The 87,522-nt window shown below is 72.4% G+C and carries 70 protein-coding genes and 1 pseudogene (1 of these 71 running past the window's edge); 36 read left to right on the top strand and 35 right to left on the bottom strand.

Translation table 11 applies throughout. The features are described 5' to 3' along the window. The first annotated feature begins 626 nt into the window (after window positions 1–626). The 6 genes from AAFN69_RS27365 (at window position 627) to AAFN69_RS27340 (ending at window position 9,309) form a co-directional block, all read left to right on the top strand. Complete coding sequence (locus AAFN69_RS27365; RefSeq protein WP_347731490.1) at window positions 627–1,658, top strand: gluconolaconase; 1,032 nt, start codon at window positions 627–629, stop codon at window positions 1,656–1,658. Between the two features lie 88 nt (window positions 1,659–1,746). Beyond that, window positions 1,747–4,125 carry an MMPL family transporter gene (locus tag AAFN69_RS27360; RefSeq protein WP_347731489.1) on the top strand — a complete coding sequence of 793 codons (2,379 nt, stop codon included), beginning with the start codon at window positions 1,747–1,749 and terminating at the stop codon, window positions 4,123–4,125. A 639-nt stretch (window positions 4,126–4,764) separates the two neighbouring features. Further along, window positions 4,765–5,472: an HAD family phosphatase gene (locus AAFN69_RS27355; RefSeq protein ID WP_347731488.1), complete on the top strand. Its 708-nt coding sequence runs from the start codon at window positions 4,765–4,767 to the stop codon at window positions 5,470–5,472. Continuing rightward, complete coding sequence (locus tag AAFN69_RS27350) at window positions 5,469–7,115, top strand: FAD-dependent monooxygenase (RefSeq protein ID WP_347731487.1); 1,647 nt, start codon at window positions 5,469–5,471, stop codon at window positions 7,113–7,115. The genes AAFN69_RS27355 and AAFN69_RS27350 overlap by 4 nt, the downstream gene beginning before the upstream one ends. 415 nt (window positions 7,116–7,530) lie before the next feature. Further along, the gene (locus tag AAFN69_RS27345) at window positions 7,531–8,598 is read left to right on the top strand and encodes a ScbA/BarX family gamma-butyrolactone biosynthesis protein (RefSeq protein ID WP_347731486.1); all 1,068 of its coding nucleotides are present in this window, start codon (window positions 7,531–7,533) and stop codon (window positions 8,596–8,598) included. Window positions 8,599–8,700: 102 nt separating this feature from the next. Continuing rightward, window positions 8,701–9,309 (top strand): response regulator transcription factor, encoded by a 609-nt coding sequence (locus tag AAFN69_RS27340; protein WP_347731485.1) that lies wholly within the window; start codon window positions 8,701–8,703, stop codon window positions 9,307–9,309. Between the two features lie 19 nt (window positions 9,310–9,328). Here AAFN69_RS27340 and AAFN69_RS27335 read toward each other — a convergent pair whose 3' ends face one another. The 4 genes from AAFN69_RS27335 to AAFN69_RS27320 are packed head-to-tail and all read right to left on the bottom strand — an operon-like array spanning window position 9,329 to window position 15,106. Further along, window positions 9,329–10,582, bottom strand: coding sequence for a histidine kinase (locus AAFN69_RS27335; RefSeq protein ID WP_347731484.1), 1,254 nt, complete (start codon window positions 10,580–10,582; stop codon window positions 9,329–9,331). 31 nt (window positions 10,583–10,613) lie between these two features. Further along, window positions 10,614–12,317, bottom strand: coding sequence for a SagB family peptide dehydrogenase (locus tag AAFN69_RS27330; protein WP_347731483.1), 1,704 nt, complete (start codon window positions 12,315–12,317; stop codon window positions 10,614–10,616). Between the two features lie 51 nt (window positions 12,318–12,368). Continuing rightward, on the bottom strand, window positions 12,369–14,747 hold the full coding sequence (locus AAFN69_RS27325; protein WP_347731482.1) for a TOMM precursor leader peptide-binding protein: 2,379 nt from the start codon (window positions 14,745–14,747) through the stop codon (window positions 12,369–12,371). Beyond that, complete coding sequence (locus AAFN69_RS27320) at window positions 14,744–15,106, bottom strand: TIGR04351 family putative TOMM peptide (RefSeq protein ID WP_347731481.1); 363 nt, start codon at window positions 15,104–15,106, stop codon at window positions 14,744–14,746. The genes AAFN69_RS27325 and AAFN69_RS27320 overlap by 4 nt, the downstream gene beginning before the upstream one ends. Window positions 15,107–15,357: 251 nt before the next feature. On the opposite strand from AAFN69_RS27320, the gene AAFN69_RS27315 reads away from it, so the two are divergent. From AAFN69_RS27315 to AAFN69_RS27305, 3 genes are all read left to right on the top strand, one after another. Then, entirely contained in the window at window positions 15,358–16,194 is an 837-nt protein-coding gene (locus AAFN69_RS27315) for an AfsR/SARP family transcriptional regulator (protein ID WP_347731480.1), read from the top strand. A 450-nt stretch (window positions 16,195–16,644) separates the two neighbouring features. Next, window positions 16,645–17,436: an alpha/beta fold hydrolase gene (locus tag AAFN69_RS27310; RefSeq protein WP_347731479.1), complete on the top strand. Its 792-nt coding sequence runs from the start codon at window positions 16,645–16,647 to the stop codon at window positions 17,434–17,436. Window positions 17,437–17,638: 202 nt separating this feature from the next. Next, complete coding sequence (locus AAFN69_RS27305) at window positions 17,639–18,292, top strand: AAA family ATPase (RefSeq protein WP_347731478.1); 654 nt, start codon at window positions 17,639–17,641, stop codon at window positions 18,290–18,292. Window positions 18,293–18,315: 23 nt separating this feature from the next. Here AAFN69_RS27305 and AAFN69_RS27300 read toward each other — a convergent pair whose 3' ends face one another. From AAFN69_RS27300 to AAFN69_RS27285, 4 genes are all read right to left on the bottom strand, one after another. Next, the gene (locus AAFN69_RS27300; RefSeq protein ID WP_347731477.1) at window positions 18,316–19,494 is read right to left on the bottom strand and encodes a penicillin-binding transpeptidase domain-containing protein; all 1,179 of its coding nucleotides are present in this window, start codon (window positions 19,492–19,494) and stop codon (window positions 18,316–18,318) included. 469 nt (window positions 19,495–19,963) lie between these two features. After that, on the bottom strand, window positions 19,964–21,226 hold the full coding sequence (locus tag AAFN69_RS27295; RefSeq protein WP_347731476.1) for a hypothetical protein: 1,263 nt from the start codon (window positions 21,224–21,226) through the stop codon (window positions 19,964–19,966). 19 nt (window positions 21,227–21,245) lie between these two features. Further along, window positions 21,246–21,554 (bottom strand): chaplin family protein, encoded by a 309-nt coding sequence (locus tag AAFN69_RS27290; RefSeq protein ID WP_347731475.1) that lies wholly within the window; start codon window positions 21,552–21,554, stop codon window positions 21,246–21,248. A 162-nt stretch (window positions 21,555–21,716) separates the two neighbouring features. Beyond that, window positions 21,717–23,318: an MFS transporter gene (locus tag AAFN69_RS27285; protein ID WP_347731474.1), complete on the bottom strand. Its 1,602-nt coding sequence runs from the start codon at window positions 23,316–23,318 to the stop codon at window positions 21,717–21,719. Between the two features lie 206 nt (window positions 23,319–23,524). On the opposite strand from AAFN69_RS27285, the gene AAFN69_RS27280 reads away from it, so the two are divergent. The 7 genes from AAFN69_RS27280 (at window position 23,525) to AAFN69_RS27250 (ending at window position 32,557) form a co-directional block, all read left to right on the top strand. Then, on the top strand, window positions 23,525–24,790 hold the full coding sequence (locus AAFN69_RS27280) for an MFS transporter (protein WP_347731473.1): 1,266 nt from the start codon (window positions 23,525–23,527) through the stop codon (window positions 24,788–24,790). A 237-nt stretch (window positions 24,791–25,027) separates the two neighbouring features. Further along, window positions 25,028–26,092 (top strand): ketoacyl-ACP synthase III family protein, encoded by a 1,065-nt coding sequence (locus AAFN69_RS27275; RefSeq protein ID WP_347731472.1) that lies wholly within the window; start codon window positions 25,028–25,030, stop codon window positions 26,090–26,092. After that, complete coding sequence (locus AAFN69_RS27270; RefSeq protein ID WP_347731471.1) at window positions 26,089–27,675, top strand: AMP-binding protein; 1,587 nt, start codon at window positions 26,089–26,091, stop codon at window positions 27,673–27,675. The genes AAFN69_RS27275 and AAFN69_RS27270 overlap by 4 nt, the downstream gene beginning before the upstream one ends. Next, on the top strand, window positions 27,665–29,269 hold the full coding sequence (locus AAFN69_RS27265) for a phosphopantetheine-binding protein (protein WP_347731470.1): 1,605 nt from the start codon (window positions 27,665–27,667) through the stop codon (window positions 29,267–29,269). The genes AAFN69_RS27270 and AAFN69_RS27265 overlap by 11 nt, the downstream gene beginning before the upstream one ends. 30 nt (window positions 29,270–29,299) lie before the next feature. Further along, window positions 29,300–30,346 carry a ketoacyl-ACP synthase III family protein gene (locus tag AAFN69_RS27260; protein WP_347731469.1) on the top strand — a complete coding sequence of 349 codons (1,047 nt, stop codon included), beginning with the start codon at window positions 29,300–29,302 and terminating at the stop codon, window positions 30,344–30,346. 210 nt (window positions 30,347–30,556) lie between these two features. Continuing rightward, window positions 30,557–30,973, top strand: a complete 417-nt coding sequence (locus AAFN69_RS27255; RefSeq protein WP_347731468.1) for a hypothetical protein — start codon at window positions 30,557–30,559, stop codon at window positions 30,971–30,973. Between the two features lie 285 nt (window positions 30,974–31,258). After that, complete coding sequence (locus AAFN69_RS27250; protein ID WP_347731467.1) at window positions 31,259–32,557, top strand: cytochrome P450; 1,299 nt, start codon at window positions 31,259–31,261, stop codon at window positions 32,555–32,557. An 87-nt stretch (window positions 32,558–32,644) separates the two neighbouring features. Here the strand turns inward: AAFN69_RS27250 and AAFN69_RS27245 are convergent, their stop codons facing one another. Together AAFN69_RS27245 and AAFN69_RS27240 are read right to left on the bottom strand one after the other, a co-directional pair. Then, window positions 32,645–33,904: an FAD-dependent oxidoreductase gene (locus AAFN69_RS27245; RefSeq protein WP_347731466.1), complete on the bottom strand. Its 1,260-nt coding sequence runs from the start codon at window positions 33,902–33,904 to the stop codon at window positions 32,645–32,647. A gap of 53 nt (window positions 33,905–33,957) precedes the next feature. Next, window positions 33,958–34,458: an SRPBCC domain-containing protein gene (locus AAFN69_RS27240; RefSeq protein ID WP_347731465.1), complete on the bottom strand. Its 501-nt coding sequence runs from the start codon at window positions 34,456–34,458 to the stop codon at window positions 33,958–33,960. A 520-nt stretch (window positions 34,459–34,978) separates the two neighbouring features. Between AAFN69_RS27240 and AAFN69_RS27235 the strand changes: the two genes are divergently transcribed. The 4 genes from AAFN69_RS27235 to AAFN69_RS27220 all read left to right on the top strand — a co-directional run bounded on the left by AAFN69_RS27235 (window position 34,979) and on the right by AAFN69_RS27220 (window position 42,724). Further along, a complete protein-coding gene (locus AAFN69_RS27235; RefSeq protein ID WP_347731464.1) occupies window positions 34,979–37,180 on the top strand; it encodes an efflux RND transporter permease subunit in 2,202 nt (733 codons plus the stop codon). 293 nt (window positions 37,181–37,473) lie between these two features. Beyond that, window positions 37,474–38,952, top strand: a complete 1,479-nt coding sequence (locus AAFN69_RS27230) for a Gfo/Idh/MocA family oxidoreductase (protein ID WP_347731463.1) — start codon at window positions 37,474–37,476, stop codon at window positions 38,950–38,952. Between the two features lie 173 nt (window positions 38,953–39,125). Next, window positions 39,126–40,922 carry an ABC transporter ATP-binding protein gene (locus AAFN69_RS27225; RefSeq protein ID WP_347731462.1) on the top strand — a complete coding sequence of 599 codons (1,797 nt, stop codon included), beginning with the start codon at window positions 39,126–39,128 and terminating at the stop codon, window positions 40,920–40,922. Between the two features lie 20 nt (window positions 40,923–40,942). Beyond that, entirely contained in the window at window positions 40,943–42,724 is a 1,782-nt protein-coding gene (locus AAFN69_RS27220) for an ABC transporter ATP-binding protein (protein WP_347731461.1), read from the top strand. Between the two features lie 134 nt (window positions 42,725–42,858). Here the strand turns inward: AAFN69_RS27220 and AAFN69_RS27215 are convergent, their stop codons facing one another. After that, complete coding sequence (locus AAFN69_RS27215) at window positions 42,859–43,650, bottom strand: metal-dependent hydrolase (protein WP_347731459.1); 792 nt, start codon at window positions 43,648–43,650, stop codon at window positions 42,859–42,861. Between the two features lie 171 nt (window positions 43,651–43,821). Here AAFN69_RS27215 and AAFN69_RS27210 point away from each other — a divergent pair, with 171 nt between their 5' ends. The 3 genes and pseudogenes from AAFN69_RS27210 to AAFN69_RS27200 all read left to right on the top strand — a co-directional run. Continuing rightward, window positions 43,822–46,335: a DUF3516 domain-containing protein gene (locus AAFN69_RS27210; protein ID WP_347731458.1), complete on the top strand. Its 2,514-nt coding sequence runs from the start codon at window positions 43,822–43,824 to the stop codon at window positions 46,333–46,335. 49 nt (window positions 46,336–46,384) lie between these two features. Then, window positions 46,385–47,263 carry an acyl-CoA thioesterase II gene (locus tag AAFN69_RS27205; protein WP_347731457.1) on the top strand — a complete coding sequence of 293 codons (879 nt, stop codon included), beginning with the start codon at window positions 46,385–46,387 and terminating at the stop codon, window positions 47,261–47,263. A gap of 33 nt (window positions 47,264–47,296) precedes the next feature. Beyond that, window positions 47,297–47,785: pseudogene (locus tag AAFN69_RS27200) on the top strand (glutathione peroxidase); the annotation flags it as partial. 87 nt (window positions 47,786–47,872) lie between these two features. On the opposite strand, the gene AAFN69_RS27195 reads toward AAFN69_RS27200, so the two are convergent. Beyond that, window positions 47,873–49,105 (bottom strand): acyl-CoA dehydrogenase family protein, encoded by a 1,233-nt coding sequence (locus AAFN69_RS27195; RefSeq protein ID WP_347731456.1) that lies wholly within the window; start codon window positions 49,103–49,105, stop codon window positions 47,873–47,875. 166 nt (window positions 49,106–49,271) lie between these two features. On the opposite strand from AAFN69_RS27195, the gene AAFN69_RS27190 reads away from it, so the two are divergent. Then, complete coding sequence (locus AAFN69_RS27190; protein WP_347731455.1) at window positions 49,272–49,928, top strand: TetR family transcriptional regulator; 657 nt, start codon at window positions 49,272–49,274, stop codon at window positions 49,926–49,928. 204 nt (window positions 49,929–50,132) lie between these two features. Here the strand turns inward: AAFN69_RS27190 and def are convergent, their stop codons facing one another. Continuing rightward, window positions 50,133–50,672 carry a peptide deformylase gene (gene def, locus AAFN69_RS27185; protein ID WP_347731454.1) on the bottom strand — a complete coding sequence of 180 codons (540 nt, stop codon included), beginning with the start codon at window positions 50,670–50,672 and terminating at the stop codon, window positions 50,133–50,135. A gap of 114 nt (window positions 50,673–50,786) precedes the next feature. Between def and AAFN69_RS27180 the strand changes: the two genes are divergently transcribed. From AAFN69_RS27180 to AAFN69_RS27140, 9 genes are all read left to right on the top strand, one after another. Next, window positions 50,787–52,025: a MurT ligase domain-containing protein gene (locus AAFN69_RS27180; RefSeq protein WP_347731452.1), complete on the top strand. Its 1,239-nt coding sequence runs from the start codon at window positions 50,787–50,789 to the stop codon at window positions 52,023–52,025. A gap of 33 nt (window positions 52,026–52,058) precedes the next feature. Then, window positions 52,059–52,784, top strand: a complete 726-nt coding sequence (locus AAFN69_RS27175; RefSeq protein WP_347731450.1) for a glutamine amidotransferase — start codon at window positions 52,059–52,061, stop codon at window positions 52,782–52,784. Window positions 52,785–52,911: 127 nt separating this feature from the next. Then, on the top strand, window positions 52,912–53,937 hold the full coding sequence (locus tag AAFN69_RS27170) for a 6-phosphofructokinase (protein ID WP_347731449.1): 1,026 nt from the start codon (window positions 52,912–52,914) through the stop codon (window positions 53,935–53,937). A gap of 102 nt (window positions 53,938–54,039) precedes the next feature. After that, window positions 54,040–54,993, top strand: a complete 954-nt coding sequence (locus AAFN69_RS27165) for a cytochrome c oxidase assembly protein (protein ID WP_347731447.1) — start codon at window positions 54,040–54,042, stop codon at window positions 54,991–54,993. A 140-nt stretch (window positions 54,994–55,133) separates the two neighbouring features. Then, window positions 55,134–55,292: a hypothetical protein gene (locus AAFN69_RS27160; RefSeq protein WP_347731446.1), complete on the top strand. Its 159-nt coding sequence runs from the start codon at window positions 55,134–55,136 to the stop codon at window positions 55,290–55,292. Between the two features lie 366 nt (window positions 55,293–55,658). Next, window positions 55,659–57,068, top strand: a complete 1,410-nt coding sequence (locus AAFN69_RS27155) for an MFS transporter (protein ID WP_347731445.1) — start codon at window positions 55,659–55,661, stop codon at window positions 57,066–57,068. 318 nt (window positions 57,069–57,386) lie between these two features. Beyond that, window positions 57,387–59,189: a gamma-glutamyltransferase gene (locus AAFN69_RS27150; protein ID WP_347731444.1), complete on the top strand. Its 1,803-nt coding sequence runs from the start codon at window positions 57,387–57,389 to the stop codon at window positions 59,187–59,189. 110 nt (window positions 59,190–59,299) lie between these two features. Further along, window positions 59,300–59,776 carry a VOC family protein gene (locus tag AAFN69_RS27145; RefSeq protein ID WP_347731443.1) on the top strand — a complete coding sequence of 159 codons (477 nt, stop codon included), beginning with the start codon at window positions 59,300–59,302 and terminating at the stop codon, window positions 59,774–59,776. Beyond that, entirely contained in the window at window positions 59,773–60,732 is a 960-nt protein-coding gene (locus AAFN69_RS27140; RefSeq protein ID WP_347731442.1) for an L-tyrosine 3-hydroxylase, read from the top strand. The genes AAFN69_RS27145 and AAFN69_RS27140 overlap by 4 nt, the downstream gene beginning before the upstream one ends. Before the next feature lie 56 nt (window positions 60,733–60,788). On the opposite strand, the gene AAFN69_RS27135 is transcribed toward AAFN69_RS27140, so the two are convergent. After that, entirely contained in the window at window positions 60,789–62,438 is a 1,650-nt protein-coding gene (locus tag AAFN69_RS27135) for an amino acid adenylation domain-containing protein (RefSeq protein ID WP_347731441.1), read from the bottom strand. A 4-nt stretch (window positions 62,439–62,442) separates the two neighbouring features. Between AAFN69_RS27135 and AAFN69_RS27130 the strand changes: the two genes are divergently transcribed. Then, window positions 62,443–63,504: a hypothetical protein gene (locus AAFN69_RS27130; protein WP_347731440.1), complete on the top strand. Its 1,062-nt coding sequence runs from the start codon at window positions 62,443–62,445 to the stop codon at window positions 63,502–63,504. 32 nt (window positions 63,505–63,536) lie between these two features. On the opposite strand, the gene AAFN69_RS27125 is transcribed toward AAFN69_RS27130, so the two are convergent. From AAFN69_RS27125 to AAFN69_RS27105, 5 genes are read right to left on the bottom strand one after another with little or no spacing between them, the layout of a single operon-like run. Next, entirely contained in the window at window positions 63,537–64,352 is an 816-nt protein-coding gene (locus tag AAFN69_RS27125; protein ID WP_347731439.1) for a PIG-L family deacetylase, read from the bottom strand. Between the two features lie 50 nt (window positions 64,353–64,402). Continuing rightward, window positions 64,403–65,689 carry a pyridoxal phosphate-dependent aminotransferase gene (locus tag AAFN69_RS27120; RefSeq protein ID WP_347731438.1) on the bottom strand — a complete coding sequence of 429 codons (1,287 nt, stop codon included), beginning with the start codon at window positions 65,687–65,689 and terminating at the stop codon, window positions 64,403–64,405. Further along, window positions 65,686–66,489, bottom strand: coding sequence for a class I SAM-dependent methyltransferase (locus AAFN69_RS27115; RefSeq protein ID WP_347731437.1), 804 nt, complete (start codon window positions 66,487–66,489; stop codon window positions 65,686–65,688). The genes AAFN69_RS27120 and AAFN69_RS27115 overlap by 4 nt, the downstream gene beginning before the upstream one ends. A gap of 53 nt (window positions 66,490–66,542) precedes the next feature. Then, window positions 66,543–67,991, bottom strand: coding sequence for a TldD/PmbA family protein (locus tag AAFN69_RS27110; protein WP_347731436.1), 1,449 nt, complete (start codon window positions 67,989–67,991; stop codon window positions 66,543–66,545). Continuing rightward, complete coding sequence (locus AAFN69_RS27105) at window positions 67,984–68,733, bottom strand: class I SAM-dependent methyltransferase (RefSeq protein ID WP_347731435.1); 750 nt, start codon at window positions 68,731–68,733, stop codon at window positions 67,984–67,986. The genes AAFN69_RS27110 and AAFN69_RS27105 overlap by 8 nt, the downstream gene beginning before the upstream one ends. 107 nt (window positions 68,734–68,840) lie before the next feature. On the opposite strand from AAFN69_RS27105, the gene AAFN69_RS27100 reads away from it, so the two are divergent. After that, a complete protein-coding gene (locus AAFN69_RS27100) occupies window positions 68,841–69,401 on the top strand; it encodes an HAD family hydrolase (protein ID WP_347731502.1) in 561 nt (186 codons plus the stop codon). A gap of 32 nt (window positions 69,402–69,433) precedes the next feature. On the opposite strand, the gene AAFN69_RS27095 is transcribed toward AAFN69_RS27100, so the two are convergent. Genes AAFN69_RS27095 through AAFN69_RS27045 form a run of 11 tightly spaced genes read right to left on the bottom strand, consistent with a single transcriptional unit; the run spans window position 69,434 to window position 80,550 of the window. Beyond that, on the bottom strand, window positions 69,434–70,744 hold the full coding sequence (locus tag AAFN69_RS27095) for a UDP binding domain-containing protein (protein ID WP_347731434.1): 1,311 nt from the start codon (window positions 70,742–70,744) through the stop codon (window positions 69,434–69,436). Continuing rightward, a complete protein-coding gene (locus tag AAFN69_RS27090) occupies window positions 70,741–71,715 on the bottom strand; it encodes an NAD-dependent epimerase/dehydratase family protein (protein ID WP_347731432.1) in 975 nt (324 codons plus the stop codon). The genes AAFN69_RS27095 and AAFN69_RS27090 overlap by 4 nt, the downstream gene beginning before the upstream one ends. Further along, complete coding sequence (locus AAFN69_RS27085; protein ID WP_347731430.1) at window positions 71,712–72,626, bottom strand: SIS domain-containing protein; 915 nt, start codon at window positions 72,624–72,626, stop codon at window positions 71,712–71,714. The genes AAFN69_RS27090 and AAFN69_RS27085 overlap by 4 nt, the downstream gene beginning before the upstream one ends. Next, entirely contained in the window at window positions 72,623–73,627 is a 1,005-nt protein-coding gene (locus tag AAFN69_RS27080) for a Gfo/Idh/MocA family oxidoreductase (protein ID WP_347731429.1), read from the bottom strand. Before AAFN69_RS27080 ends, AAFN69_RS27085 begins: the two co-directional genes overlap by 4 nt. Further along, window positions 73,624–74,865, bottom strand: coding sequence for a hypothetical protein (locus AAFN69_RS27075; RefSeq protein ID WP_347731427.1), 1,242 nt, complete (start codon window positions 74,863–74,865; stop codon window positions 73,624–73,626). The genes AAFN69_RS27080 and AAFN69_RS27075 overlap by 4 nt, the downstream gene beginning before the upstream one ends. Continuing rightward, window positions 74,862–75,557 carry an NTP transferase domain-containing protein gene (locus tag AAFN69_RS27070; protein WP_347731425.1) on the bottom strand — a complete coding sequence of 232 codons (696 nt, stop codon included), beginning with the start codon at window positions 75,555–75,557 and terminating at the stop codon, window positions 74,862–74,864. The genes AAFN69_RS27075 and AAFN69_RS27070 overlap by 4 nt, the downstream gene beginning before the upstream one ends. A gap of 9 nt (window positions 75,558–75,566) precedes the next feature. Continuing rightward, window positions 75,567–76,745, bottom strand: a complete 1,179-nt coding sequence (locus tag AAFN69_RS27065; protein WP_347731424.1) for a DegT/DnrJ/EryC1/StrS family aminotransferase — start codon at window positions 76,743–76,745, stop codon at window positions 75,567–75,569. Further along, window positions 76,742–77,404, bottom strand: a complete 663-nt coding sequence (locus AAFN69_RS27060; RefSeq protein ID WP_347731423.1) for a transaldolase family protein — start codon at window positions 77,402–77,404, stop codon at window positions 76,742–76,744. Before AAFN69_RS27060 ends, AAFN69_RS27065 begins: the two co-directional genes overlap by 4 nt. Before the next feature lie 4 nt (window positions 77,405–77,408). Beyond that, window positions 77,409–78,509 carry a metallopeptidase TldD-related protein gene (locus tag AAFN69_RS27055; RefSeq protein WP_347731422.1) on the bottom strand — a complete coding sequence of 367 codons (1,101 nt, stop codon included), beginning with the start codon at window positions 78,507–78,509 and terminating at the stop codon, window positions 77,409–77,411. Beyond that, window positions 78,506–79,816, bottom strand: a complete 1,311-nt coding sequence (locus AAFN69_RS27050) for a hypothetical protein (protein WP_347731421.1) — start codon at window positions 79,814–79,816, stop codon at window positions 78,506–78,508. The genes AAFN69_RS27055 and AAFN69_RS27050 overlap by 4 nt, the downstream gene beginning before the upstream one ends. Before the next feature lie 8 nt (window positions 79,817–79,824). After that, window positions 79,825–80,550, bottom strand: coding sequence for a maleylpyruvate isomerase family mycothiol-dependent enzyme (locus AAFN69_RS27045; RefSeq protein WP_347731420.1), 726 nt, complete (start codon window positions 80,548–80,550; stop codon window positions 79,825–79,827). 380 nt (window positions 80,551–80,930) lie between these two features. Here AAFN69_RS27045 and AAFN69_RS27040 point away from each other — a divergent pair, with 380 nt between their 5' ends. Further along, window positions 80,931–81,992: a methyltransferase domain-containing protein gene (locus tag AAFN69_RS27040; RefSeq protein ID WP_347731419.1), complete on the top strand. Its 1,062-nt coding sequence runs from the start codon at window positions 80,931–80,933 to the stop codon at window positions 81,990–81,992. A gap of 266 nt (window positions 81,993–82,258) precedes the next feature. Here the strand turns inward: AAFN69_RS27040 and erm are convergent, their stop codons facing one another. From erm to AAFN69_RS27015, 5 genes are all read right to left on the bottom strand, one after another. Continuing rightward, window positions 82,259–83,101 carry a 23S ribosomal RNA methyltransferase Erm gene (gene erm, locus AAFN69_RS27035; RefSeq protein ID WP_347731418.1) on the bottom strand — a complete coding sequence of 281 codons (843 nt, stop codon included), beginning with the start codon at window positions 83,099–83,101 and terminating at the stop codon, window positions 82,259–82,261. 182 nt (window positions 83,102–83,283) lie between these two features. After that, window positions 83,284–84,195 (bottom strand): PhzF family phenazine biosynthesis isomerase, encoded by a 912-nt coding sequence (locus AAFN69_RS27030; RefSeq protein ID WP_347731417.1) that lies wholly within the window; start codon window positions 84,193–84,195, stop codon window positions 83,284–83,286. After that, window positions 84,192–85,100 (bottom strand): LLM class flavin-dependent oxidoreductase, encoded by a 909-nt coding sequence (locus AAFN69_RS27025; RefSeq protein ID WP_347731416.1) that lies wholly within the window; start codon window positions 85,098–85,100, stop codon window positions 84,192–84,194. Before AAFN69_RS27025 ends, AAFN69_RS27030 begins: the two co-directional genes overlap by 4 nt. 114 nt (window positions 85,101–85,214) lie before the next feature. After that, on the bottom strand, window positions 85,215–85,868 hold the full coding sequence (locus tag AAFN69_RS27020) for an LmbU family transcriptional regulator (protein WP_347731415.1): 654 nt from the start codon (window positions 85,866–85,868) through the stop codon (window positions 85,215–85,217). A gap of 679 nt (window positions 85,869–86,547) precedes the next feature. After that, window positions 86,548–87,522, bottom strand: the 3' portion of a protein-coding gene (locus AAFN69_RS27015; protein ID WP_347731414.1) for an ATP-binding cassette domain-containing protein. The gene runs 687 nt beyond the window's last position; 975 of the gene's 1,662 nt are visible here — the last part of the coding sequence; its start codon lies beyond the right edge, outside the window — the gene reads right to left on this strand; it ends in the stop codon at window positions 86,548–86,550.

Genomic DNA, 87,522 nt, shown 5'->3' with positions numbered 1-87,522 from the left:
TCGACAGATCATTCCCGAACGACGCCGTCTCCGACGTGAACCGGTCCCCCGTGAGCTGCATCCCGTCACCCGAATCACCCGCGAACCGGATCACCACCCGATCCAACCGCCGAACCTCCTTGGGCTGGGGAATGGCTGCGGCCGACCCCGGCTCGGCCTCTTCGACGTCCACCGTGTCTACCGTCACGCTGTGTTTCCCCTCTGGATCCCGGTTCCGGGCGCGACTGCGGCCCACTGACGGGCAGGACGGTAAGCAGCCGCCCTTGAGGGCGGCCAAAACGCCCCGTACCACTGCCGGGACCAACCGGCCGGCGCGGTGACACACGGCGACGGAGCGCGGAGTGCGCTCCCCTCCCCCGCGCGTCCTCCGGCCGGAGCGGACGGCCGGGCTCCGCAAGGGGGTTCAGACCGTGTCCAGTCGTTCTTCAGAGGGGGTGGCGACCCTTCCAGGGTCGATGGGCGGGGCGGATCCCCCGGCCCGGCCCGAGCCGACCCGCCCGGGCCCCGCCCGGTCCGGCCACCGGTGCCCACCCGGCGCCCCGCGCCGGCCCGCTCCGTACCCCTGTGCCCGGACGGACGGGCGTTCGCCCGCGGCCATTCCCGTACCCCCGCTCGAAGGAGCCCCCATGGACCCGTCAGCCCAGGCATCCCGCCGCGCCCTGCTGCGCATCGCCGCGGTGGCCACCGCGGGCGGTGCCCTCGCCGCCGTACCCCTGCCGGCCCACGCGCACCCCGGCCGGCGATTCCCCCGGACGCTCAATGTCACCGCGCCCGGCCTGTATCCGGAGGGCGTCGCCTGGGATCCGCGCCGCGAGGCGTTCCTGGTCGGGTCGAGTGCCCAGGGCACGGTGTCGGTGGTACGGGCGGACGGTTCGGTCACCCCCCTGGTGACGCCGTTCGCGCGGGTCTCCGTGCTCGGCATCCATGTGGACGCGCGCCACGACCGGATCCTCGCCACCTATACCGACTACTTCCTCCGCCGGCTCGGGATGGTCGATCCCACCCTGCCGCCGGTCAATGGTGTCGGGGTCTTCAGCCTGGCCACCGGAGCCCCGCAGCGTCTCGTCCCCGTCTCCGCCGGATCGCCCGTCGAACCGCGGGTCAATGACGTCACCGCGGACCGGCGCGGCGACATCTATGTCACCGACACCGAGATCGACACCGTCACCAGGATCACCCGGGACGGCGAGGTCGCCGGGGTGATCACCGACGACCGCTTCCTGACCTCGGGTACGGGACCCAATGGCATCGCCCATCACCCCGGCGGTTTCGTCCTGGTGGGGAAGTACGACGAGGGCCGGCTCTTCCGGATCGACCGGCCCCGGTCGGCCCGGCCGCGCGTCTCCGAGGTCCGGCTGGACCGTCCGCCGGTCTCGGTCGACGGCATCGCGGTGCGCCCCGACGGCTCGCTGGTGGTGGTCGCCAACGACCTCTCCCTGCCGGGCGGCCGGACGAGCCGCGACTCCGTCCTCGTCTACCGCTCCACCGACCACTGGCGTTCGGCACGGCTGGTGCGCGAGCACACCTGGCCGTTCGAGGACCCGACCACGGTCGCCGTCACCCCGCACGGCGAGTACGCGATCAGCGGCGGGCTGCGGGAAATCCTCACCGGCACACCCTCCGCCACCCCGGGGCAGTTCCAGCTGCGCCGGCGCTGACGTCGACCCTCCGGTGGCCGCAGTACCGTGAGCCCGTCTCCCGGCCCGCGGCCACCGATCCCCACCACCACCCACCGGGAGCACCGTCATGCCAGCTCATCCGTCCCGAACGGGCCCGCCGCGCGGCGGCCTCTTCACCTCACTGGCCCGAGTGACCGGCAGCCGGCCCCGGCTGGTGCTCGGACTCACCCTGCTGCTGCTCGCCGGGGCGGTGTTCCTCGGCAGCGGGGTGGCCGACCGGCTGCGCAGCGGAGGCAGCGGCGGGGTGGTCGACCCCGCGTCCGAGTCCTCCTACGCGGCCGGGGTCCTGGAGCGCGAATTCCCCGGCGCCCGCCCCAATCTGGTGCTGCTCGCGGAGGCGGCCGGCGGCTCCGGGAACGTCGACGACCCCGCGATCAGCCGGCAGGGCGAGGAGCTGACGGCCCGGCTCGCCGCGGTGCCCGGGGTGACCGGGGTGAGCTCCTACTGGAGTACGGGATCGGCCGCGCTCCGCTCCGGGGACGGCCGGGAGGCGCTGATCGTCGCCCGGATCGACGGCGATGAACTGGCCGCCGAACGCACCCTGGAGGAGCGGGTGATGCCGGGCTTCGACGGCCGGCAGGGCGACATGGCCGTCCGGATCGGCGGGAGTATCGCGGTCCAGCACGAGCAGCAGACCTTCATCGCCGAGGACCTCATCCGGGCCGAGATGATCGCGCTGCCGATCACCCTGCTCATCCTGATGGTGGTGTTCGGCAGCGCGGTCGCCGCGTTCCTCCCGCTCGGTGTCGGGGTGATCGCCATCCTCGGCACCAACGCGGTGCTGTGGATCATCACCCAGTTCACCGATGTCTCGGTCTTCGCCACCAATCTCACCATCGCGCTCGGGCTCGGCCTCTCCATCGACTACGCGCTGCTGATCGTGCGCCGCTACCGCGAGGAACTGGACGGCGGCAAGGACAGCCGGGCGGCACTCGACACCACCCTCAACACGGCGGGCCGCACGGTGCTGTTCTCGGCGGCGACCGTGGCGGTCTGCCTCGCCGCGATGACGGTCTTCCCGCTGTACTTCCTCCGTTCCCTGGCCTACGCCGGGATCAGTGTCGTGGTCCTGGCGGCGGTGGCCGCGCTGGTGGTGCTGCCCGCGGTGCTCACCGTGCTGGGCCGCCGGATCGATTCGCTCGACCTCCGCAAGCTGATGCGGCGGCGCGGCTCGCGGCGGACCGCGGCCGGCGAGGGCTGGGCGAGGCTGGCGCGGTGGGTGATGCGGCGCGCCCCGCTGGTGGCGGGCGGCACCCTGGCCGTACTGCTGCTGCTCGGGGCGCCGTTCCTCAATGTGGACTTCGGCACGGCCGACTACCGCCAGCTCCCGGGCACCGCCGAGTCCCGGGTTGTTCAGGAACATGTCAGAGACGGCTTCCAGGGCAGCCCCACCGGAACGATCGAGGTGGTCGCCGAGCGTGCCGGGCCCGCCGAGCTGAGCGGATACGCGGAGCGGCTCTCCGCACTGCCCGGGGTGCTGCGGGTGGACGGCCCGGCGGGCCGCTACACCGACGGCGCCGCGGCGGGACCGGCACAGCCGGCCCGGGTCTCGGGTGACATCGCGTATCTGACGGTGGTGCCCTCGGTGGAGGCGGTCTCCGCCGAGGGGAAGGAGCTGGTGCGGGATGTGCGCGCGGTCGACGCGCCGTTCCGGACCTCCGCCGCCGGGATCACCGCCGGGCTGATCGACAGTCAGGCGGCGATCGGGCGCGGGCTGCCCTGGGCCGTCGGCATCATCGTGCTCGCCACCCTGGTGCTGGTCTTCCTGCTCACCGGGAGTGTGCTGGTGCCGGTCCAGGCGGTGCTGCTCAACGCGCTCAGTCTGACCGCGATGCTGGGTGCGGTGGTCTGGGTCTTCCAGGACGGCAATCTCTCCGGGCTGCTGGGGTTCACCCCGACCGGGAGCATCGAGACGGCGCTGCCGGTGCTGATGTTCTGCCTCGCCTTCGGACTCTCCATGGACTACGGGGTGTTCCTGCTCTCCCGGATCAAGGAGGAGAAGGAGCGGCTGACCGATCACCGGGAGGCCGTGGTGGAGGGCATCCGCAGCACCGGTGGGGTGATCACCGCGGCGGCGGTGGTCCTGGCGGTGGTGATGGTGGGGCTCGGTGCCTCCCGGATCACCAATACGAAGATGCTGGGGCTGGGGGTGGCGCTGGCCATCCTGATGGACGCGATGGTGATCCGGACGCTGCTGGTGCCGGCGGTGCTGTCGCTGACCGGCCGGGCGACCTGGTGGGCGCCGGGGCCGCTGCGGAGGTTCCACGCGCGGTTCGGGATCAGTGAGGGCGGTCCGGCGGAGCGTCCGGAGGCGAAGGAGGCGGGGACGGGCGCGAGTCCGTTGGCGGAAAGTCCGGTGGCGGACGCCGCTTCCGGGGCGGAGTCTCCGGCCGGGGCGGGCCACGAGGGCAGGCCCCGGGCGACGGCGGGCGCGGAGACCCGCTGATCCGCGCGGGGCGCGGGGCGGACAGGTGCGGGAGGCCGTTTCAACGGCCCCCGCACCTGTCACATCACGGGGCGCCGGGGCGGGCGGTACCCGAGCTGTCGAAGCCGCCTGGACCCCGTATGCCGTTCCATCCCCGGGGCTCCGCCCCGAACCCGGCGCCTCCATCGCCGGCGGGGCTCGGTCCAGGCATCGTCACCGGTTGGCGCGGGCCGGATTCCGGGCGCCTGAATCCGGGCGGAGGCAGACCCCCTCCCGACACCGGCGCGGAACTCGGGAGCGGCGCGTTCAACGTCTTCATCAGGTGTTTTGGTACTGCGCTAGCGGGTTTGTCTAGCGTCCGTGACACCGCATCACGGCGGACGCCGGACGAGGCGAGAGCACACCGGAGCTCCCGCCCGCGTCCGCCCGGCGGATCCGGGACATCCGGTCCGCGAGCGCTTCCGCGGCGGGTCCGCGACCCGTCACAGCAGGTCCCCACCGGCCCGGCCCCGGTGGCCGAATCATCCCGGATCCGGGCGGCCCGGATCCGGCCGGACCGGAACAAAGGGGAAGAGTCCGTTGACACCCACGCAACTGGCGGAACAGACGGGGCCGCGTACGGGGTCCGTACGCCCCGCACCGGCACGAGGAGGAGACACCATGGCGGTCGACACCGTCGTCGTCGACTACGGAGGAGTGCTCACCAACCCGCTCGTGGAGACCTTCGTCGCCTTCGCCGAGCTGGCCGGCATCCCGGCGGAGGATCTCGCGGCCGCGTTCGTGGCCGCGACAGAACAGTACGGCGAGTCCCCCATGGCGGCACTGGAGTCCGGCTCGATCAGCGAGCGGGAGATGACCGGCCGGGTCCTGGCGGGGCTGCCCGCCGGTGCGGGCCGGGTACTGGAGGGCGGTCAGGGCTTCGGTGAGCTGTGGTTCCGCGGACGGCGGCCCAACACCGAATTCCTGGACCGGCTGCGCTCGCTGCGCGCCGCCGGATACCGGATCGCGCTGCTCACCAACAATGTGCGCGAGTGGGAGCCGCTGTGGCGGGCGCAGGTGCCCATGGAGCTCTTCGACGTGGTGGTGGACTCGCACCGGGAAGGGGTGCGCAAGCCCGACCCCGCGATCTACCGGATTCTGCTCGACCGGCTCGGGACGGAGGCCGGCCGGTGTGTCTTCGTGGACGACAACGCGGAGAACTGCGCCGCCGCCGCCGGCCTGGGCATCCGCCCGGTGCTCTTCACCGACACCGCGAGCACGGTCCGGGAGCTCTCCGCCGTACTGGCGGAATCCGCGGGCGCGGCGGGTTCCCCGCCCGCCGGCGGTGTCCCGGCCGGCAGCGGTGCGACGGGGGGTGCGGTGCGATGACCCCGCCCGTGCTCGTCATCGGCGCCGGGCCCACCGGGCTGGCCGCCGCCTGCGCCCTGTGGAGCCACGGCGTGCCCTGCCGGGTCGTGGACCGGCGCACCGGACCGGGCACCGCCCCCAAGGGGCTGGTGCTGTGGAGCGGGGCGCTGGAGTGCCTACACCGGCTGGGGGTCGCCGGGGAGCTCGCCGCGGCGGCGCTGCCGCTGGCCGGCGCCTCGTACTGGTCGGGGGGCGGGCGGATCGGCGCGGTGCGCTTCGGCGGGCTGCCGGACACCGACTTCCCCGGGCCGCTGGTCATTCCGCAGCCCGCCACCGAGCGGGCGCTGCACACCAGGCTGCGGGAGCTCGGCGGCCGGGTGGAGTGGGAGACCGAGGCCGGCGCGGTGACCGTGAACCAGGTGGGTACGGCGCGGTCGGTGACCGTCACCCTGCGGTCGGCGGGCGGTGTCGAGGCGCTCACCGTCCCCTGGCTGATCGGCGCGGACGGGGCCCGCAGCCGGGTGCGCGAGAGTGCCGGCATCCCCTTCGAGGGCCACACCTTCGACCGTACGTTCCTGATCGGGGACGGACGGCTGGAGGGGGAGCTTCCGGAGGCCGAGGTGCAGCACCACATCTCCCCGGACGGAGTGCTGGTGATCGTGCCCCAGCCCGGCGGGCACCGGGTCTTCTTCGACACCGCCGCCGACGGGGAGACCGCGCCGCCCTCCGATGAGCTGCTCCAGCGGCTGCTGGACGAGCGCGGTCCGGGCGGGCTGCGGCTGACCGGCACCTGGTGGTCCAGCAGGTTCCAGGTGCATGCCAAGGTCGCGCCGCGCTTCCGCGCGGGCCCCGTGCTGCTGGCCGGCGACGCGGTGCATGCCCACACCACCGCCGGGGGCCAGGGGCTCAACACCGGAGTCCAGGACGGCTACGACGTGGGCTGGAAGCTGGCCTCGGTGGTGCGCGGCTGCGATCCGGCGCTGCTCGACAGCTATGAGGCGGAGCGCCGGCCGGCTTCGGTGCGGGCGGTGCGCGGCGGGGATCAGCAGACCCGGATGTGGCTGCTGCGGAGCCCGGTGGCGAAGGCGCTGCGCGACACGGTCATGCGGATTCTCTCCCGTACCGGGATTCTGGAGACCAAGGTCGTTCCGCTCCTCGCCCAGCTCGATCTCGACCACTCGGGCAGCCCCGCGATGGCCGATCTGGAGGGCTCCGCCGCGGTGCCGCGCACCCTGCGGCTCGGCCGGCGGGTGCCCGATGTGGCGCTGACCCCGGTGCACGGCGACGCGCCTCTCCCGCTCCGCCGCCACCTGTCCGACGGGCGCCACACGGTGCTCGTCCGGGGTGACGGCGCGGCCGGCGAACTCGCCGCGCACGCCCGGAGGCTGCTGGCCGGGCACGGAGTGGACGACGCGGTGAAGGTGGTGTGGATCCAGCCCCGTGACACGGTGTCGGAGACCGTGCCCGGCCCGGCGGAGAGCGCCGGCTGTGAGATCGCCCGGGAGCGGGACGGCGCGCTCGGCGGCACCGCTCCCTGGGTCGCGTACATCCGTCCGGACGGTGTGGTCGGCGCCCGGGCGGGCGCCGCCGGGCTGGAGAGCCTGCTCGCCCGGCTGCCCTCCCGTCCGGTCCAGCCCGCCTCGGCACCGGCCGGCCGGTCCTGAGCCGTCCGGCGGGCGGCCCGGTACGGAGCCGCTCCGTCCGGCCGGGCCCGTACCGCGTGTGAGGCCCGCTGGGCAGCGGGGAGCCGGGCGCGGCTCCCGGTCCCCGGACAACCGGAGGGATGTGCGGAGAGGGGCGCACAGGGCCGTTCCGGGCGCCGGGCGCACGCCCCGGCGGACCGCACCTCGGTGGCGTGCGCCCGTACGGCCCGGCCCCTCCTTTTGGAGCATGCCTCCGGCATCTCAACAGCGCATATGCGCACCCCTACCCGATCCGCCGGCCCTCCGCACAGCGGAGGTGCCATCGGCGGCGGTCACCGGCCCGGCCGGAACCGTACGCGGCGGCTCGGATTGACCGGTGCGGCCGTCGTGCGAGGCGGCCTCACCCCACGGCCATCCTGCGAAGGGAAGCACCATCATGTCGATTTCCACACCCGCACCGGCCCCGCACACCGCCCTGGCGGCGGATCTGATCACCGATGCCCGGGAGACCGCGGACCCGGCGGCCGGCGGGCCGGGACAGCGCGGCGATGTCTCCGAACTCACCTATGACTCCACGGTTCCGCGCGCTCTGGTGCACCGGCACTCGATCGCCGAGGTCTTCGTCACCGACTCCGTGCAGACCGGTGAGGACCGGTTCGCCGTCGCCGCGCAGCTCCCCCGCGGGCATCTGATCGGCGAGCGCTCACCGCTCTACGACTTCACCCTGCTGGTGGAGGTGGTCCGGCAGGCCGGGGTGCTGGCCGCTCACCGGCATCTGGACGTGCCCCTGGCCTCGGCGTTCATCTTCCGTGATCTCGCCCTGCGCACCACCGGGTTCGAACCGCTGCGCATCGGTCCGCGCCCCGCCGATCTGGTCGTCACCGTGGAGGTGCGGCCCAAGCGCAACCGGGCCGGCCGGATCCAGGGCTTCGGTTTCACCGGGGGAATCGCGGTGGACGGACGGCCGGCGCTGGTGGGCGAGGGCGGGCTGCTCATCCTCTCCACGGCCGCCTACCGGGTGCTGCGCGGAAAGCGGCAGGTGCCCGATCACCCCGGATTCCTGCTGCCGCGGTTCACGGCCACCGACCCGGCCCATGTGGGCCGCCGGGACACCCGCAATGTCTTCATCACCGACCCGGTGTCCGAGGGTGAACCCGGCACCTTCTCGGCGCAGTTGGTGGTGGACACCACACATCCGCACGTTTTCGACCACCCGCTCGACCATGTGCCCGGCCATCTCCAGATGGAGGCCGCCCGTCAGCTCGCCGTCGCCTCGGTCGCCCGGCTGCACGGCATCGACCCCGGAACCCTCACCATCGCCTCCATCGCCACCACCTTCACGGACTACACCGAACTGGACCGGATCACCCGGCTGCAGGCGACCGCGCACGGCTTCCGCTGGGACGAACAACTGGGCACCTGCACCGTGCCGGTGACCGTCGAGGCGCTGCAGGAGGGCCGGACGACCACTGCCCTGCGACTCGAGGTGGCACAATGGACCTGAGCTAGAAAGAACTTCACCGAAAGCCCACACAAAACCTTCCATCCAGTACCATTTGCGCCCAAAAGGTATCGGCCGAACGACCGAGCCCGACGGGGGACCGCTTTGATACGCATCCTGCTCGCCGAGGACATGCACATGGTTCGCGGGGCGCTCGTGGCACTACTGGCCTTGGAGGACGACCTGGAGGTCGTCTCCGAGGTCGAGCGGGGCGACACCATCGTCAGCACCGTACTGGAGTGCCGCCCCGACATCGCCATCATCGATGTCGACCTGCCCGGACTGGACGGGCTGAGCGCCGCCGCACTGCTGGCCGAGCAGGCCCCCTGGTGTCGCACCCTCATCCTCACCAGCCTGGGACGGCCCGGCACCCTCCGCAAGGCGCTCGCCGCCCGGGTCGGCGGCTTCCTGCTCAAGGAGGCCCCGCCGGCCCGGCTGGCCCACGCGGTGCGGGAGGTCGCGGCCGGGAAGCGGGTGATCGACCCCCAACTCGCCCTGGCCGCCTTCGACAACGGCGAGAATCCGCTGACCCCCCGGGAGATCGAGGTGCTGCGGATGGCCGCGGACGGGGCGGAGGCCGCGGAGATCGCGGTCCGGCTCTTCCTCTCCGTCGGCACCGTCCGCAACTACCTCACGACGATCGTGACCAAGCTCAACGCACGGAACAGGGTCGACGCCATCCGGGTGGCCCGGGAGAGCGGCTGGCTCATGTGACGCCGCGGGCCCCCCGCGATCACTCCGCGTCACTCGCGGGCACATGGAGGGGGGCCTCGGCGGTGAGCACGAACCAGCCCTGCTCATCGATGCCGGAATCGAGCCGTCCGCCAACCGCGGCGAGTCTGAACTGAAGGTTGTGCAGGCCGCTTCCGTCCCTCGCCCGGGGCACGCTCGGCGATCCCGTCACCGTCCGGTCCACTCCGTCATTGGCTATGGTCAGCACCACACACCCGGCCGGAGTGGTCCAGCTCTCGATCCGGCAGTGCTCCGCCTTGCTGTGCCGCAGCAGATTGGTGACGGCCTCGCGGAGCACCGTGGCCATGATGGTGTTGGTCTCCCCCTCGGGCACCTTGCCGCGTATCTCCACGGTGGCCTGGATGCCGCCCGCGCCCAGTACCGCCTGAGCCGAAACGGCCTCGGTGGCCAGTGACATGTCCCGGTAGCCGCGGGCCACCGTGCGCACATCGGAGAGGGCCTGGCGGGAGATCTCCAGAATGCTCTCCAGCTCCTCCAGCGCCCGGTCGGACTCGCGGTGCACCAGCCGCCGGGCCAGCTCGCTCTTGAGGGTGATCGCCGAGAGGCTGTACCCGAGCAGATCGTGCAGGTCGCGGGCGAACCGCAGCCGCTCCTGACTGACCGCCAGCCGGGCGAACGCCTGCTGTGCCTCCTGGACTTCGATCACCAGTTCGGCCAGGCGGGCGAGCCCGAACACGATCAGACCGGTGAGGACGGTGGAGACCCCCACATACACGCTGCCGACCAGCGGCATGCCCAGCAGCGGCCCGGTCACCGAGGCGACCAGCGCGACCAGGCCGAACATCACCCACCCCGCCAGCGAGGGCAGCACCAGCAGCGCGGAGGCGCCGAAGAAGCCGGCCATGCCGCCCCAGCCGAAGCCGAGGGCGAAAAGCGGCAGATAGGTCAGCAGCGCCTGGAGCCCCAGCGTCCACCGGCCCCAGCGGGCCCGGATATGGCGCAGTCCATAGGACGAGTGGACGATCTGGAGCAGGAAGATCACGACGAATCCGAAGGCCGCGGCGGCCAGGGTCAGCGGACCGCGGCGGGACTCCAGGATGTTCAGGAAGCCCACGATGAGGAAGCCGCACTCGACCAGGAGCAGCATGCCCATGGCGAGCTGGGGCGGCGGCGCCTTGACGCCGAGGGTGCCGACAACAGCCGACAGGGCGGGAATGCCGCCGCCCCCCTGGTCGGCTGCGTCCCGTGTCCCTGTGAATGCGGATCTGCCCGAGGGCGTCGTGGCGTCCTTCAATGCATTCCCCCGCGAACGTCATCAAGGGAGATCAGTCTCGGTGAAGACTGGGAACTCCCATGCCCGGTTGTGGATTGGACCTGTGAAATTCGTGCTCCGCAGAGGCGGATCGTTCCCGTGCCTCTGGGAGTGTACCGAGGACGAACCCGCCGACGCTTGGTTCAATGCGCCAGTCCAGACCGGTGGCCCGGGCGGCCAGATCGATGTCTCCGCTGCCCAGCGCGCAGGACGCCAGGCCCATCGCGGTGCCGATCAGATAGAGGTTCTGGGTCACCGCTCCCACATGCTTCAGCGTGAGCGCGTAGGGCAGGCCGCTGTACTTCCAGGTGAGGCGGTGGATCCGGGAGGTGATCGTGATCACCACCGAGGGCAGGTCGGTCAGACCGGCCGCGATCCGGGCCTCGTCGAAGAGTTCGGCCATGGCGGATCCGGGGGCGGAGTCCCCGACCCGGACCAGACAGTGCTCCAGGGGAGCGTAGTAGTGAATCCCCGGCGGGATACCCGCACAGTCCCGGATGGCGAGATAGAACTCCAGCTCATAGGCGCGCCCGCCGCTGGGGTAGGGCCGGTCGGTGAAGACGCTCTCGGAGCTGCTGCCCGGATTCTCGTGGAGGGTGCGCACCCGCAGCGCCCGGTAGAGGAACTCGCCGAGCTCGGCCGCGGTCAGTCCCCGCGTGCCGAAGGACCGGACACTGCGGCGCTCCTCGACCACGGCGGTCAGCGGCGGGTCCGATTTCCTCATCGCGGCGAGGGAGGGCCGGGGAAGCTGGACGCGCGGGCCGTCCGGCAGGGGTTTCACGGCCGGGGCGGGCGCCATGCGGTCGGCGAGCGGATAGGTGGCCCCGAAGTCGGCGTCGTGGCGGCCCAGGGTGGAGCGGGTGTGGAAGAGCAGATCGACGGCGGACCAGGAGGCCAGGGCGGGATCGCGGTCCTCGGCGAAACCGGGGGCGGCCGGGTCGGCGACACCGGATCCGCGCGCGGCGGACCGCGCGCCGTGCGCGCCGCCGGATCCGTTGACTCCGTGGTGTTCGGCGTCGTCGGCGGGCGGGGGGATCGGCTCCGCCGGGACCACCATCCCGGTCGCCAGCAGATGCGCGATGATCTCCATCGTGGCGTCCAGCGGGAGCGGTACGGAGGCGGCGACCTCGGCGGGGGTCACGGGCCGGCCGAGCATCCCCACCACCCAGGCGGCCTCCGGGCCGTGCAGCACCACCCGGTGCAGGGAGGTCGGGGACTCCAGGACGAATCCCTTGCCCTCGCTGCGCAGAAAGGCGAACTGGGAGAGCCTGATGGGGTGTCCGCCACCGACCGACGCGGGCCCGAAGCGGGCCGACTGCGCGATCGGAATCACCGAGAGCAGCAGGTGATCGGGGCTGTCGAGGCTGAGCGAGCGGACCACCAGATGCTGGAGCCGCTGAAGGGCCATCAGAATCTCCGCCAGCGAGCCGACCACGGGCGGGGTGGCGATGTCCCCCCTGGAGGAGGGCGACACCAGTGCGTCCGAGACGACATTGGCGAGGGAGATCGGGCCGAGGCTCATCCGGCGCAGCGCCTCGCGCACCGCGGGCCGCACATGGCGCAGCCGGATCTCACCCCAGCGCCCCGAGAGCACGACGGCACCGGTGGGGCAGCCGGTGTCGACGAGTACATCCTCTCGGAGCGCCCAGAGGGTGAGACTGCGCCGTCCGCGGTTCACGGTCGGCGGTGCTGTGAATGACCTCTCGGCTGCTGGCATGGGGAGCTCCTGAGCGGGCAACGGGAGAGCCGGGGGACGGCTCGCGGGATCTCAGACGAACAGAGGGATGGGGTTGAGATCGTCATACGCGGTCGGCTCCGGGAGACGGCCGAGCTGTACGGGGATGTCGAAGAGCCGGCCGGGAGCGAACCGGGCCCAGAAGTGGCGCAGGCCGGGCACGACGACCTTCGCCACGGGGATCCCGATGTCGGGCCTGGTCTGGTCGAGGACCAGCAGTTCCATGCCCCGGTCGGCCAGGAGTGCGGTGACCGCCCCGACGTCGTCGCGGAGATCGGCGCGCTGCCGGTAGTCGAAGTCGGCCGGTCCGAGGGCCGGCCTGGCCGGATCGGGGAGGAGATAGGGCTGGTTGTGCACGGTCGCCCCCCACCACCAGCCGAGGAGCTGGGGTGCGGCGGACCCGTAACCGATCCCGCCGGGACGGGCGTCGGCCACCGCGGGTAACAGCTGGTTCATCTCGGTCAGGGCGCGCCGCAGGGCTATCGCGGGATCGAAGTGCGCGCCGAAGCCGAACATGATGTCCTCGGCGGGCTTGTCGGTGCGCCGGGAGAGGGCGGCGAAGACCGGGATGCCGAGGTCCGATGTGAGGTCCAGGGCCCACACCTCGCGGTGCAGATCGCGGTAGACGCCGAGGAGTTCCTCGCTCCAGCGGTCGCCGAAGCCGCCGGGTCCCTCCAGCCGTACGGCGGGCTGGCGGGTGCGGTTGTACCACCACAGGCCCACCGCGTCGCGTTCGGCGAGCTCCAGGAAGCCGTGGAGGACGGCGTCCTCCAGGCTGCTCCCCGCGGCGCTGCCGTTGGAGTCGGCGCGCAGGGAGCGGCGGCCGGCGACGGGTGGCGCGGTGCCGTCCTGGGGGCCGCCGAACCAGAGCATTCCGGTGGGCAGCAGGCGCTGGCGCTGTTCGGTGAGCGACCAGACCGGGGTCCAGTCGACCGGGGCGTGTTCGTCGAAGGGCTCGGGTACGTACTGGAAGGAGTCGTTGAGGGCGTTCCACCGGTCGCGGTCGCGGAACTGCCGGGGGTCGAAGAGCTGGCAGGCGTCCGGGGAGAGGGCGGTGTCGCCGAGTCCGCGCAGGGTGTCGCGCACCCGGGGCTCATCGCCCTGGAGGGTGCCGCTGTAGCGTTCCAGCGTTTCGCAGAGCGCGCTGACCTCGGCGTCCAGCGGGGTCGTGCCCTTGCCGCCGCTGACCATGCGCAGTCCGGCCCGGAGCTGGGCGAGGTCGCTGCCGCCGACGGCGGGGTTGCGGCCGGCCAGATAGACATGCATGCCGGCCGGGGCCCGGGGGTCGCGCCGGATGTTGTCGACGACTCCGGTGACCGGGCTGACCAGGTGCTTGTACTGGTCGTGGACCTCCTGCACGGAGCGGGCGCGGTGACCGCCGCCGCTGTGGTGGCTCTTGGGCCGGGAGACCAGGGTCACCGGGCGCCGGATCTGTTCGGACATGAGCGCGGGGTTTCCGCAGTCCCGGCACTGGGGGCGCCGGCGCAGCTCGTGGTGACGGGCGGTCAGGGCGAGGGATTCCAGGGTGAGTACGGCGGACTGTCCGGAGTACCGGTATCCGGCCAGCCACTTCGCCGCCTCGAGGGCGGTGAGCTGTGCGGCGGCCGCGGCGGACGCGGGCACCCGGGCGGCCGGCCGGGGTACCGGGCCGGTGAGGCCGAGGGCGCGCCGGACGGGCGCCTCGGAGAGCCGGTGACCGCTGAGCCGGTGGGCCAGGCAGGACCAGCAGGCTCCGACGCCGGGGACGAACACCGGTCCGATCCAGGCGGTCGAGCCGCCGGGCCGGGAGAGCAGCCAGGGCCGTCCGGTGACCTGGTGGAGGGCGTCGATCTCGCGGAGGTCGGGGTTGAGGTAGTCGTCACAGACGACGATCGACAGCAGTGCGGGGGTGGTGGTGTCGGCGCTCTCGTATCCGTCCCCGGCGGCCACGGTCAGTCCGGCGGCGGTGCACGCCTGGTGGACGGTGTCGGCGGTGGCGGAGCCCACGGTGAGGATCCGCACCACGGAGGCGGAGAGGCGCTGAAGGGTCTCGGATCCGTCGAGTCCGGCCAGCTCCCAGTAGGCGCGGGCGGGCTCGCGGGCCATGTCGAGCGGGTCGGCGGCCTCGGGTGCCGCCGCCGAGTAGCCCACCAGACCGGCCTGGGCCAGCCGTCCGATGAGCCTGCCCGCCTGTTCGGCGGGGATGGTGCGGGCCGCCTCGCGGAGCACGGTGGGCAGGTCGCGGGTGCCGTCGAGCAGCGGGACCAGGGTTTCGATCTGGTCTCCCTGCAGGGCGGTGACCCCGCGGTCGGAGAGGAGATACGCGGCGTCCCCCGCGACCACCTCGGCTCTCAGATGACTGCGGAATCCCACGCGCCGCCCTCGCGTGGATTCCGTTGCCCTGGCTGGACTTTCCCCGTGGATGGCGGTCACCGCACGATCGCCCGGTTCTGACCGGCGGCGGGCACGGCGCTCTCGGACCAGGTGAAGCAGGTGGTGGCGTGGACCAGGACGGGGCGGCTGAGCTCCTCTATGGAGAGTTCGCAGACGGGGGCGTCGGGGAGGGCGGGGATCTGTTCGCCGGCGGCGAGGGTGACACCGAACTCGTCGAGGACGGAGTGGGCGTCCGCACGGTAACGGTCCGCCAGGGCGGGCTCCAGCCAGGTGCGGGCGGTCAGTTCCACCAGCCACGCCTGGGGGGACTGCTGCTCGTGCAGGGACACATGACCGGAAAGTGCCTCAACGTCGGTACCGAACGTGCTCTGCTGAGCGAAAAGGTAGCTTTCGTTCATGATGTCCTCCGTCTGGAATCCTGTGTGTGGATCGGAGCCGCCGTGCTGTGCCGGCAGACAGAATTCTTCGGTTCGGCGGTGGGTTGCGAACAGTGTTCGGCTCACGGCTCCCATATGAGTTCTTCATGGCCGGAACCATCCTGGATTCATGCCGGGCCGGTGATCCGATCACTGGGGCCGGATCGCCCCTCGTGCCATCGTGAATTGCCCCGGAGACGAGACCGGGCCGTTGTGGTTGGAGGGAGAACCAGATGGAGATCCGGGTCCTGGGGCCGCTCGTCGCTCAGCTCGAACACACGTCTGTTGTGCCGAGTGCGGCGAAGCCACGTCAGGTGCTGGCATTACTGGCGCTGCACCCCGGTCAGGTGGTGACCGTCTCCACCTTGCTGGACGAATTGTGGGGGGACGCGCCCCCGCGCACCGCACCGGCGACCTTGCAGACCTATATCCGGCAGCTGCGCCGGATGCTGGCGGCGGCGCTCGACCCCTCGGGCGTCCGCGGCCCGAAGGACGTGCTGTGCACGCGTTATGGCGGATACGCGCTGGATGTGTCGGCCGCGGTCGACGCCACGGAGTTCCAGCGGCTGTGCGTGACGGGGCAGACGGCGCTGCGGGAGGGGGCCGACGCGGAGGCGTCCCAGCTGCTGCACCGGGCGCTCGCCCTGTGGCGCGGTCCGGCGCTGGCGGATGTGCAGATCGGCCGGGCGCTGGAGGTCGAGACGCTGCGGCTGGAGGAGACGCGGCTCTGCGCGCTGGACGGAAGGATAGAGGCGGACCTGCGGCTCGGCCGGCATGCGGCGCTGCTGGGCGAACTGACCGCGCTGGCGGCTCAGCATCCGCTGCACGAGACGGTGCATGCCCAGCTGATGCTGGCGCTGTACCGCTCCGGGCGCACCTCGCATGCGCTCAGTGCCTATCAGCGGCTGCGCAGGTCGCTGATCCGTGAACTGGCGCTGGAGCCGTCCCCTCGGCTCCAGCGCTTGCACCAGGCGATTCTGGAGTCCGATCCGGGGCTGGAACTGCCCGACTCGGTCATGATCGGTGCCCGGGTGCGGGCCGCGGGACGGCTGATTCCCGCCTCCACCTGAGGCGGCCGGCCGGGTGGCCGCCCACGCCGCGACGAGGGCACCGCCACGGCCGTCCCGGAGACCCCGCACGCACCGCCGGTTTCGCCGTCACCGCAGGCCACCGCCCCGCGACCACAGCGCGGGGCGGTGGCCTGCGCCGTGTGCGGAGCCGGTCGCGCGCCACCGCCGCGAGGCGCGCGGATCCACCGCGGGGCGCGCCCCGGCGCACTGCCGTTTGGTGGCTCTTAAGCACCGGTGCGGAGGGTGGGGGTGTGCCGGCCGGTCCGTCACAGCGGAGTCCCGCGTGCCGGGCCGCGAATGGTCCCGCCATTCGTCCGCCCGTCCGCCGCGATGGTGCGTCCGCCGCCCGGACCGGCCGGTCTCACCACCGGGGAGTGCCGCCGCGCCCCGGCCCTCCGCAGGGCCCCGGCCGCCGGTGGTCATCGCGCATCGAGAGGAGAACCGGGCACCATGACGAGATATCTGAGGCGCGGTGGCACGGCCTACCGGGGCCGTCTCCGTATGTTCTGTTTTCCCTACGCGGGCGGCGGCGCCTCCGCTTACGCCGGATGGCAGCGCCGGCTCGGCACCGGGGTGGATGTGCAGCCGGTGCAGCTTCCCGGCCGCGAGGGCCGGATGGCGGATCCGCGGTTCACCGGCCTGGCGGAGCTGGTGGCCGATCTCGACGAGGAGATCGGGCCGCAGCTGGACCATCCGCATGTGCTGTACGGACACAGCATGGGCGCCCTGATCGCCTTCGCGCTGACCCAGCGCCGGCGGGCGCGGGGCGCGGCGCTGCCCGAAGCCCTGCTGCTCAGCGCGCACCGGGCACCGCATCTGCCCGCGCCGCCGATCACCGGCGGATATGTGGCGGACGACACCGAGCTGGTACGGGGTCTGGCCTCGCTGGGCGGTCTGCCGCGGGCGCTGCTGGACCGTCCGGAGTGGCTGGCGGCGCTGCTGCCCGTGGTGCGCGGGGATCTGTCGCTCTGTGCCGGCGCGGGAAGCGTGGACCGCACCCCGCTGCCGGTTCCGGTTCACGCCTTCGCCGGGCTGGACGACCGGCTGGTGACGGTGCCGGAGGTGCGCGAGTGGTCGGGGTACTCGACCCGGGAGAGCGACACGGTGGTGATGCCCGGGGGCCACTTCTTCATCAGGGAGCAGGAGACGGTCTTCCTGGAACAGCTCTCGGGTGTGCTGCGCCGGTACGAGGGTGTCCCCGAGCGCCCGGCGCTCGATCTGGTGGGCGCGCCGAGCGACTGACGCGCCGCGGAATGCCCCGGATCCGGGTGCCCGTCGGGCTCCCGGATCCGGAATTCCATGCTCCGCCGGGCTCCAACACATCGGATGTCTACGGACTCCGGGAGTCCGGATTCCGGCGCACGACCGGCCGCCGCTCCCCTGTCAGGGGGGAGGGCGGCCGGCTCCCGGCATCCGTGCGGGGAGCCGCCCTTACGGTGGACCGATGACGCATGACGGAGAGCCACTGCCCGGCGGGGACACACCCGTACCGCCCGTTCGGGGCGACGGGACCGGCCCGCACCCGGCCGCCGGACGGGCCGAGGAACCGGGAGGGCTGATCATCTTTCTGAACGGAACATCGAGTTCCGGTAAATCGAGTATCGCGAGAGAACTGCTGGGGCTCCTGGACCGGCCCTTCTTCCATCTGCCGGTGGACGCCTTCCACGCCATGCGGTCGGACCGGGAGATCGCGCCCGAGGAGCTGCCCTCCGTGCTCCGGCGCACCTGGGCGGGGTTCCACCGAGCGGTCGCGGGCATGGCCGCGGCGGGCAATGATGTCGTGGTCGACTATCCCCTCAGCGAGCCCTGGCGGCTGGAGGACTGTCTGGCGCTCTTCCCTCCCCGGGATGTCGTCCTGGTGAAGGTCCACTGCCCACTGCCGGAACTGGAGCGCCGTGAGCGCGAACGCGGTGACCGGCAGGCGGGCCTGGCGGCGTATCAGTTCGACCGGGTCCACGCCCATGGCGTTCACGACCTCGTCTGCGACACCGCCGCCATGAGTCCGCTCGCCTGTGCCCGGCGGATCCGGGACTTCCTGCCCGGGCGCCCCTTTCCCACCGCGTTCGAGCGGCTGCGGGCGCGCGGTGCGGGGGTCTGAGGGCGGGGGCCGGCGGCGGTGGTTCAGGAGAGCGCCGCGGTCATCGCCGCGGTGACCCGCGCGGCCCCGGCTCCGTCCGGTGCCGCCACCCGGGCGGCCAGGGCGACGGGATCGCCTCCGCCGGTGCGGGCGAGCGTGATGGACCAGGCGGAGGGGGCGCCGTCCGCGTCGGCGGTCGGGGCCCAGGTCTCCTTCTCCCGCAGCGCGGGGAGCAGCAGGCCGGCCGCGGAGGCCGGGACGCTCCGCGCGGCCCGTCCCCCGGTCTCCCCGGCGACCATGTGCGGCGCCGCCATCAGGCCGCGGTTGGCGAATGCCGCCGTCACCCTGGCCAGCTGGAGCGGGGTGACGGTGACGCTCCCGTCCCGGTAACTCCCGTACTCGCTCTCGGCGGCCCGGACCGGAACCTCCACCTCGGCGTCGCCGAAGCCGAACGCCTCCGCGGTTGCGCGCAGTTTCTCCTCACCCAGCTCCGCGGCCAGCCTCGCGAAGACGTCATGGCAGGACCGGACGAGCGCCGCACGGATGGTCGCGTTCGCGCACTCGCCCGAGCCCCCGGCCACGGGCTCGTCCGCCGTGTCGTACAGACCGTGCTCCAGGGCCGCCGCCGCGATCACGAGATCGAAGGTCTCACCGGGCGGGGTCGCCTCGCGCAGCGCCCGGTTGAGCAGCGGCTTGTTCCGGTCGCCGTTCAGCTCCTCCCATGCTTCCGCGTCCTTGTACGAGAAACCGCTGAAGGTCCCCGGGTCGTGGGAGGGGGTGCTCACGACCGCCAGCAGCGCCCCCGTCCGGGCGTTGAGCGCGACCGCCGCCCCGCGCCGCTCGCCGAGCGCCGCGAAGGCCGCCTTCTGCACCTTCGGATCAATGGTGGTCGCCACGTCCTCCCCCTTGCGGTGGGTCAGGGACTCCTCGCGAAGCGCCTCCACTCCCGAGGTGCCGAAGGAGAGTGACCGGTGACCGGTCACGAACGCGTACAACTCGCCCTCCGCGTAGGTGCGCTGGTACGGGATTTTCCGGTTCCCGCTCGGCTTCGACCCGGTCACGGGCTCGCCGCCGACGAGGATGTCGCCGTATCCGGCACCGGATGAGGCGGTCGGAACCGGCTTCGCCGTACCCCTGTCGGGAGATTCCGCGTCACCGGAGCAACCGGTCAGCAGGACGAGGAGGCAGGACACGGCAAGACGGCGCTTGATGACGGATGGCATGATCACACCCTAGACAACACCCGTCGCCCGCATGGCGGAACGACCATCGCGGGGCCGCCGCCGCCCGGGGCGGCGGAGCACTCCGGCCGTTCCGGAGAAGGCCCGTTCCCTTGCCTCCTCGACGGATACGCGGACGCCGGACGCGCACCCGCCGGAGCCGGTTCCGGCCGCCCGCCGCGGGCACCGGTGATGGACACGAGGACACGGCCCGCCGCGATCGGGCCGGTCCGGCCGCGGCGTCCGGCCGCTTCGCCGAGCCCGTGCGCGAGGGCCGGGCGTCCGGCCGCTCCGCCGAACCCGTGCGCGAGGGCCGGGCGTCCGGCAGCGCGACGCGGAGGCCGTCGTGAACAGCGGCCTCGCCGGCGGAGCGGTTCGCGTCCGGGAACATCCGTGTGGCCGGGGTCCACGACGGGAACAGCGCCCGGACCGCCGTCCCGGTGCCGCTCGCCGCGGACGGCCGGGACGGGGGTCAGCCTGCGCGGGCCGGTTCGGCGGCCGGGGTGTTCGCGGCGAGAAGGAGATCCTCGTACGTGTGGTGGCGGCGGGTGGTGGTGCGGTGGTGCAGCAGGCCGGCCGCGCGAGTGTGCTCGCCCGTGTCGACGAGGGCCCGGGCGAGAGTGTCCTGGATGATCTCGCGCTCGACCCGTACCCCGCCGATCCGTTCCGCCTTCTCGCCGAGGCCGCTCAGCAGGTCCGCCGCCCTGCGGGGGCGGCCCGCGGTGATCTCGGCCAGGGCCTCGACGACGGGGGCCACGACATCGCGGTAGTCGGGGCGTTCGTCGGCGGCGGCCCTGCGGGCCAGGGTGCGCAGATCGTCGGTGGCTGCCTCCACGGCCAGCGCGAGGGCCAGATTGAAGGTGTGGAAGGACTCCGCCATTCCGCCCGGCGCGGCGAGCAGTTCCCGGATCCGGTCGAGATCGCTGCGGCCGGCCGGTGACTCTCCGATCAGAAGCAGGCGCCAGTTGGTCGCGGCCCGCATGCCCACATCCGTGCCCGCCAGAGCCGTGTCCGCCCGCCTCCGCGCGTCGGGGAAGTCGCCGCAGGCGATGGAGTGGAGCGCGGCATGCCAGTTCAGGTGCCGTGACTGCACCGCGTCCGGGTCCGCCGCGAGCCACTGGTCCAGGAAGCCGGCGGCGGCACTGCCGCCGCCCAGTTCGTGCTCGGCATGCGCGAGGGCATGCGCGGCCACACCGGAGCGCGGATACCGGTCCAGTGCATAGGCGGCCAGGTCGTGGGCCTCACGGGTCCGGCCCTGCTCCGCCCGGGTCGCGGCCAGCAGGCTCAGCCATGGCCAGCTGTCCGGGCCGGCCACCGCCGCCTGTTCCTCCGTCAGGGCATCGCCCCGCGCGCGGTGGGCGGCGTCCCCGTAGTCGGCGAACGCGCCCAGCATGAGCCCGGCCTGCTCATCGGCGGGCCACCGGGCGAAATGCCCCACCAGATGATCCGCCGTCAGCCGGTACTGCCGGTGGGTGTGCAGGAACACCCCGTACACCAGGCTCGCCTCCCGCTCACCGGCGGCCAGCGCGTCCCGGTGCGCGATCACCAGCTGCTCCTTCAGCACGGCGTCGCTCCACCGGTCACCGGTGGCCAGGGCCAGCAGCGCGCGGGCCACTCCACAGCCCGGGTCCGCCCCGACCCATGCGCGCAGCAGCGGCAGCGTCCGCCCGCTCAGGGACAGCAGCGCCTCCACCGCCCGCTCCCGTACCGGCGCACCCGCCGTCGTCCCGCTCACCCCGCGTTCACCGGCCCGTTCACACACTCGGCCGGATAATGGCGGTGCAGACGATGCCGCTGTTGCCGCACTGATTGCGCGGCAGGTCCAGCGGCAAACCGATCTGATTGCCTCCGCCCACCCCGCTCCCGGCCACTGTGGCTCCCCCGGCCCGGGCGGCGCCCTCGTTGACACAGGCGTTGCCGAACACCGCGTTCCCGATCCCGATCACGCTCGCGTGCGCGGCACCGGACGGCAGCAGGGCCGCCCCGGCCACCGCGCCCAGTACGGCGGCCCGCACCCCCGCACGTCCCGCACCACAGCCCATGCCCCGCGTCTCCACACCCATCGCGCTCCTCCTCCACCCGGGACGCGTCCCGGCCCGTACGGATCACGGCGGCCGGACAAACCCGGACCGTACCCCCATCAACGAACGAACCGGCTCCCGACACTGGGCATCACCGCCCGGGGGCGCCGACAGGGCGGAGAACGAATGCCGTGCCGGGCGCGGTCAGCCCCGCACCGGCTGTCCGGCCGGGACCGCGCCGGGGGCGGTCTCCGGGGGCACGGTCTTCCCCGCGGCCCCGTCCGGTGCCGTGTCCGGGCCGGCGCCGGGCCGGAACTCGCGGCCGGGCATCAGCAGCGCCGCGATCACCGCACCGGCCGCGACCCCCGCCGCGGCGACCACCAGACCGACCCCGGCCGCGTGGTCGAAGACCGCCCGGGCGGTCGCCGCCAGCGTCTCCCCCGCCGCGCCGCCGGTGCGTTCGGCGAGTCGCAGGGCGCTGTCCAGCGTGCGGCCGGCCGTGTCCGGCAGCGCGGTGCCGGCCGCCCGGCTCGTATAGCCGTGGGCGAGGACGCTGCCGACGACCGCGACCCCCAGCGCGTTGCCGAGCTCCTGCATGGTCATGTCCAGCGAGCCGGTGGCACCCGAACGCTCCGGCGGCACCAGGGACATCACCACATCCGTGGTCGGCCCCATCGCCAGGCCGAAGCCGATCCCCGCGAGGAGGAGTCCGGCCAGTACCGGCGGATAGCCGCTGCCGACCTGGCCGACGGTGAGAATGCCGGCCGCCCCGATACCGAGGCCGATGGCCACACTCCCGCCGGGGCCGACCCGGCGCACCAGCGCGGAGCACATCAGGGTGCCCAGCAGCACCGCGAAGGCCACCGGCATCACGGCGAGTCCCGCGCGCAGCGCCCCGTAGCCGAGGGCGAACTGCAACCGCTGGGTGAGCACGAACAAGGTGCCCGCCAGGCCGAACATCAGCAGCAGAATGCTCACACTCGCGCCGATGAACGGAGCCCGCCGCAGCAGCGCGAAGTCCACCATCGGGCTCGGGTGGCTCCGCTCCCACAGCACGAAGGCGATGCCCGCCGCGACGGCGACGGCGAATCCGGTGACCGGCCGGGCGGAGGTCCAGCCGTGCTTCGACACGGAGATGGTGGCGAAGACCAGCCCCACCATCGCGGCCGTGCCGAGCAGCGCGCCCACCGGATCGGCCCGGCGCGGAGCGCGCGCGGCCGATTCGGGGAGCAGCAGCCATCCGGCGATCAGCACGACGGCCACCGGCACCAGATTCACCAGGAAGATCGACCCCCACCAGAAGTGCCCGACCAGGGAGCCGCCGACCACCGGCCCGGCCGCGACACCCAGCGCCGAGGCCCCGCTCCACACCCCGATCGCCTTGGCGCGCTCCCCCGGCGGGAAGACATGGACCAGGACGGCGAGAGTGCCGGGCATGATGAAGGCGGCGCCGAGGCCCATCAGGGCACGGGCCGCGATCACCTGGCCCGATCCGTCCGCCGCCATGCCGACCAGGGAGCCCGCGCCGAAGACGGCGGTACCGGTGAGCGTGGCGAGCTTGTGCCCGTAACGGTCGGAGAGGGTGCCCGCGGTGAGCAGCGCCCCGGCCAGCGCCAGCGCGTAGCTGTCGACGATGAACTGGAGTTCGCTGATGTCCGCGTCGAGGCTGCGCATCATCTCGGGGATCGCCACATTGAGCAGGCCGTTGTTGAGAACGATGGCGAACAGCGCGAGGGAGAGCACGCAGAGAATCCACCAGCGGCGGGGATCCGCGGTGTCGGCGCCGTCCGTACCGGTGCTGTGCATGGGTCGGTCCTCCGTCGTTCCGGGACACGCTGGGCCCCGCCAGCCTCCGGGGGCCCGCTGAAGGGGTGCTTGTGGCCGGCGGCGCGTGTCCGGCGCGCTCCCGCCGGAGCCCCGGCCGGCTTCAGCGGTGCTTCAGCCCCCCTTCCTACGCTCGCGCCGAATTCGTCCCCGTCCGGGGAGGTGATGACCGACCGATGGGGGTTGCCATGGAGATCCCGGTACCGCTGCGACGGGCGCGCTCCGCGCTGCTGCTGGTCTTCCTCGTCCACGGGGTGGCCTTCGCGCTGCTGGTCACCCGTATTCCGGCGACCCAGGACCAGTACCGTCTCAGCGACGCCCAGCTCCCGATGTTCCTGGCGGCGGTGCCGATCCTCGCCGGAGCCGGCAGTCTGGCCGCCTCCCGGATCGTGCGCCGGATTCCCCCGTACACCGTGGTGCGCGTGATCCAGCCGGTGATCTTCCTGTCCCTCGTCGGGGTGGGCGCCGGCGACACCATGTGGCAGCTCGGGATCAGCCTGGCGGTCTTCGGGCTGCTGACCGGGGCGATGGAAGCCACCATGAACATGACCGGTGTGGCGATCCAGCGCGGGTACGGGAAGAGCATCATGCTCCGCTTCCACGGTGCCTCCAGCCTCGGCGGCATCCTGGGCGCCTCGCTCGCCTGGGCGGGCGCGCACTGGGACTTCTCGCTCTTCGCGCTCTACGCGGGCGGGATCGCGCTGCTGCTGCCCTTCTCGCTGGCCGCCGGTGCCCGGCTGGGCGGAACACCCCTGGCTCCCGCCCCCGCCGCGAGGACCGCCGCGGCCCGGAGCGAGGGGCGCAAGGAGCCCTGGAAGCCGCTGCTGCCGCTCTGCCTGGTGCTGGCCGTGGCGGTGGTCGCCGACTCCACGGCGACCAACTGGAGTGCCAAGTTCCTTGAGGACACGCTGAACAGCTCCGCGGCGATGGCGACGGTTCCGTACAGCCTCTACATGCTGACCACCCTGATCGGGCGGGGGTTCGGCGACCGCTGGGTGCAGCGCTGGGGCGCGGCGGCGGTCATGCGGGCGGGTGCGCTGCTCGCCGCGCTCGGATTCACCGTGATCGCCGCCGCCCCGGGCCCGTGGGCAGCGGTGTTCGGGTTCGCGATTCTCGGCGGCGGGCTCTCTGTGATCATTCCGCAGGTCTTCGCGGTGGGCGCGCATGCGCTGCCGGGGGCGCCGGACACCGCCGTGGCGCGGATCAATCTCTTCAACTACGTGGGGTTCCTCATCGGTCCGCCGCTGGTCGGCGCGGTGGGCGCGGCGGTGTCGTACCGGGTGGCGATGTGTGTGCCGCTGGTGCTGGTGCTGATCGTGCTGCTGGCGGCCCGCTCGCTGGTGCCGCCCGCGGCGGTGGCGGCGGCGGGCGGCGGGAAGCCGGCCGCGGACCCGGTGGAGCCGGGGGACCCGGTCACGGCGGGCGCTCCGGCCGCACCGCCCCGGTCCGGCTGACCGCCCCGCCCTCCCACCGAGCCCGCGCACACCGTCCGGCCGCCCCGCGCGGCCGGGCGGCGGCGCGGGCTCCTGGCGTTCCGGGGGCTTGCGGGGACGCACGCGGGCCGCGCTTTTAGCCCGGCCAAAGCAGTTCGGCGGACGATCCCCGCGAGGGCGGATCCCGGGGCGCGGCCGTGCGCAGGATGTGCGGCCGGGTCCGTATCACCGGGAGAGCCCACCGACGATGGGAGAACCATGCGCTGGGAAAGCGTTTACGTCGCGGGGACGGGTGCCTGGCTCCCCGAGCCGGTCTCCGCCCGCGCCGCCGTGGAGGCGGGTGAGTACGACCCGGAGCAGTACGAGGCCGACGGCCTGCTCTCCGTGGCAGTGGCCGACGACGAGGTCGCGCCGCCCGACATGGCCGTCCACGCGGCCACCACCGCGCTCAAGCGGTCGGGGCTGGACCCCGCCACCGTACGGCTGCTGCTGCACAACTACGTCTGGTTCCAGGGCCAGACCATGTGGCCGGTCGCCTCCTACATCGCCGATCACGCCGTGCACACCGGCGTTCCGGCGTTCGAGGTCAAGCAGGAGTGCGCCGCGGCGATCAGCTCGCTGGATCTCGCCGCCCGCCATCTGGCCGGCGAGAGCGGCGAGGCCGCCGCCGTCATCACCACCGCGGACCGGTTCGCACCGCCGCTGATCCACCGCTGGAGCGCCGAGGCCGGTCTGGTCTACGGCGACGGCGGCACCGCGCTGGTCCTCTCCAACCAGGGCGGATTCGCCCGGGTGCTGTCCACCGCGATCCGCTCCGACAACCGGATGGAGGCGCTGGCCCGGGGCGCGGGACCGACCCCGCTGCCCACTCAGGAGCCGTATGACCACGCGGCCAGGTTCGCCCACTACATGCGCGCCCAGGGCAATATCCGCGAGGCGACCGAGCGGCTGATCGCGATGGTGGTCGGGGCCGTGGACGACGCGCTGGCCGAGGCCGGGACCGAGCGCTCCGACCTCGCCTGGGCGGTCATCCCGACCGGCGGGCGCAGCAAGATGCAGTGGCAGGCCGAGCAGCTGCTCGGGGTGCCCGCCGAGCGCACCACCTGGGAGTTCGGCCGGCGCGCCGGACATCTGGGCGCCGGCGACCAGTTCGCGGCGCTCAACGATCTCGCCGAGAAGGGCTCGCTGCGCCCCGGTGACCGGGTGCTGATGCTCTCGGCGGGCCCCGGCACCGCGTCCGCCGCCGTCCTGGAGATCACCGCGACACCGGAGTGGTCCTCCCCCGCCGCCGGGTTCGCGCCCGGACAGGAGGTGCGGCCGTGACCGCGACCGTACTGGAGACCCACCCCGCGGGCGCGCTGATCGACAACGCGGTGGGCACCGCGTCGGCGCCGCGCGTCACCAACGCGGCCGAGGCGATTCTCGGCGACGCGGTGGCCCGGTGCCCGGACTCGCCGGCCGTCCGCGACCGGTATGGGGTATGGAGCTACGCCGAACTCGACGCCGCGGCCGACTCCTTCGGCCGGGTGCTGGACGCCCATGGCATCCGGCCCGGCGACCGGGTGCTCGCCCGGGTCGGCAGTGTGCGGGAGTTCACCGCGGTGCTGTACGGGACCTGGCGGCGCGGTGCCGTGCTGGTGCCGATCAATCCGGGGATGCGGGCCTTCCACCTCCAGGCGGTGATCGCCGACTCCGAGCCCTCGCTGGTCGTGGTGGAGGACGGCGAGCGGGGCGGCGCCGACGGGCTGGTGTGGCCGTCGGGGACCCCGGTCGCCGTGGTGGGCGAGCTGGATCTGTCCGGTCCGGCCGCTCCGGAGGCGCGCACCGAGAACGAGGTGCCGGCCGACCGGCTGGCGCTGCTGATCTACACCTCCGGGAGCACCGCCGCGCCGAAGGGGGTGGCCTGCCCGCACGGGCCGGTGGCCTTTGCCGCGCGGGCGATAGCGGCCCGGCTGAACTACACCCCGGACGACGTGGTCCTGACCGCCGTGCCGCTCTCCTTCGACTACGGCCTCTATCAGATCCTGCTCTCCGCGCTGGCCGGTGCCGAGCTGCTGCTCTCCGGGCCCGCCGACCACGCCCGGCTGCTGGGCTTCGCCCGCGACCACGGGGCGACGGTGGTCCCGCTGGTGCCCTCGCTCGGCGAGCTGCTGGTCAAGCTGAGCTCCCGGGACCGCCGGCCGACCCGGATCCGGCTCTTCACCAACACCGGGGCCGCGCTGAACGCACCGCTGATCGCGGCGCTGCGGGAGGCGTTCCCCGGAGCGGCGGTGGCCCCGATGTACGGGACCACCGAGTGCAAGCGGATCACCATCCTGGAGCCGGACGGCGATCTGGCCCGCCCGGGATCGGTCGGGCCCGCGCTGCCGGGTACCGAGGTGCTCGCCGTCGGCGACGACGGCCGGCCGGTGCCGCCGATGGAGATCGGTGAACTGGTGGTGCGGGGCCCGCATGTGATGGCGGGCTACTGGCGGGCGCCGGAGCCGACGGCGCTCCGCTTCCGGCCCGACCCGCGGACCGGGGTGGTGACCCTGCACACCGGCGACTACGGCTGGCTGGACGCGGACGGACACGTCTACTTCCAGGGCCGCCGGGACGATCTCTTCAAGCGGCGCGGCTCGCGGATGAGTTCGGTGGAGATCGAGGCCGCCGCGCTGGACATCGACGGCGTGCGGGAGGCGGCTCTGCTCGTCCCCGAGGAGGACCGGGACATGGTGCTCTTCGTGGTCGGCGAGGGCCGCGCGCTCGGCGCCGAGCAGGTGCTGGCCCGGCTCGGCGAGCGGCTGGAGGCCGCGAAGGTGCCGGATCTCTGCCAGGTGCTGGCCGCCCTCCCGCTCACCCCCAATGGCAAGACGGACCGCAAGGAGCTGCGCAGGCGGCTCGTGGAGGGCATCGATGGCGACTGACAGGGAGCTCACCGAGCGGCGGCTGGTGGAACGCTGGGGCAGCCCGCTCTACATCTACGATCTGGCCCGGGTCCGGGCCTCGCTGGAGGATCTGCGGGCGGCGCTCCCCCAGCCGTGCCGCATCTACTACTCGCTCAAGGCCAATCCGCATCCGGGCCTGGTGGCCGAATTGCGCCGGGGCGGGGCGCGGGCCGAGGTCACCTCGCGCGGCGAGCTCGCGGCGGCGCTGGACGCGGGCCATCCGGCGGCGGAACTGATGTACTCCGGGCCGGGCAAGGTCGCCGCCGAGCTGAACGAGGCGATCACGGCCGGGATGCGCACCTTCTCCGCCGAGTCGTTCGGCGATCTGGAGCGGATCGGGGCCGCCGCCGCCGCGCAGGGGGTGACCGCCGACTGTGTGCTGCGGATCAACGCCGCGGGCGCGCCGGGACAGGCCGGGCTGCGGATGACCGGCGGCCCCTCGCAGTTCGGCTTCGATCTGGACGGACTGCGCACGGAGCGGGCCCGGCTGCTGGCCCAGGGCACCCGGATCGTCGGGATGCACTTCTTCCCGCTCACCAATGCCCGGGACGAGGAGGGACTCCGCGCGGAGCTGGCGCAGAGCATCCGCACGGCCGCCGAGCTCCGGGACGACCTCGGCATCCCGCTTCACCTGCTCGATCTGGGCGGGGGTTTCGCGGCCCCGTACGCCACACCCGGTGAGCGCCCGGTCTACCGGGGGCTGCGGACGGCGCTGACCGCGGTGCTCGACGAGCATCTGCCGGGCTGGCGGAGCGGCGAGCCGGTGATCGCCTTCGAGTCCGGGCGGTATCTGGTGGGCGACAGCGGTCGGCTGATCACCACCGTCACCGATGTGAAGCACAGCAGGGGCACCGACTACGCGGTCCTCGACTCCGGCATCAACCATCTGGGCGGGCTCTCGGGGCTCGGACGGCTGCTGCCGCTCTCCGCCCAGCCGGTCGAATCGGGCACCGGAACCGACGCACAGGGTCCGGACGCGGAGGCGGAGGTGTGGCCGGAGACGGTCACCCTCGCGGGGCCGCTCTGCACCCCGGCCGATGTGCTGGCGCGGTCCGCCGCGCTGCCGGGGGTGCGCTCGGGGGATCTGCTCTCCTTCCCCAATGTGGGCGCCTACGGCCTCTCGGCGAGTCTGCTCGGCTTCCTCGGCCACCCCGCGCCGGCCGAAGTGCTGCTGGACGGCGGGGAGATCGTCTCCGTCACCCGGGTGGCGCTGCGCCGCCGGAGCGTGGAGCCCCTGACCGAATCCCGTACGGAGGAGATCACCGCCATGACCCGGACCACCACAGCGGAGGCGGACGCGCCGGCCGGGGAGGCGCCCTGGGACCGGGCGTACGAGTCGCTGCTCCACGAGGTACTGCCCCGGCTCTCCGCGAAGGGCCCGCTCCGCCCGGACAGCAGTCTGAAGGCCGCCGGGCTGGATTCACTCGCCATGGTGGAGGTGCTGGTGCGGGTGGAGGCGGAGTACGGCATCGGCATCCCCGACAGCGATCTGGTGGCCGCCACCTTCGCCACCCCCGCCTCGCTGTGGCAAGTGGTCTCGGCGCTGCGGGAACAGACCGTCGGCCCGGCCTGAACCGGCCGCTGAACAGGGAGAGGAGACCTCATGCGCTGGGAAGGCGTGTATGTCGCGGGAACCGGAGCGTGGCTCGGCGAACCCGAGTCGGCCCGGGGCGCGGTGGAGTCCGGCCGCTATGACCCGGAGCAGGCCGCGGCGGACGAGATCGAGTCCGTCTCGGTCGCCGATGAGTCCATGGCCCCGCCGGACATGGCGGTCCACGCCGCGACGGCCGCGCTGAAGCGGTCGGGGCTGGATGTGGCGGACATCGATCTGCTGATCCACAGCGGTATCTGGTTCCAGGGTGTGGAGATGTGGCCGGCCGCGTCCTATGTGGCGGGCCACGCCCTGGGCGGGAACATTCCCGCCTTCGGCTTCGACCAGGAGTGCAACGGCGGCCTCGGCGCGCTGGAGGTCGCCGCCCGCCAGGTCGCCGCACGGCCGGGAGCCGGGGCGGCGATGGTGACCACGGCGGACCGATTCGGCGCGCCGCTGGTCCGGCGCTGGAGCAGCGAGCCCGGATTCGTGTACGGGGACGGCGCGACCGCGCTGCTGCTCTCCGCGCGGGGCGGTTTCGCCCGGCTGCTCTCCACCGCCACCGGTTCGGACAACTCCCTTGAGGCGGTGGTGCGCGGCCCCGGGTTCGAGCCGCTGCCCTCGGGCGGGCCGCTCGATCTGCTGGGCCGGGTCGGGCACTACATCCGCTCCCGGGGCAGTGTCCGGGAGGCCACCGAGCGGGTCGCCGCGGTGGTGACCGGTGTGGTGGACACGGTGCTGGCCGACGCGGGTGTCGAGAAGGACGGGCTCGCCCGGGTGGTGGCGCTGTCGAGCGGCCGGGGCCGGCTGGAGTGGCAGCTTCCGCAACTGCTGGGCATCGGGGTGGAGAAGTCGAACTGGGAGTTCTCCCGCCGGGTCGGCCATCTCGGCGCCGGTGACCAGATCGCCGGTTTCAACGACCTGGTGGAGCGGCGCGAGCTCGCCCCCGGGGACCGGGTGCTGCTGGTCGGCGGCGGCTCGGGCTTCACCTGCACCTGTGCGGTGGTGGAGGTGCTGGACGCACCGGAGTGGGAGCCGTCCGGCCGTCCGCTGGGATGACCCTCCGGCGGGGCGGTGCGGGCCGGGTGCGCGCGGGCGGGACGGGTACGGGGCCGGGCCGGCGCGCCGGAGCGCCCCGGCCCGTACCGCCCGCGGCTTCAGTACCGCTCCAGTGCGCTGCCGGATACTCCATGGTTCGACCGTTTGTGTTCCAGGGCCGGGACGGCCCGCCTCCCGGCCGCACGCCTCGACACCGAGGAGAGATCCAGAGTGATCACCGAAACCACCCGGGCCCCGAAGAGCCCGGCCTCCACCGGGACGCGTTTCGCCTGGGGAGTGCTGGGCGCGCTGCTGCTGATCTGGGACGTCTTCGAGGTGGTGAAACATCAGGGCTGGGTGATCCCCGCCGCCCTGCTCGGTGCCGCGCTGCCCGAGCTCGCCCGGCTCACGGGGCTGGGCGGCCGGAGCGCCCCCGGCCGGATCCCCGGCGGTGCGGTCCCGCCGCACAATCTGCTGAACCGCCCCCTGATCCCCCTCGCCATCATGATCGTCTTCACCTTCCTCGGGAACCGGCCGGAGGACATCGCGGCACCCTTCACCTTCGGCATGTCCTGGCTCACCTCCATCGCGCTGTTGCGGGCGGCGGGCCGGGGCGGACTCCGCGCCCCCGACGGCACCCTGCGCTGACCGGCGGCGCGTACCCCGTACACGTACCCGCGCGCCGGCACGCCGTACTCCCGGGCCCGTGCGCCGCACCCCGTACCCGTGTGCGCCGCACCCGGTCCCGACCGAGCCCTCTCCGCACCACCGGCAGGCCCGCGGCCCCCTCCTCCCGGAGCCGCGGGCCTGCCGCGCTCTCCCGCACCGCCGGCCGGTTCAGCCGCCCTTTATCGGTGCGCAAGCACCCGCTGGGAACCTCGCCTGACAGTGCGAAGCCCCACCGAATACCAGTGCCCCCATGGAGGCCACACGATGGACACCGCCTCAGCGCCCGCGGCCGAAATCGACACCGGAACCGACCTCGACTCCGGCGCAGGGTCCGGAATCGGAAGTGGGATCGGGGTCGGCACCGCGACCGAAACCGAGCTGGACTACCCCTTCCCGCGCCCCTCCGCGGTCCAGATCCCGCCGGTCTACGAGAAGCTGCGCGGCGAGTGCCCCGTGGCCAGGGTCCGGCTGCCCAGCGGCGACCCGGGCTTCGTGGTGAGCCGTTACGACGATGTGCGCACCGTCCTGGCCGATCTGCGGTTCAGCCGGGCGGCGATGCTGGAGGAGGGCGCGCCCCGGCTCACCGCCGCCCCGCCCATGGGCGGAAGCCTGTTCACCATGGACCCGCCCGAGCACACCCGGCTGCGCAAGCTGGTCTCGCGCGAATTCACCGCCCGCCGGGTGCACAATCTCCGCCCCCGGATCCAGCAGATGACCGATGAGCTGCTGGACCGGATGGAACAGCTCGCCCCGCCGGTCGATCTCAACCCGGTCTTCGCCTTCCCCCTGCCGGTGATGGTGATCTGCGAACTGCTGGGGGTTCCGTTCGAGGACCGGGACCGCTTCCGCGGCTGGTCCGACGCCTTTGTCTCGCTCACCTCGCACACCCCCGAGGAGGTGATGGAGCAGCGGATGTCGATGGTGCAGTACCTCGCCGAACTGATTCAGCGCAAGCGCGAGGAGCCCTCCGACGATCTGATGAGCGCCCTGGTCTCGGTGCACGACGAGGACGGCAGCCGGCTCAGCGAGCTGGAGCTCATCACCATGGGCATCACCATTCTGGTCGCCGGCCACGAGACCACCGTCTCCATGATCGGCACCTGTGTGCTGACCCTGCTCCGCCACCCCGAGCACCTGGCGGCGCTGCGGGAGCGGCCGGAGTCGATCGACCAGGTGGTGGAGGAGCTGCTGCGGCTCAATCCCATCGGCGACGGCGGCCCGTTCCGCATCACGCTGGAGGACGTGGAGATCGCGGACACCACGATCCCGCGCGGCAGCGGGGTGATCGCGGCGGTCTGCTCGGCCAACCAGGACACCGCCAAGTTCGGTGCGGACACCGGGGCCTTCGACCCGTCCCGGCCCACCGCCTCGTCCCATCTGGCCTTCGGCCACGGCGCGCACTTCTGCCTCGGGGCCGCGCTCGCCCGGGCCGAGCTCCAGATCGCGCTCGGCACGCTGTTCCGGCGCTTCCCCCGGCTCGCGCTCGCCAAGGATGTCAACGACCTGCGGATGACCACCGGCATGATGGTGCACGCGCTCAGCGGTCTGCCCGTCACCTGGTGATGTGTTCCGTTCCCTCCGTGCCACTGCCCGGGTCCCCTGAGGAGGGGACCCGGGCAGTTGGCCTTTCCGGGGTGCCGGCGCGGCGGTTCAGACCGTGGTCGGCCGTTCGGTGATCTTCCGGGCCACGATCGGACCGGGCTTCTGGACCTGGAAGTAGGCGCGGGCCAGCACCCGCTCCTGAAGCGCGTGGCTGGCGCTGACCCCCCGGTACAGCGAGCGGCGGAAGGCGCCGCCGATCCGGCCGTCGAGCGCGAAGAGCTTCTCCTGGCGGAGCTGGAGGCCCCGGGAGAGACGTACCGCCTCCTCGCGAGTGCTCTGGAACTCGTCGGCGGCGCGCTGGAGTTGGGCGCTCCCGCCGCCGGCCGCGAAGGCGTCCCGCACCAGTGGTGCCAGGGTGACCGCGTCGATGATGGCGTGGTTCACGCCCTGTCCGAGAATCGGGGTCAGGGTGTGCGCGGCGTCGCCCATCAGGACGAGACCGGGGGTGGACCACTTGGGCACCACGGTGGTGAAGATGTCCAGCATGGACGTCTCCGACCAGCTGGTGACCACCTCGCGCACGGCGCCGGAGAGCTCGGGGGCGAGCCGGTCGAGGCGCTGGTGGAGGGCGCCGAGGCCCTGGGCGCGGAGATCGCGCAGACCGCCCTTGGGGATGTTGAGGCCGACCCGGACGCTGTCGGGGTGGGTGGGGATGAACAGGCCGTGCTCACCGCCGCGGATGCGGATGCGGTAGGTGTTGGCGTCCCACTCGGCCGGGAAGGGCAGCCGCAGCCAGATCACGTCGCGGTCCAGCGGCAGCTTCTCGTACGGCAGCCGCGACATCTCGCGGACCTTGCTGAACCGCCCGTCGGCGGCGACGGTCAGCGCGGCCCGGACCCGGACCTCGCCCTCCGGGGTGCGGGCGCGCACCCCCGTGACCGGGCCGCTCTCGCCGTGTTCCCGGAGGAGTCCGACCGCGGTGGCGCCCTGGCGCAGGGTGAAGCCGGGGTACTCGCTCCCGGCCTCGGCGAGGGCGGAGAGCAGCGCGGGCTGCGGCAGCTCCACCGGATAGGGGTGCGGATAACGGAAGTCGGAGAAGTCCGTGCGCATCACCGTGCTGCCGGAATCGATGATCTCCATGTGGTGCATCTGCGCGTAGGAGCCCTCGAGCCGGCCGAGGAGACCGAGTTGGTCGAGGAGCCACACCGAGTCGGGGGAGACCGACTCGCCGCGGAAGGACCGGTTGAAGTGCCCGCTCTGTTCCAGTACCACCACCGACACGGAGCGTTTGGCCAGCTCCATGGCGAGCGTCAGCCCGGCCGGCCCGCCCCCGACCACGCACACCTGTGCGGTCAGCTCTGCTGTCATCGTTTGCTGCCTCTCCAGCGGAGTCATGGTTCGGCCGATCGTCGGCGCGGCGGCTAAAGCTGCCCTTGCAGGCGGTGCGCGTCCGGCGGACCGGTGGGGCGATCCGTGTGCCGGAGCCCGGCGGGCGCGTTCTCGACCCGGGCCTTGAGCGCGTCGGTGAGGTCCTTGAAGCCCTGCTCCGAGGCGTTGAGGACCGAACCGGCGAAGGGCACCAGCACTCCGCTGAACCGTTCGGTCTGCCGGACATGGGTGCCGCCGTCCCGGGGGCTCAGCTCGAAGGTGTGCACCCCGTCGAAGACGCCGGGCACCCCGAACCGCCCGCGCCAGCGCAGCAGCCGTCCGGGCTCGCAGGCCAGCACGGTGGGGGTGAAGGCCATCTCCTTGCCGGTGCCGGGCAGCCGGAGGCGCAGCCCGAGCCGGGTGCCCGGTTCGGGCCGGCCGGACGCGTGGACGAGAAAGGGGTTCCACTCGTGGAACCGGTCGAAGTCGGTGAGCACGGACCAGACCCGGTCGGGGTCGGCGGAGATGTGCACGGCGGAGGAGACGAGGCGCATGAGTGGTCCTTCCGGGATGCGGACGATGCGGGCGGTGCGGGCGCCGCCGGGTCCGTTCGGGATGCGGGCGGTGCGGACGGTGCCGGGTCCGTCCGGGTCCGTTCGGGTCCGTTCGGGATGCGGATGGTGCGGACGGTGCCGGGTCCGCCGGGAATGCGGACGGTGCGGGGTCCGTCCGGGATGCGGACCGGTGCGGGCGCCGCGGGGTCCGTCCGGGCGCCGGCCCCGCCGCCGGACAGCCGTGTCCGGCCCCGCCCCGGCCCCGTACGCCGACGCTACCGGCCGGCCCCTCCCCGCGCGCCCGCGCCCCCGCCGCGCTCAAGCGGCGCCCAAGGCTCCCCCGCACGGTCGCCTCCCGGCCGCTTCAGCCGGACTACAGCGCCTTGGCCGACCATGAACGCTGAGCGCGCCGTATGCGCACCGCACCGCGCGGATCCGTACCGGGCGCACCGTCCCCCTTGTCCCCACCCTCCTCCGTGTCCGCCCCCTCCGGGAGCGTTCCGGGAGAAGGAAGGAAGCCATGTTCTCCGCTCTGGGCTCGGCCCTCCACCGCCGGCGGATCGCCGTTCTGTTATTGGCCCTCGTGGTCACCGTGCTGGCCACGGCCTATGGCGGCGGTGTGTCGGAGAAACTCACCAATGGGCTGTCGGACTACGACGACCCGGGCGGCGGCAATGTCGCGGCCCGCGAGACGATCGCCGAGGCGACCGGGATCGATCCGCAGCAGGGGTATGTGCTGCTGGTGCGCACCGAGGACCCGCTGAAGGCGGGCGCCCCCGCGCCGGAGGCGGTGGCCGCGGCCGGTGAGCTGCTGCGCTCCCGCCCCGAGGTCAAGGAGGTGTTCGACTACTCCTCCCCCGCCGGGACCGCGCTGATCTCCCGCGGCGGGCGCAGCTCGGTCGTGGTCGGAGCCGTGCGCTCCCTGAAGGACCGGGAGAGCGTCGAGGCGGAGGAGGCCCTTCAGAAGGCCATCGCCGAGGACCCGGTGCTGCGGGACTCCACGCTGCTCGGCGGGGCCACGCCCGGCCATGTGCAGGTGGCCCAGATCTCCGACGAGGACGTGACCCGGGCGGAGATGATCGCCGCGCCGATCATCCTGGTGGTGCTCTTCCTGGTCTTCCGGGGCCTGGTGGCCGCGTTCGTCCCGCTGCTGGGCGGCTTTGTCTCGCTGCTGCTGACGATGGCCGGGCTCCGGCTCACCACCGACTTCATGACGGTCTCGGCCGGGGCGATGAGCCTGGCCTTCGCGCTCGGGCTCGGGCTCTCCATCGACTTCGGCCTGCTGATCGTCTCGCGCTTCCGGGAGGAGCTGACGCTCCGGGAGAACGCGGGCGCCGCGGTGCGCCACACGGTCGCGACGGCCGGGCGCACGGTGCTCTTCAGCGCGCTGACGGTGGCCGCCGCCCTTGCCGCGCTGACCGCCTTCCCGCACCCCTATCTGCGCTCCATGGGCGTCGCCGGTGTGATCACCGTGATCTCGGCGGCCCTCTTCGCCCTGGTGGGGCTGCCCGCGATCCTCGCGGTGCTCGGGCACCGGATCAACTCCCTCGCCCCGCGCCGCTGGCAGCGCTCGGCGGGCGGCGCGCAGGCCACCGAGGGCCGCTGGCACCGGATGGCCTCCGCGGTGATGCGCCGTCCGGCGTTCTTCGCGGTGGTCGCCACGGCGCTGCTGCTGCTGATCGCCTCGCCGCTGGCCGGGGTCCGGTTCACCGGCGTGGAGCCGTCGATGCTGCCGCAGGAGACCAGTGCCGGGCAGGTGGCGACCGTCCTGGACAAGGAGTTCGCCGAGCCGGCCACCGCGCCGCTGCAAATCGTGCTCGGCACGGACGGCGAGCCGGACGCGGTGCGGCTGGCCGACTATGTGGAGCGGATCAAGGATGTTCCCGGTGTCGAGGCGGTGGGCGATCCGTTCGAGCTGAACGGGAACCACTGGGAGATCGACGCCGTGCTGACCGGCAATCCGCTGGACGACGCGGCCATGGAGGCGGCGGAGCGGGTGCGGGAGCTGTCGGCCCCGTACACCGCCCAGTACACCGGTGTGACGGCGGACTTCCTCGCCCAGCGCGAGAGCATCGGTGACAGTCTGCCGCTGGCCGGCGGCATTCTCGCCGGTGTCACCCTGCTGCTGCTCTTCGCCTTCTCCGGCGCGATCGTGCTGCCGCTGATGGCGCTGGTGATGAATCTCCTGTCGACCAGTGCCGCGTTCGGCTTCCTGGTCTGGGTCTTCCAGTACGGCAATCTGGGCTTCTCGGCCGAGGCGGGACTGGAGGCCACCACACCGGTCCTGGTCTTCGCCCTCGCCTTCGGTCTCTCCACGGACTACAACGTGTTCCTGCTCAGCCGGATCAAGGAGGCGCGGGCACAGGGGATGAACGAGCGCGAGGCGGTGGCGCACGGGCTCTCCCGCACCGGCTCGATCGTGACCTCGGCGGCGGTGCTGTTCTGTGTGCCGGTGGGCGCGCTGGCCCTCTCCCGGCTGGTGTTCATCCAGGAGCTGGGGCTGGGCGCGGCCTTCGCCGTGCTGATCGACGCCACCATCGTCCGGGCGCTGCTGGTGCCGTCGCTGATGGCGCTGCTCGGGGCCGCGAACTGGTGGGCCCCCGGCCCGCTGCGCAGACTGCACCGGAAGATCTCCCCGGGCCGGGCACCGGAGGTGTCCGGGCATCCCGCGGCCGAGGCGGATCCCGCCCCCCGCGAGAAGACTCCGGCGTCCGTCGCCTGAGCCCGCGGGCCGCCGCCCGGTGTCGCCGTCCGCCCCCGGACGGCTGATACCGGGCGCTTCCGCGTCCGCGCGCGGGCCGGCCGAGCACGGCTGTTCCCCTGTTCACAGCGGTGCCGGGAGGGTTTGTCAACCACGCCCAAGAGTCCATGAGTTGATGTGCGAGAGTCCAAATGGATCTCTTGCGCACCAGGCGTCCCAGCGGGGATGGTCCTTCACGAGACCGGGAGATCGCGAGCGGGAGATCGCGAGACCGAGCCGGTCGGCCGCGCACCATCAGCTCTCGTGGAGGCTCGATGAACGACGCAGCAACATCTCTTCCGTCCGAGGACGGCGAACCCACCGCAGGCGGCCCCGCCGAAGGGGCCGGCGGCGCGCCGAGCCGCCGTTCGGTCCTGCGGACCTCGGCGGGTGTGGCGGGTGCCGGACTCGCGTTCGGCGCCCTCGGTACGGGCACGGCCGCCGCCGGCGCCCCGGACACCGCCGCGGAGGCGGCCGGGGCGGCGGAGGCCGCCACGCCCCCGCGCAGGGGCCGCACGATGGCCGGGGTGCCCTTCGAGGGCCGCGGCACGGTACGGGTCGGGATCATCGGCCTCGGAAACCGCGGCGGCAGCATGATCGATCTCTTTCTGGCGCTTCCCGGGGTCCGGGTGACCGCCCTGTGCGACCCGGTGCGGGAGAAGGCCGAGCGGGCCGCGGCCAAGGTGGTGGCCGCCGGACAGCCCTCGCCCGCCCTGTACGTCAAGGACGAGGACGACTACGAGAACCTCTGCGAGCGCGGCGATCTGGACCTCGTCTATGTGGCGACGCCCTGGGAGACCCATTTCGCGATGGCTCGGGCCGCCATGCTGGCGGGCAAGCACGTGGGGGTGGAGTGTCCGGTCGCCATGCGGCTGGAGGAGCTCTGGGCGCTGGTGGATCTCTCCGAGCGGACCCGGCGGCACTGCATGCAGCTGGAGAACTGCTGTTACGGCCGGAACGAGATGCGGGTGCTGCGGATGGCGCACGCCGGGATCTTCGGCGAGCTGCTGCACGGGGCCGGGGCGTACAACCACGATCTGCGCGAGCTGATGTTCTCGCCGGACTACTACGAGGGGCCCTGGCGGCGGCAGTGGCACACCCGGCTGCGCGGGGATCTCTATCCCAACCACGGCTTCGGTCCGGTCGCCAACTACATGGACGTGAACCGGGGCGACCGGGTGGTGAGCATCGCGAGCTTCGGCACCCCGGCGCTCGGCCTCGCCGAGTACCGCGAGGCGCACATGCCGGCGGGCGACCCGAGCTGGAAGGAGTCGTACATCAGCAGTGACCGGACCATCAGCATGCTCCGGACCGCGAAGGGCCGGATCATCCGGCTGGAACACGATGTGTCGACGCCGCACCCGTACAGCCGGATCAACAGCCTCGGCGGGACCAAAGGGGTCTTCGAGGACTATCCGGCGCGGATCTATGTGGAGCCCGATCACACCAACCACCAGTGGGGCAGCTTCGCCCGGTACACCGAGTGGGACCACTGGCTGTGGAAGGAGCATGCCAATCCGCCGGGCGGCCACGGCGGCATGGACTACATCATGATCTTCCGGCTGATTCAGTGCATGCGGCTGGGACTCGTCCCCGACTTCGACGTCTATGACGCGGCCACCTGGACCGCGCCGGTGCCTCTGAGCCACGCCTCAATCAGGGCGAAGAGTATGCAATTGCCCATACCGGACTTCACCCGAGGGGAGTGGAAGCGCGCTCGAACAGGTATGGATTCAGTCAAACCTTCGGAGTGAGAAAATCTGTGCGGGCCCCGTGCCGGGGCCCGCACAACACGCCCTGAGCGCACCGGAATTGGCGATACCGCCTGGCGCGTTCCACTCATCCCACCCGAAAGCGAATTGCGGAAACGGACCGGCAGCGACGAATCTTGGCCCTTTGCGCCACCCTCGACACGTGCTGGGACGTCATGCAAATTCGCGACCTTCCGAATCTCGATCCAGGCGATCCCGACATCCGGTCCGGTCCACGACTGCTGCTCTGGCTCGGCCGCCACCAGGTCGGCGGCCAGCTCAATTCGCTGTTCTGGGGGCTGGTGAACCAGCTCTCGGTGGCCGCCCTCCCCATCGGTGTGGGCCTCACCGTCCAGGCCGTGGTGGACGGCTCGGAGTCCCGGCTGCTGTACGCGGCCGGCCTGGTCGCCCTCACCGGGGCGTGTGTGGCCCTCGGTGATGTGATGCTGCACCGGGCGACCATGACCAACTGGATCACCGCCGCCATCCGCCTCCAGCAGCTGCTCGCCCGGCGCACGGCGGAGCTGGGCTCGACCCTGACCCGCCGGGTGGCCGCCGGTGAGCTGGTGGCCGTCTCCTCCGCCGATGTGGAGAAGGTCGGCTGGTTCGTCGAGGCGCTCTCGCGGTTCACCGCCGCCGTGATCGCCCTGATCGCCATCTGCACCGGTCTGGTGCTCTACCAGCCCGCCCTCGGCACCGTCATCGCCATCGCGGTGCCGGTCCTCGCCGTCTCCGCGCTGCCCCTGCTGCCGGTGACCACCCGGCGTGCCGACACCCAGCGCGAGAAGGCCGGCTACGCCACCGAGCTCGCCGCCGACACCGTCGCGGGGCTGCGGGTGCTGCGCGGCATCGGCGGCGAGGAGCTCTTCCTCGGCCGCTACCGGGCCGCCTCCCAGGAGGTGCGCGGCGCCGCCGTGCACACCGCCCGGATGTGGTCGGTCATCTCGTCGATCCAGGTGATCCTGCCGGGTCTGCTGATGCTGATCGTGGTGGGGTACGGCGCCAAGCTCGCGCTCGACGGGGCGATCGCGCCCGCCGAACTGATCACCGTCTACAGCTCGGTGCTGCTCACCGCGCACCCGCTGCGCAGCATCGCCGAGATCACCATGGCGTACTCCTACTCCAAGCCCTCCGCCCGGCGGCTGGTCCGGGTGCTCGCGCTGCGCCGCCCCGACACCGGGGCCAAGGCGCCCCACGGCCGGCCCGGCGGGGATCTGTACGACCCGGTCACCGGCATCCTGGCGCCCGCCGGCCGGCTCACCGCCGTGGTCTGCGGCGACCCCGACACGGCGGGCGCGCTGGCCGAGCGGCTGGGCGGCCACGCACCGGCCGGACCGGGCGACGCCCCCGCCTCCGTACTGCTCGGCGGCGTCCCGCTGGACGAGCTCTCGCTGGACGGGGCGCGCACCGCCGTACTGGTCCAGGACAAGGAGCCGGTACTGCTCTCCGGCACCCTTGAGGAGCTCTTCGACATACCGTCGTCCGGCAAGGTCTCGGCCGCCCAGGCACTGGAGGCGGCCCGCTGCGACGACGTCCTCGGCGCGCTGGCGCGCGCGTTCCCGGCCGCCGGCGGCGACCCGATGGCGACCCGGCTGACCGAGCGCGGCCGGTCGCTCTCCGGCGGCCAGCGCCAGCGCCTCGCGCTCGCCCGCTCGCTGGTCTGCGACCCCGAGGTACTGATACTCGACGAGCCGACATCGGCCGTCGACTCGCACACCGAATCCGGTATGGCGCAGGGCCTCAAGCGGCTGCGCGCGGACCGGACCACCGTGGTCTTCGCCACCTCGCCCCTGCTGCTGGACGCGGCGGACCAGGTGGTCCTGGTCACCGGCGACAAGGTCGCCGCCGTGGGCGCCCACCGCGATCTGGTCCGCACCGACGCGCGGTACCGGGCCGTGGTGACCCGCGAGACCGGCGGCGCACCGTCCCAGCGGCCCCCGGCCGCGCCCGAGCACGGCGAGAACTCCGCGTGAAGCGCGGGAGAGGAGGGGGAATGTTCCGGGTGACCCCACCGGAGTTCGACCCGGCGGCACCCGAGTCGGCGGCCACGCTGCCCGTCGCGGGCGGTGCCACGGTACGGAGCTATCTGCGGCAGATGCTGCGCAGGCGGCGGCGCGCCTTCGCGACCCTGGTCACGGTGAACGCCGTCGCCGTGATCGCCTCGATGGTGGGCCCGGTGCTGCTGGGCGATGTGGTCCAGCGGCTGACCGGCGGGGCGCAGGAGCTCCAGCTGGGGCGGACCGTGACGCTGTTCGCCCTCGCCCTGCTCGTGCAGAGCGTCTTCGTCGGACTGATGACCCTGAGCGGCACCGTCCTCGGCGAGGAGATGCTGGCCGATCTGCGCGAGGACTTCCTCGTCCGGGCGGTCCGGCTGCCCCCGGGGGTGCTGGAGCGCGCCGGCACCGGTGATCTGCTCTCCCGGATCACCACCGACATCGACCGGCTCTCCAACGCCATGCGCGAGGCGGTACCCCAGCTCGCGATCGGTGTGGTGTGGGCGGGGCTGCTGATCGCGGGCCTCACCGTCACCGCGCCGCCGCTGGCGCTCGCCGTGGTGATCGCCGCGCCGCTGCTGATCGTCACCTGCCGCTGGTACTTCCGCCGGGCGCCCGGCGCGTACCGCTCGGAGGCGGCGGGGGCCGGCGGGGTGGCCTCGGCGCTCGCCGAGTCGGTGGACGCCGGCCGCACCGTGGAGGCGCACCGCCTCGGCGCGCGCCGGGTGGCGCTCTCCGACCGCCGGATCCGGGAGTGGACGTCCTGGGAGCGGTACACGCTCTTCCTCCGCTCGGTCTTCATCCCGGTGATCAGCCTGACCCATGTGACGGTGCTGGTCTCGGTGCTGCTGATCGGCGGCTGGTGTGTGCTGCGCGGCTGGATGGACATCGGCCAGCTGACCACGGGCGCGCTGCTGGCCCAGATGCTGGTGGACCCGGTCAGCATCGTGCTGCGGTGGTACGACGAGCTCCAGATCGCCCAGGTGTCGCTGGCCCGGCTGGTCGGCATCCGGGAGATCGAGCCGGAGGCGGGCGACGGCGGTATCCGCCCGGACGGCCGCGATGTGCGGGCGGAGGATGTCCGGTTCGGCTATCAGGAGGGCGTGGACGTCCTCCACAAGGTCTCCCTGGATGTCGAGCCGGGCACCCGGATGGCGCTGGTCGGCCCGTCCGGGGCCGGGAAGTCCACCCTGGGCCGGCTGCTGGCGGGGATCTACGCCCCGCGCACCGGCAGGGTCGCCCTGGGGGACGCCGAGCTCTCCCGGATGACCGCCGAGGGGGTGCGGCGCCATGTCGCCCTGGTCAATCAGGAGCACCATGTCTTCGTGGGCTCGCTCCGCGACAATCTGCTGCTGGCCAGGACCGGTGCCACGGACACCGAGCTGTGGGAGGCGCTGGGCGCGGTGGACGCGTCGGATTGGGTCCGGGGCCTGGAGGACGGCCTGGACACCGAGGTCGGCTCGGGCGGCCTGCCGGTCAGCCCGGCCCACGCCCAGCAGCTGGCACTGGCCCGGCTGGTGCTGGCCGACCCGCACACCCTGATCCTGGACGAGGCGACCTCGCTGCTGGACCCCCGCGCGGCCCGCGATCTGGAGCGCTCGCTCTCCCGCGTACTGGAGGGGCGCACCGTGGTGGCGATAGCGCACCGGCTGCACACCGCGCACGACGCCGATGTGATCGCGGTGGTGGAGGAGGGCCGGATCAGCGAGCTGGGCAGCCATGACGAGCTGGTGACGGCGGGCGGGGCGTATGCCGCGCTCTGGCGCTCCTGGCACGGCTAGGGAGATCCGGCACGGGCCCGGGACGGCGGTCGCCGTCCCGGGCCCGTGCCATGTCGTGGGGCGCCCCGGATCACCTTCTTGAGCGCCGTCTCGGATCCTGTTCAGCTCCCTCTCGGATCCCCTTGGGCGCCGTCTCAGATCACATTGAGCGCGGCCGCCCCGCCCACTCCCCCGAGCAGCATGAAGACCGGCATCAGCACCTTCAGCTCCACCCAGCTCCCCGCCCGGAAGCGGATCGCCTTCGGGGGGCCGAGCGCGTACCAGCGCTTGTTGCCGATGGGGATCGGCCAGAGCACGGGGCAGCCGGAGACGGTCAGCGCGTCCCCGATGTCGTGCACGAGGGCGCCGAGGACGATCGGCAGGCCGAGCCAGAGGTACTCCTGGCCGGGGGCGGTGAAGAGCCAGTCGGAGCCGTTGCCCGGCTGGTTCAGCACACCCGCCAGGATCCAGGCGCTGGTCGCCCCGAGCAGCCAGACCAGTACATCGCTGGAGACCCGGGCGGCCCGCCAGAGCAGCCCCTCGACGGCGAGCACCAGATGGACGAAGAGGATCGCGAGAACGGCCCACCGGCCGCCGGTGACAGCCAGCGCCGAGGCGCCGCCGCCGATCATCACGGCCCAGACCCAGGTGTGGGTGAGGGTGCGGTGCCCGCCGGTGCGGCGGGTGTCGCCGGGCTTCTTCGTCGCCGTGTAGACCGCGTAGGACAGTTTGTCGACGATCTCGCAGAGAAGGCGCGAGACCGGTCCGAAGGCCCGCGATATCGTCGCCGCCTTGTGGTCCAGATCGGGCGCGAGCGCCGCACCCGCGCAGATCAGCGCTCCGACCACCAGGACCGGCCAGGGCATGGGGTGCCCGGCCGCGTCGGTCGCCGCGCCCACCCCCAGCCAGGCGGCCGCCCCGGACAGTGAGTGTGCCGGTCCCATCATGTTCTTTCCCGCCCCCGTGTTTCCGCCGCCGCAGTGGGCGGCCACCGCTCGCGCGGTGCAGCCGAGTTGGTGCGCGCGTTCGAGCCCAGTTGACTGATGAGCGTATCGTTCGTGATCTTCCCGCCGCCGGGCGGTTCCCGCATCGGGGGTCCGGACAGGCAAGATGGGGGCGTGACCCTTATCGATCAGCTGCCGCCGAATGCCGACCCCGATGCCCTTTTCGAGGGCTTCTCCTCCTGGGCGGAGGGACAGGGCATCGCGCTCTATCCGGCGCAGGAAGAGGCGCTGATCGAGGTGGTCTCCGGGGCGAACGTGATTCTGTCCACCCCCACCGGATCCGGAAAGAGCCTGGTCGCGGCCGGTGCGCACTTCGCCGCACTGGCCCGGGACGAGGTCACCTTCTACACCGCGCCGATCAAGGCGCTGGTCTCGGAGAAGTTCTTCGATCTCTGCAAGCTCTTCGGCACCGAGAATGTCGGCATGCTGACCGGTGACGCGTCGGTGAACGCGGACGCGCCGGTGATCTGCTGCACCGCCGAGGTGCTGGCCTCCATCGCGCTGCGGGACGGCAAGGACGCCGACATCGGCCAGGTCGTGATGGACGAGTTCCACTTCTACGCCGAGCCGGACCGCGGCTGGGCCTGGCAGATCCCGATTCTCGAACTGCCGCAGGCGCAGTTCATCCTGATGTCGGCGACGCTGGGCGACGTCTCCCGCTTCGAGACCGATCTGACCCGCCGCACCGGCCGCCCCACCGCCGTGGTGCGCTCGGCGACCCGCCCGGTGCCGCTCAGCTACGAGTACCGCCGGACCCCGATCACCGAGACGCTGACCGAGCTGCTGGAGACCCGGCAGGCCCCGGTCTACATCGTGCACTTCACCCAGGCCGCGGCCGTGGAGCGGGCGCAGTCGCTGATGAGCATCAATATGTGCACCCGGGAGGAGAAGGACCGGATCGCCGAGCTGATCGGCAGCTTCCGCTTCACCACCAAGTTCGGCCAGAACCTCTCGCGCTATGTGCGGCACGGCATCGGGGTGCACCACGCCGGCATGCTGCCGAAGTACCGGCGGCTGGTGGAGAAGCTGGCGCAGGCCGGGCTGCTCAAGGTGATCTGCGGTACGGACACCCTGGGCGTCGGGGTCAATGTGCCGATTCGTACGGTTCTGTTCACCGCGCTCACCAAATACGACGGCACCCGGGTGCGCACCCTGCGGGCCCGTGAGTTCCATCAGATCGCGGGCCGCGCCGGGCGGGCCGGTTTCGACACGGCCGGCCTGGTGGCGGCACAGGCGCCCGAGCATGTGATCGACAACGAGAAGGCGCTGGCCAAGGCGGGCGACGATCCGAAGAAGCGGCGCAAGGTCGTCCGCAAGAAGGCCCCGGAGGGCTTTGTCGCCTGGTCGGACGGGACTTTCGACAAGCTCATCGGCTCCGATCCCGAGCCGCTGACCTCGCGTTTCCGGGTCACTCACACCATGCTGCTCTCGGTGATCGCCCGGCCCGGGAACGCCTTCGACGCGATGCGCAGGCTGCTGGAGGACAACCACGAGCCGCGCCGGAACCAGCTGCGGCACATCCGCCGCGCCATCGCGATCTATCGCTCGCTGCTGGACGGCGGTGTGGTGGAACGGCTGCCGGAGCCGGACGCCCAGGGCCGTATCGTCCGGCTCACCGTCGATCTCCAGCAGGACTTCGCGCTCAACCAGCCCCTCTCCACCTTCGCGCTGGCCTCCTTCGAGCTGCTGGATCCCGAGTCCCCCTCGTACGCCCTGGACATGGTCTCGGTGGTGGAGTCGACCCTGGACGACCCGCGCCAGATCCTCGCGGCCCAGCAGAACAAGGCGCGCGGCGAGGCGGTGGCGCTGATGAAGGCGGACGGGATCGAGTACGAGGAGCGGATGGAACGGCTCCAGGAGGTGACGTACCCCAAGCCGCTGGAGGAGCTGCTCTGGCATGCGTACGGCCTCTACCGCACCAGTCACCCGTGGGTCGGCGACCACCCGGTCTCGCCGAAGTCGGTCATCCGGGACATGTACGAGCGGGCGCTGACCTTCACCGAGTTCACCTCGTTCTACGAGCTGGCCCGGACCGAGGGCATTGTGCTGCGCTATCTGGCGAGCGCGTACAAGGCGCTGGAGCACACCATTCCGGATGACCTCAAGTCGGAGGATCTCCAGGATCTGATCGCCTGGCTCGGCGAGCTGGTGCGCCAGGTCGACTCCAGCCTGCTGGACGAGTGGGAGCAGCTGGCCAACCCCGAGGTGGAGACCGCGGAGCAGGCCCAGGAGAAGGCGGACCAGGTCAGGCCGGTCACGGCGAACGCGCGGGCGTTCCGGGTCCTGGTGCGCAACGCCATGTTCCGCCGGGTGGAGCTGGCCGCGCTGGACAAGGTGTACGAGCTGGGCGAGCTCGACGCGGAGTCCGGGTGGGACGCGGACGCCTGGGGCGAGGCGATGGACGGGTACTGGGACGAGTACGACGATCTGGGGACCGGCCCGGACGCGCGCGGACCGAAGCTGCTGCTCATCGAGGAGGACGCGCCGCACGGTCTGTGGCGGGTGCGGCAGATCTTCGCGGACCCGAACGACGACCACGACTGGGGCATCAGCGCGGAGGTGGATCTGGCCGCCTCCGACGAGGAGGGCCGCGCGGTGCTCCGCGTGACCTCGGTGGGCCGGCTCTGAGACCGGCCCCGTACGGCATCACCCGAGGACGAACACAGGAGAGCGCACGATGACGAACCCGGCCGAGCGCCTGGTCGATCTGCTGGACCTGGAGCGGATCGAGGTCAACATCTTCCGCGGCCTCAGTCCGAACGAATCCCTGCAACGGGTCTTCGGCGGCCAGGTGGCCGGGCAGGCCCTGGTGGCCGCCGGCCGCACCACCGACGGGGAGCGCCCGGTGCACTCCCTGCACGCGTACTTCCTGCGGCCCGGGATCCCCGGGGTGCCGATCGTCTACCAGGTGGAGCGGGTGAGGGACGGCAGGTCCTTCACCACCCGCCGGGTGACGGCGGTCCAGCGGGGCAAGACGATCTTCAATCTGACCGCCTCCTTCCACCGGCCGGAGGAGGGCGGCATCGAGCATCAGCTGCCGCCCCGGCTGGACTTCCCGGACCCGGAGACCCTGCCCACGGTCGCCGACGAGATCCGGGAGCATCTGGGAGCGCTCCCCGAGGCGCTGGAGCGGATGGCCCGGCGCCAGCCGTTCGACATCCGCTACACCGAGCGGCTGCGCTGGACGCCGGAGGAGATCAAGGAGAAGGAGTCGGACCCCCGCAGCGCGGTCTGGATGCGCGCGGTGGGCCCGCTCGGTGACGATCCGCTGGTGCACACCTGCGCGCTGACCTACGCCAGCGACATGACCCTGCTCGACGCGGTGCGGATCCCGGTGGAACCGCTCTGGGGACAGCGCGGTTTCGACATGGCGTCGCTGGATCACGCGATGTGGTTCCACCGCCCCTTCCGCGCGGACGAGTGGTTCCTGTACGACCAGGAGTCGCCGGTCTCGACCGGCGGGCGGGGTCTCGCGCGCGGCCGGATCTACAACCGCGAGGGCGAGCTGCTGGTATCGGTGGTGCAGGAAGGTCTGTTCCGCCCGCTCGGCGGCTGACCCCGTACACCGTCTTCACACGAGGAGATCGAATTGACCACTCTGTACGACATCCCGCTGCGCACCCTCGGCGGGGAGCCGACCTCGCTCGCCGACTGGCGGGGCCGGGCCCTGCTGGTGGTGAATGTCGCCTCGCAGTGCGGTCTGACACCGCAGTACGCGGGTCTGGAGCGGCTCCAGCAGCAGTTCGGCGAGCGGGGCCTGACCGTCATCGGCGTACCGTGCAACCAGTTCGCGGGCCAGGAGCCGGGGACCGCGGAGGAGATCGGCACCTTCTGCTCGGCGACCTACGGAGTGACCTTCCCGCTGCTGGAGAAGGCGGAGGTGAACGGTCCGGGGCGGCATCCGCTCTACGGCGAGCTGACGGCCGCGGAGGACGGCGAGGGCGCCGCCGGGGACGTCCAGTGGAACTTCGAGAAGTTCCTGATCAACCGGGAGGGCGAGATCGTGGCCCGGCTCCGGCCGCGCACGGAGCCGGAGGCGCCGGAGCTGGTCTCGGCGATCGAGGCCCTGCTCTGCGCCCGTCGGAGCCGCGCTCGCACTGACCCTGGTGAACCGTTTCCGGCCGGCCGGCCGGGCCCTTGGGCGGGCCCGGCCGGACGGTGCCGGTCACCGGATGGGCATCCCGGAGAGGGCGCGGGCGATCACCAGCCGCTGGATCTCGCTGGTGCCCTCGAAGATGGTGTAGACGGCGCTGTCCCGGTGCATGCGCTCGACCGGGTACTCCCGGGTGAAGCCGTTGCCGCCGAGGATCTGCACGGCCTGCGCGGTGACCTGCCGGGCGGTCTCGCTCGCGTACAGCTTCGACATCGATCCCTCGGCGGAGGTGAACGGCTTGCCCGTCGCCGCCATCCAGGAGGCCCGCCACACCAGCAGCCGGGCGGCGTCGATCCGGGTGCGCATATCGGCGAGCTGGAAGGCGATGCCCTGGTTGTCGATGACGGGGCGGCCGAACTGGGTGCGGGTCCGGGCGTAGTCGAGGGCGACCTCGTACGCGGCCCGCGCGGTGCCGACGGCCATGGCGCCGACGGCCGGGCGCGACGCCTCGAAGGTGGCCATGGCGGCATTGCCCGCCCCGGCGCCGGCGCGCCCGCCCGCGGCGCTCTCCCGGGCCCGGGCGAGGCGTTCGTCGAGCCGCTCCTTCCCGCCGAGCAGGCACTCCCCCGGTACGCGGACGCCGTCGAGCACCACCTCGGCGGTGTGCGAGGCCCTGATCCCGTGTTTCCTGAACTTCTGCCCCTGGGAGAGACCGGGTGTGCCGGGCGGCACGATGAAGGAGGCGTGTCCCCGGGAGCCGAGGGCGGGGTCGACCACGGCGACGACCACATGGACATGGGCGATGCCGCCGTTGGTCGCCCAGGTCTTGGTGCCGTCGAGGACCCACTCGCCGGTGACCGGATCGTGTACGGCACGGGTGCGCATGGCCCCCACGTCGGACCCCGCGTCCGGCTCCGACGAGCAGAAGGCCGCGACCCTGACGTCCTGCGCGTCGCCGTACATCTGGGGAACCCAGGTGCCGATCTGCTCCTCGGTGCCGTTCGCGAGCACCCCGACGGCCGCGAGGCCGGTGCCGGCGATGGAGAGTCCGATTCCGGCGTCGCCCCAGAAGAGTTCCTCCATGGTCATGGGTATGCCGAGACCGGTGGGGTCGAAGAACTGCGCGGCCTGGAAGTCGAGTGAGTAGATGCCGATCCTGGCCGCCTCCCGGATGACCGGCCAGGGAGTCTCCTCGCGTTCGTCCCACTCCGCGGCGGCCGGGCGCATCACCTCGGCGGCGAAGCCGTGCAGCCAGTCGCGGACCTGCCGCTGTTCCTCGTTGAGCTCACAGGAGAACTCCGCCATGTCCCCTCCACTGCACCGGTGTTGATCGCGCGTTACTTGCGGTAACGGGAGTCTGTTGCCGGGTGGTGGAGCATGTCAACCAATCCCCGCCGGATACCCGGGCGGCCCCGGTGAAGTGTTACTTTGCGCAGGCGTCAAGCACATCGACGGGCGGGGAGCCACCAGCATGGAGACCACACGACAGTCCTCCGATCACGATCGGCCGGCCGACCAGCGCCGCCGCGAACTGCTGGAGGCGGCGGACCGGGTGGTGCTCCGTGAGGGCCCGCATGCCTCGATGAACGCCATCGCGGCGGAGGCCGGGATCACCAAGCCGATCCTCTACCGCCACTTCGGCGACAAGGGCGGTCTCTACCGGGCGCTCGCCAAACGCCACACCGACGCGCTGCTCAACTCCCTGCGGGCGGCGCTGGACGCCCCCGCGGAGCGCCGCGAGCGGATCGAGGCGACCCTGGACACCTATCTCGCCGCGATCGAGACACGCCCCCAGGTCTACCGCTTCCTGATGCACCCCGCGGAGACCCCGCCGGGCCCCGGCGCGGCCGAACCCGGCTTCGACGTCGGCCGCCACTCGGCCCCGCTGCTGCGGCGCCTCGGCGAGGAGCTGGCGAAGGTGATCCACGACCGCGTCGACCTCGGCCCGGGCGGCGAACAGCTCGCCCGCGTCTGGGGCCACGGCATCGTCGGCATGATGCACGCCGCCGGCGATTGGTGGCTCGGCGAACGCCCCTGCTCCCGCCCCGAACTGGTCCGCAGCCTCGCCGACCTCCTCTGGGGCCGTCTCGCCGCCTTCCCGGACCGCGCCGGCGGCCCGGGCTTCTGACAGCGTGCGGGACCCGCACCGGGAAACAGGACCCGGGAGAATCAGCTCCTCCGTCGACTGAGGAGCGGGCGGCTCGACAGCCACCCCTCCCGCACACGGGAAACAGGACCCGCGAGAATCAGCCCCTCCGGCGATTGAGGAGCGGGGTCCGGGGCAGCGCCCCGGCAGGCGGCCCGCACCACGGGCGGCACCCCGGCACCCCCGCTACCCCGCCCAGCGCGCCCTCCGCGCCCGTCTCAGCACCCTCGCCCGCCGCCACCCCGCCAGCCGGTCCGGATACACCCGCCCCTCCAGGTGATCGCACTCGTGCTGAAGGCAGCGCGCGAAGAACCCCGTCCCCTCCACCCGAAGCGGCGTTCCGTCCGACCGGACCCCTTCCACCACCGCCCGGTCGAACCGCTCCGTCCCCGCCTCCAGGCCCGGCAGCGACAGACAGCCCTCCGGCCCGCGCAGCACCAGTCCGTCGGCCTCCACCAGCCGGGGGTTGACGACATGGCCGAGCCGGCGGATGTCGTCGTCGTCCGGGCAGTCCCAGACGAAGACCCGCAGCCCCACTCCGACCTGATTCGCCGCGAGCCCCACACCCTGCGCCGCGTACATCGTGGCGAACATGTCCTCGATGAGTTCCGCCAGCGGCGGACCGAAGTCGGTGACACTCTCACAGGGGGTGTGCAGCACCGGATCGCCGAGCAGCCTCATGGGCCGCACGCGTCCGGAACTGCCGGGAACAATCCGGTTTCGCATGGGCGCAAGCGTACGTTCCGCCGTGTCCCGGTCCGCTCACTCGGTGCCGAGGTAGGGGAGGCGGGCCGGACGTGGATAGGCTTGGGCCGACCGATGCAAGGAGGATCAAGGACGATGTCAGGCAACTCGGAGCCACTGACGCCGCGTGCCAAGCTCGCCGTGACGGCGGGCAGAGCCGCGGCCGCGGTCTCGCGTGCCGCCGGACGCGGCAGCGGTTCGGTGATCGGCGGCCGGGTCGCGCTCAAGCTCGACCCCGATCTGCTCGGGCGGCTGGCGCAACACCTGGACGTCGTCCTCGTGTCGGCCACCAACGGCAAGACGACCACGACCAGGCTGATCGCGGAGGCGCTGCGCGCCGCCGGCCCGGTGGTGTCCAACGCGCTGGGCGCCAACATGCCCGCCGGTATCACATCGGCGCTCGCCGGCGGCTCGGAATCCAAATTCGGTGTGATCGAGGTGGACGAGAAGTACCTCGCCGGAGTGGCCCGCGATGTCACCCCGAAGGCGATCGCACTGCTCAACCTCTCCCGCGACCAGCTCGACCGTGCCGCGGAGACCCGGATGCTCGCCGAGAAGTGGCGGGAGGGTCTCGCCGGTTCGAAGGCGATCGTCATCGCCAACGCGGACGACCCGCTGATCGTGTGGGCGGCCTCCTCGTCGCCGAATGTGGTCTGGGTCGCGGCGGGCCAGGAGTGGAAGGACGACGCCTGGTCCTGCCCGTCCTGCGGCGGTGTGATGCAGCGGCCCGGCGACGACTGGTTCTGCGGCGAGTGCGGCTTCCGCCGCCCCGCCCCGAGCTGGGTGCTCAACGGCGACTACGTACTCGACCCGCACGGTTCCGCCTGGCCGATCCGGCTCCAGCTGCCGGGCCGCGCGAACAAGGCGAACGCCGCCACCTCCGCCGCCGTCGCGGCCTGCTTCGGTGTGCCGCCGCAGGTGGCGCTGGAGCGCATGTACTCCGTACAGGCGGTCGCCGGACGCTATGACGTGGTCAGCTTCATGGAGCGTGATCTGCGGCTGCTGCTGGCGAAGAACCCGGCCGGCTGGCTGGAGACCTTCTCGCTGATCGACCCGCCGCCGACCCCGGTGATCCTGTCGGTCAACGCCCGCGGCGCGGACGGCACCGACACCTCCTGGCTGTGGGATGTCGACTACACCCGGCTGGCCGGCCACCCGATCATGGTGATCGGCGACCGGCGGCTCGACCTGGCCGTGCGCCTGGAGGTCGCGGGTCTGAACTTCCGGGTCTGCGACACGGTGGACGAGGCGGTGGGGATGGCGCCGCCCGGAAGGATCGAGCTGATCGCCAACTACACGGCCTTCCAGGACGTGCGCCGCCGCGTCGGCAACTGATCCGCGGACCACAGGACGTAAGGACTTACCAGCATGAACAGCAGCCTGCGGCTGGTGTGGGTCTACCCGGACCTGCTCAGCACCTACGGTGACCAGGGCAACGCCCTGGTCGTGGAGCGCCGGGCCCGGCAGCGCCGTCTCGATGTGCAGCGTGTCGACGTGCGGAGCGACCAGCCGATCCCCACCTCCGGTGACATCTATCTGATCGGCGGCGGCGAGGACCGGCCCCAGCGGCTGGCGGCCGAGCGGCTCCGCCGCGACGGCGGGCTCTCCCGGGCCGCCGAGAACGGCGCGATCATCTTCTCGGTCTGCGCCGGCTACCAGATCCTGGGCCATGAGTTCATCAACGACCTCGGTGAGCGCGAGCCCGGCCTCGGGCTGATCGACGTGGTCTCCACCCGGGGCGAGGGCGAGCGGTGCGTCGGCGATGTGCTCGCCGACATCGACCCGCGGTTCGGTCTCCCCCAGCTGACCGGTTTCGAGAACCACCAGGGCATCACCCACCTCGGCCCCACCGCCCGCCCCTTCGCCCGCACGGTCATCGGCCGGGGCAACGGGACCGGCGACGGCACCGAGGGCGCGTACAACGACACCGTCTTCGGCACCTATATGCACGGTCCGGTGATGGCCCGCAATCCGCAGATCGCGGATCTGCTGCTGAAGCTGGCGCTCGATGTGAACGCGCTGCCGCCGACGGACGACCACTGGTACGAGGCGCTCCGCAACGAGCGGATCAGCGCCGCGACCCAGCCCGCCTGACCGGCGGGGCGTCCCATCAGGCGGACGCCTCATTCGGTTCCCGCCACTCTGCGCCGGTAGGGTGGCGGGATCCAACCGGACGACGTGGTCCGGGATCCGGCCCACGTTGCAAAGGTTATCTCGGGCTATGCGCATTGGTGTGCTCACTTCCGGCGGCGACTGCCCCGGCCTGAACGCCGTCATCCGCTCGGTCGTGCACCGCGCCGTCGTCGACCACGGTGACGAGGTCATCGGCTTCCACGACGGATGGCGGGGCCTGCTGGAGTGCGACTACCGCAAGCTCGACCTGGACGCGGTGGGCGGCATCCTCGCCCGCGGCGGCACCATTCTCGGCTCCTCCCGGGTCCGCCCGGAACATCTGCGCGACGGGGTGGAGCGGGCCAGGGGCCATGTGGCCGATCTGGGGCTCGACGCGATCATCCCGATCGGCGGCGAGGGCACCCTCAAGGCGGCCCATCTGCTCTCCGAGGGCGGACTGCCGATCGTCGGTGTGCCGAAGACCATCGACAACGACATCTCGGCGACCGATGTGACCTTCGGCTTCGACACCGCGGTGGGCGTGGCGACGGAGGCCCTGGACCGGCTGAAGACCACCGCCGAATCGCATCAGCGGGTACTGATCGTCGAGGTCATGGGCCGGCACACCGGCTGGATCGCGCTGCACTCCGGAATGGCGGCCGGGGCCCACGCCATCGTGGTGCCCGAGCGCCCCTTCGACATCGAGGAGCTGACCCGCCGCGTCGGAGCCCGCTTCGAGGCGGGCAAGCGGTTCGCCATCGTGGTGGTCGCCGAGGGCGCCAAGCCGCGCGAGGGCTCGATGCACTGGGACGAGGGCGGCAAGGACATCTACGGCCACGAGCGGTTCGCGGGCGTGGCCCGGCAGCTCTCCATCGAACTGGAGCACCGCCTGGGCAAGGAGGCCCGTCCGGTGATCCTGGGCCATGTGCAGCGCGGTGGGACCCCGACGGCGTACGACAGAGTTCTCGCCACCCGTTTCGGCTGGCATGCGGTGGAGGCGGCGCACCGGGGCGAATTCGGGATGCTCACCTCGCTGCGGGGCACCGAGATCACCATGGTGCCGCTGGGGAAGGCCGTGGAGACGCTGAAGACCGTCCCGGACGAGCGGTACGCCGAGGCCGACTGCGTGCTCTGAGCGCACTGTCCCGAGAACCGCCCCCGGTCGCGAGCGCGTCCGGGGGCGGTTCTAGTCTGTTCCAGGCAAGCGGACAACCCCGTACGAATCAGGAGCCGGCGGATGGATCACAGCGGGCACGGCACATCGATGGATCTGCCGCCGTTCACGCTGGAGCGGGGGCTGGAGTTCTCGGCGGACCCGTTCTTCCTGACCGGCTGTCTGCTGGCGCTGGCGCTGTACGGCTGGGGTGTGCTGCGGCTGCGCGCCCGCGGTGACAGCTGGCAGATCGGCCGCACGCTGTTCTTCGTGACCGGTGTGCTGACGGTCATCCTGGCCACCTGCACCGGGCTCAATGAGTACGGCATGGTGATGTTCAGCGTGCACATGGTGCAGCACATGATCATCAGCATGGTCTCCCCCATCCTGCTGCTGCTGGGCGCGCCGGTGACCCTGACCCTGCGCGCGCTGCCGGTGGCCGCCCGCCGGGGCGCGAAGGGGCCGCGCGAGCTGCTGCTGGCGCTGCTGCACAGCCGCTATCTGAAGATCGTGACCCACCCGGCGTTCACCATTCCGCTCTTCATCGCGAGCCTGTACGCGCTCTACTTCACCCCGCTCTTCGACTTCCTGATGGAGTCCCGGCCGGGGCACATCGCGATGATGGTGCACTTCCTCGCCACCGGTCTGGTCTTCTTCTGGCCGATCATGGGTGTGGACCCGGGGCCGCACCGGCCGGGGTATGTGATGCGGATGCTGGAGCTCTTCGCGGGCATGCCGTTCCACGCCTTCTTCGGCATCGCGCTGATGATGGGCAGCGAGCCGCTGGTGACGACCTACGCGAATCCGCCGGCGTCGCTGGGGATCGACGCCCTCACGGATCAGCATGCGGCGGGCGGCATCGCCTGGGCGTTCAGCGAGATCCCGTCGGTGCTCGTGCTGATCGCCCTGGTCTTCCAGTGGTACCGCTCCGAGGAGCGCCGGGCCCGCCGGACCGACCGGGCCGCCGACCGGGACGGTGACAAGGAGCTGGAGGCGTACAACGCCTATCTGGCCTCCCTGAACGCGCGCGGCCGATAGCGGGGCGGGCGCCGGGCCGGAGCGGTACGGGAGCCGCGGGGAAGTCCGGCCGCCGGACGGCCCCCGGGCGGTAGCGCGAACCCGGTCGGCCGGGTGACGATGACCTTCGGAGTCCGAGGGGTCGTCCTGGGAGGGCGCGCATGTCCGGATCGTCGAAAACCATGGGGGTGCTCACGGTCTCGACTCTGGTGGTCGTGACCGCGTACACGGCGGCCCTCGGCAGCAACGGCTGGCTCTGGTTCGGCTGGGTGGTCCTCGGCCTGGTGACGATCGGGGTGGTCGCGGCCCGCGGCGACTGACCGCCGGCGCACCGGCGCGTACGGGACCCACCGCCCGTCCACCACATGGCGCAACCCGCACACAGGGTGACCGTGTGGTCACCTCACGTGATCCGAGCGGCCCGCCCTCCGTCCCCGTCCCCCATCCGGCGCAGTGCGGGGAGACGGGCACGGCGGCGCGCGCTCGGGCCCGTTCTCCCCCGCAACAGCCTTACGTGGCTGCTACATTGGTGCCATGAGCGGGATTTAGAGATTTCCAAGGGCGACCAGCAGCACGTCCGCCGTCGCGGCGGTCGGTGTCCGGCTGGTCGCGAAGCGTGCCTTCTCTCCCTGTGCAAGCTCCTTGGAAATCGGAGTCCCTTCGTCATGCCTCTCTTCGCGCGAACCGTGCGAGCGCCCAAAGCCGGCAGCTCGTCCCGCTCCCGCTGGGTCACCCTGGTCTTCCTGGCCCTGCTCCAGTTCCTGATCGTCGTCGATGTCACCGTGGTGAACATCGCCCTCCCCGCGATCCGGAGCGATTTCGATGTCGACACCCGGCAGCTCACCTGGGTGGTGACCGGCTACACCGTCGTCGGCGGCGGGCTGCTCATGGTGGGCGGGCGCATCGCCGATCTCTTCGGCCGCCGCCGGACCCTGCTGCTCGGCGCGCTGCTCTTCGGTCTGGCGTCGCTGGCCGCCGGTCTCGCCCCCTCGCTGGAACTGCTGATCCTGGCCAGGTTCGCCCAGGGAGCCGGGGAAGCCCTGGCCCTGCCCGCGGCGATGTCACTCCTCGCCCTGCTCTTCCCGGAGACCGTCTCGCGGTCGAAGGCGCTGAGTGTCTGGGCGACGGTGGCGAGCTCCGGGCTGGTGCTCGGCTTTCTGCTCTCCGGGGTCATCACGGAGTTCTTCCACTGGCGCTGGATCTTCCTCATCAACATTCCGGTCATCGCCCTGGTGCTCGGCGCGATCCTGCTGCTGGTCGAGCGGGACACGGTCACCGAGCGCACCGCGCTCGACCTCCCGGGCACCCTGCTGATCACGGCCGCGCCGCTGCTGCTGATCTTCGGAGTCATCGAGCTGGGCGAGGGGGAGCCCCGGCTCCCCCTCGCGATCGGTGCCCTGGTGGCGGCGGTGCTGTGCGCACTGGCCTTCGTCGCCGTGGAGCGGCGGGCGAGCCGGCCGCTGGTTCCCCTGTCCTTCTTCGCCAACCGGGTCCGGATGGTCGCGAACGGTGCCACGATCCTCCTCAGTGCCGGACTGTCGACCTCGTTCTTCCTGCTGACCATCCATCTCCAGGAGACCCGGGGGCTCTCGCCGATCGCGGCCGGGGTCACCTTCCTGCCGCTGGCGATCAGCCTGATCCTGATCTCCACGGTGGTGCCCCGCATCATCGAGCGCGCCGGGCTCACCCGTACCGCGGTGATCGGGATGACGGTCGCGGCGCTCGGTATCGCCTGCTTCGCGCTGCTCCCGGAGGACGGATCGCTCCTCACCGGGATCGTTCCGGGCATGGTGCTGCTCGCCTGCGGTATGGGGATCGGCCTCGTCGCGCTCCAGAACGCCGCGCTGCACGGGGTCACGGAGGCGGACGCGGGGATGGCCTCGGGCGTCCAGCGCTGCGCCGACCAGCTCGGCGGGGCCGGCGGTATCGCCCTCTACATCGGGATCGGCTTCTCCCCGCACCTCGGCGACAGCATCGACCCCTACACGGTCGCCTACGGGCTCGCCGCGGCCGGTCTGATCGCCGCGATCATCGCCGTACCGGCGATGTCCGCGGACCGCACCGCCGCCGAGGCCCCCGGGCGCCGGCAGGACTGAGCCCCGCGCCCTCGCGCCCCGCGGGGTCCGTGTCCGACGCCGTTCCGGCCGGATACGGGCCCCGCGGCCGTTCCGGGCACCGGCATGGGAATTCCCGATTCTCCGCCGGGGCAATGCCATATTGCTCCGGTGTTTCCCGGCCGGCCTTGACACCGGAGGAAGCCGATTGCCTGTCTCGCCGGCGAGACCGGTGGGGAAACAGGGGAGCCGTGCAATGCGGCCGTTCACAACCCGGGCCATCCACAAAGGCGTTCACCCGGGTCTACTCTGGCTGACAGCCGCGAGCCCTCCTGACAACAAAGTTACGGTGGTGGACACATGCTTCCGTCAAAGCCAGAGCTCACCGGAACAATTGGCGCTGTTTCCTCCACGCATTGGCTGGCGTCCAATGCGGGCATGAGAATACTGGAGAGCGGAGGAAACGCTTTCGACGCCGCCGCCGCGGCCGGATTTGTTCTCCAGGTCGTGGAACCCCACTTCAACGGCCCCGGCGGCGATGTCTCCATCGTCGCGCTCCGCGCCGGTGCCGAGTCCGCCGACGCGATCTGCGGCCAGGGGCCCATGCCCGGCCGGGCGGCACCGGAGGTCTTCGCCGCTCTGGGACTGACACACATTCCCGGGTCCGGGCTGCTGCCCGCCTGTGTACCGGGGGCATTCGGCGGCTGGCTGCGGCTGCTCGCCGAATTCGGCACCCTGCGTGTGGCCGATGTCCTCGGACCCGCGATCGAGTATGCGGAGCACGGATATCCACTGCTGCCGGAAACGGCACTCGCCGTGGAAATTCTCGCCCCGCTGTTCCGCGCGGAGTGGAAGGGGTCGGCAGAGGTGTGGCTTCCGGACGGACGGGCGCCGAAGGCGGGTTCCCGTTTCCGTAATCCCGCGCTCGCCCACACCTACCGGCGCATCATCAAGGAGGCCGAGTCCGCATCGGCGAATCGGGAAACCCAGATAGCGGCGGCACACGATGCCTTCTACCGGGGATTTGTCGCCGAGGAGATCGCGGAATTCCTCGCGGGTGGTGCGGTGCTGGACGCGACGGGACGCCGGCACCGGGCGCTGCTGACCGCCGACGATCTCGCCGGGTGGCAGCCGTCGGTGGAGAAGGCGGTGAGTCTCGACTACCGGGGACACCGGGTGTACAAGCCGGGCCCCTGGTCCCAGGGGCCGGTGTTCCTTCAGCAGCTCGCCCTGCTGGAGGGCTTCGATCTCGCCGGTATGGGCGCCGGCAGCGCCGACTTCCTCCATACGGTGGTGGAGTGCGCCAAGCTCGCCTTCGCCGACCGGGAGGCGTGGTACGGCGACCCGGATTTCGGTGAGGTGCCCCTGCCCGCGCTGCTCGGCGCGGAGTACTCCGGCCGGCGGCGGGCCCTGGTCGGCCCCGCGGCGGACCGGACGCTGCGCCCCGGGGCACCCGGCGGGCGGACCCCGTGGATACCGCTGTCGCCGCCCGGGACGGAGCCGGAGACGAACCCCGGCGCGGAGTGGATGACCCAGCTGCGGAACGGGCTGCCGACCGTGCTCCGGGCGACCGAGGCCAAGGGCGACACCTGCTGTGTGACGGTGACCGACCGCCGCGGCAACACGGTCGCCGCGACCCCGAGCGGCGGCTGGCTGAAGAGCTCCCCCGCCATGGCCGGGCTCGGCTTCGCGCTGGGCACCCGGGGACAGACCATGCATCTGGCCGGGGGCCATCCGAACTCCCTCGCGCCGGGCAAGCGCCCGCGGACCACGCTCAGCCCCACGGTCGTCCAGCGGGAGGGCGAGCCCTTCGCCGCCTTCGGCACCCCGGGCGGGGACCGGCAGGACCAGTGGACGCTCCAGTTCTTCCTCGCCGTCGCCGACTTCGGCCTCGATCTCCAGGCGGCGACCGAGACACTCGCCTTCCACACCGATCAGATACCGGCGTCCTTCACTCCGCGTCTCTCCCGGCCGGGCGTCCTGGTGGTGGAGGACAACTGCGACCCGGCGACCGCGGCGGAGCTCCGGCGCCGGGGCCATGAGGTGGAGCCGGTGCCCGCCTGGACGCTGGGGCGGGTCTGTGCCACCGGGTACGGCCCGCACGGCTTCGTCCGGGCCGCCGCCAGTCCGCGCGGCCGGCGGCCGTACGCGATATGCGGCTGAGGCGGGCGGCGGCACCCGGCACGGAAGCGCAACAGCGGCACGAAACAGCGGGACGGCGGGAATCCGGCAGGTCGCCGGACCACTCAACCGGTCACTCCGAGGGAGGCCCTGTGAGGCAGAGAGAAGCGTTGTCCGCGATCACGGTGCACCATGTCGGTGTCCAGACCGCCGATCTGGAGAACTCGGTCGGCTGGTATCGGGAATTCTTCGGCTGCACCGTGTCCTGGACTCTCGACGAATTCTCCGAGCTGACGCGTTCCCGGCTGCCCGGCATCGAGCGGCTGGTCGAACTCGTCCGCGGCGACGTCCGGTTCCACCACTTCAGTCTCCGTCCGGGCGAAGCCGGACGGCCCCCCGCGGCGGCCGGTCAGTTCCAGCATGTGTGTTTCCGGGTCGCGAACGCCGAGGAGCTGGCGCGGTGGCGGTCGCGCTGGCTGGAGCTGTACGCCTCGGGCCGCTGGAGCTTCGCGGTGCCGGAACGGGCGACGGAGATCGACACCGACAAGGAGGGCGTGCAGTCGTTCTACGCCCTCGACCCGAACGGGCTGGAGTTCGAGTTCACCCATGTACCGGGTGATCCGCGATGAGTTCACTGGAGATCCGTCCCGGACATCTGTCGCTGCCGGACAGCGGCGAGTGGGAGTACGGGGGCTATCCATACGGACTGGAGCCGCTCACCCTGCCGCCGGCCCCGCCGGCGGCGGACCGGGTTCCGCGTCCGGACTCCGCGCCGGCGCTCCGGGAGTGGCGCTCCCGGCCGCCGGAGTTCCACCCCGCCGGTGTCCCCCCGGAGATCACCGTGGATCCGCGAGACCCGCTCGGCGTCGACCGGCTCTTCTGGTTCCGCTGGATCACCGGGCATCAGGTGACCTTTGTGCTCTGGCGGTTGCTGGCCGCCGCGGCGCGCGGCGCGGAGCAGGCGGGCGGCGCCGGGCCGGACGCACGGGCGGCCGAGCGGGCCCGCCGGTATGTGCGCGGCTACTCACTGATGCTGCTCTACACCAGTTCCTGTCCGCGCGAGGTGTACAACCGGCTGATACGGCCGAGTCTGGCACTCCAGCACCGGCATCTCAGCGGTTCCTGGGCCCAGGATTTCCATCCGGTCCGCTCACTGCTCCGGGGCCGGATACCGGCCGGGCTCGACGACCGGACCGCCTCGCTGCGCGAGGAGTGCCGGCTGAACCAGCGTGTCCACGAGGGGATCGCGGCGAAGCTGGTGCCGTCCGGTGTCTCGCTGCTCCAGCGCACCGCCGAGCACGAGGGGCAGCGCTTCCTCCACCGCGACCTGCTGTCGTCGCTGTACGACTGCGTCTTTCTCACCGTGCGGGCGCCGCTCGCGCAGGAGTTGGTGGTCACCCAGCTGGCCCGGCGGCTGCACGCCATCCGGCTGGATCTGCTGGCGAACGGGCTCTACCCGGGGTACGCCTCCAGCTCCCACGAGGAGTCGGACGCTCTGCGGGATCCATCCGTGGCCCGGTGCAAGCGGAATCTGCTTCCGGAACTGTCGGAGCTCTGCGGGACCGCGGTCGCGTCGTTGGGGTGAACCGGCCCGGCCGGCCTTCCCGCGGATCCCGGGGGACGGCCGGCCGGGCGGCGGGCTCATGCGCGGCCGGCGCGGAGTTCCCTCTCGACCCTGCGGCGGTCCACCTTGCCGGTGGACCCCAGCGGGAGGGCGGGCACGGCCACGAAACGGTGCGGCACCGCCCAGGAGGGGAGCCGCGCCCGGCAGTGATCGCGCAGCGCGCCCGCGCCCGCCGCCTCTTCCGTACCCGTACCCGTCCCCGTACTCGTACCCGTCCCTGTACCCGCACTCGTACTCGTACTCGTACCGACATCCATACCTGTACCTGTAGCGACCACGACGGCCGTCAGCCGGGAGTAGTCATCACGGACATCGACCTTGACCACACAGCACTCCGCGACCCCGGGGTGGCGGCGCAGGACGCTCTCCACCTCCTCCAGTTCGAAGCGCTGCCCGCGCATCTTGATCATGTTGTCGGTCCGGCCCAGGAAGGCGTACCGGCGGCCGGGGAGGACGCGGACCCGGTCACCGGTGGCGTACGCACGGCCCCCGGGGTAGGAGGCGCCGAAGCGGAACCGCGAGCCGTCCCGCTCGGGTGCACCCCAGTAGCCCGCGGCCACCGCGGGGCCCGCCACCACGAGTTCGCCCTCGGCCCCCACGGTCTCGACCCGCTTCCCGCCGTCCTCGACCCAGCATGCGGCGGGGCCCGCGGCCCTGCCGATGGGGACCGGTCCGGTGGGCGGCTCGGTGACGACCTCGAAGGTGCAGCCATTGGTCTCGGTGGGTCCGTAGAAGTTGATGAACCGGGCGAGCGGCGCGCGGGCCATCAGGGCGGCGAGCCGCTGATGGGGGAAGACGTCCCCGGCGAAGACGACGGTGCGCAGGGAGGCCAGCCGTTCCCGGGCCCGTACCGGCTCCAGGGCCGAGAGCCGGGCGAGCGGATAGGGGACCGAGAGCCAGACGGTGATCCCGCGTTCCGCTATCCACTCGGCGAGTTCGGCGCCGAAGCCGGAGAGCTCGCGCGGGACCGGTGCCGCGGCGGCGCCCGCCAGCGCGGAGCCGAGCAGGGTGGCGACGGCCACATCGAAGTGCAGTGGCGCGTGGCAGGCGAATACATCGGTGGGACGGAGCCCGAGTTCCGCGTTCATCCAGGTGAGAAACGCCAGAGCACCCTCACCCGTGTGTGCGACGCACTTGGGGACACCGGTGGAGCCGGAGGTGGGAAGGAGATAGGCGATCCGCCGGCCGTCGGCCGCGACGGGAGTGAGTTCCGCCGGGGCGAGGTCGTCCCACTCCAGCCGCCCGGGGTCCGGGCCGCCGGCGGGCGCCGGACCGGGGGTGAGCGCCAGGCGGCGCGGCAGCGGTACGGCGCGGGCGAAGAGGTCGAGGAGTTCCCGGTCGCCCACCACCGCGGCGGGCGAGCAGACCCGGGCGACCGCGGCCCACCGGGCGGGCGGCGAGGCCGGATCGAGCGGTACGTACACCGCGCCGGCGGCCAGGATCGCATGCATCGCGGCGACCGGCCGGGCGCCGGTGCGCGCGGTGAGCAGCATCACCCGGTCGCCCTCGCGCACCCCCAGTTCACGGAGTCCGGACTGCACCCGGCCCGCCAGGGCGGCCAGTTCGGCGTGGGTGACCCGGCCGTCCGGGCCGCCCGTCAGCGCGGGCGTCGCCGGCCCGGTCGCGGCGGCCCCGGCCAGGAGCGCCGAGAGTCGTAAGGAGGACATGGACATGATCGAATCGCCCCAATCGGTGGATCTTCCGGAACACGCGCCGCACTGCGAGATCGGCTGTGCGGCCCATGTGGCGAAGCGGGTGGGTGTGGACTTTCCCCGGCAGGTGACCGGCTCCCAGTGGGCCCTGCGCACCTTCGTCCGCGAACCGGGGGAGATTCCGCAGCCGCTGCTGGACCGCACCCATCTCTCCTTCGGCGCGCACGGAGAGGGCTGGCCCGCCGCGCTGGCCCGGATCACCGGGGGCCGGGTCGTCGACCGCCGGGTGACGCGCGGGGAGCTGCCGGAGACGCTGCGGCACGATCTCACCGTCGGCGGGACACTGCTCTTCCTGGAGGACCGCGGCTGCCCGTGGCTGAAGTCGGCCGGGCCGGGGCTGCTTCCGCACACCGTGGCCCCCGACGGGGTGGACGCGGCCGGGGTCTGGCAGCTCGCCGAGGGGCACAGCTGGTGGGCCGGCCGCTATCCGATGTCCGAGGAGGAGCTGCTGCGGGCCGCCTATCCGGACCCCGATCCGCACAACATCGCGGGCCGGGTGCTCAGTCTCCATCTCGCCCTGGAGCCGGACCGGCGGGAGGCACTGGACGAACTCGCCCTGTGCCGGCTGGGTGAGAGCGTGCGGGAGTACCTCGCCGGCGGCGGGGGCCGGCTCGACACCCCGGCCGGCACACTGCGGTGGACCGACGGGGAGGCGGCGGTCGGGGAGCTGGTGGAGCGGCTGCGCGGCTGGACCCATCTCTGCGAGCTCGCGGGCACCGACGGGCCGAGCGATGAGCAGCGGATCGATCTCGCGATCGGCAGACATCTCTTCCTGGCGCTGGCGGACGAGCTGGCCTTCACCGCGTACACACGGGCCGGGACCCACCGGCTGACCCGCCGGCTCGGCCCGCCGGACGGGCACGGTGAGCTCCCCGCACCGGCGTGGCACCGTGCCTGGCGGAGTGCCCAGCGCTTCTACCGGACGCTCCGGCCGGAGCACTTCGACGCCCTCCGCCGGGATCTCGAATCGGCGGGCCGGGCGGACGCGGCGGGCGCGCGGGCGCTGGCCGGGGTGGTGTAGCCACGACCGGCGGGCACCGCTCGCGGGGGTGTTCATGTGACGGCGCCGGCGAAGAGATCGTGGCGGCCCGCCGGGTCCGGCGACGGCGGGCCGACGCGGATGTACTCCTCGTGGGGGAATGCCTCCAGGAGTTCCTCCGGTGTCAGGGCGAACCACCCGGAATCCGGCGGGATCTGGGTGACATGGCTGCGCAGCGCGTCGAGCCTGCGGGTGATGGCGTCGCGGCCGACCTCGACGAGGGTGGTGATCCGGTCGTCGTCGAAGGCGCTCGGCGGATGGTTCAGCCCGCCCTCGTAGGGGCTGGGCACTCCGCGCCGTACGCAGGCATCGTGCAGGGCCAGGTGCCGGCGCCGGGAGAAGGCGATGTGGTGGACGACGGGCGGGTGGTCGAGCAGTTCGACGGCGCGGGTCAGCACCTCGTTCACCCGGATGTGGTCGGGGTGCGGGTCGCGGGTGTGGTTGGTGCCGTAGCCCACGACGGTGTGGGGCCGCTCCTGCTCGATCAGCCGGGCGAGCCCGGCCGCGGCCTCGTCCAGTGGGACCCGGATGAAGGCCCGGTCGCCGCCGGCGGTGCCGTCCGTGCCGGAGTCGCGATAGCCGAGCGTGTGGGTGGCGGCGTAGCCGAGCCCGCGGGCGCTGGCCTCCAGTTCGGCCGCGCGGGTCCGGATGAACTCCTGTGGGGTGAAGGAGTCGCCGGCCGCCGGGTTGAGCACCGCTCCGGCGCCGCCGTCGGTACAGGTGACCAGGACGGCGCGGACGCCTTCCGCGGTGTAGCGGGCGACCGTGGCGGCGCCGCGCGACGCCTCGTCGTCAGGGTGGGCATGCACGGTGAGCATGCGCAGGGTCATGTGCTGTTTCCTCGCTCTCGGTCGGGGGTGCCGGATCTCGGTGCCGGATCTCATTCCGGGGACCACAGGCGCGCCGCGGCCGGGCCGAGTGCCCGCAGCGCCGGTTCGAAGATCTGGCTGTCGCGGCCGAGCCAGATCTTGAACCACTCCCGCCCGCCGGCGTCCCGCTCCACCCCCAGCAGCACCCCGGATTCGCCGACGACGCGCTCCCGCACCTCGGACACCGCTGTTCCGGCCGGCGGGCGGAGCAGGGCGAAGGGGGCTCCGCCGTGATGGAGCACCGCGTCCCCGGGCAGCCCGGCGTCACCCAGGGCGGTACGGAGCAGGCCGGCGTGGCGGGTCGCCTCCCGCTTGCGGCGCGCGGTGAAGCGGGCCGGTTCCGGCCCGGCCAGCCAGGACGCCATCGCCGCCTGCGCGCGGAAGTTGGCGGTGGGCTCCCGCAGACACCGCCACCGGCCGGAGTAGGCGGTGACCAGTCCGGGGCTCCCGGCCATCACACCGAGCGCCCATCCGCTGCAGGCGAACTGTTTGCTCAGGCTCCGCACCGAGATCAGCAGCTCCCGGCCGATGAGCCGGTCCAGCAGCCGGACCGCGCTGGTGGGGCGGACATCGCCGGTGGTCAGCCCGTAGAAGGCGTTGTCGACGACGACGGGGGCCCGCTCCGCCTCGGCGAGGTCGGCGACGGCGGCCAGGAATTCGGGAGTCCAGTTGCCTCCCCAGGGGTTGTGCTGGGGGTTGACCAGGATCCCGGCGATGGCCAGGCCCTCCCGGCGGCAGCGGTCCACCGCCTCCCGGAGATGGGCGGGCTCCGGCCCGAGCGGTGACTCGGCGGGCACCTCGTATCCGATGGGCCGGTGGCCGGTGTCGCGCACCGACACCTCGTATCCCCAGCCGGGGCGGGGCAGCAGTACGGCGGACGGCTCCGGCCTGGCGGCCTTGAGCATCCGCAGCACATCGAAGACGGCCGCGCCGGTGCCGGACCAGGTCACACTGACCAGGGGATCGGAGATCGCGGCCCACTCCTCGTCCCGGGGCAGCCACTCCGCCAGACGCCGGCGGAGCTCCGGGAGCCCGTACTGGGAGAAGACGAGTCCGTCGCAGGGCTGTGCGTCCTGTGCGTGCAGGGCCTCGCGGAGTCCCGGCGGAACCGCCTCCCCGTGGTCGGCCACATGGAGCAGATAGAGCGGCAGATCCCGCCGGACCCGGTCCAGCATCCAGTCGGCGGTCGGGTCGTCGAAGGGACGCAGGGTGTCGACGGCGGTGCGGCGGATCAGCGCGCGGTCGTCGGTGGCCGTCCGGGGGGAGCCGGCGAAGGGCCCCCGTACCGCGGCGGTCACCGTCCCGCTCCCCGGGCGAGTCCGGGCACGGCCTCCGCCATCTCCCGGACGGATTCCAGCAGTGCCACATAGCGCGCCCGGTGGTCGCCGCCGGGGCCGTCATCGGCGCCGGGGCCGGCCGGGCGCGCCGTTCCGGGCACCTCCCCCAGCGCCTCGGCGTCGATCTTCCCGGGGTCGGCGTGGTAGATCCGCGAGCCGCAGATCACCTCGCCGGCGGTCTCGAACCCCGCCGCGGCCATCCGTTCGGAGCTGAGCCAGGACTTGTGGAGGGCGGATTCGAGCACCTCGTACTCCTCCCGGGGCATCGGGTCGCCGTCCTCGCGGGCCTCCGCGATCTCCTGGAGCAGAAAGGCGTGGTCGACGATGAGCTCGGGGGCCGGGGTGGTGATGACGACCCGCTGGGCGGCGATCCTGGCCAGTTCGCGCACGGCGGGCACCACATCGGCGGGGTAGAGGTGTTCGACGGTCTCGGTGCAGAGGGCGGTGTCCACCGCGCGGTCGCCGAGGACGAGGGCGGTGGCGGGGCAGATGTCCAGCCGGTCGTAGATCCGGTGGCGTCGGGCCGGCGCGGCGGCGCGGGCGGAATTGTCCATGCCGTACAGACGGCCGGGGGTGGTGATGCCCTGCTCGAGCCAGCTCTCGGTGTGTCCCCACCCGGTTCGCAGCAGATATCCGTATGTGCCCGGGCCGCAGCCGACATCGGCCACCGAGGCGCCGCGCACCAGTTGCAGGGCTTTCCAGACCAGCGGGGGCGGGCTCACCTGTGCGGTGGTCCGGTTCCAGAGGCGGTAGGGCCTCATGGTGTACTCCTCTTTCGCTCGGGGGTCGGGTTCCGGTGCCGGGGGATGGGCGGTCAGGGGCGGAAGGAGCCGTGGCGGACGGCGGAGAAGAGCGCCGGGGAGGCTCCGTGGCCGACCCGCGCCACTTGGACGGGCTGTCCCTTCATGCAGAAGGTGACGCTGTGCATGGCCCACTCCTCCGGCCCGGCCACCCGCTCGCAGGAACGCCAGAAGTCCAGCGTCCGCCCCTGGTAGCGGGGGTTGCGCAGGGGTTCCACGGGTTCTCCGCCGCGGATGCGCCAGGCCAGCTCGCAGGTGAAGTGGAACTCCTCGCGCAGTGCGTCGATGGAGAAGGAGTGGTTGCCGCAGAGCAGGATTCCGCTGCCGAGCTCGGCGAGCAGATCCCGCCGGGAGCCGGAGCCCGGCAGGAGATTGACATTGGTCATGCGGACGAGGGGGAGCGCTGCGCCCTCGGACCTGGCGCCGGCGGCGGTGACCGGGCGGCCCGAGACGGCCGCCACGGACTCGCTGCTCAACAGGCCCACCAGGGTGCCCCGGTCGATCAGCGGCGCGGGGCGGGCGGGTGTGCCCTCGTCGTCCCACGGCATGGCGCCCACTCCGGTGCCGGTCGGATCGGCGACGACCGAAACATGCGCGGAGCCGTAGGCGAGCCGCCCGATGTCGCCGGCGGTGACGAAGGAGCCGCCGGCGTAATCGGTCTCCCAGCCCAGGATCCGGTCCTCCTCCAGTGGGTGGCCGACGGATTCATGGAGCTGGAGGGCGAGCTGGCCGGAGTCGATGACCACGGGGCCGGTGCCCTCCGGGCAGGGGCGCGCGCGGGAGAGGAGCACGGCCTCGCCGGCGGCCCGGACGGCTCCCTCGGGGAGACCGAGCGCCAGTATGTGCTCCCAGCCGGCGCAGGCATGCCGTCCGGTCCGCTCCGGGTAACTGCGCACCCCCGGACCGGAGGGGCCGTCGGCGGTGGCGCGGACCCAGCCGCCGGTCTCCGCGGACTCCTTGGTGAGGTCGCCGCCGTCGCTGGTGAGCAGCCGGGTACGGCGCAGCCTCGCGGAGATCTCGGCCTCCGCCCGGTCACAGCCGGACACCGCGACGGCGCGGGACACCGCCTCGCGGGCGAGCTCTTGGCGCACCGCCGCGGGGACGTCCGCCGGGTCGATGACGACGGGGGTCCGGTAGGTGCGCACGGCGGGCGGCGCGGGCCGGCGGGGCGGGGGCGCGGCCGGGCCGCCGGGCGGGCGCCGGGCCAGCAGACAGGCCCGCTCGGCCAGATCGGCGATGCCCCGCCGGCCGGACACGGTGCCGTGGGCGACACCGATGGCGCCGTCCCGGTGGACCCGGACGCCGATCTCCCGGTGTTCGTGCCGGGTGTGACGGGTCCCGGCCGCCGTGTCCGCCCCGGTGATCTCCTGTGCCGTGGTGTCGAAGTGCACCACGGTGTGGGCGGCGCCGCCGCGGCGGGCGGCCCGGAACGCGACCCCGGCGAGCGTCTGCGCGCTATCCATCGTTCGCCCGGGAATAGACCGAGACATGGTAGCGGCTCGCCGCGGTGAAAACACCGCTCTCGAAATCGGCGCAGCGGCTGCGCAGTGCGAGTCCTGCCACCCTCGCCATCACATCGAGTTCGGCCGGATGGGAATAGCGCAGGGTATAGGGGAAGAATCGTGTTCCGGTCTCGCCCATCACGATGTGATGGGCGGTGACGGTCTGTGCGACGGGGTCGTGTTTGGTGACATCCAGATGCACGGCCGCTTTCTCCAGCTCCACCACTCCGATGTCATTTCCTGCGGGGAGGTGCCCCGGGTTGAGGCATTGCAGTACGAGCAGACCGCCCGGCTCCAGATGCCGGGCGGCGGATCGCAGACAGTCGATCTGCTCCTCCTGGGTGAGCAGACAGAAAAGCGTGTTGAACACGGCGAAGACGACTCCGAAACGGCTGTCCCCGAGGTCGAGCCGGCCGAAGTCCTGTTGATGGGTGCGCACTTTGGCGTCGCTCTTGCGGTGCAGGACCTCCAGCATGCGCGGTGAGCTGTCCACCCCGTGGACCTCGGCGCCCAGCGCCGCGAGGGGGACGGCGACCCGGCCCGTACCGACGCCGAGTTCCAGTAGCGGACGGCCCTCGGCCAGCCGGGCGAGAAAGCGTGCCGCGCTGTCGGCGTCCGGCGGCGGGCCCGCGTCTCCCGGCCATTCGTCGTAGACATCAGCGAATTTCTCACCGTAGCTCGCGTAATCTTCTTTCTCCGTCATCTTCCCATCCTGTTTCATGAATTCAGTGGGTACGCTGGTGAGAGGTGGCCGGGGCCGGTGTGTCCGGGAAAGCGTTTCCGAGAACGGGAGGGCTCGTCGTGTCCGCAATGATTCCCGCGGTCTTCTTCGACCGGGACGGCGTGCTCATCGAGTCGTCCGTCCGGCACGGCAGGCCGTATCCGCCGCGCACCCGAGCGGATGTCCGGCTCGACGCCGATGCCCTGGCCGGCGTCCGTGCACTGCGCGCGGCGGGATTCGCCCTCGCGGTGGTCACCAATCAGCCGGATGTGGCCCGGAATTCGGTGACCGCGGAATCCGTGCACGGCATCAATGAACGGACGGGTCAGCTCCTGGGCATCCCGCCGGACCTCTTCTTCACCTGCTTCCATGACGATGCCGACGCATGCGGGTGCCGGAAACCGGCGCCGGGTCTGATCCGGCGGGCGGCCCGGCACTGCGGCGCCGATCTCTCCCGCAGCGCCGTCATCGGTGACCGCTGGCGGGACATCGGCGCGGCGCACCGCGCGGGGTGCGCCGCGGTCTGGATCGACCGGGGTTACGCGGAGCGGCGGCCGGACGCACCGTACGGGCGGGCGGGTTCGCTCGCGGAGGCCGTGGAGTTCGTCCTGGCCGCCCACCGGGAGCGGCCGGCGGGCGGCCCGCACTGACACCGCCCGCCGCGCCCGGCAGGGGAGCGGGCTCACCGGGCCGGGCTCCCGGCGGGGTGCTCCGGCCGGTCGGGGTGCAGCCCCAGACACCGCCATCCGGCGGCGGACAGGGTCTCCGGATCGAGGACCCCGCAGCCGTCCACCACCAGCGGGTTCACCGGATCCAGCTCCGCCCACCGGGTGTCGCGCAGTTCCGGCAGCGCGGTGGCCGCCACCAGGGCGTCCGCGCCCCGCACGGCGGCGTCCAGGGTGGCCTCCCGGCGCACCGCCGCGTCGGCCGGCAGGGGTTCGGCGACCGGGTCGTACACCGACACCGCGGCACCCTCCGCCACCAGGGTCCGGACCAGCCGCAGCGGCAGGGAGTCCCGCAGGGTGGCCGTTCCCGGTTTGTAGGTGAGTCCGGCCACCGCGATCCGGCGGGTCCGCAGCGGGCCCAGCTCCGCCCGGAGGAGTTCGAGGGGGAAGCCGGCATGGCGGTCGTTGAGGGTGAGGACGGTGTCGAAGAGCTCGGGACGGCCGTACTCCTCCCCCAGCCGTCCGAGCGCGACGAGGTCCCGGCGCAGGGTGGCCCCGGAGAAGGCGGTTCCCGGCATGAGGGGCGCCCGGTCCGAGACTCTGCGGTCGGCCTTGAGCAGCCGCATGACCACTCTCGGATCGGCGCCGAGGCGGGCGGCGATCCAGCCCAGCTCATTGGCGAAGGACACGCACATCCCCAGATAGGCGTTGGTGGCGTGCTTGACCAGCTCGGCCTCGGTCAGGCCGGTGAACTCCGGTGTGGCGCGGGGGAAGAGCGCGGCGGCGCGCTCCGCCGCCGCGCGGTCCTCGGCGCCCACCACCAGCCGGGGCGGTGAGCGGAAGTTCTCCAGCGCCGTGCCGAGGCTGAGGTTCTCCGGCACATGGACGAGCGCGGTGTCGGGCCGCCCGGCGAGCAGGGTCCGGCGCCAGCCGGTGTGGGTGCGCGCGGGCACCTGGCTCAGCACCACCAGGACGGCGCCGGCGGGCGCGTACCGGGCGAAGGCGGTGACCGCGGCGGGCAGCCGGGGGTCGTCCACCCCGCCGGCCGCGTCCACCGCACTGTCGTACGCCAGCAGGCACAGGCCGTGGCCGGCCCACTCGGCGAGGGTGTCCGCGATCCGCAGCCGCCCCTCCGCGGCGCCGGCCAGCAGCGCCGGGCCGACGCCGGGTTCACCGGTGGGCGCGATCCCCGCCGGGGCCGAGGCGCGCAGCTCCGGCAGCGGGTCGTGGGCCACGACCCGGAAGCCGTCGGTGAGCAGGCCGGCGGCGGCGGTCGAACCGAGATGCCAGAGTCCGCAGACCGCGGCGGTCGGTGCCGGTGGGTTCACGGGCGCCGCCATCCGCGTTCGGCCAGCAGCCGCCGGGCGCAGATCCGGACGGCGGAGAGGCAGTCGGTGCGCGCGCTCCAGCCCAGTGCGTGCAGTCTCGCCAGGTCGTACTCGACGACGGGAACGTCCCCCGGCCAGCCCCGGGTACCGCCCTCGTGGACCTGTTTCACCCCGGTGAGGCCCATCTCCTCGATGACGACCGCGGCGATCTCGTCGACCGACACGGTGCCCGCGTTGCCGAGGTTCAGTACATGGAATCCCTCCCCCAGCAGGCCGGAGGCGGTGAGGATGCCGTCCACGCACTCCTCGACGAGGAAGTAGTTCTTGCGCTGGCGGCCGTCGCCGAGGATGTGGAGCCGGTCCTCCCGGTCGCCGAGCTTCTCGATGAAGTCGTGAATGACCCCGTGGTTCATCCGGGCGCCCACCACATTGCCGAACCGGAAGGCGTGGGCGGTGAATCCGTCGAGATGGCAGAAGGCGCTCAGCAGCGCCTCGGCGGCGAGCTTGCCGGCTCCGTACATCGAGATGGGGGCATACGGGCCGGCGCTCTCGGGGGTCGGCAGCACGAGCGGGTCGCCGTAGACGGTGGAGCTGGAGGCGAAGAGCACCGTGCGGGGGCCGGTCTCCCTCATCGCGTTGAGGACGGAGAGGGTGCCGTCCGCGCACTGGCGCAGATCGAGACCGCGGTCGTGGTAGCCCCGGCGCATGTCGACGCTGGAGGCCAGATGGACGACAACGTCCGCGGCGGACCAGCCGGTCAGTTCGCCGGCCAGCCGTCCGGTGTCGAGGATGTCGGCGTGGACGAAGCTCAGCCGGGGATCGGTCAGCAGGGGTTCGATCCACCGGGTGGTGGTGTTGCTGAGGTTGTCGTAGGCGACGACCTCGGCGGTGTCCTCGTCGGCGAGGAGCCGTTCCACGAAGTGGCTGCCGATGAATCCGGCACCGCCGGTCACACACCAGCGGCGCCTCATGCGGCCTTCTCCAGGATCAGCGAGCGGACGCCGACGCAGAGCGCGTGGTGCACCAGTACGTGGAGGGACTCCACCAGCGGGGTGGCCACCGGTTCGGTGTGGTGGGGGATGTTGATGTGCGCGTCGGCGAGGTCGCCGGCGGCTCCGCCGTCGAATCCCGTCACCGCGATCACCGCGGCCCCGCGCTCCTTCGCCAGCCGGGCCACGGCGGGCAGATTGGCCGACACCTCGCCGCCGCGCGCTCCGCCGTGCACCGAGAAGAGCACCAGGACCGAGGCGGAGTCCAGCCAGGGCCGGGCCTGTTCCTCGTAGACCGTGGCGAAGCCCTCGTCGTTGGTCCAGGCGGAGAAGGCGGAGGCGTTGTCGTTGAGACAGAGGGTCCGGATGCGCGGCAGACCGGGGACGATGGTGAGTTTGGCCAGATCGGCGGCGAAGTGCGAGGCGGTGGAGGCGGAGCCGCCGTTGCCGCAGGAGAGGATGGTGCCGCCGGTCCGCCAGCTCTCGAAGAGCAGGCCCGCCGCGCGTTCGATGTCGTCCATCACGAGGTCGTCGACCAGTCGGCCGGCCTCGGAGACGAGCTGCCTCATCACGGTCATGGAAGTCTCCTCACGGGTGATGCGGGTCACCATCGCGGCGATGGCCGCCGGGGTGTCGAGATTGGCCCGGGTCAGTTCCGTCGGGGGGATGGGGGCCCATCGCTCCTCGATGGCGGCGTGGATCTCCTCCAGCGCCAGACTGTCGAGCAGGCCCGAGCTGAACAGTGGGGTGTCCGGGCGGAGTTCGGCTCCGCCGTCCGGGGCGGCCGGCCGGATCAGGGCGAGCACCTCGTCGTCCAGGGTGTCGCGCGCCGGCCGGTGCCCCGCGCGGGGCTCTCCTGCGGGAAGGTTCATGTTCTCTCCGGTTGCGTTCATGGTTTCTCCCAACCGGGCCGGTCGGCCGCCGCGTAGACGGCTTCCACGACCCGGATCGCGGCGGCTCCGTCCTCGGCGGACGCCCGGCCGGCCGAGCCGGACCGCAGCAGCGCGCCGAACGCGTCCCACTCACCGGCCCAGGACCGGTCGCCCGCCCGGAATTCGCGGCGGGTGGCGGTGAAGGGCCCGTCCGTGCGGGGCCACACCTCCAGTACCTGTGGTCCGTAGGAGCCGGCGAGCCCGCGCACCTCGGCGACGCCTTCGTCGCCGCCCACCTCGACGCGGAAGAGATTCACCCACTGGGTGAGCGAGGAGTGGAGCGTGGCCATCACCCCGTTCTCGTGGCGGAGCAGAGCCATGGCGTTCTCCTCCAGCGGCGCGATGGGCCAGACCCCGCCGCCGCGGCATCCGGTGACGGCGGCGACCTCGCCGAACCAGCCGCGGAACAGATCGATGACGTGGATGCCCTGTTCCATCAGCTGTCCGCCGGACACCTGGCGGGGGTCGGCGCGCCATTCGTCCTCGTATCCCGCGCGGCCCCCGATGCCGTAGGCGGCCCGCGCCCAGATCGGGCGGCCGAGCACGCCGGAGCCGATCAGTCCGCCGAGTTCGGCGAGGGCCGGATGGTGGCGGTGGTTGAAGCCGCAGGCGAGGACCCGGCCGGTCGCGCGGGCGACCCGGCACATCTCGTCCGCCTCGGCGGAGGTGCGGGCGAGCGGCTTCTCGCAGAGCACATGCCGGCCGGCGCGCAGGGCGGCGACGGCCATCTCCGCGTGGAGATGCGGCGGCACACAGACCATGACCGCGTCGAGGCCGTCATCGGCGACCAGGGCGCGCCAGTCGGGGTGTGCCCGGATGCCGTGCTCGGCGGCGAAGGCGGCCGCGGCGCCGGGGGTCGCCCCGGCGACCGAGACGAGTCGCGCGTCCGCGGCCCCGGCCAGGGCGCGGGCGCGCCGGCCGGCCTGGAGTCCGGTGCCGATGACCCCGATACGGTGTATCACCTGTCCTCCCGTCCCCGGGAGGCCGCGGCTCCCCGGACGCCGGCGATGCCGGATGTCCTCCGGGTGGCGGCTTCCCCGACACGGTGCGGGGCCTCGGAGCCCCTTCCGGTACGCGTTGGGCCGTTCCCGTCCGGGCCCTCGGAGCCCGCTCCGGTACGCGTTGGGCCATTCCGGTCCGGCCCCGCGCGGACCGCTCCCGCGGACGCCGGGGCCGTACGGTCCGCTCCCGTGCCGTCCGGGCCGGATCCCGCGCTGCCGGTGATCCTGACTCCCCGGGGATCGGTGCCGATCGCCACCCGGGTGAGCCCCTCGGCGGCCATCGCGGCCGTCAGCCGGTCCGCGTTCGACGCCTCCGTGGCGACCAGCAGATGACCGCCGCCGCCCGCGCCGACGAGCTTGGCACCGTACGCCCCGTGGCCGCGGATCAGCTCGTACCAGCGGTCGATCCGGTCATTGCTCACAGCGGGGGTGATGGACCGCTTGGCGGTCCAGTGCTCGTGCAGCAGCGCGCCGACGCGGGCGATGTCGGCCGCGATCAGCGCGGCGCGGAACTCATCGACCAGATTCTGGATGCGGGAGAGCGCGGAACCGCCGCGTACCGCTCCGGCCTGGGCGGCGAGGGGCCGGTCGGCCGCCCGGGTGATCGGGGTGCGCAGCAGCAGCAGTTGCCGGTCCAGCAGGGCGTCGACGGCCCGGCGCAGTTCGGTGTCGGGGCGGGCGTCCGCCACCCCGTCCGGGGTGATGCGCAGTTCAACGGCGCCGCCGCGGGCCGCGGTCCAGTGGTCCTGCTGGCCCACCGGACGGCCGCAGAGCCCGCGTTCGACGAGGAAGGCGGTCCGGGCGGCGGCGGAGGGGTCCAGCGGACCGCCGTACAGGCCCGAGACCGCGGTGACCAGCGCGACCAGGAAGGCGCCCGATCCGCCGAGTCCGCTGCCGGGCGCCACATCGGATTCGATGGTGAGGCGGATTCCCGTGGCCGGGCCCGAGCGGTTCACCGGGCTCAAGTGGCCCAGTGCGGCGCGGATCAGGGGATCGGCGAGCAGCTCCGGGTGCTCGGCCCGGGTCGTCCGGCCGAAGGCGCGGACGGTCACACCGGAGGGGATCCGTTCGGCGCGGACCCTGACGCGGGCGGTCAGGGCGACGGCGAGAAGTCTGCATCCATGGCGTTCGTAGTGTTCGGGCAGGTCCGAGCCGCCGCCGGCCAGGGAGAGCCGCAGGGGGGCCGTGATGTCGGTCATTTCTCCCCCGTTCGCAGGTGCCGCTCGTAGCGGTGCGCCGTCCCGATGTCCGCGGCCGGTGCGTCGGTCCAGAAGGCGCCGAGCTCTCCGCGGCGGGCGAGGGACCCGTAGAAAACGGATTCGGTGGTGCCGGGGTGGCGGGTGAGCAGATCGCGTTCCATCGCGAGGAGTCCGCGGTCGCAGGCGACCGCGCCCGGGGGCGGCGGATCCTTGGCGTAGGCGGTCACCCGCGCGCCGTCGAGGAGCACATTGGCCTCGGCGGGGGCGGGCGCCCGGCCCACCGCCATGACCATGGGCCGGCCGCTCGACCGCGCGGCGGCGGCGAAGGCGCGCACATCGATGGTGGGCACCACATCGCAGTAGGTCAGCAGATAGGAGCCGGGGAGTACCGGCCGGGCGTGGCGCAGCGCCCCGATCGGGCCGAGGGGTTCCGGCTCCACGCTGTGGGTCACCCGCAGGCCGAGGGCGGATCCGTCGCCGATCGCGTCCTGGAGCTGCTCGGCGCGGTGTCCGGAGCAGAGGACGGCCTCGGTGATTCCGGCGGCCCGGTAGCCGCGCAGGACGGTGACGAGAAAGGGCTCGCCGCCCACCGGGAGCAGGGCCTTCGCCAGCTTCCCGGTGTACTTCCCCATGCGCAGGCCGAGGCCGCCGGCGAGCACGACGAGCGGCGGGAGACCGGTGGAAAGGACCATGTCGGACGCTCACCCCCTCGTACCGTCGCGGGACGGGTCCGGCTCGTCGTGTGCCCGGCGGACCGCGGCCACCACCCGGGCGACCGCCGCCTCGTCCATCGCCGGGAAGACCGGCAGCGAGATCAGCGTGTCGGCGATCCGATCGGCGACCGGGAAGGTCTGCCCCGCCCGTACCGCGTGGTCGCGGTACCAGCTGAAGCGGTGCAGCGGCTCGAAGTGCACACTGGTTCCGACCCCGAGCGTGTGCAGCCTGCGGCGGAACGCCTCGCGCCGGACGGCCCCGGCGGCGCGCAGCCGGACCGGGAAGAGGTACCAGGAGCTCCGGTTGGCCGCGGTGTCCGGTGGCGGCAGCTCAAGGCGTTCGAGCCCGGCCAGTTCGCGGAGGTAGACCTCGGCGATCGCGGTCCTGCGGGCGTGCAGCCGGTCCGCTCCGGCGAGCTGGGCCCGTCCGAGCGCCGCCGCCAGGTCGGACATGTTGTATTTGAAGCCCGGCCGGTCCACGTCATAGGCGGCCGGGTGTCCCGGGCGGTAGCGGTTGACCGCGCCCCTGCTCAGGCCGTGCAGGCTCCATCGGCGTGCCTCGTCGGCGATCCGGGGGTCGTCGGTGCAGAGCATCCCCCCTTCGGCGGTGGTGATGGGTTTGGTGGCGAAGAAGGAGAAGGCCGAGGCGTCGCCCACCCGGCCGGCGGCATCGGCGCCGTCCCGCGCGGGCAGGGTGTGCGCGGCGTCCTCGATGAGGCGGAGACCGTGTGCGGCGCAGATCTCCCGCAGGGGGCCGAGGAGGGCCATCCGGCCGCCGTAGTGGACCGGCACGATCGCCCTCGTCCTGGTGGTGAGCAGGCTCTTCACCTGGTCGGGGTCGAGGGTGAGATGGTCGGGCACGACATCGGCGAGCACCGGGGTCGCCCCGGCGTGCACCACGGCCGCGGCGGTGGCGGTGAAGGTCATGGTGGGCACGATGACCTCGTCGCCCGGCCCGATTCCGTACGCCCGCAGCGCCACATGGAGCGCCGCGGTACAGGAGTTGAGGGCGACGGCGTGCGCGGTGCCGACATAGCCGGCGAACTCCTCCTCGAACGCGCGCGCCTCGATGCCCGTGGAGACCCAGCCGCTGCGGACGACGCGGAGCACCGCCTCTTCCTCGGCCCGGCCGAAGGAGGGTTCGGCGAAGGGAACGTAGGCGGTCACTCGTCCTTCACCCCGGCGTCGAGCTGGAATTCACGGACCGTGGCGCGGGAGTAGCGGTGGTCGAGCCAGCGGGCCAGCATCGGCGGGGGCACGGTCACCACGTCCGCGCCGGCGTTGAGGGCCCGGGTGATGTCGGCGGGTGCCCTGATGCTGCCGATCAGCAGCTGGGTCGGGAAGTGGTGCCGGCGCAGCAGGGCGGCGATGTCGGTGACGAGACATTCGGGGGAGCCGCCCTCGTCGCCCACCCGGCCCCAGAGCAGGCTGGCGTAGCGGGCGCCGGCCTTGGCCGCCGCGAGGGCCTGCCCGGTCGAGAGACAGGCCGTCGCGTTGACCGGTATGCCGGATGATCCGAGGGTGGTCATCACATCGAGGTTGGGCCGGCCCTCGGGTGAGATGACCGGGACCTTGATGACGATGTTCTCCGCGCGGGCGGCCAGCGTCCGGGCCTGTTCCACCATTTCGTCATGACAGCCGCCGCTGACCTGGACGGAGAGATCCCGGGGCCCGATCCGGCGGGCAAGGGCCCCGACGGCACTCGTCCAGTCCTCGATCCGCGACTTCTTGAGGAGGGTGGGGTTGGTGGTGACACCGTCGATGATTCCGTGCGGCAGCCACTCTTCCACTGCGGACAGATCGGGGGTGTCGAGGAAAATCTTCACGGCTTCACTCCGCTCTGAGGGTGTTGGGGGACGGCAGCGGCAGATCCGCCACCAGTACGGCCGGTGACCGGACCGCGCAGCCGCCCCAGCTGACCGGGACGGTTCGGGCGGGGCCGAGGCCGCCGGCGATGCCGAGGAGCAGGTGGGGAATCCGGACGGTGAAGCGGATGGAGGGCACGGTGGCGACCGCCCGGCCGGATTCGACGACGGTGGTGAAGTCCCGGGTGGCGGCGGTGAGGGTGCCGCCGGCCGCGTCCACGACGCTGACGTAGTGCACCCGCTCGACGCGCAGCAGGGGACCGGCAGGGTCCGGGGCCGGCGGTACGCCGATGACCAGATTGGCCGGGTACGCGGTCAGCCCCGGCACCTCGCGGGAGGCGTGTCCGGTCGGTGCCCGCCCCATGGCCCGCGCGCAGGCGCGGTCGAGGGCGCAGCCCACGATGACGCCGTCCTCCACCAGTGTCAGCGGGGCGGCGGGCGTGCCCTCGGTGTCCAGGGACCAGCCGCCCAGCGCGGCCGGGTCGTCGGTGACGGTGAGGCCGGGGCGGGCGACCCGGGTCCCCGCCCAGTCCCGGCGGACACGGGCGGTGTCCCCGGGGCCGTGCGCGGCCATCGCCACCGCGGCGAACTCCGCGATCAGTTCGGCGAAGGCCATCGGCTCGAAGAGCACCAGGGACGGCGGGGCCCCGGTGTACGGGGGAAGGTCCTCGGTCTCCGGTACGAGGCGGGCGGCGGCGGCCGCGTGCGCTGCGGGGTCGGCCCGGCCGTGCGGGAGTATTTCGGCCCGGGTGCGCGTGTGGCCGCCGGACGCCGAGGTGACCAGGACCGTGCGGCGGGAGAGCGAGCCGGTGCGTCCGCCGCCCGCCGGGCCGTCCGCGGTCGTGGTTCCGTGCACGTCCTCGATCCGGCCGTGGAGTCCCTGGCCGCCGGGGGCGGCGTCCCGCAGTGCGGAGAAGAGGGCGATCCGGTCCGCGCCGGCGTCCGGCGGTGCGCACGGTCCGGGGCCGGCCGCGCCGCCCTCGGTGTGATCGCGCTCCACATGGCTGGTGACGGCGGAGCGCGCGAATCTCAGGCTCCCCGTCCGGGTCCGCCGGCGGGCGCTCATGAGGGGCCCGCCAGCCGGCCGGCCGCGGCGTCGGTGAGTTCGGCGATGGTGACGGCGAAGTCGTAGTGCTCGCGGATTCTTCCGGCGGCTGCCCCGCGCATCCTGCGGCGCTCGTCCTGTCCGAGGGCCCGCAGCCGGCGGACGCCCCCGGCGACACCCGCCGCGGTGCGCTCGGTGATGATCCCGGCCGTGCCGCCGCCCACCACCTCGGGCAGATTGCCGGTGTCCGCGACGATCGCCAGGGCGCCGGACTCCCGGGCCGTCCACATCGCCTCCATCGGGGAGACCGCCCCCGGTTCGGCCTCCCCGAGGAAGGCCGCCGCGAGGGTACGGGGGGACTGGAGGAGCGCGGAGATGTCCGGGAACGCCAGACCGTCGAGGAGCACGGCGGGCACACCGAGCCGGCCGGCGAGCTCCCGCAGCCCCCGGTCCGGGAGCCGGGTGGCGATCACGGGGACGACACCGGAGAGATCCCGGGCCGCCTCGATGAGGAGGTGGTAGCCCTTGTCGAGTCCGGGGGCGCTGTTCCGTCCCCACATGACCAGGAGTTCGCCGTGCTCCGGCACTCCGAGGGCGGCGAGCCGGCGCTCGGTCTCGGCGCCGGACAGCACGGCGAACCGGGGGTCGCGAAGCGGGATCGCGCTGCGGTTGGGGAGCAGGGATTCCCGGGGGACGGCGTACACCCGGGCGTAGAGGTCGGCGGTGTACTCGGAGATGAAACCGAGGCTCACCCGGTCGCTTTGCCGGGCCCAGAAGGCGACATCGGCGTCCGCGGCGATCTCGGCGGGCGGGGGCACCCGGGCGGTGTCATGGGTGGCGAGTCCGAAGGTGTGCACATGGTGCACCTTCCGGGCGAGGTCGCCCGCCTGGCGCTGCACCATGCCGGGCAGGCGGGCGAAGGCACTGGTGCCGGAGACGGCGATGACGGCGTCATACCGTTCGGCGGTGTCCAGGACGAGTTGGGCGCCGGCGGCGGAGAGGGCGTGGAAGAACTCCTCGCCGCCCCATCCCTCCGAGCCGTCACTGTCGCTGATGAGCCGTACGGCCCGGCCGCCGCGAGCCGCGAGCCGGTCGCTCACCCGCTGCCGGCGCCCCTCGTCGTAGCCCGGCGCGCCCGGGTGGTAGCAGGGCTCGGCGAGCAGGAAATGGGCCGTCCAGCCCTGCTCGGCGAGGCGGTCGCGGAGGGCGTCCTGCTCGTCGAGGAGGTTCTCCACATAGCGGGCCACGCCGCCGGTGAAGACCTGGGCGCCCTCGATCATGAGCCAGACGAGGGCGAGGGTCCGCGACTGTCCCGCAGCCGCTTCCACGGTCCTCCTCATGGCCCCACCAGTACCTTCATCCGCCGGATCAGCTCCTGTCCGAGCGGGTCGCCGGTCATGGATTCCGGTGACAGCCGGGAACTGACTCCGGCGACGAATTGCTCTCTGTCCATCGTCAGTTCCGTCCGGCCGTCACGGACGATCAGCTCGTCCTCACCCAGCATTTCGGTGGAGATTCCGATGTCGCATTCCTCAATGGCATAGCGGGAGAAGGAGAAGCGCCAGCCGAGTCTTGCGGCAGCCGCCCCGGGCGGTACGGGAACACCGATGTCGTCGGAGTGCGTGGCGTATTCGGAGGCGATGTGCCACGCCTGAAGACCGACCGCGTACGGACCCCAGCTCGTGACGAGCGGTTCACCCGGATCCATACCGCTCCAGGCGCTCACCACATCGCGGTGCCTCTCGTCCCACTCGGCGAACACCTCGGCATGGGTGTGCTTTCCGCGCAGGGCCACCTGCCCGACGTTGTATTCCTCGTCGTCGGCCCATTCGCCGAGTGAATCGATGTCATCGCGCAGACATGCCTGGTTGTAGAGTTCGCCGCTCGCCAAATGAGCGACGACGTCATGGACATTCCATTCGGAGCATCTCGTGGGCCCGGTCCACTGGGCCGGACCGGCCTCCGCCAGCCAGGCGCGCAGCCGTGCGGCCTCCGCTTCGAGCGCCCTGATCCCGGAGCCCAGGCGGGCCAGGCCCGCTTGCTGTATCCCGTTGGCGTACATGCCCGCTCCCCTGTAGACGACGCACAAGAACCCGGGAGGACGCGCCGGCCGTCCTTTTCCCGCCACTCCCCCGGTGAACGCGTTCACCCGCCGGTTCCCAGTAATTCAAGGAGCCCGGCATCGATTCATGGAATCATTTTCCCGACGCATTGTCACCGAATGGAACGGCGAAGTTGAAAGATACCCGGAGCCTTACCGGATGACCATCTCCAAGAGCGTTCTCGACTATCCGAACGGGCGGAACTACCGTGGTTGGAGGAGGATTTCACCGCGTCTCGCCAGCGGGACAGACCCGCTTCCGCCGCCATGTACCGCGGCCGGTCCCCGGCAGGCGGGCGGGACATCGACAGCCAACAGACCACCGGACGGACTGAGGTTTCATGAAACCCGTTCTGCAAAGTCCCGAAATCATCGAACTCGAAGACACGGAACAGCGCCGGGGGTGGCAGGCTTTCACCCTCTCCGGCCTGCCGGACATGATCAGCTCGATGCATGTCTGCCACGCCCTGAACGCACTGGCCGGCACACCGCTGCTCGACCGGATCCGCAATGGCCCGCGCGCCGCGGCGGACGGGCTGCTCGAAGGGCTGGACGCCGGAATCGCCGAGGGTTTTCTGCGGTATCTGGTCAGCCGGGGGGTGCTGGAGCGGCAGGGCGGCGACTACCTGCTGACCCGGCTCGGCGAGGACCTCACCTCCGATGTGTCGCTGGCGCGGCTCGGTGTCTATGTGGGGGCGTACGGCCCCGTGACCACGAGGATCGGCGATCTGCTGACGGGCCGGGCCTCGTACGGCTCCGATGTGGCGCGCGACGGCGGCCGGCTCGGACTGCACTGCGCCACCCTCTTCTCCTTCTTCCACACCCCGGTCGTCGTCGAGGCGATGCGCGGCCGGGGCGCCCGGCGGATCCTGGACATCGGATGCGGGGGCGGGCAGCTCGTCGTGGACGCCTGTCTGCGCGATCCGGAGCTCACCGGCATCGGGCTCGACATCGATCCGGACGCGATCACCGTCGCCCGGGAACTGGCGCGCCGCCAAGGCGTCGCCGACCGGGTGGAGTTCGTGGTCGGCGACGCCTTCTCCCCCGCCGACTGGCCCGAGATCTGTTACGAGGCGGACGGGCTCTGTGTGATGAGCGCGCTGCACGAGCACTTCCGCCACGGCGAGCAGGCCGTGGTCGATCTGCTCAACGAGTACGCGGAGCTGTTTCCGCACCAGAGGATCCTGCTGGTCGGTGAGCCGGAGCTGCGATACGACGGGCGGGAGAACGACGATGACTTCTTCCTCGTCCATGTGCTGAGCGGGCAGGGGCTGCCCCGTGCCCGCGGTGAGTGGTTCTCCGTCTTCGAGAAGAGCTCGCTGGAGTGCCGCCGGGTCCACACCAGGCCGGGGGCGGGGCCCCGGATGTGCTTCTACGATCTGACCCCGCGGCCGGGGCGGTGAGCGGGGCGCCGGTGACGCGGGGCCGTACCGGAGCGCCGGCGCGGATCCGGGTGAGCCGCGCCGCGCGGCCGGCGGCGGTCCGGTGACCGCCGGGGAGGCGGCACGTACCGCTGTCCCGGCCGGCGTTCCCACCCGCGCCCGGTGCGCGCCGGGTTCACCGGGGATCCGGCGAACGCCGGCCGGGACGGGCCGCGGATGAGGCCGGCATGCGCCGGTGCGGCGGGCGGCGCGGTGCCGGGTGGGCCGTGCCGTCGCGCCGGCGGTGCTCAGCGGCGGCTTCGGCCGCTCCGGGCACGGGCCCGGTGGGCGGCCGGCGGCACGGCACTCCCCTGGCGCGGCCGGGGCGCCCGGCCGCGTACCGCCGACCACAGCATGGCCCACTCCTCCGCGGTGAGGTCCTTGGGCAGGGCGCGCGGGGAGACCCGGTGGGCCCTCAGCCAGGCGGTCAGTTCGGGGCCGCCGATGCGCCCGGTGCGGTGGAGGATCTCCCGCAGACCGTGGCCACGCCCGGTGAACACCTGCTTGACGAAGTCCTGGTACGCCCCGCGCTCCTCGACCAGGGGCCGCGTCCGGCGGCTGATGACCAGGATGCCGCCGTCGACCGAGGGAACCGGCCGGAAGGCGTGCCGCGGCACCCGCTGAAGCACCCGGAAATCGAACCACGGCCAGGAGGCCGCGGTGAGCAGTGAGCCGCCCCCGATACCCGCGCGGCGGCGGGCCACTTCCCACTGCACCACCAGCACGGCGGAATGCCATTTCGGAGTGGCGAGAATGCGGCGCAGTGCGGCCGTGGTGATGTGGAAGGGAATGTTGCCGACGATGGTGTGCGGCACCGGAGGGAACCGGTAGCGGAGGAGATCCTCGTTGACGACATCCACATTCTCCGCGACGCGTCCGGAGAGCCGCCGCGCCCGCCGGGGGTCGATCTCCACGGCATTGACAGCTCTCCCCAATTGACTGAGCGGAGCGGTCAGCGCGCCGTCCCCGGCACCGAGATCGACGATCGGTCCCTCGGTCCGCTCAACGGCTCGGCGTACCGTGTGAATGACCTGAGGATCAACCAAGAAATTCTGGCCGAGCTCTTGCCGGCCGCCATACCGATGGTCCATGAGTGCGCTCCATGAAGAAGTAATTCATCCGGCCGGTGACAGGCCGGCCGGCGTGCCGGTACGGGCGTGTCGGAATCCCGTCCGGCACGGTCTCGAAATCCGCCTGAACCGGCGCTCGCCGAGGAGAGGACGGGGCCGGGAGAGGCGTGATCCGCTTCTCCCGTGCCCCCGCCGGCTCCCTTTCAGCGGGCGCCGGGCGCGGTGCCGGCGCGGTCGGCCCGCGCGCCGCCGGGCGGCCCGGCGCAGATCTCGCCCCGGGCCACGGGGATCACCCGGCCGCCGGCCGAGGCGCGGGCCACCCGGCCCGCTTCCACGGTGACGGTGCAGGTGACCACGGCGCCGCGCGGGCCGCCCGCTCCCTGGGCGATGACGTACTCGTGGGTGCCGTCCACCTCGGGCAGCCGGCCGGCGGCGACCAGCCATTCACCGAGTCCGAGGGCGTTCGAGGCACAGGCCGGGTCCTCCGGCATGCCGTAACCGGGCGCGAAGACACGGGCGGTGGCAACCCTCGCCGCGGGGTCCCAGGAGAAGACCATGACATCGGGCAGACCGTGTTCGTCCATCAGCGCCAGGTCGGGCCGGGCGCCCTCCACCGCCCCCGGGCGGACCGGGAGATAGTGGAAGGCCGGCCCGAACCCCGCCGTGCGGACCGGCGCGTCGACCACCGCCGCCGGGGCGATCCCCGCCGCCGCCGTCAGCAGGGCGAGATCGGGTTCACGGGCCTCGACCGGGCCCGCCGCGGCGACGGTCCCGCCGCCCGGTCCCGCGGTGACCGGGGTGAGCCGGGATCCGCACTGCTGGACGACGGTGCCGGGCTCCACCAGGCCGAGCCGGACCATGGTCACCGCGGTGCCGAGTGCCGAGTGGCCGCCGAAGGGGGTCTCCCCGGCCGGGGTGAAGACCCGTACCCGGTAATCGGCGCCGGCGGCCTCGGGCGGGAGGACGAACACGGTCTCCGGGGTGCCGATCTCCGCGGCCAGGGTGTGCAGATACGCGGAGGGCAGGCCGTCCGCCTCGGGTACGACGGCCAGTCTGCTGCCCGAGAAGGGCTGGTCGGCGAACATGTTGACCATGTCGAACCGGACCATGGTCATGTCCTCTCCCCGGCGGCCGGCAGGGTCTCGGCGACGGCCTCCAGCACGGCGGGACTGCCCCGGTAGGGAAAGTCCGGGCGGGGCCAGTGGACGATGAAATCGGTGATCCCCGCGTCCCCGAAGGCGCCGGCGGCCTCATGGAAGGAGTCGGCGGAGTCGAGCACACCGCCGATGGAGGGGGCCGCGACCAGCATCCGGCGCACTGCGGCCGGATCCCGGCCGGCCTCGTCACAGGCGCGTTCCAGGGCCGCCACCTGACTCTTGACGAGGGGTAGGGACGCGGCCCAGGGCGCTTCGTCGAATCGACCCGGCGCCCCCATGGTCACCCAGTTGTCGGCGAACCGGGCGGCGAGCCGCACACCGCGCGGACCGGCCGCCGCGACACAGAGCGGGACCCGGGGGGTCTGTACGCAGCCCGGCCACAGCACGGTGTCATGACATCGGTAGTAGTCGCCGTCGAAGGTGATCGGCTCCTGGCGCAGCACCGCGTCGGTCACCTCGACGAACTCCGCGTACCGGTCGGCCCACTGGGAGGGTGTCAGCTCCTCGTCCCGCAGCACATCGCGGTCGGGGCCGCCGGATCCGACTCCGCACAGAACCCGGCCGTTCGAGAGGGAGTCGATGGTCATGATTTCCTTGGCGAACACGACCGGGTCCCGCAGCCGGATGTTGGCGACCAGTGTGCCGAGGCCGATCCGGGAGGTGACCGTGGCGGCGGCGGCGAGGGTCGGCACGGCACCGAACCAGGGCCGGTCGCCCAGCCACCGCCAGGCGAGATGGTCATAGGTCCAGGCGTGGTCGAAGCCGAGCGCTTCGACGCGCCGCCACAGCTCTCTCGCCCGGGGCCAGTTGTGCTCGGGCAGGATCGCCACGCCGTAGCGCATGGGCTTCTCCACTCTGCTCACGGGTTGAAGGGGGATGACGGGGCCGGCGTGTCCCGGGGCCTCCCCGCGGGGGTGTGCGCACCGGCGCGCCCGCCGGCCCCGGTCCGATTCGGGGGGCGGCTCACCGGGGCGGGGTCAGACCTCCACACCGGTGTCCGCGTGGTGTGCCGTCAGTGCCAGGGACGCCGCGGAATCGAGCCGGGCACAGATCCACTCCTCCAGCGTGCTCCCGGACCGTTCGGCCGCGATCCGCCAGCGCTCCACGCGTTCCGCCGCGGGGGCGATACGCGGGAGCACACCCGTCTCCCGGCTCACGGCGGTCTTCTTCTGCCGTCCGCCGCGGACATTGCGCCGCAGTTCGTTGCGCGACCAGTCGTGCTGTTCCGCCCGGTCGAGCCAGTAGTCCTGCTGTCCCGGCGGGAGTGCGGCCACTTCGGCGTGGTGCTGGAAGCTGAGCGCCTCTCGTCTGCGGGAGAGGTCGAAGCGCCGCGCCACCCAGGCATAGTTGCGGATGGTCTGGTAGTCGAGCCCGGCGGCCTCGACCGCCCTGCGGTAGCGGTCGGTGTACCGCGACTGGCCGTAGATGATCCAGTCGCCGAGACACCACGCCGACGAGTCGACGACCCGGGCGATGTGCCGTCCGGCCTGCTCCCAGGTGTCGTAATTCACCGCGGCCGGAATGCTCAGGCCGACCCGGGTGACGAATACTCCGTCCCGCAGCTTCCGGCCCCGGTTCCGGGCGGCCCTCGGATCACAGTTCTCGACCGCTCCGGCGGCGGACCCGGTCACACATTGTCCATTCTTCCCTGTCACGCTTTCCCTCTCGATCATCGAGTAAGGTGCGGAAATTTTCGATCCGTACACACACTTCACCTTCGGTGCACATTCCCCTCACCACTCCGGAGGGCGTGAACACCCGGGGCACCGGGTCGGTTTTCTCGGGAATGGTTCAGAGCAACCCATATCGCTTCGCAAATCGATTCGACAATGGGCTGAGCACCCCGCACACATGCGCACTGATCTGCCGCCAATCGGAGCTGATCCGCCACCGAACGGCCTGTGCTCAAATCCACGGATAATTAGCGTAGATCACCCTGGAAAACGCTGGCAAGGTAAAACCAATCCTGCCGTATAGCGCATTAGAGAAGAGTTTCCGTTCATTATGCAAATATATGGAAAACGTCTCGTTGTGTCCAGGTTTGAGTTCACTGACATGTGATTGCCGTGCAGAGCTTTCGATTCTCATGTTTCTCCGGCCTACCGCCGGGTACACTCCGGCCGCCCATGATCGAATGCGCTCCCTGATCCCGAAATCGGATGCCCCGGACGGACGAACTGACCGGATAGCATCGGGACCCGCCCGAAATCATTCGATTCCTCGGTGATAAGGCTCTGCGTCGAACGTCGAACGTCGAACGTCGAACGTCGAACGGCGTACAGCGGACAGCTCGGCCGGGCTCGGCGGGGCTCACACGGGCTCCGGCGCTTCGAGGAGATCGCGCACCTCGTCGGCGGTGGACTCCCGCAGGTCCTCCCCCAGGAGCAGCCAGCGGGTGATGCCGACCGACTCCAGGAAGAGAAGGTCATGACTGGCGATCAGCAGCGCGCCCTCGTAGGCCTCCAGCGCGGTGGTCAGCTGCCGCACACTGGCGATGTCGAGATTGTTGGTCGGCTCGTCCAGCATCAGCAGCTGGGGGGCCGGAGCCGCGAGCATCATCGCGGCCAGCGCGGCCCGGAAGCGTTCCCCGCCGGAGAGAGTGCCTGCCGACTGGTCCGCGCGGGCTCCCTTGAAAAGGAAGCGGGCGAGCTGGGCGCGGATGTGGTTCTCCGTGACCCCGGGCGCCAGCCGGGCCACATTGGCCGCGACGCTCAGCCCGTCGTCCAGCACATCCAGGCGCTGCGGCAGAAACCGCAGGGGGACATGTGTCCTCGCCTCGCCGGAGAGCGGCGCGAGTTCCCCGGTGAGGGTGCGGAGCAGGGTGGTCTTGCCCGCGCCGTTCCGGCCGACCAGGGCGATCCGCTCGGGTCCGTGGACCCGGAGGCTGCCCTCGGCCAGCCTGCCGTACCGGGGCCTGAGCTCGTCGAGGGTGAGAACGGTGCGCCCGGCGGGCACGGCGGTGTGGGGCAGGCTCACCCGGATCTCCGCGTCGTCGCGGATCGCGCTCTCCGCCTCCTCCCGCCGTTCGCGGGCCTCGTGGAGCCGGTCCTCGTGGAGACCCCGGAGCCTGCCCGCCGATTCCTGTGCGGACCTCTTCTTCTCACCGGCGACGATCCGCGGGGCTCGCCGCTGGGCGTCGAGCTTCTTGCTCTGCTTCTGGCGGCGGGCCAGCTTGACCCGCGCCTCCTCCAGTTCGCGCTTCTGCCTGCGCACATCCGCCTCGGCGGCGCGCAGGGTCCGGCCGGCGGCCTCCTGCTCCGTGGCGAGGTCCTCCGTATAGGCGGA

Origin of the sequence: Streptomyces sp. CAU 1734, from assembly GCF_039888735.1 — a bacterium.
Lineage (GTDB): Bacteria > Actinomycetota > Actinomycetes > Streptomycetales > Streptomycetaceae > Streptomyces.
The sequence above is the reverse complement of the archived record's forward strand: the minus strand, read 5'-3'. Positions and strand labels throughout refer to the sequence as shown.

Coding starts and splice junctions, on each gene's coding strand:
- AAFN69_RS27365 (WP_347731490.1), top strand. CDS start 627: ATGGACCCGTCAGCCCAGGCATCCCGCCGCGCCCTGCTGCGCATCGCC.
- AAFN69_RS27360 (WP_347731489.1), top strand. CDS start 1,747: ATGCCAGCTCATCCGTCCCGAACGGGCCCGCCGCGCGGCGGCCTCTTC.
- AAFN69_RS27355 (WP_347731488.1), top strand. CDS start 4,765: ATGGCGGTCGACACCGTCGTCGTCGACTACGGAGGAGTGCTCACCAAC.
- AAFN69_RS27350 (WP_347731487.1), top strand. CDS start 5,469: ATGACCCCGCCCGTGCTCGTCATCGGCGCCGGGCCCACCGGGCTGGCC.
- AAFN69_RS27345 (WP_347731486.1), top strand. CDS start 7,531: ATGTCGATTTCCACACCCGCACCGGCCCCGCACACCGCCCTGGCGGCG.
- AAFN69_RS27330 (WP_347731483.1), bottom strand. CDS start 12,317: ATGCCAGCAGCCGAGAGGTCATTCACAGCACCGCCGACCGTGAACCGC.
- AAFN69_RS27320 (WP_347731481.1), bottom strand. CDS start 15,106: ATGAACGAAAGCTACCTTTTCGCTCAGCAGAGCACGTTCGGTACCGAC.
- AAFN69_RS27315 (WP_347731480.1), top strand. CDS start 15,358: ATGGAGATCCGGGTCCTGGGGCCGCTCGTCGCTCAGCTCGAACACACG.
- AAFN69_RS27310 (WP_347731479.1), top strand. CDS start 16,645: ATGACGAGATATCTGAGGCGCGGTGGCACGGCCTACCGGGGCCGTCTC.
- AAFN69_RS27305 (WP_347731478.1), top strand. CDS start 17,639: ATGACGCATGACGGAGAGCCACTGCCCGGCGGGGACACACCCGTACCG.
- AAFN69_RS27300 (WP_347731477.1), bottom strand. CDS start 19,494: ATGCCATCCGTCATCAAGCGCCGTCTTGCCGTGTCCTGCCTCCTCGTC.
- AAFN69_RS27290 (WP_347731475.1), bottom strand. CDS start 21,554: ATGGGTGTGGAGACGCGGGGCATGGGCTGTGGTGCGGGACGTGCGGGG.
- AAFN69_RS27285 (WP_347731474.1), bottom strand. CDS start 23,318: ATGCACAGCACCGGTACGGACGGCGCCGACACCGCGGATCCCCGCCGC.
- AAFN69_RS27280 (WP_347731473.1), top strand. CDS start 23,525: ATGGAGATCCCGGTACCGCTGCGACGGGCGCGCTCCGCGCTGCTGCTG.
- AAFN69_RS27275 (WP_347731472.1), top strand. CDS start 25,028: ATGCGCTGGGAAAGCGTTTACGTCGCGGGGACGGGTGCCTGGCTCCCC.
- AAFN69_RS27265 (WP_347731470.1), top strand. CDS start 27,665: ATGGCGACTGACAGGGAGCTCACCGAGCGGCGGCTGGTGGAACGCTGG.
- AAFN69_RS27260 (WP_347731469.1), top strand. CDS start 29,300: ATGCGCTGGGAAGGCGTGTATGTCGCGGGAACCGGAGCGTGGCTCGGC.
- AAFN69_RS27250 (WP_347731467.1), top strand. CDS start 31,259: ATGGACACCGCCTCAGCGCCCGCGGCCGAAATCGACACCGGAACCGAC.
- AAFN69_RS27245 (WP_347731466.1), bottom strand. CDS start 33,904: ATGACAGCAGAGCTGACCGCACAGGTGTGCGTGGTCGGGGGCGGGCCG.
- AAFN69_RS27240 (WP_347731465.1), bottom strand. CDS start 34,458: ATGCGCCTCGTCTCCTCCGCCGTGCACATCTCCGCCGACCCCGACCGG.
- AAFN69_RS27235 (WP_347731464.1), top strand. CDS start 34,979: ATGTTCTCCGCTCTGGGCTCGGCCCTCCACCGCCGGCGGATCGCCGTT.
- AAFN69_RS27230 (WP_347731463.1), top strand. CDS start 37,474: ATGAACGACGCAGCAACATCTCTTCCGTCCGAGGACGGCGAACCCACC.
- AAFN69_RS27225 (WP_347731462.1), top strand. CDS start 39,126: ATGCAAATTCGCGACCTTCCGAATCTCGATCCAGGCGATCCCGACATC.
- AAFN69_RS27220 (WP_347731461.1), top strand. CDS start 40,943: ATGTTCCGGGTGACCCCACCGGAGTTCGACCCGGCGGCACCCGAGTCG.
- AAFN69_RS27215 (WP_347731459.1), bottom strand. CDS start 43,650: ATGATGGGACCGGCACACTCACTGTCCGGGGCGGCCGCCTGGCTGGGG.
- AAFN69_RS27205 (WP_347731457.1), top strand. CDS start 46,385: ATGACGAACCCGGCCGAGCGCCTGGTCGATCTGCTGGACCTGGAGCGG.
- AAFN69_RS27195 (WP_347731456.1), bottom strand. CDS start 49,105: ATGGCGGAGTTCTCCTGTGAGCTCAACGAGGAACAGCGGCAGGTCCGC.
- AAFN69_RS27190 (WP_347731455.1), top strand. CDS start 49,272: ATGGAGACCACACGACAGTCCTCCGATCACGATCGGCCGGCCGACCAG.
- def (WP_347731454.1), bottom strand. CDS start 50,672: ATGCGAAACCGGATTGTTCCCGGCAGTTCCGGACGCGTGCGGCCCATG.
- AAFN69_RS27180 (WP_347731452.1), top strand. CDS start 50,787: ATGTCAGGCAACTCGGAGCCACTGACGCCGCGTGCCAAGCTCGCCGTG.
- AAFN69_RS27175 (WP_347731450.1), top strand. CDS start 52,059: ATGAACAGCAGCCTGCGGCTGGTGTGGGTCTACCCGGACCTGCTCAGC.
- AAFN69_RS27170 (WP_347731449.1), top strand. CDS start 52,912: ATGCGCATTGGTGTGCTCACTTCCGGCGGCGACTGCCCCGGCCTGAAC.
- AAFN69_RS27165 (WP_347731447.1), top strand. CDS start 54,040: ATGGATCACAGCGGGCACGGCACATCGATGGATCTGCCGCCGTTCACG.
- AAFN69_RS27160 (WP_347731446.1), top strand. CDS start 55,134: ATGTCCGGATCGTCGAAAACCATGGGGGTGCTCACGGTCTCGACTCTG.
- AAFN69_RS27150 (WP_347731444.1), top strand. CDS start 57,387: ATGCTTCCGTCAAAGCCAGAGCTCACCGGAACAATTGGCGCTGTTTCC.
- AAFN69_RS27140 (WP_347731442.1), top strand. CDS start 59,773: ATGAGTTCACTGGAGATCCGTCCCGGACATCTGTCGCTGCCGGACAGC.
- AAFN69_RS27135 (WP_347731441.1), bottom strand. CDS start 62,438: ATGTCCTCCTTACGACTCTCGGCGCTCCTGGCCGGGGCCGCCGCGACC.
- AAFN69_RS27130 (WP_347731440.1), top strand. CDS start 62,443: ATGATCGAATCGCCCCAATCGGTGGATCTTCCGGAACACGCGCCGCAC.
- AAFN69_RS27125 (WP_347731439.1), bottom strand. CDS start 64,352: ATGACCCTGCGCATGCTCACCGTGCATGCCCACCCTGACGACGAGGCG.
- AAFN69_RS27115 (WP_347731437.1), bottom strand. CDS start 66,489: ATGAGGCCCTACCGCCTCTGGAACCGGACCACCGCACAGGTGAGCCCG.
- AAFN69_RS27110 (WP_347731436.1), bottom strand. CDS start 67,991: ATGGATAGCGCGCAGACGCTCGCCGGGGTCGCGTTCCGGGCCGCCCGC.
- AAFN69_RS27105 (WP_347731435.1), bottom strand. CDS start 68,733: ATGACGGAGAAAGAAGATTACGCGAGCTACGGTGAGAAATTCGCTGAT.
- AAFN69_RS27100 (WP_347731502.1), top strand. CDS start 68,841: ATGATTCCCGCGGTCTTCTTCGACCGGGACGGCGTGCTCATCGAGTCG.
- AAFN69_RS27090 (WP_347731432.1), bottom strand. CDS start 71,715: ATGAGGCGCCGCTGGTGTGTGACCGGCGGTGCCGGATTCATCGGCAGC.
- AAFN69_RS27085 (WP_347731430.1), bottom strand. CDS start 72,626: ATGAACGCAACCGGAGAGAACATGAACCTTCCCGCAGGAGAGCCCCGC.
- AAFN69_RS27075 (WP_347731427.1), bottom strand. CDS start 74,865: ATGACCGACATCACGGCCCCCCTGCGGCTCTCCCTGGCCGGCGGCGGC.
- AAFN69_RS27070 (WP_347731425.1), bottom strand. CDS start 75,557: ATGGTCCTTTCCACCGGTCTCCCGCCGCTCGTCGTGCTCGCCGGCGGC.
- AAFN69_RS27055 (WP_347731422.1), bottom strand. CDS start 78,509: ATGAGCGCCCGCCGGCGGACCCGGACGGGGAGCCTGAGATTCGCGCGC.
- AAFN69_RS27045 (WP_347731420.1), bottom strand. CDS start 80,550: ATGTACGCCAACGGGATACAGCAAGCGGGCCTGGCCCGCCTGGGCTCC.
- AAFN69_RS27040 (WP_347731419.1), top strand. CDS start 80,931: ATGAAACCCGTTCTGCAAAGTCCCGAAATCATCGAACTCGAAGACACG.
- erm (WP_347731418.1), bottom strand. CDS start 83,101: ATGGACCATCGGTATGGCGGCCGGCAAGAGCTCGGCCAGAATTTCTTG.
- AAFN69_RS27030 (WP_347731417.1), bottom strand. CDS start 84,195: ATGACCATGGTCCGGTTCGACATGGTCAACATGTTCGCCGACCAGCCC.